Below are 115,343 nucleotides of genomic sequence, written 5' to 3'. Positions count from 1 at the left end.
CACGAATGCAGAAGTTGATGTCTTGTTCAATTAACCATGTAAACCACTGCTCACCGATAAACTCTCTGTCTGCGAACACATTCACAATACGGTCTTTACCAAAAATGGCTATAAAGCGTTGAATCAAAGCAATACGCTCTTTCGTATCTGAATTTCCACGTTTATTAAGCAATGTCCAAAGGATAGGTATCGCTATTCCACGATAAACGATTGCGAGCATCAGGATATTAATATTTCGTTTTCCCCATTTCCAATTGGTTCTATCTAAAGTCAGTTGCACTTGGTCGAATGAAAACATATTGAAAATCAACTGAGAAATTTGACGATAATCAAAATACTGACCTGCAAAGAAGCGCTGCATACGTCGATAAAATGATTGTGGTAAGCACTTGATGGGCAAGGCTTTAGATGCAGAAGAAAGATTACATGTTTGCTTTAAAATAATCACAAGCATGATGAGCGCAAAGCACTTTAAATGTGACTTGTTCCATTTTAGATATTTGTTTAAGATAAGATATAACTCATTGAGATGTGTCATAGTATTCGTCGTTAGAAAACAATTATTATGACATTATTTCAATGAGTTATCTATTTTTGTCGTGTACAGAGAAGATTTTGTTACTATTAAGACTAAAACAGTATCAGTTTTAATAATAACTTCAGGGAAAAACTCAATCAGTTTAAGTTGGGTTAAGTTTATTTGCACCATATAGACTAAATTGGTTTTCATCACTGGTTAATAGATGCAACAACTTTGGATGCAGAAATAATTTCTCTTTACCAACAGTAATTTCTTTCAGTACTCCTAACTCAACTAATTTCTTTAGATAGGTAGATGCAGCTTGTCTTTTGGCTATATCTTTTTCTACCAGATTAGCTATACGGCAATAGGGTTGTTCAAAAATAACATCGACCAACTCCCTTGAGTAAATTTTTTCAGCATGTTTTTTGATGTATTCGATGCTATGTTCATGCAGTTGTCGTATTGCTTTGATTTTGGCAATAGTCCATTCACTAGTATTTTTCACTGCTTGCAGCATGAATAGAATCCATTCTTGCCAATTCCCTTGTGTGGTAACGCTCAATAGCAATTCGTAGTATCTAGCTTTGTTCTGGATGATAAAACGACTCAGATAGAGAATCGGCAATGTAAGTAACTGACGATCCATCAAATACAGAATATTAAGAATTCTTCCTGTACGTCCATTACCATCAACAAAAGGGTGTATCGCTTCAAATTGATAGTGAGCAATCGCCATCTTGATCAAAGGATCTATATCCTGATTGTAATGTAGGAATTGATCTAAGTTAGATAGTAGGTTACGGATAGTTTCTTGTCCGACTGGTGGTGTGTAAATTACTACTCCAGTGTAGCTATTCTTTAATGCTGTGCCAGTGGTTGCTCTTATATCTAAGTCCACGCCTTTAATCATCTGGCATATCTCGATAGCAGTACTGGTATTTAAAGGGCGTTCCTGAATGGATTGTACACCTTGATATAATGCCGTCCGGTATCTAAGAGCTTCTTTAGTGGCATGATCTGCTTGATCATCATGGCCTTGTGCGTGTTGAAATAGTTTGTCTGTAGTTGTGACAATATTCTCAATTTCCGAACTGTCCTTTGCTTCTAACAATGGAATGATATTGATCAGGATGGTTTGGTTCGGGATCAATTCGCCCGCCTGTTTTAATTCAGCCAATGCTGATCTAGCTTCAATACATAGCTTGAGTACCACTTTGGTCTCTACATCCTGCTCAGGTGGCAATGAAGGTAGATTATTGTAGGGTTCAGTTGCTTGCCATTGAGCCATTGTATTCATTCCGATATTTATTGTTATGTCGATAAAAATAAAAAAGTCGACATGACATGTACGATATGTCGATAGCATAAACATGATTAGGGTGTCATGTCGATAAAAATTAGAAAAATCGACATGACTTCTAATATGTGTCGATAGCATAAACATGATTAAGAGCTAATGTTTACTTAACTTAATTATGAATGGTAATTACTCTATGTGAGTGCTTTGTGTTTGAGAAAATTGAGGGAAAGACTGCCAATTAAACTTCTGGAATTGGCTACTGAAAATTATGCAATATGGAATCTTACTTAAAATTTTGCTGATTAATAATTCTAAATAATGTTATTTTTATTTTAAAACGATGTGATTAATAGGTAATTTAAAAATTGAATTTTAATCAAACATATATTAAATTCAAATTCTTAAAATGTATTTGATTTTATTGTTATGGAAAATAAAAGACTTTTTGAATTATTAAGGCTACGAGTTCCACACTCATATGCATCGTTGTCATTTGATGAACGTGGAAAGATGACCTTTTTCAAGGAGTCTGTTGATGTGTTAGAAAACTTTTCCAACTTTTTTGAGGACATTCGTAGCCACAGAAATCCTGTACTTGAGAAGTTTTTAAATACGAGTAACGAGGGGCGTGAGTTCGATCAAGATACATATTTGTATTTTAGTAAGTTGGTATCTAACACAACTATTTTACCCGACTGTGGATATAAGTTTAGACAATGGACGACCTCTACTAAACTGATGGAATGTATTAGAAATATACAGAATGCAAGTGAATATTTTTTACACTTAGATGAGAATGATCCTTATGCCCATTTATCCCCAAATTTGCAAAAACTTTTCCATGGATGGGGTGATAAAACATTCCCTACAAAGCAAATAGCAGCTTTAAAAAAAGAGATTAAAGATAATCAGACAAGTATTGACTGGAATGTGGGAGCTGAAAGTAGAACAAGTTCTTTTGAGCATAACTATTTATGCATGGATTTTGATTCCCTTATTTCACAAAATTTGGAATTGAATGTTCTGTGTCTGGATATAAATCTAAAAAACTCATTTAATAGTCCAGAACATGAATTTATCCGAATCAATTTAGGGTACATCACTAAAATTCAGATGTACTTAAATCGGTTTCCTGATTTTTTGAATGGATTATTTAAGTGGGAAAGTGATCATCAGCATGGCTTGAATTTGCATTGTATTTTGTTTTTTAAGGGTAAAAAGAAGCTTAGCTCGAAAAAAATAATTGAAAAGCTCACCGATAGTATCAGTCGAGACAAGTTTGATTCAGGCGTCGCAATCACCAATTGGCTAAACCTGTCAAAGCAAATTACCAAGCACGATTTTACAAAAATTTCATATCACCAAACAGAGCATATACACCAGTTTAAGTATTGGATTCTGGGCTACTACGCATACATTGATTACATCATAAAGCTGGATTACCGAAACAATGCGGGTAATATCCCTCTTAATGGGGAGTTTTTAAGGCTTGATGAATTTGTATATTACGACCCATTACTAGCATATCAGAGCAATATTGAGCAGTGGAAAAAACGAATAGAAGGCAAAAATCCAGAAAAAATTTGGCAATATAAAGATTTACCAACAGCTGCTATTGAACGAATTGAGATAGCACAGTTGATGTATGAAGAATATGCCTGCATTGATAATAACTTTAAAGGACTAGCCGAAGTCGGTGTGCGATTAGAAATTTTTATTGAAAATGTACTGGTTTCATTTGGTAGCTTTTTCGATTTCCCTAGGCAGTTTAATGAGTCAAATTCATTAACCGAAGATGAATGGACAAGTTCGATTACAACATGCTGCCGGCAATATTTTAGTTTGATTGATGAATTTCAGGCAGTGCAACAACTCTTAGATTACAGTCAAAATTTTGCTTTAAGTCCTCATATGAATGTGGAAAATTTTGGTATAAGAGGTTTCTTTTTCAAGAACAAAATGGACGATAAGTTCGATCTTAATATAACTAAAATTTTTGAGTTGAATAGGACGATTGCCGCTTTAAGAGATAGATATATTGGAGATTCAGTTCATTATGGAAGACTAAAAAACAGGATTAGTTCCAAATATTTAGAGATGAATAAAAGAACGGCAATTGAGGGACAATATAAAACTTGTGCTAGACGTTATGCGACAGCTATCGATTATCTAAATGCTATTTTAGTTCAAGATGCTGTGGTCTATAGAATCCAATTTAGATTAGATGTAAAAGCATGGGGGGCTATCTCACAAGAAGAATTTTCTAAGCTTTTCACAAGTTTCATCCGTTTTGGTAAAAGAGCCCGACCGCTATCAAAATGTGTAGGTTATCTGGGATGTTGGAGCCTTAATATCCAGAATAAAAGTATTGCTGATGTTTTGTTTTTCTTTCCTCGAACTAAGCTTATGAATATCGATGGCACTGCAACTTCAATAATTGATTATTGGCATAAGTTCTTAACAACTCATTTTGAGGGTAAGTCAAAAAAAGATCCTCAGAATGTGTATAGCGATACGGAATCTATAGCTGTATTTTCATCACAACGAGAATTTAACTCAAAATTCGTAGTATTTGATGTTAGAGACAGAAAAAAGCAAAATTTGTTCAAACAAACAGTCATCAAATATTTAGCTTACAATGAGATTTTCCAACCAAAACCAGCAGTCCCAATCAGGAAGGTGTTGATCAAGGGTTCAACTGCTAATGTTGAAAAAGGTAATAACCCCAAAAATTAACTTTAGCTTCAATCTGTTAGGTTAATTCATGTGTTCTAAGCCCAGTCGGTCTAATCGATTCACTGTTAAGTCGTAGATGGAGCTTAGCGGGTTATTAAAGTTATTATATCTAATATTAATTATATACTTATCAATATCTTATTTTATTATTGATTGATTCTTTACTCATATATATGGGTAAGCAAGTAAAAGATTACAGACATGGCTGTGATATGAATCCTAACATGATGAGTATCACAACATGAATTTGACTACAGTGATTTGGAATGAATCTAATCTTTGTACTGCGATTGAAGATTTTGTTTATGACGCCTGTTTTGAACAGATGAATGAACAACAATTCAAACAGTTACTCAGTATATTATATGAAGCCTTTCAGCGCTTCTATTCAGCACAGCTTCACTATGTTGAATCCATCCAATACTTTATTCAATGTAAGCAATGGATTGATTACTTTCTGAATGGTCAACCTGCATCACAGATCTTAAATTTTAATACTCAGCAAGTTCAAACCCTATGCTGTGTACTCTATCAATATCAAAATGATTATTGGAATGAGTATGCTCGTTTTATCCAACAAGAACAGCAGAATCGAAATTCACTGTATCAGTATCTGACTAAACTCATTACCCATTATTCTGAACTTTTATTTGTTCGTGTTGATTTGGGTTATCTTAAAGAACAACAGGTGTATATCAGTATTCAAGATGTTCAAGAGCATATGGATATTTTAAGAAATCGTATAGCAAATCAAGATGGCTGTTTCATGGGGTTGAGAGGATATGCATGGGCATTAGAGCAGGGTGCAAATAAAGGCTATCATTGCCACTTATTGCTAATCTATGATCCATCGAAACGTTTGAGTGACTGGTATCTCGCTGATCAAGTTGGAAAATTATGGCAAAGCATTACAGGTAATCTGGGATGGTACTTTAATTGTAATACTACGGAACATAAGCAGCAGTTTAAGCAACTTAATCGATTAGGTGTAGGACATATCCAGTGCAATGTTGAATTGGAAGTAAGCAATGCTTTGAATGCGGCCATGTATCTGGTCAATCCTGAAAAATATGCACAGCATTTACGGGCTATGTTGCCTCGAATGCGCAGCTTTGGTACGGGCCAATTTGAAGTGCATTGGCGTAGAGGTGTAGCCCAAACCTTGCAGCAATGTGGATTCTAGATTAGATCACCATTAAAAAGTTACGGCACTCCTAAGTCTATGAAATAAATAGCTTAGGATGTGTTTACCATGACGACTTACAATGAGTCTCAAACATTTTGTGAAATTGAAAACTTTATTCAAGCAATCTTAGCCAATCAAATCAGTGTTGAACAATTCAAACAGCAGATCGTTCCCTTGATTAAGAAATCCAGACGATTCTTTGTAGATGGGAATAATTATATCGCTGCGATTATTGTGTTTAAGCATCTTGAGCAGATCATCTTTAAAGCCAATGCGTTTAAGTTCTATGATTCTATTCAAGACTTACCTGATCATGTGGTGGACGGTTTTATCAAATACGTACAAGATCAAGCTGGGTTGATTGAAGCGGATTATCAATATGATCAGAACGAGTATAAGAAACAGATGAAAAAGGCTGAATGCTTCTTATCAGAATGTATACAACAACAAGATCAATTGATCATCTTTCCCATTTGTTTAGGGATTCAACCTGAAGCGCTATCAGTGATTCGTTTATATGATCTTGATCTCTACCTGAGTGCTTTTCTAAAGTTAATTCGCTCCAGAGATACCGAGCTGTTTCGTTCAATTCATTCGGTGCTGTGGCAGATCAAACATGATCCAGAGCAGGGCTACTATGTTCAGTTATTCTGTATTTATGCTGGACAGGCACAAGCTGTCATTCTAACGGATCATGCACGTAGAATCGGTGAACAATGGTTGGAGATCACTAATGGCTATGGTGCTATTTCATTTAAAGAGCACGAGTTGAAAGGGATCTCGGTCAATTGTTTGGATGACAAACAGATTCAACGTGCTTTGCAAGCTGTAAAAAACCGTTTAAACAGCCATGCCAATAATCATTACTTAAGAGTGACAAGGCATCGTAGAAAGACCTTTGATTGTCAGCGTATCGGCCTAAGTTTGGTTTAAAGACAATGGAACATGTTGTTCTAACATGTATCGATGGGTGGTCTTATGGGAATAAACTTATTCCCATAAACACTGAAGCGAAAACAAAGCCGCTTCATTCATGCCTAAAAATTATAGGTATAAGTCAATCCGCTGTTGGTGGTGATGGTCACCTCACGCACATTTTCAGCAGGACAGCCAAGATAAACTTGGGCTACTGAGCCATAGCGCATATTTTGATAATCATAAAACCCTTTGGTTCTACAATTGCCGCGATTGATTGAAACACCTGTTAAGGTGGTGGGATCATCGTTCAGTGACATGATATTGAGTTTATCCACATAGCCTGTCATGGAATATTGCGATTGATCACGGCGGACACGCACTTCAAACTGTTCTTGGATCGGTTGTTCCTGTGACAGTTCTGTCATTTGCTCAGCATCGGCGCCATTTTCTAAAAAGGATTTATCAACCATAAAATCATCTTCGGGTGGATTGGATGTCTCAGGCTGATCAGAAGTGCTATTTTCAGCAGAGGCTGTATTTTGCTCTGGCGTGCCTGCTGGGTCTACTACTTTTACCTCTGCTGTAGTTTGAGCTTCTTTGGATGGACTACATGCGGTTAAGCCTAGTAGCAATACACTGGATAAAAAAAGAGAGGGAATAAAATTCATTAGAAGTACCTGTTCTTCATCGAATAATTTGATCTACAGAGGCGAAGCCCAAATCTGTATATTTAATTGTTAGGTCAATTACTTGCTTGATTTAATAAAATTGGGAATCACTCACCGATCTTTTTAAATACATTCTCGATAGGCGTGTAATTATCCAAAGTAAAATCAAAGTTCATGGGCTTTTTTAATGGGACATCAAATTTCTTTAATCGAGCATTTTCGATACCGTTGAAATGCTTGCGTTGAAAAGACATCGTACTCGGTTCAAGAATTGCGATAGGCTCATGTGCTGAACCAGTTTGAGTATGGTTTGCTTGATAAATGATTAAGCTATCCAAGGCCAATTTATTCTGATTAAAGTTAAAAATGTAACCGACATATTTTTGTCCAGCAGCTGTAATAATCTTTTGGGCTAACTCTGGGGTGGATGGTGCGGTGAAATTGACGATAAGATCAGATGCGAAATTCATATCTTCAAAATGTAACTGTTTCGAATCAGCATCATAGTAAATAAAGTTATCAATCGGGCCACTTGGTCGATCATTGGGTGTATAGCTGCTGGGCATGAACAGACTTTGTGAAGAAGTGGCATTTAAACTGATTTCTAAAAGTTTCAAGTCATAATTCAGATTGGCATTTTTATTATCCAGTTCATTTTGAAGCGTCTGAATACGTTGTTGATATTGTTCTGTACTTTCAAATTGATCTTTTTGAGGTGGAAGCACCTGCATGGTCGATCTTATATAATTGATCGCTGTGTCATGTGCTGCACGAAAGGAATAATGATCACCCAAAGCAAAGGTGAATGCAGGAAACTGTTGACCTGTATGCCCGATCACCAGAACTTGATTATTTTTTAAAGCCAGAGTATTTCTTAATTCATTGAGAACCGTCTGGAAATTCACGCAATTTGCACAATACTCAGCCACATCTGAATTTTCAAAAAACATCTGTAACCCAGATATCGTTTCATATGGCGGATAAAAAGAAAAATACCCCTCATCTTTGATTAATTCCTGAAAGTCTTTTGCTGTTTTTGTCAGAGGAGTGGTGATTTTATTTCGAGCGATAATCAAAGGGGAAGCAGCAAATTGTGCAGGGGCAGCATCATTCAATGACATTTTTTCAATACTTTGAGTCAGTTCTTCGTTCTTTGTATCATTTTGTGGTTTTGAACAGCCGACCAAAGTGAGACTGGTCAGCAGTGCAATTGCAATGTATTTCATCCTCTTATTTCCCCATCCAATATTTTAAAGTTTTTAAAATGAATTATGAAATTGACTGTAATTTCAAACATATTTATTTGGCTGTCACAGGCTCTAGGTGCGGTTGGTGAGCACAATAAGGACAAGCCAATTAAGCTGCATGCTAAGTTTCATGATTTTTATCCAACACAAAGCAGCCCCTGAATTAAAAATGCAGTGGTTGATCAGTGTGGTGAAATCAATCAGTACACAGAATTTAAATAAAATGTTGGAATCGGGATGAAATGTCGAAGTTGAGAAGTAGGTATAAATGAAGCGAGTGCAGGGGATGCACACAAATTGAATAGCGTCATGATTGATGACTCCTTAGGTATTTAAGAAGTTCTACCGCATCACTGCTAAATAATGGTGGCAGAACGAAAAGGGGTTAGCAGACTGAACCTAAGAATCAGCACACCCGAAGGTGTCCCCCTCCCGTTCTACCGCAGAGGGAGCACGAGGGTACACACCAAAAGATGAAATCTTTTAGTGTACTTAGGAAACGGTCTGCTAAAACCGACTGGCAATGTAGGCCAGCCCTTGCATCATAATCGCTGATAAAAATCAGGTCAATTGATCCCTGTATCCAATCATTAAAATTGATTTAAAAAAGCATCAAGTAAAATCACATTCTAAAAAAATACAGATACATATCATCTGAATGAGAAGCATGTGGCTCTTTCAAAACAGCCCTATGCAATAACCCGATTTACGTTTTGCCTGCTTTCCCCCAAAGCAGGCTTTTTTATTTCACTCATTTTTATTACAGGAATTAGTCAGATGAGTTTGCCATGTCCTTATTGTCAGTCCCGAGACACGGTACTGCTGGAATCTCCACAACACTTCGTCATCAACAGCAATTCACCTTCAGCGCAAAACAATGTGATGTCACCTTTGGCATTGGCGACGTTGGGCATCAGTGTTTCTAAAAGTTTAAATATTCCCCCGATTGCAGGTGCCCTCGTCGGGGTGCTGATCGGTGGCATTTGGATGTTGATGACGGAGGATGAAGTCCAAAACAGCTCACATCCTGTCTATACCCGACATTATTACTGTAATGACTGTGACCGCGATTTTAGTCCGAGCATCCGTAACTAATTTTTAAATGAATTTATCCAATTACCTTTTACAGCAATTCAACTTTTACAGGAATTAAAATCATGGCTCATTTAATTGAAAACATGGCGTATGTCGGTGAAACCCCTTGGCATGGCTTAGGTAATCCACTGACGCAAAATCAACCGATAGAAGTCTGGGCACAGCAGGCAGGCATGAACTGGCGCATTGAATCCTCTGATGTCAGTTATATGGCTAAAAATGATCGTGGGCAAAGCATTATCATGCCCTATGAAGAACAGCGCGTACTCTATCGCTCTGATACCCATGCACCATTATCCGTCGTCAGCCAGCGTTATCAGGAAGTCCAACCCAAACAGATTTTAGAGTTTTATCGCGATTTGACCGAACAATCTGGCTTTGAACTGGAAACCGCGGGTGTACTCAAAGGTGGGAAGAAATTCTGGGCATTAGCCAAAACTGGACAGACTTCTGCTTTAAAAGGCAAAGATGTCAGCAATGGCTATATTCTCTTAGCCACTGCCTGCGATGGCACTCTCGCCACCACAGCACAATTCACTTCCATTCGTGTGGTCTGTAACAACACCTTAGCGATTGCTCTGAAAGGTCAGAACTCAAGTGCAGGTGTGGTCAAAGTGCCACACAGTACCAAGTTCGATGCAGAAAAAATTAAGCAGCAACTCGGTATATCCGTGCGTGCATGGGATGAACACATATATGAAATGAAACAACTGAGTCAGCGTAAAGTGACGCAGACCGAAGCAGCCGCTTATTTTGATGCCGTGTTTAACAATACCAGTCTCAGCCCAATAGAACAGGATGAAGGCATTATTCAGTTCTACCGCAATGTCGCCACACAAGCCAACTCAGCCACTAAAGCTGAAAACAAGGCTGAACCGAATGGACGTGCCATGTCTAAAGTCATGACCATGTTTAACGGGCATGGCCGTGGTGCAGAACTGAGTTCAGCCAAAGATACGGCTTATGGTTTGCTGTGCTCAATTACAGAGTTCTGCGACCATGAACGTCGTGCAATGAGTCAGGATCATCGTTTGGATTCAGCATGGTTCGGGGCTGGGGCAGGTTTAAAACAACGTGGACTCGAACAAGCGTTAAGGATGCTGAATTGAGCTTGAGCGCTCTGTACCATACAAGTCACCGCTCAAGTTGGCATACAAGCTGATCTATCCATCCATACTCACAACATATCTGGATTATCCCATTAAAAGCTGTGTCTTCGGACACAGCTTTTTTATGCCCAAATTTTAATAAAATACAGGAAAACAGAATATGAATACTGCGATTTCAAATTCAGTCATAGCAAAGAATCAAACACCTATTCAACCTTTTATTGCTCCTAAATTATTTACCGCGAAACGTTTTGTCGATACCCGAAACTTAACTCAATCCGAATGGTTGGAAGTTCGGAGAAAAGGCATTGGCAGCAGTGACTGTGCTGCTGCTTGTGGACTGAATCCGTATATGTCGATGTTAGAGTTGTGGATGATCAAGACAGGGCGGATTCAACAAAACATTGAAGAGGACAGTGAAGGCCATGCACCTTTATATTGGGGCAAACGGCTTGAGCCTTTAGTTGCAGAATTCTATAGCATGCATACTCAGCATAAAGTCCGACGCGTGAATGCCGTGTTACAACACCGTGATCCAGACAAGCATTTTATGTTGGCCAACTTAGATTACTCCGTTGTGGGCAATGCTGAAGTACAAATACTGGAGTGTAAAACCGCAGGGGAGTATGGTGCCAAGCTGTGGCGCGATGGTGTGCCTTTATATGTACTTTGCCAAGTGCAACATCAATTGGCTGTGACAGGTAAGAAAGCCGCACATATCTGTGTTTTGCTGTGTGGACATGAAACACGCATTTTTAAAGTCATGCGTTCTGAGTCAGTGATCCAGCATATCGTCAATGCCGAGCGTTACTTCTGGGAATGCGTGGAAAAGGATACCCCACCTGAAGCAGATGCCAGCGAATCGGCAGCTAAAGCCTTACAGCTTCTGTATCCAGAACATGTACCACTCAGTACGACAGACTTATCTGGAGATGAGCAAGCCAATCAACAGTTTGAACAACTGATCCGAGTACGTAATCAAGTTGAAAAGCATCAGGAGCAATTTGACTTAATCAAACATCAGTTGCAGGCCAAGATGCACGAAGCTGAAAGAGCCACTTTTAAAGCAGGTTCAGTGACGTGGAAAAAGTCCAAAGATTCGGTCAGCTTAGACAGTAAGGCCTTACTCAAGCAGTATCCTGAATATTTAAATCAGTTTCCACAAGCCAAGCAAGGGACACGGCGTTTTCAGATTTATGCTAACGGTGGATAAGTCCATTTTTATCCGTACAAGCATCACGCTAAATACCAACAAGCAAGCTCATATCAGCCCATGCCCACAGCATGGGCTTTTTTATGCCTATTCAATTTATACAAAGAGGAAAATCAACATGATCAAAGGTCTAGCGATTACACCGCCAATACTTGGACGAATCAGTATCGGCAAGATGGTGGAAAAGAATGGTAAACGTGTCCCTGAAAAGGATGACCAGTTTACCTTGACCTCTCAAATCCAAAATAAAGAGGGTTGGGTAAAACATCCACTCGATGAACAACTTCGAGCCAAAGCACCCAATCAAAAACTCCGTTCAATCCCAGTCCGTATGATCTTTAATGATCCTGAACTTAATTTACGTGCTGAGTACAGCTTATTTGATCGTCAGACAGGTCGGCCTGTTTGCGTGGGTAATGGTGAAACTTGCCAACGACTGACCAATCAAGGGGTTGAACATCATCCCTGTCCATCGCCAGACTTATGTCCTTTGGCACAAGGTGGACTGTGTAAGCCTTATGGGCGTTTGTATGTGAATTTGGATGAGTCGGATGAACTGGGCACATTCATATTTAGAACCACAGGCTTTAATAGCATTCGAACTTTGGCCGCTCGGCTCAGTTATTACCATGCAGCATCCAATGGCTTGCTGTCCTGTCTTCCCTTACAACTAACGCTTCGAGGGAAATCAACCACACAAAGCTATCGAACACCTGTGTATTACGTGGATTTAACGCTACGGGATGGCGTTCATTTACAAGAAGCCATTCAAACTGCCAAGGAGATTGATCAGAAGAGTAAGGCAGCAGGTTTTAATCAACTGGCTTTGGATCAGATGGCACGGCAGGGTTATGCAAATGCGAGGTTTGAAGTGAATGGGGAGGAGGGTTTGGATCTGGTAGAGGAATTTTATAGCAATCAAGATTCTGAAGCTGAATCGGTACAGCCTGAAATCACGGCTCGAAATAAAGTAAAGCCTAAGTTTAACCAGATGGAAGTGAGTGCACAGGAGATTCAGCATGGATTGCAGGGGAGCGTGAGGGCAGTGAATTGATATTTAAGCGAAAGTTAAATTTTTACAGACATCCCGATTATTTGAGCAGTAACGCTCGCATCAATGATTAGGAGTAAACATCATGAATGCGTTCACAGGTCAAACCTTTCAGATGAATCAAATTGTTAATATTAAAGATGTCATTCAATTCACCAGTATTAGTCGTGCGAAGATTTATGAAATGATTAATGTCGGCTCAAAATATTATGATCCAACTTTTCCAAAACCAGTACGTCTAAGTGAATCACGTATTGGTTGGGTGGCTTTGGAAGTTCATCAATGGATTGAAGCTAAAATACAAAGTCGATAAGCGTGGGAGCGAAAGCTCCCTTATTTTCTGTAAATGGTTATACTTTATAAAAATAGTTTAAAATCATTTTCTTAATTTTATCAATTATTCTATTTTTTAGATTTTGAGAGACATATGGATTTAAAATCAGTACATAGCATTTTTACCGATAGAATTTTAAGAATACCTTCTTATCAGAGAGGTTACTCTTGGGCTAATGATGCTGAAATTAAAGAACGTAAAGATCTAGTAAAAACTAAAGGCCAATTGATGGATCTTTGGAATGATATTCAAAATATTCCTAATGATAAATGGCATTATACTGGATTACTAACGTTAGCTGAACATACGAGTCCAGATTACAAAGAGTGGTTACCTAGAAAAGCACAATATTCGATAGTTGATGGCCAACAGCGAATTACTTCGATTCTGATTTTAATTACCGTGTTGGTTAAATACTCGAAACAATTTGAGTATGAGTTCGGGGATCGTGATGGAGATACGGAATTTCATTATCTTTATATTTCTAAAGGTACTAGAAAAGCATATATTTTTGGTTATGATCAAGATAACCCAAGTGATAAATATTTCAGAAAACATATACTTAATCTTGATGAAATTGAAGGAGATAGTAAAGAAAGTATTTATACTGAAAACCTGATTAAAGCACGGAAGTTTTTTGAAAAAGTTGTTGGGTTTTATCTAGAGGATGCTTCCAATAAGGTAGAAGCATTGCAATTTCTGTTTGATAAGGTAACAACAGGATTGAGGCTTAATGAATATATTTTACCTAATGAGTTGGATGAGTATGTAGTTTTTGAAACTATGAATAATAGGGGGAAACCTTTATCTCAACTTGAGAAATTGAAGAACAGACTTATGTATCTTATCGATAAAATGAGTTTAAGTCTTGAGGATAAAAATGAACTTATAAAATCAGTGAATACAGCATGGATTACTATTTATCAATCATTAGGGGCTGAAAAGGGTACACCTTTAGATGATGATGATTTTATCAAAGCACATTGGATCATGTATTTTGGGCAATATGATCGGTCAGAGTCTAATGTTTATGTCCAACATTTATTTAATCATTTTTTTACGATTGAACGTGTATATGTAAATGAATTACAAGCCTTAGATATTCAGAAATACGTTAAATCTTTGCAAAAAAGCTCAGTTTATTGGAATCAAATACATCATCCTAAATATTTTGAAGATGCTGACGATAATGTACGTATTAAAATTTTAGGATTACATCGTGTTGGATTTAGAGCCGCATTTAAACCTTTAGTATTGGCGATTTTACATAATACAGATAAATTAAATTTACTTGATATTTGTACACATCTAGAAAAATTTGCTTTTAAAGTTTTTCATGCTGCTGATAGGCAGTCAAATACAGGAGATAGTAAGCTTTACCGATTGTCTGCATTAGTTTATAGAGGGGAAATTGGTTCTCAGACAATTTGTGATTCAATTGATACTTACACAAAAGAATATTATAGCTTTACTAAATTTAAAAACTTGATTGAATATCTTGTTGAAGAGAAGAAAGGTTTCTATAAGTGGGGTGGCTTAAAATATATATTTTTTGAGTATGATCAGTTTTTAAGAACTAAAAATAAAGTATCTGCTGTAAGTTCACAGTTAATTTGGAAAGATTTTAAAAGTAGAGATTCGATTGAGCATATTTATCCACAAAGTGCTTTTCAGAGTTTAGAAACCTTTTGTAATGGTGATGATTCATCAGAACGTAAAAGTGCATATGATGAGTTACAACTTAATTGGCATGAGTTTAGTATTTTCACTGAAGGTGAAAGAAAGCGTTTATGTAATAGTCTAGGTAATTTATTAGCGATTACTCATTGAACCGTACCGGGTTTGTCGGAGACTTTTTTATTTAAGTTAGGCCACCTGACCTAACGGATTAATCTTATCATAGTACATTGCTTCAAACTCAAAAGGCGATACATAACCCAGTGCACTGTGTACACGCTTTTTGTTGAACCAATCTACCCAATTTAATGTCGCAAGTTGTACATCCGCTAAACCTTGCCAATCTGCTTTTAAATATTCAATCACCTCTGTTTTGTATAAGCCATTCACCGTTTCAGCCAAAGCATTATCGTATGAATCACCTGTCGTACCGACTGATGCTCGTAAATTTGCTGCTTCTAAACGATTGGTATAGCGAATAGAAAGATATTGAACACCTCTATCGGAATGATGAATTACATTCTTTGGCATGCCTCGATCGTGCAATGCTTGCTCCAATGCATCGAGCACCATATCTGTATTCATCCGTGTAGATACTTTCCATCCAACAATTGCTCGCGAGAACACATCAATAATAAATGCAGTGTAGACCCAGCCAGAATTGGTTTGAATATACGTAAAGTCACTGACCCATAATTGGTCAGGTCGATCAGCACTAAAATTCCGTTTCACTAAATCATCTGCTCGTTTTTGATCATCTCGGCTGCGGGTAGTTTGTTTGTTCTTACCACGCCAAACACCTTGTATATCTAGCTTCTGCATCAATCGAGCAACTGTACAACGTGCAATAACATAGCCTTCACGTTTCAATTTTTGCCAGACTTTACGTACACCATATCGACCTGAACTTTCTTTCCAAATACGTTTGATTTGTTCTGCATGATGTAAATCATGCTGAGCACGTTTCGCTCGATGTTCTGGGTTATCAACGAGATCTAAAGCCCGATAATAGGTCGAAGCTGCAATCGGTAAAATTCTACAAATCGCTTCAACACCATATCGATCTTTATTGTTATGGATAAAATCCACCATTATTTGTGTGGGCGGTCGAGCTCCGCCTGGGCGAAAAAAGCGGCTGCTTTACGTAGAATTTCATTGGCACGTTTTAATTCTTTAATTTCACGTTCCATTTGCTTCATTTTTTCTTGGTCAGATATCTGTTGTACTTTGGCAGGATTTAGTTGATCCATATGCTTTAAATACCAAACACGCAATGTTTCAGGAGTACAACCAATCTTAGGTGCAATAGCTGTGATTGCTGCCCAAGTAGAAGGATAATCTTTTTCAGATTCAATTAGTAATTGAACCGCTCTTTCTCTAATTTCGGGGGTATAGTTTGGTTTTTTCATCGGAATAGTCTCTCAGAATATTGACCCTCCGACAAACCCGGTACGGTTCACATTCAGATAATTCGAGTATGCAGAATGATCCTTTTATATATAAAGTAGATCAATCTGAAAAAGGTGCCCAATATCGTAATCGAGGTTATCGATATGATTCTTTAAGTGCTCAAATCGTTGCAAATGAATCTACTTGGAGTCCTGATCATGTTAAAAATCGTGGTTTAAAAATTTTAGATTTCATATTGTTAAAATTAGATGAAGATCAAAATAAGCTCTCAATAGAAGAAAAGGTTGCACTACTTGGATTAAATTTCTTAAGTCAGAACTTAGAACAGTTGTGTGAGGCTAATAATGTCGAATATCAATAAAGCTCAACAAGAAGCTCTAAATACTTTAGATGGCCCTGTTCTTATTATTGCAGGCCCTGGCTCTGGCAAGACTTATACCTTAGTTGAGCGTATCGTCAAGCTGATTCAAGTCAAAGGTGTGCAGCCTGAGTCAATTTTGGTCGTAACCTTTACTGAGAAGGCTGCAAGAGAGTTAACGACACGTATTTCAAATAGGTTGCTTGAACTAAAGATAGACTTAAATTTGAATGAAATGTATTTGGGTACGTTTCATTCAATTTGTTTGAGAATATTAGAAGAGAATCAGCAGTACACACGCTTAAAGCGTAGCTTTACTTTGTACGATCAGTTTGATCAGCAGTTTCTTTTATTTAAAAAAATGAAAGAATTTGCAGAGATTGAAAACTTTCATTTGTTAATCAAAGAAGAGCAGTCGCGTTGGAATCAGGCAAGTGAACTTTTAATGTTGCTCAATAAAGTGACAGAAGAAGCTTTAACCTCCGAAGAGTTAAAAGAAGCACCTGATATTGAAGTTACAATATTAGGTGAATGTTTAGAAAAATATCATAAATTATTAGAAGAAAATAATGCGCTTGATTTTTCAACGATTCAATACGAGACATTAACGTTATTAGGAAATCAGCCAACTGTCGTATTGGAGCTACAGCAAAAGCTTAAGTACTTGATGGTGGATGAATATCAAGATACCAATACCATCCAAGAACGTATTTTAAAGTTATTGATGGGCGAGGCTCAAAACTTATGCGTTGTTGGGGATGATGACCAAGGCCTCTATCGTTTTCGTGGGGCAACAATTCGGAATATTTTAGAATTTCCTGAGAACTTTGATGAACATAAATGTAAGCAAATTCAGCTCACAACGAATTACCGTTCTCATCCTGATATTGTGAACTTCTTTGGCCAATGGATGCAAAGGTTAGAATGGGGTTCAGGCGTTAATCGTTTTCGTTATGATAAGAACATACGCGCTAGAGAAGATGACTTCCCTGAAGTTCCGTCAGTAATTAAAGTAGTAGCAGAAGGCCGTGAAGATTGGTACGAAGAAAATTATCAGTTTCTATTATCTTTAAAAAGTGATGGTTTAACGGATTGGAATCAGGTCGCCTTCTTATTTAGATCAGTACAAAGTGATCGGGCAGTTGGCCTCGCTAACTATTTAGAAGAAAAAGGCATACCTGTTTATTCTCCACGTTCAAATCAATTTTTTGACCGTGAAGAAATTAAATTACTCATAGGCCTGTTTATTTTTTTATTCCCGCAGTATTTCAATATCCGTAAATGGAATGAGAATCTTAAGCTTGCCATTTGGGACTACTATGATCAGCAATGTATTCCTTCAATTAAAGAGGAATTACAGAAACCTGAAAATCAAGATTTATTAAAGTGGGCACAGGAACGAGCTCGCACACATTATCAACTTGTTGAAAATACAGATTATGCTTTTACAGCCTTGTTTTATCAGGCGTTGCAATTTCCATTATTTAGTAAGTACTTTTCAGATGAGGCGTTGAATGGTTTAGATAAAGGTCGTGCTGCTCGGAACTTATCTAAATTTTCATCTCTGTTGGCTAAGTTTGAGCATCTTCACTACGTTACGGTTATATCTCGTGAATTTGTGGACAAGAATCTGACAGATCTATTTAACCAGTATTTTAGATTCTTGAAAGATGGTGGTATAGGGGAATATGAAGATGACTCTGAATATGCACCAAGTGGTTGTGTATCATTCCTGACGATTCACCAATCTAAAGGGTTGGAATATCCAGTCGTTGTTACTTGTAGTTTAGAAGGCGTTCCAAGAAAAAGTCACGATAACCTAGATGAAATTTTAGAAAATAATTACTTCAGCAAGCCACCTTATGAGCCGTTTGAATTGATCAAAAACTTTGACTTTTGGCGCTTGTATTACACGGCGTTTTCTCGTGCTCAGAATTTACTGGTACTTTCAGCAGAAGTAAAAAAAGGTGCAGGTAGTTCACCGTCTAAGTATTTTAGACCAGTTGTTGATGGCTTAGTCAATTGGAGGCATCCTGAATTAGATTTATCGAAGATCGAATTTGCTCAAGTGAAAGAAATGAACTTAAAGCGTGAATATGCTTTTACCTCACATATTCTATTATTCGAAGCATGTCCTGAGCAATATCGATTCTTTAAAGAACTTGAGTTTCATCCAGTTCGAGCGGGTGCGCAGATCTTCGGTACTTTAGTTCATCAAACCATTGAGGATATTCATAAAGCGGTGTTGCGTAATGATGGCCATTTGGTGAGTCATGAACAAATACAAAATTGGCTGAATACCAATTATATTTATTTGTCTAAGAAAGAACGACAGTTCTTGGCGCCGAATACCTTAAAGGCGATTGAAAGACATGTTGTAAATTACTTCGATCGTGAAAAGAGACAGCTTGATCGTTTGCAAGAAGCTGAAGTTGAAATTTCATTGGTGAAAGATCAGTACATTTTAAAAGGGAGTATTGATTTAATCCGTGGTGAAAATGGTACGGTAGAAATTATTGACTTTAAGTCAGAACGTAAACCTGATTTAGAGAAAGAAAAAACGAGATTTGAAACGTACCAACGTCAGCTTCAGCTGTATGCGCATTTATTAGAAGAGAAAACAGGACAAACCGTAAGTAGAATGCATCTTTACTATACGGGTGAAACAGAAGGTTCGCCTTATGTGAGTTTTGATAAGAGAAGTGATCAGATCGAACAGACTGTTAAACAGTTTGATCAAGTTGTGTCTCGTATTGAAGCGAAAGATTATGGGATGAGTTGCAGACCTGATAAGCTGTGCCCCAACTGTGATATGCGCTTTTACTGTGATCGTAAAAATTGGAATTTTGTGAAGGAAAGTCTTTAAATGACGACTGAAAATAACACTTTAGATTTGCCTGAAGAACACTCTCAAGAGGGTGTAATTAAGTTTGAGCCAATTAAAGGCTACCCGATGTTGAATTGGAAAGGGAAACGTCCTTTTACTTCAACTCGTTATTACCCAGCACAATTAAAAGAACAACATGGTGAAGCGGTTAATGGTTGGCTCAATAAGATTTTTTGGGGCGATAACCTTCAAGTCATGTCACATTTGCTACGTGAGTTTCGTGGCAAAGTAGACTTGATTTATATTGACCCACCGTTTGACTCAAAAGCAGATTATAAGAAAAAAGTAAGTTTAAGAGGTGCAGAAGCAGAGAATGATCAAAGTGCATTTGAAGAAAAGCAGTACACGGATATTTGGGCAAATGATGAATATCTACAATTTATGAGAGACAGGATTATTCTACTAAGAGAGCTTCTCTCGCCTAAAGGATCGATATATTTACATTGTGATAATAAAGCATCGCATCTATTAAGATGTATTCTAGACGAAGTATTTGGTAGTGAAAATTTTCTTAATGAAATTATTTGGTGTTATAAAGAAAGAGAAACATCAAAACGTAACTTTAACCATAAACATGACACAATATTTTTATCTCTGTACACGACAAAAATAGATAACTCATTGAAATAATGTCATAATAATTGTTTTCTAACGACGAATACTATGACACATCTCAATGAGTTATATCTTATCTTAAACAAATATCTAAAATGGAACAAGTCACATTTAAAGTGCTTTGCGCTCATCATGCTTGTGATTATTTTAAAGCAAACATGTAATCTTTCTTCTGCATCTAAAGCCTTGCCCATCAAGTGCTTACCACAATCATTTTATCGACGTATGCAGCGCTTCTTTGCAGGTCAGTATTTTGATTATCGTCAAATTTCTCAGTTGATTTTCAATATGTTTTCATTCGACCAAGTGCAACTGACTTTAGATAGAACCAATTGGAAATGGGGAAAACGAAATATTAATATCCTGATGCTCGCAATCGTTTATCGTGGAATAGCGATACCTATCCTTTGGACATTGCTTAATAAACGTGGAAATTCAGATACGAAAGAGCGTATTGCTTTGATTCAACGCTTTATAGCCATTTTTGGTAAAGACCGTATTGTGAATGTGTTCGCAGACAGAGAGTTTATCGGTGAGCAGTGGTTTACATGGTTAATTGAACAAGACATCAACTTCTGCATTCGTGTTAAAAAAACTTCATTGTCACCAATCATTTAGGAAAGAATCATAAAATTAGTGATTTATTTCGCCATCTTAAAGTTGGTCAAATTGAATGTCGTAAACGACGGATTTTGGTTGGTCGGGTGAAACTATATATAAGTGCACTACAGTTAGAAAATGGAGAGCTTTTACTCGTCGTTTCTCCTCAGTTTAATGCCAATGCTATTCAGGATTATGCATTACGCTGGGAAATTGAAACCTTATTCAGTTGTCTCAAAGGACGCGGGTTTAATCTTGAAAATACGCGCTTGACAGACCCTAGACGAGTGAAAAAATTGATTGCGGTGTTAGCTATAAGCTTCTGTTGGTGTTACTTAACGGGTGAATGGCAACATGATCAAAAAAAAGTGATAAAAATAAAGAAGCATGGACGACTCTCAATGAGTTTATTTCGCTATGGTTTAGACTATGTTCAAATGGCGATTCAGCGTTTAATTGGTTTTGGGAAAAAAGAAGAGTTTAAGGAAATTTTGGCAATTTTAAGAAGGCAGAACCCTGATAGGATAAGGGTTCTGTGAAATTTGTCGTGTACAGAGTATTTTTATATAATAAGAACAAGAATAGTGATTATATTTTTAATTATGCCGAAATTGTGGAAACTTATTCTCCTGTAACTTTAAAGAAATTTAAATATCTTGATGAAGATGGAAGAAAATATCGATTACGTGGAAAAGATGGAACAAATGACCCTAAAGAGGAAAATGAAAATACTTATAGACAATATTTAGATCAACAAACTGGCCCTTTGGCTCGAGATTGGTTTGAGTTGGCTTTTGTAAATCAAGCGTCAGACGAAAGGTTAGGTTATCCAACTCAAAAACCAGAAAAATTATTAGAAAAGTTTATTAAAGTTTCATCTAACCCTAATAGTATAATATTTGATTGTTTCATGGGGTCGGGTACAACACAATCTGTTGCTATGAAGCTAGGTCGACGTTTTATTGGAGCTGATATTAATTTAGGATCAATTCAAACCACGACTAAGCGTTTGATTAAAGTTGCTGAAGAACTTAAAGGTATTCAGCTTTTAGAGGAAGAAAAAGAATTTTATACTGGTTTTGAAGTCTATAATGTTAATCACTACGATGTGTTCCGTAACCCTGTTCAAGCGAAAGAACTACTTATTCAAGCCTTAGATATTCAGCCTATTCCTAACAGTGTTTACGATGGCGAAAAAGATGGCCGTATGGTCAAACTCATGCCAGTGAACCATATTGCAACCAAAGCAGATGTAGCCGATCTTATCCATAACGTGGATTATAAAGCTTTTGAAAAACGTAAAGAAGAAAAGCCAAATCAGCCAGTCGAAAAAATTACAATCTTCTGTATGGGACATGAACCTGATTTAGCTGCATTTGTGGAGCAGTCGATAGGCTATAAGCTTGATATCGAAGTTGTAGATATTCTACGTGATCGTTCCGATCTTCAATTTAAACGTGACTCTGAAGCTTTATTCAAAGTTGAAGGTGCGATTTTAGTTGTAGATAAATTCTATCCTTTGAACCTGCTACAAAAACTTTCACAAACCAAAGAATCGGTTTCTGACTGGCGTGAAATGGTTGAAAGTATCATGATCGACTGGAATTATGACGGTGCTGTATTCCAACCGACACTAACGGATATTCCCGCTAAAAATGAACTGGTACAAGGCCAATATACGATTCCTGAAGATGCAGGTACGATTCGTATTAAAATTACAGATCTCCTTTCAGAGTCACTAGAGCGTGATTTGACAGAAGAGGAGTTTGCAAATGGCTAAAAAACCTAACTCTTCATCAGCCTTAGACTTTGCCTTCTTTAATTACTTGTGGGCATTTTACGAAACCAATAAAGGTACTATTCGTAAAAGCTACAAAGAACTGAGTAAAAAGTTTTTAGATTATAACGATCCTAAAAATCGTCCTGACGCATTTTTACGTCGGCCACAGTTTGAAGCCCTAGAGACATATATCTTTTTGAAAGAGTTTTTAGGGAATTCAAAAGTAGAGCAGATTTTTGAAGATTGGTTTGAGTCAAAAAATCAATTTGAAGGTCGAAAGGCAACAGGCTTTACAGAAGATGATTCATTACAAGGCAGTTTATTGCTCGGTGATGTTATTGAATTACAAAACTATAAAGTTGTTCTGAAAAAAATGAAGGATAACAGCCGAAGTTATCCGAACTATATTTTTGCTTTAACCATGGGTACGGGTAAAACCCTACTCATGGCAACATGTATCTTTTATGAATTTTTATTGGCAAACAAATTTCCTAAAGATAAAAGATTCTGCCAAAACGCACTCATTTTTGCACCTGATAAAACAGTTTTGCAGTCTTTGCGTGAGATTGAATCATTTGATATTTCCAAGGTGGTTCCAAATGAGTACGTGGGTATTTTTGATGCGAACTTGAAGTTTCACTTCCTTGATGAAGCTGGAACATCATTAAGCACAATGGATGGATCAAAATTTAACTTAGTCGTTTCGAATACTCAAAAGATTATTCTTAAACGTCAGCATGCTGAGAAGACAGCAACTCAAAAACTATTTGAAAATGATCAGCCTAATTTTGGTGAACTGACGGAGTTGCTTGGTGATTTAGGTCTACCAGCTAATGAAGATGATCTAAAGACAAACCAACGTTTTGAAAAGTTATCACGTTTACCTCAACTTGGTATTTTTGTAGACGAGGCACATCACTCATTCGGCCAAGCCTTGAAAAGAGACATGATGGGTGGTACGACAAAGACGGATAATAGTTTACGTAGAACTATTGATGAGCTTGCAAAGAGTTTGAATGAAGCTGGCACACATGTAGTTGCTTGTTTTAACTATACAGGTACGCCTTATGTAGGTAAGGATGTATTACCTGAAGTTGTATATGCATTTAATTTAAAGAATGCGATTCAAGAGCGTTATTTGAAAAGCCCAGAAGTAAATTCGTATACGACTACACGTACAGAAGAGTTTGTGAAGATCGCGGTAAAAGATTTCTTGGATGCTACACAAGGACTTAAACCTGAAGGCTTATTACCTAAACTTGCTTTTTTTTCTTCGACTGTAGAAGAGCTTATTGAGGAGCTAAAACCTGAGTTAGAGCGACAGTTAGCTGAACATGGTATTTCATCTGATAAAATTTTAGTAAACGTTGGTGATACATCTCATACAAGCTCTGATGATATTCGAAACTTCAATAATTTAGATGTGGCTGGAACAGAAGGATCTGAAAAGCAATTCATTTTATTGGTGAATAAAGGCCGTGAAGGGTGGAACTGTCGTTCATTATTCGGCGTTGCAATGTACCGTTCACCTAAATCCAAAGTTTTTGTTTTACAAGCGACTATGCGCTGTTTGCGTTCAATTGGTAAACAGCAATATACGGGTTCAATTTATTTAAGCAAAGAAAACTACGATATTCTTGATACTGAACTTCAGGCCAATTTCAGAATGACTGCTTCTGAGTTTTCAGATCAAGGTCCTAAACCTAAGAAAATGCTAAATGTTCAAGTGAGGGAAGATGTAAAAATCAAACTCAAACACGTTAAGCAAACGATTAAGCTTAAAGAAAAAGAATTTGTTAAAGGCGCTTCACTTGATCTCGATCCGACCAATGAAGATGCTTGGCATGAGCTTACAGGTAAATATTTAATCATCCAAACTACGACGACTAATCTTCAAGCTAATGACTTCAACACCGCTCAATATACAAAGTCTAAAGATCGTACGAGTGAGAAAGAAAAGGTTGAATATACAAGTTTAAGTTTAGTTGCTGAGATATCTCGATATTTAAATTTGAGCCCAATTAAAATTGAACAGATGTTGGATCAAACGAAAGAAGGTTTAGAAAGTATTTTATTCTGTGTAAACCAGTTCAATGAGCTTTTGTATGATGTTGTGATCCCTCGACTATTTACAGCATTGTACGAACAAGAAATTGAGTCAGAAACGATAGAGAAAGAAGTACAGTTGATTATTCCACCAGCAATAGGTGAATTATCTTTCTATGAAATTGCCGAAGGTAAAGGTGGAACCTCAGCTTATGCGGATACACAAGAAAATTATAGAGATAAGAGCTTTAATTTAGATACTTATACATTTGACTCAAATCCTGAATATGCTTTGTTTTGGGATTTGTTGAAAGATGATGAGGTTGAAAAAATCTACTTTACAGGCATGTTTACAGATAAATCTAAAACTGAATTTTACTTCCAGTACATTGATCCTGACTCATATGCATTGAGAAATTATTACCCCGATTTCTTAGTACAGTTGAAAAATGGTCAGTACATTATTGTAGAAGTAAAAGGTGATCATCAATATGATGATCCTATTGTTTTAGCCAAAGCTAAGGCAGCTAAAGAGTATGCAAGCCATAGTCAGATTGAATACAAAATGATTAAGGGAACTGATGCCAATGCGCATATTTATCAGCAGTTACTTGGGCGAACAGTATTACCTAGTAATGTAAATTTAATTCAATAAAATGGAAAGGGTATCATAGATTTCTTTATGATACCTTTTACAGGGTATTTGAATATGAGTCATTTGTCGTAAAACTTTGGTCCAGCAGACATTACTTCATCTTTTTACTATCGCAAAGCGTTAGATTGACTGTTGGGCTTACACAGTTGTGGGCGACAAGATAGATTTTTTAAAAGGACGTCAGACTGTTTGGGTAGTTTAACGTCCCGCTGTTCTAATATTCTATTGAGATCAATAAAATTGAAACGAGTTCTAATGTTTTACAATATAAATAACTTGGATTGATTCTTTTGAAAGTAGTAATTCTCAATATTAAAGAATTTATTATCTTCAGATAATAATACAATCACATTATTTTCATCAAAATTTTCGATTCCTCGTAATTTATCTTTAATGATTGGAAAAATAAATTGACAATCTACACTATTAATTAAATTGATTAATGATGTGGTTCCGTTAATTAGACCACTCAATCTAGTTTTATAAGTGATAAATCCGCTCTAAATATTTAAATTATGCTGCCATTACTTTTGGTAAATGTCGATCATAAAATTCATTTGGTGTTGCCTTATTCAAGCTTGAATGAGGACGTATCGTGTTATAAAAATCCAAATATTCAGCAATTGATTGTTTTGCTTGTTTAACCGTATCGTAAGCCTTCAAATAGACTTCCTCATGCTTCACACTGCGCCATAAACGCTCAATCATCACATTATCCATCCACCGTCCTTTTCCGTCCATACTGATACGGATATTTCTCAATTTTAACTCATTCAAAAATGCCTCGCTTGTGAATTGACTGCCTTGGTCTGTATTGAACACCTCAGGACAACCATATTTCACAATTGCTTCTTGCAACGCATCTATGCAAAAGTCTGTTTCCATACTGATCGATACACTATGAGCCAGTACTTTACGACTATGCCAATCTATAATCGCACACAGATAGACAAAGCCTTTAGCCATAGGAATGTACGTGATATCTGTACACCAGACTTGATTAGAGTGATCTATAACCATGTTTTTCAAAAGATATGGAAAAATACGGTGTGCAAGATTAGGCTTACTGGTATTGGGCTTTGGATACAAGGCATGTATTCTCATCAAGCGCATTAAACGTCGGACTTTACGCCGACCTATTTGATGTCCTTGACGCTGTAGCATGTCTCGTATCATTCGACTGCCCATAAATGGGTAGTCGATGTGAATTTCATCAATCAGACGCATTAAACTCAAATCAGTTGATGAAATCTCTTTGGGCTTGTAATACAACGTGCTGCGATTGATTTGAATCAATTGCGATTGTTGTCGTACCGAAAGTTGATGGGTCTTATCGATCATTTTTTGCCGCTCAGTTGCCCTGTTTTTCTGAGTGCACCTTCTAAAAAATCAATTTGCAATGCCTGATGTCCTATCTTGGCATGTAAAGCTTTAAGATCAATCTCTGGTTCTTGTTGTGCTGTTGGTCGTGAAAAAATATTGATCGATTGCTCAAGCAGTTGATTTTTCCAATCAATGATTTGATTTTGATGTAAATCGAATTGAGTAGAAAGCTCAGCGAGTGTGTGGTCGCCTTTAATTGCTGCGAGAGCAACTTTAGCTTTGAAATCTGCTGAGTGATTACGACGTTTTCTTCGTGTCATGGTTGACTCCAGAAACAAGCATTTCCCATGCTTATTGGGGAGTAGATTATCACTTATAGACGTGGTCTAAAATCATAGATCCACATCATAATTTATCTAAAATTTTTACGTCAATAATTTCAATTTTATCTTGTGTAAAAAAACTTGGACGAGATAACTCTATTGCAAGATCATTTTTAAATGAAACATAGGCTAGGTCAAAAGAAACAATAATGCTTTGTTTTATGCCATCACCAGTATGGCTGTCATTATTTTCAGATTTTGGCACGAGAGTTATATGTTTAAGTTTATCTTCATAAGGAAAAATAATATAACTATCATTCGTGAGAACTTTAGAATATTCAGAAAAATAGCGATTAAAAATAGCTAATTTTAGTCGCATTTTTTCTAAAATTTCATTAATTTTAACTGTTAGATTGTCGAAATTACTTTTCAAATCCTTTAAATCATTAATAGTTTTTTTATGTTGATTTATCAGCGATTCTGTTTCAGAAATTTGTTTTGTTAATTCATTTATTTCATTTCCAAGTTTTGTGTATTCTGCTAACGAACCACTTGAACCTAGCTTTTTTAGCAATTGTGTATATTGGTCAGTTAAAATTGAATACTCATTTTCTAACTCTTTTATTCTTTTCTTACTTTTGTGAATTGATTTATTAATGAATTCAACTTCATTTTTTAACATTTCGTTATGAAATTTAATTGTCTCTTCAAATTTTCTTTGAATTTTAACATTATAAACTCCAGCCTCTTTGTACATATATTCAATAGTTTCACTATTGACTATATTTTTACTTGAATTAACTTCAAGTAATCTTTTTGTCCAGACATCCATATCTAGATATATTGTAGTTATTTTAGCCTTAGTTTTATTAATATTTCCCTGAAAAAAACCTAATTCATCATTTTCACGCTCATATTCTTTAGATATCTGAAAGTTGTCATATTTTGCTTGTAATTCGCCTAACTCTATTTTCTTAACATCATTAATTTCTCGTTTACCTGTGCTTAATAAATTTTCCAGAGACTTGACTTCTTGTTCTTTTATATCAATTTGATTTTCGATTTCTGCTCTATTGTGAATAAGCTGCATATCAGGAAAATCAAACAAAAATAAATGTAGAGTCTCGTACTCCAGTCCTGAAGTTGTCGGGTGTAAATACTTTATAATATTAGTTATTTGATGATCTGATGTACGAATGAATTTTGGAACAAGCTGCCTTAAAGTCGGTTTATTATCATCTAAACCGAATAAAAATTTTTTGATTTCATTTTGGAACTTTTCTTCGCTTACTTTTACATCATTTATATAGTTATCAACAACAAAAAAAGAATTATCTGTTTTTGCTTTTGGATTAATCATCAACTGTCTTCTAATTTTTAACTTAGGTGAAAAAGAACTATCAAAATCCTTTGCAACTAATAACTCGAAATGTGGCAGAGACTCTTTAAAAAAACTAAATACTGTATCATTTTTACTATTTTTAAGCTCCTTATCAAATATAATTGACTGCCATTTCCCCAATAAGCAAAAATCAATACATCGAAGAAGCGTTGTTTTACCAAGACTATTAGTTTTTGATGTTGAATCATTATTTATTTCAACACCTTCAATAATATTAACTCCTTTTTTAAAGTCAATATTTCTTATAGAAAAGTCATCTTTATCAGTAATTTTTAAGTATTTTAGATACACAACTTCAACCCCTTACCAATATCTAAATCTATTTTTCCTAGCATGTATAACCAATCTAAAATCAACAAGAAGCGATTCATTGAAACTTCTTGTACTTCATTAAGTAGTTCAAAATAATTATAAACACCCAAGTTATTATTGGAATTACTGTTAATAATTCCTAATAAAATTGATCCCAGATAATAAACTGAGTTCTGAGGGTGTTTTGTCGATAATAAAATCATGATCTTGGCTTTTTAAAAATTTTACATTCAGAAAAAACATAAAAAATTATAGAAGGTATGTACATTATGTTTTCAAAATTAGAAGGATCAATCTTTAATAATGATTGACTCAACTCATCTTCCATACATCGTATGATTTCATTTGAATCATTACATTTTAAATGTTTGAAATAAGAGAGTCTAATTACTTTAAACAATTTTTCGGTTGCTAGAGGATCACTATTGTTGACTAAATGATCTAGTCTATATTGAATCAGTTGTTTATTGTCCATATAAAAGTCAAAAGGTTCTTTATAATAAGTCAAATTATTAAAATCTATTTTCTTTTCTATTTCATATGGCTGTACATCTAGCTCGTCAACCGTGGTTGGAACTACTAATTCAATTAGATTTACAATAATAGTTTGCAAAATGCCTTCTTTTTTTGATTCATCTAAAGGGGTGGTGGGATAGTGATTATGAATCGCCATTGCAACTTGTTGAGTATTATTAATTCCACCTTGTTCAATTTCTGAAAGCTCATTTCTAGGGAAACTAGGAAGCATTATTTTTCTTCCTTATTTTCTATTTTTTCACCAATCTGTTGAATATTCCCTATACCGCTTTGGCTAATATTAGAATATTTATTGACTTTCTTTTGACTATTCCCAGTAATTTTTGCAATTCCAATGAGTCCGATAACTATTACAATAATAATTAAAACATAAACCCATGCAGGTAAATTAGCAGGAATTATTTTTATTAACTCTTCCATAATTATTCACATTACACATAAATACGATCAAAAGATTATAGTATGCTATTTTTATAAATCAAAAAAATTAAATTTTAAGATTTCATTTTTTAATCACAACCTTCAAATAATATCCTCTTTATCATTCATCCGACTTTCATCTAGTCCCATAAACTCTACGATTCACTCGTATTCTTACTACATAGTCCGTCAGTAAGTGTGCTATGTCACTATCTCTGCGACGATTTTTATTATTGAAATTAAGATTTTTTCTTTTGTATTATTCTAAATTCGTTCCATGGTTTTGGAGTTTTTTCGATGAAATTCTTACTTTGAATGCAGGTATCATGCCTTTTTCTTTTCATACATGTAGCCAATTGATCACTACTAGGTTTGAACAATTCATCACTTAAAGATCTCTTTTGTGTGCTATTACGGAAATAAGTTTGTCTAGTTTTTTCTTCTAAAGATAAATATTTTTTTATCTGATTTACCTAGACGTCCTAATTTAAGGCACTGCCTCATCTCTCAAACTATCAATAAAATCAGACCATTCCTGCATCATCTTTACTCGATATTCTAAGTGTTGGGCGTGGTTATAAGCCTGAGATACTGCATTACCAACCCGATGTGCCAATTGAATTTCAATTGCATCATGCATATAGCCTTGCTCATGTAAGGTTGTAGATGCAAGCCCTCGAAAGCCGTGTCCAGTCATTTTGCCGTTATATCCCATAGTGCGGATTACACAGAGTAGGGCATTACTACTCATAGGTTTGGCTGTACTATGATTATAGAAAACATACTGCTTATTGCCTGTTAGCGGTTTTAGGCTCTCAATCAGTTCAATTGCTTGTCTGGATAATGGAACAATGTGAGGCTGTGCCATTTTCATTTTTTCTGCTGGAATCCTCCATAAATGATTATCAAAATCAATCTCATTCCACTTCATCATTCTAAGCTCAGCTGTACGTACAAAAGTTAAAGTCATCAGTTGAATGGCTGTTTTGATCATTGGATTGCCATGATATCGATCCATACGCTCAAGGAAAGGAGGAAACTCAGAAATGTCTAGACGAGCCATATGCTTTGTTTTTCGAGGTTTTAAGGCCTCTCCTAAGTGCGGTGTAGGATCATTTTCAATAAGCCCTTTGCGAATTGCAAAACGGAAAATACGTCCCGCGAGAGGGATAGAACGTTTAGCCATTTCCTGTGCACCGCGTGCTTCAATTTTCTTAGCACAAGCAAGTACGTCCTTACCTTTGATTTGATCAATGGGCATGTTACCTATAGTAGGGAATAAGTCTTTTTCAAATACTGAAAGATCACGTAAATAGGTTACTTCTTTGATGGTGGTTTTACGGTCGTTCATCCACTCCATAGCAAGCGCTTTAAAAAGAGTATTTTCATCTACTTGCTGTTTCTTTTGTTTTTTTGCTTCATTGGGATTAATCCCATCTTTTAATTTTAATCGTGCTTCATCTCGAATCCTTCTCGCTTGAGCAAGTGTGGTTTCGGGATATGAACCAATGCTGAAAATATTTTCTTTGCCATTAAAGCGAAATTTCATACGCCAATGCATACCACCTGAAGGCATAACCTCCAAATACATGCTTTTTTCATCAGGATATTTGGTTTTCTTTTCTGATGGTTTGATCTTTCTGACCTTGGCATCTGTAAGCATTGCAACGTTTTCCGTAGAAATTTGGGGGTATAATTTTGGGGGTAATTTATTATACCCCCAGTTATACCCCCAACTATATCGAGATTGCAATAGATGAAGTAGATTGTATGAGACATAAAAAAAGCCTAAACCCTTTAGATTTAAGCCTTTTAAGATGACATTGGATGTTATAAGAATAGAAAATGGCGGTGAGAGAGGGATTCGAACCCTCGATACGCGCAAACGTATACACACTTTCCAGGCGTGCTCCTTCAGCCACTCGGACACCTCACCACTGCGCGGGGGGATAATAACCAAAAAAAGCCAGTCTGCCAAGTTGAAACAATTGATTTAGAGCAAAAGTTTTTTCTCAGTGATATGATTCGCAAAAATATTGTCTAGATTGATGGCTAAATATGCAAAGTACTGCAAAAAAAGCGGCAATGCCCGCGATCACTCTCGCTGCCCTTGGTGTCGTGTTTGGTGATATCGGAACCAGCCCTTTATACGCCCTTCGGCAATGTTTTTTAACTGCACATATTGCCATCACTGAAGCAACGGTATTGGGAATTTTATCGCTGATTTTTTGGTGCATGATGCTGACCATCAGCTTTAAGTATGTCACCGTGATTATGCGTGCAGATAATAATGGCGAAGGCGGGATTATGTCGCTCTTGGCGCTTAACCTTCGGACCACACGAATTGCAGAAAATAAAAAAATCTATTTGATTGCTTTGGGCTTTGTTGGGGCATCCCTGTTTTTTGGTGATGGGATTATTACTCCTGCAATTTCAGTGTTATCTGCCATCGAAGGACTCAGTATCGCCACGCCGATGTTTAATGACTGGTTAATGCCATTGGCGATTGGCATTTTGGCAGGTTTGTTCTGGGTACAACGCCATGGTACAGGTACCATGGGCAAGCTATTTGGCCCTTTGACCCTTGTTTGGTTTTTATCGATTGGACTGCTTGGGCTTTGGAGCGTGATGCAAACGCCTTTTGTATTGGCCATGATCAGTCCGCATTGGGCACTTAATTTCGTATTCCATCAGCCATTTGTGGCGTTCTTGACGATGGGTGCGGTGATTTTGACCATGACCGGTGGTGAAGCACTTTATGCGGATATGGGGCATTTTGGGCGTATGCCGATCCGTTTGGCTTGGTTTATCATTGTCTTGCCAGCTTTACTCTTGAACTATGCCGGGCAGGGTGCCTTGTTACTGCGTAATCCATCGGCGATTGAAAATCCATTCTATTTATTGGTTCCTGAGTGGGCACTTTATCCGATGATTGGTTTGGCCACTGCTGCTGCGGTGATTGCCTCTCAAGCTGTGATTACTGGTGTGTTTTCAATGGTCAATCAAGCAATTCAATTGCGCTATTTACCGCGTTTGGCCGTAAACCACACCTCAGATGTTGAACAAGGGCAAATTTACTTGCCCTTTATTAATTGGGTGTTATTTTTCTCGGTATTGATCTTGATTGTCTTGTTTAAAACCAGTGCAAATCTTGCCAGTGCTTATGGTGTTGCAGTGACGATGACGATGCTCTGCGGGACGATTTTAATCTCGGTGCTGGCCTATGGATTTTGGCGTTGGCCAGTTTGGAAAGTGGCTTTGTTCGCCATTCCATTTTTACTCATCGATTTGGTTTTTGTGGCATCAACCTCATTGAAAATCGCAGCGGGTGGTTGGGTGCCAATTCTCATTGGTGCTGTGGTTTTTACCATCATGATGACTTGGAAAGATGGTCGAGCGATTGTATTTAAGCGTCTTGAAAAAGATGCCTTGCCCATGGACTTGTTTATTAAAAGCGTTAGCCTGAGCGATGAAACCATTTTTGTGCCAGGTGATGCGATTTTCTTGACAGGGACACCGAATATTGTGCCACATGCGATGCTGCACAATATTAAGCATAACAAGGTGTTGCACGAACGTAATATCATGATTACGGTCATTACCCGTGATGTGCCTTATGTGCCGTTGATTGAGCGGGTACGAGTGGAGCAAATGGCACCGCGTTTCTATCGCATCTTTGTTTATTATGGTTTTAAAGACCAGCCGAACATTCCAAAAGCGTTAGAGCAAGCCTATGAGCAACTCAATTTTGAATTAGATATGATGCAGACCAGCTTCTTCATTTCGCGTGATCGTCTTATTCATACTGTTGGTGATGGCATGGCACCATGGCGTGAAAAGCTATTTATTTCAATGCAACGCAATACCAGTCCAGTCAGTGACTTTTATCAGATTCCACCCAATCGTGTGGTAGAGATGGGCAGTCAAATACAGATTTAAGCCATGCTGATTTGAAAACTAAGTGTGATCTCAACACCAAAACCAAGGCGATGTCCTTGGTTTTTTTAACATTGGACTATTGTTGCAGTGGTTCTGGGTAAGAATGCTCGCTATTTGAACATCTGAGGCCATTTGACGACACAAGGCGTCGCTTTGATGGTGCAAACTGCCGCGATGGCAACGGCTTGATGCTAAAATAATGCTAAGAATTTCTCAAATTTGATTGATCATCCCTCAAATCATTGGTTGCTTAAGCGCGATTTATAGCCGCGCTACATGCTTTGTGATGATATGCATCAATTTTGAGCCTGTGCTATTGATAGAGGAAAGTGTGGTTTGAAATCATCTGGGATGAAAGTGAAAGTGCTGGTAGGCGTCGTAGTCACTGCAGTGATTGCATTTGCGACAGGACAGGACAAAATCACGCAATATGTGCCAAATATTCCGATGATATCGACTGCTGATTCACAATGTCTAAGTCAGTTTTATCGTGAACAACCGCCATTTCTACAAAAAGAAAGTCTGAATAAAAATAGTTATGCCTTATGTTTCAATGGCTTTAATGTCATGTATTCGGGTATGTCAAAGACACCGTTATGGTCTGCAGAACATTTAAGTCCTGCTCGTTTGAGCCAGAAAATTAAACGTGAAGACAGTTTCCATGAAGAAACCCGGGTCAGTGCACCACATCGTGCAGTGCTCGCAGATTATCGTGGGTCTGGCTATGATCGCGGTCATATGGCACCCAATGGGGATATGCCGAATAAGCAATCTCAGGCGGATAGTTTTTCTCTCGCCAATATGGTGCCGCAAGCCCCGAAAAATAACCAACAAGTGTGGCGTGAGCTGGAAGAGGCGACCCGCGCGCTGGTGACCAAACAGAAGCAAGAGGTCTATGTGGTGACTGGTCCTGTTTTTACAGGGAAAAAATTAAAAACCATTGGGAATGGAGTGATTGTACCCACAGCTGTTTATAAAGCGATTTATATTCCCAAAACCGGTGTAATCGGTGCTTATTATGCGCCAAATGATAACTCGTTAAAGGTGAAGGTCATTAGTGTCTGTGAACTAGAAGAGCAGTTGGGGATTAATATTTTTCCGCAGTTGAACGAAGATAAAAAGCGTAATACCTATAAATTGCCACTCAGTGCCAGCCAAGTTAAACCCAATCAAAAAATTGCATATTCACATTGGGATGGTAAGAGTCAATGTGCCCAAGGGGTATCTGCCGACAACATGAAAGCGTTGCAAAAACAATTTCAACCGCAGTCTGGCGCCAAAGAAATCAGTACAACGACAGCACCTAGCACAACGACAGCATCTGGTGAGTCAACGATTACGGATTTAGTCAAACAAATCATCAGTGCGGCCTTACGTTCTCTTATGCAAGATTCCCGTTAATCCTTGCCTAAATAACAACTTATTTATATGCTTGGCGTTGCTATGCGGGGTACTCTATTTTGTGCTACAACGTAGTCAAAGTCGCTTAGGTCTTCAATATTAATGATGAGGGAATGGCATGTTTAAACCATTTGAAAAAGGAACCGAATCACATGCGATCCATGATCTCACTTTAGAAAATGATCTGGATCATATTAATCTGTATGGCAATTTACAAATCAATAAAGACCAAGACGGCCTGCTAATTGCAAAGACCTTACAGGCTTTTTTTAATGATGTGGTGACGGCACTTGAACAAGAAAAGCATTTGCCTGAGAAAATTGAAACTGCACAACAAGGTGAAATAGAAAACCCATTTTTATAGCGCGGATTAAACCTGCTTTCGCCATTGCCTTGGTGTGTGTCCGGTCCATTGTTTAAAGGCTCGTTGAAAAGCACTTTGTTCGGAATAACTGAGTAGCAGCGCAATTTCATGCAAGCTGAGATGTGGGTCTTGCAAATATTGCGCAGCGAGCATATGACGGACTTGTTGTACGCGGTGTTGATAGCGGCTATTTTGCTGTTGCAGATGACGTTGTAGTTGTCTGACCGAGAGTTTAAGCTGATCCGCAATATGCTCAATCTGATAGTTATTTCGTTGTAATCCCAGCAAAATGGCTTGTTGCAAACGCTGATCCAATTGAGTGCTGTGTGGCAGTTTATCTAATAAGGCTTGTGCCTGTTGCATCAAGAGTTGTTCTAGGGTGGGATCGGCTTGTCGAATCGGTTGTTGCAGTATATTTAACGGTAAAATCAGTTCAGTATGCGCCTGTCCAAACTTTACGCTGCACCCAAAATACTGCTCATAAACGAGGGTCTTTCTACTATGATGGGCAAAATTGACTTGCTCAAAACAAATTTTTTGGATATCTAGAAATTGTTTTAAGAACTGTGCCAAGAGTGCCACCGCAATTTCAGCAGTCAGTGGGGTAATCAAATGTGCGGGAAGCTCAGCCCAACGGATATGCAGCAGCGCACCTTTAACCTCAATTTCTAAATGACTACCATCATAAATCAAACGATAGAAATGATGATAACGCGCCAGTGCTTCGGCCAAGGTGTGACAGGACATCGCAATATAGGCCATCACCCCAAGATGCTTGGGTTGAATGTATTCAGCGATTTCAAGGCCGAGTGCTGGACTTGAGCTGTGCTGCGCAATCTCATCTAATCGTTCACGCCAAACACTAAACTCAAAGCGCTCCACTTGTTGAAGTTGTTGTAATTGCGGGGAAATAGCGATGCCTTTTACCTGACAATAGCCATACAGCAACTGGCCAAGTCCGCCATAGACGGAACCAGAATAGTCTTTCAATGCTTTAGATGTCGATAGTTGAGTCATTGCAGTGTGCTGAAAAGATCAGTTCATCAGGCCAAAGTACTTAGCCTACTGCTTTGTCGTGATTTGTCAATTTTTATGCTTTTAAAAGTCAATATCATTGCGATGGAATTGCCTATATTAAGCATAAAACAAGTGGGAGATCATGATGATAAAAGGATTTGTAGTTGGATTGGTTTTGGCGAATGGGTTTGAGTGGGTTGCACATAAGTTTATTTTGCATGGTACCCATCGACCAGGAAAACCCCGTTATAGCCCTGTGCCACATAGTATGAAATCACATTGGGCGCATCATCGCGAAGTGGTGAAACAGGATTTTCATGATGATGGCTATGTTGAGGGGATTAGCAACTGGCGGACCAAGAATGAAATTATTTCTTTGGCTGTGGTTGCAAGTGCAGCAGGCTTGATTTTTTATCCCATTTCCAAAGGCATGAGTGCTGCTGCCGTTTATAGTGCCTGTAATTACTATTACGTACATCGACGTTCTCATTTGCAGCCTGGTTGGGCCAAAAAAACCATTCCTTGGCACTATGATCATCATATGAATGCCAATCAAGATGCCAACTGGTGTGTGACTAAACCATGGTTTGATTATGTGATGGGCACACGCGTCATTTCATCTATTGATTTACAAGAAAAAAATCCTTTGGGTGTACCTTTGCCAGCCATATTTTCAAAAGTATTGAATCAGGCTGTCGAACGTTATTTTCCAGCCAAGTGGGTGGCGAAGGCCTTGCCGGAACCTCATAATTGATTGAAAAATAAGCTAAATTTATGAGCAATGGGGCTGATATAGCCTCTTATTTTTTTCCTTGAAAAACATAAATAGCAAGATAGATGTGATATTTGGGCTAAATACACAAAAAAAGTTAATTTTTTTGTCGACATTATAGAAAAAACAGGTATTATACTAAATATGTGCAATATACACATATCAGTTTAAATTGAGTGACACAAGCGCTGTAGTTTCTCACTTTATAAGGAGTCTCCTAAGGGCTCCTTTTTTTTATGTTTTTTTTATATTTCTCTGGTTTGGTTTTTTGCTCGTTTTTTTTTCAACGCTTTAATATTTTGTACTTTCCAAAAAAAACATCCGCAGAGTACGGATGTCCTTAAACAACACATTGTTCGATTAGAGACGCATTTCAATGCCTTGAGCTGCAAGATACTGTTTAGCTTCAGGAATACTGTGCTGTCCAAAATGAAAAATACTCGCAGCAAGCACCGCATCGGCACCGCCTTTGAGAATACCATCAGCCAAATGTTGTAAATTACCAACACCACCTGAGGCGATGGTTGGAATATTGACGCGATCATTAATTTGGCGCATGAGGGCTAAATCATATCCCGCTTTGGTACCATCTGCATCCATCGATGTAACCAACAATTCGCCAGCACCGTATTCGGCCATTTTAACAGCCCAATCGATGGCATCAATGCCCGTGGGTTTACGGCCACCATGGGTAAAGATTTCCCATTTATTTTCAGCGGTCTTTTTCGCATCAATCGCCACCACAATACATTGTGCACCGAAGCGTTGTGATGCTTCTTGAACAAATTCTGGGGTAAACACAGCAGCAGAGTTAATGCTGACTTTGTCTGCGCCAGCGTTTAGCAACAGGCGAATATCTTCAACCTTACGCACCCCACCGCCGACGGTCAACGGAACAAAAACACTTTCTGCCATACGTTCAACGGTACGATAGGTGGTATCGCGGCCATTCGAGGTGGCGGTGATGTCTAAAAAGGTAATTTCATCAGCACCTTGCTCGTTATAACGACGTGCCACTTCAACAGGATCGCCTGCATCACGAATATCAAGAAATTGTACACCCTTGACCACACGACCATTATCTACGTCGAGACAAGGAATAATACGTTTAGCAAGCATAATTTTTTCCAAAAATAACAGGCGATTATGTAACTCTACTCGTGAGGTGCTACACCTACAGAGTGGGAACGAGTATTCTATCAAACTTATTTCATTTTTATCGCAGGTTTTCTATGTCGGTGTATACCACTTTAAGTTTGGCGCAGGTCCAATTATTTGCAGCAGCTTATGGACTTAAAGTGATTGAACTGATTCCAATTCAAGCAGGCATTCAAAATACCAACTACTTTCTGCAATGTGCCGATCAACGTCAGTATGTTTTGACGGTCTTTGAAGAGATGACTGCGGCGCAAGCAGGTGAAATTGTGCCTGTACTTGACCAATTGGCGCAACATGGATTACCAGTGGCAGGCCCATTAAAATATGCAGGGCAGGCGATTCATACTTTGGCCGACAAACCTGCACAAATTGCACCACGCCTTTATGGTTCACATCCAGAACAGACCACACTGGCACAAGTCCAAGCGGTTGCTCGTGCGCAAGCTCAATTGCATGTGGCGCTCAAAGACTTGCCGTTACAACGTGAATTTAACCGCAATCATCAGTATTGGAAGCAGATCGCACTGGATTTAAAAGTCAGCATGCAGCCAGCAGATAGGGCGCTATTAACCCAGTTAATGGACGTATTTGAAGTTAAAAAGCAACAACATCCAGATCGCCCACAGGGCTTGATTCATTCAGATTTATTTCGGGACAATACCTTATTCCAAGAAGGCAGGCTCAGCGGTATTTTAGATTTTTATGAACTGAATCGAGATGAGTATTTATTTGATATTGCGATCAGTATCAATGACTTCTGCACCAATTTCCCAGCAGTAACATTAGATTTAGAGAAACGAGATGCTTTTCTTACTGCCTATCAGGCGATACGTCGACTCACAGTAGATGAGTCAGCCTGTCTAGATGTATATTTGGCCGTTGCAGCATGTCGTTTTTGGTTAATGCGTTTGGGTGTTGCGCTTAAAAATAAAATGCATGCCCGCACGGGTGATGATATCTTGCATAAAAATCCATTAGAAATGCGTAATATGCTGATGGAACGCTTAAATTCTGTATTGGCTTAATGGAAACTTTAACCCATTGGGTGTTTGAAAAGGGGAAATGCATTGCGTGATCAAGGTCGGTTAGTCGAGTGGTTTGATGATCAAGGTTATGGTTTTATTCAACCTGATGATGCCGCCAAAGCACGGGTTTTTTTGCATATCAAAGATTTTACACGGCAAGGGCCGCGTCCAATTATTGGTTGTGCTCTAGAATATAAAGCGGTAATTGATGGCAAAGGGCGTTATCGAGCCAGTCAAGTGGTGTATTTAAAAGCCTCACAAACCCAAACGCAAAGAGCCCCCAAGCCTGCACCACATGCCAGTTCAGGTCATCGCCAACGTCTACAGCCGATGCAGATCCTTATCGCAGCTTATATTATTGGGATTGGCATATTGTCCGCAGTCGGCATGCTACCGAGTTTATTGCTGTTATTTTTACTATTGATCAATCTGATCTGCTATTGGTGCTATGCCCAAGACAAAGAAGCAGCACAACTCGGTCGTCGTCGCATTGCTGAACAGACTCTACATGTTTTGGCCTTCCTTGGGGGTTGGCCAGCGGCTTGGTTGGCACAACAGCGCCTGCGTCATAAGACTCAGAAACAACCTTTTTTAAAGATTTATCGGTTGACCATCGTCTTTAATCTCTTATTGTTGATTTGGATGATTTCCCCATTTAACGTGCTGAAATTTTAAAGCGAATGTTTAGGCAAATTTTAAGGTAGTCACACAGCGCTGTTTATATTTGATTCCAAGGATGGAGACACTGATGTTTATTGAGCACGTTTATTTACAGATTAAGCCAGATCAATCAACGGCCTTTGAACAAGCGATGCAGCAAGCCAAAGGTTTAGTTGCGGGCATCTCTGGTTTTCATGAACTGCAATTGCTCAAGCATGCGACTCAAGCAGATCGTTATATTTTAATGATTGTTTGGGAACGGATTGAGGATCATCAACATGGTTTTAGACAGTCAGCGGCTTATCTGGAGTGGAAAGCCTTACTACACCATTTCTATGCACCAATGCCGAGTGTTGAATATTATCAAACTCGTATTTTACTTAAGCATGCAAAGTCTGAAACGGAGTGCCATTGATATTCAAGTCGCTCAGGAGTCGATTAAGACAGATCCTTCGATACAGCTTTAGACTTAAGGAACTTCGGTTTTAACTGACTGATAATCACAGCAAACACCACCAAAGCCCCACCCAATAAGGCGATAAAAGGCAAGCGCTCACCAGCAATACGACCAAATATGCCTGCCCACACGGGTTCGCCTGCATAAATAATCGCAGCTTGTGCCGGATCGACAAAGCGTTGTGCCCAATTCATCACCATTTGAATAAACGCACTGGCAAGACCAAGTCCGACCGTAATCGCCACCAATATCCATGAAAATTCGTTTGGCGCATGTTCACCGACAATTGGCATCATCGCAAAGCAAATGATTGAAGCAAAGCCGAGTTGTAATACTGTGACTTTGGCGAGATCAACTTTATTCGAGAAAAAACTAATTAAAATAATTTCTAAGGCAATGGCAATCGAACCGAGCATGGTAATGGTTTGACCAAAGTTGAAATTGAGCTGGCCTAAGCCATTTCCAGTCAGCATGATCAAACCAATAAAGGCCAGTATCACGCCAACCCAAGTCATGAGGTTTGGGCTTTTGCGGAAGATCAACCACAATAGAACTGGTACCAGTGGCACATACAGTGCGGTTAAAAAGGCGGATTCACTGCTGCTAATCGTTTGTAAGCCAATGGTCTGTGTGCTGTAACCTGCGGCAATGGTGGCACCGATACAGGCACCAGCAATCACATCCTTCAGGCGTATACCTTTTAAGTGACGGAAATACAGCAATCCCACGGCAATACTCGCTGCGGCAAAACGGCAGCCAACAAAAAATAATGGCGAGCTATAATTTAGGCCATATTGAACGATCAGAAAAGTGCCACCCCAAATTAGCGTCATAAATAACAGCGCTAATTGCGGTGCTTTGGTTTTAAACCAAGGAGCGGGATGCTGGGTCATAAATTGTCGAAATATTAATAAAAGGGGGAGAAAAAATAGGAACAAAAAAGAGGCCACATTGGCCTCTTTCAAGACGATATAAGTTTATGATTTAGAATGATGATTGGTCTAGAATCAATTGTGCTTCACGCAAGCTAAGCGTACCTTCATAAATCGCACGACCAGTAATCGCACCAAGAATGCCAGGTTGACCTTGCAGTAGACGCACATCATCAAGATTGGTGACGCCACCAGAAGCAATCACAGGAAGACCTGAATATTTAGCAAGATGAACAGTTTGCTCAACGTTTACACCTTGCATCATGCCATCACGTGCAATATCGGTATAGACAATGCTAGATACGCCAGCATCAGCAAAACGTTTTGCTAAGTCAGTCGCTTTCACGTCAGTCACATTGGCCCAACCATCGGTTGCAACCATGCCATTGATCGCATCAATGCCGACAATGATATGGCCTGCAAACTGTTTACAGGCTTGCTCAACAAATGCGGGGTCTTGTACGGCCTTGGTTCCAATAATCACAAAAGAAACACCCGCTTCAAGATAATGCGCGATGGTTTCTAATGAACGGATTCCACCACCAATTTGAATTGGTAGATCAGGCTGTGCTTTCGCAATCGCTTCGACCACAGGCTTGTGAATGGGCGTACCCGCAAAAGCACCGTTTAGATCAACAAGGTGCAGGCGACGTGCTCCTTCATTCACCCAATGCTGTGCAGTGGCCACTGGATCTTCTGAAAATACGGTGTTGTCTTCCATTCGACCTTGTTTTAAACGAACACATTGACCATCTTTTAGGTCAATTGCGGGGATGATCAGCATGCTTGCGCTCCTTGGCTGTTGTCATCATGAATTAATTGTGTGACATATTAACAAAGTATTCTCTAATCGCTAAGTCTCTGCGGCAGCTTTTTATTTTTTCAGGAGATCAAAGCAGAGTTACAGTTTCAAAATGGCTTTTAGGCTATGATATTTAAATGTTAAATATCACCTTAAGTCCATTCAATCGTTGTTGATTCAGTCAATGGGTTGAACGGTTTAGCCAGCGATTTAAAATAGGAAGCGTGACGATGGATGATAAGTACGACGATCTCTTATTAGATGGTGTTAAGCGAATCAGGCAGTTAATTAAAGATAAGAACTTAAAACAGATCGACTTGGTTGATGCGCTTGGTGTTTCTAAAAAGACCGTCACGCAATGGTTGCAAGGCTCAAGCATTCCGTCTGCACAACACTTAATTGAGTTGGCAAAAATATTGGGAGTGAGTGAGCGTTGGGTCTTTGAAGGCAAAGAGGAATCGAAAAATACGGCCTTTCATCAAGATCCACGGCCATGCTCTGCCGATTTAAGCCTAGCAACGGTTGAACAGTTGATGGCTGAAATCAAAGCCAGATATGCTGCATTAAATTTAAATGCCGAAATTAGTATTCAGGTCACCCCGATCGCCGGTGGTTTCGTTCATCAATCAGAAAGTACAAAGTAGTTAATATTGGACTTGTGGGTCATTTCAATACTAAATACTAAAAGACCGAGCAGATAAGGATCAAGCCAGCGAACCGGCTTGATCTAAATATAAATGATTGAATAATTGGCTTAGATTTTCCATTCCACAAAGTTTTTTAACAGCTGTAAACCAGCGGTATGACTTTTTTCAGGATGGAATTGAGTCGCAAATAAATTGTCTTTATGAATCGCAGCACAAAATGGCAGTGCATAATCGCAATGTGCGGCAACGATACTACTGTCTTGTGGCTTAACATAATAACTATGCACAAAATAAAAACGGCTATTTTGCTCAATGTTGTGCCACATCGGGTGTTCGGGATCGTGTTGTTGCACTTGATTCCAACCCATGTGCGGCACTTTTAAATGCGGTACATCTGGGAAATGTTTGACTGTTCCGTCAAAGATGCCTAAGGCTTCACTGCCACCATTTTCTTCAGAATGATGCATCAGGGCTTGCATACCCACACAAATCGCGAGAACGGGTTTGTTGAAGGCAGCGTTTTTAACCACGTCATCAATACCAGCTTCACGCATGCCTTGCATACAGTCACGCATCGCACCCACACCAGGGAAGACGATTTTATCGGCTTGCGCAATAAGCTTGGGATCATTGGTTACATCGACACGTGCGCCAACATGCTCAAGTGCTTTGGCGGCAGAGTGCAGATTTCCCATGCCATAGTCTAAGAGGGCAATCCGAGTCATTAAAGTGTCCCTTTGGTTGACGCAACCATATTCTCAGCACGTGGATCTACTTCACATGCCATACGCAAGGCGCGGGCAAAGGCTTTAAATACACTTTCAATTTGGTGGTGGCTATTTTTGCCCTTTAAATTGTCGATATGTAACGTCATTAAGGCGTGATTTACAAAGCCTTGGAAGAATTCGGAAAATAAATCGACATCAAAGCGGCCAACATGCGAACGGGTGAATGGAATATCCATGAACAAGCCCGGACGACCAGATAAATCAACCACAACACGGCTTAAAGATTCATCAAGTGGGGCGTAAAAATGGCCATAACGTTTTAGGCCTTTTTTATCACCAAGCGCTTGTGCAAAGGCTTGACCAAGGGTAATGCCACAATCTTCTACGGTGTGGTGATCATCAATGTCAACATCGCCATCACAATGGATATCAATATCAAATAAACCATGACGCTTGATTTGATCGATCATATGATCTAAAAATGGAACACCGGTATTGAGGCTGCCTTGACCAGTACCATCAAGATTCACACGAACTCGAATTTTGGTTTCGTTGGTGTTTCTCACTACTTCACTGATACGCTGTGTCATCGACAAGTCCCTCAAAAAACGTTAAAAATGCTTGATTTAAAAATATAGGCTGTGACAAAGTCACGGCATATTAGATTGCTCTGGAGGGTTAATCAATGCCTATCACCGTACATGCTTACACTTCAATTGAAAAACATGAGATTCGTGATCAATTGGAACGATTATATGATACCAGTCCTGAGTTTGGTGACGGGAAAGACGCCATTGAGCAACTTGAGCAAAACCTTGCACAGTATACCTTAGTTTACACAGCAGAATTTAATTCTAAAATTATTGGTGCAATTTGGTGTACGGGTCAAGGCGAAACCAAAGTATTGGAAAATATTGTTGTGCATCCTGCCAATCGTGGTCGAGGCGTTGCAGAAAGGCTGGTTGCAGAAGTTTGCCGATTTGAAGAAGCGAAAAATGTCAGGGCTTTTGAGCCAGGGTGTGGCGCAATCCATCGCTGTTTGGCGCACTTAGGCAAAATTTAAGACGATTTCGTCGTGTATTGCATTAAAAATAAGCGAACGTGGTGTTTTTCCGCATTTGGGGCTTGACGATTATTATGTAACATTGTTTAATGTGCCCCATTGGCGTGATAGCTCAGTCGGTAGAGCAACGGATTGAAAATCCGTGTGTCCCCAGTTCGAACCTGGGTCTCGCCACCATATTTTAAAACGTATTTTCAGTTTTCAATCCTCGATTCCAATCGGGGATTTTTTTTGGGTAAAAAATATTCACTCGTTTGGAAACTTGATGATTTTAATTGACAAGTTACGGTGAATACGGCTTAATACACCGCATCGGCGTGATAGCTCAGTCGGTAGAGCAACGGATTGAAAATCCGTGTGTCCCCAGTTCGAACCTGGGTCTCGCCACCATATTTTAAAAAGCCTCAATTAATTTGGGGCTTTTTTTCGTCTGTTAAAAAGTTTTGCGCTTTGTAAGGTGGGCTACGTGGTATTTGTGAGTCATTACAATCTAGGCTGAAGTGAGAAAATCCACAATGCTTACATGTTGTTCGGTTATAGTTGCTTTTATGAACGATCGTCAGTGATACCAAACAAAAATGAAAGATTTATTTTCGACAGGAAGTCAGCTGTATCAGCAGGCGAGACCAAGTTATCCCGTAGCGATAGTGAAAGAGTTGCTTAAGCATGTTGCTGAAACCACCTTGGCTTGGGATTGTGGTGCAGGTTCTGGGCAGTTTACCCAGTTATTGGCGCCTTATTTTGATCACGTGGTTGCAACTGATTTAAGTTTACAGCAAGTGCAACAGGCACCACCGCTTGAGAATGTTAGCTATCAAGTTCAGGCCGCAGAAAAAACCAGTTTTATTCCGCATAGCTTTGATCTCATTACCGTAGCACAGGCAATTCATTGGTTTGATTTTGATAAATTTTATGCTGAAGTGAAACGCTGCTTAAAGCCAGATGGACTGTTTGCAGTGGTTGGCTATGGTTTGATTGAGATTGAGACACCCGAATTAAATCAGTTGGTCCAACAGCTTTATTATGAGACGCTAAAAGGTCATTGGGACGCAGAGCGAAGTTATATTGATGAGTGCTATCAAAGTATCCCGTTTCCTTTTAATGAGATACCGACAGCAGACTACCAAATGCAATATGCGTGGTCTGGTGAGCAGCTTTTAAATTATTTGGATACCTGGTCTGCGTTGAAGCATTATCGTCAGCAGCATGTGACAGATGCTTTCGCAGAGATTCGTGCTTATCTCGCAGCACATCATGATTTGATTGAGTTACATTTTCCGATTTTATTGCGTTTGGGGAAGCTACATTGAGCTGATTTTTCGGCTTGTGAGTAAATAGAATAAAGATAAAAAATTATCTTCGATTACAGCTTAGATGGATGCTCCTATATTGGTCTGAATGTTCTTTGGATGAAGTAGGTGCAGCCATGAAAGCCGTCGTTCAACCGTTGACTTTAAGTTTGTTGTTGTCTGGCTTTTGTCTGCCGGCATACGCAACCAACGGTTATTTTATGCATAGTTTTGGGGTTAAGGCGCAGGGTAATGCTGGAGCTGCCACAGCTCATTTTCAAGATGCCTTAAGCATTGCCAGTAATCCCGCAGGATTAAGTTGGGTAAATAATCAATTTAATCTGGGTGCCACATTATTCTCACCCGATCGTTCAGCTGAAATTAAAGGAAATGCCGCGGGTGCAAATGGACAATATGATGGCAATGCTCGTCGATATTTTGTTATACCAGAGTTTGCCTATCGCCATGCGGTTAATGATCAGGTCGCGCTTGGGATTGCACTTTACGGCAATGGTGGGATGAATACTGGCTATAAATCTAATCCCTTTGCCGCTTTTGGTAATCAGGGTAGTGCAGGGGTGAATTTAAGCCAAGTCTTTGTTTCTCCTGCTGTATCTTGGCAATATACGGCTCATCAATCGATTGGTGTGGCTACCAATTTTTTATACCAGCGCTTTGATGCTAAAGGCTTAAATGGTTTTGCTGGCTTTTCACGTGATCCTGAGCATTTGAGTAATCAGGGTGCGGACAGTGCTGCGGGAATTGGTGTGCGTGTGGGGTGGGCTGGGAAATTTTTAGATCAACGCCTAAGTTTGGGGGCGAGCTATGCTTCTAAAATTAAAGCAGATCGTTTTGCTGAATACCAGGGCTTGTTTGCGGATCAGGGCAACTTTGATGTCCCTGAAAATTATGCGCTTGGTGTCGCCTACAAGGTTACACCGCAGTTAACGCTAGCAGCCGATGTACAGCGAATTCTTTATGCCGATCTGATTTCTGTTGGTAATCGTTTTGACATTAATCGGTTACAACAGGGTGAGCGCTTTGGGGACCGACAGGGGCCAGGCTTTGGTTGGAATAATATCAATGTCTATAAACTTGCGGTGAATTATCAGGTGCATCCGAAATTGCTGTTGCGTGCCGGTTATAGTCATAGTGATCAGCCAGTACCTGCCAGTCAAAGCTTTTTAAATATCCTTGCACCTGCTGTTGTACAAGACCATGCCAGTATTGGTGCAACATGGGAGATCGATGCTCATCAAGCGTGGAGTGTGGCATATACCCATGCATTTGAAAAAGACCTGAAAGGAAATGGGTCAATTCCAGCAGCTTTTGGTGGAGGTGAGGCCAATTTGAAGATGAGTCAGGATATATTGGGCTTGGCTTATGCTTATCAGTATTGATAAAAAAATCCTCCTAAATTTAGGAGGATTTTTTTGGTCTTTTACTTTAAGGATTTGATTTAAATTTCTAGGTTTAAAGTCTTTAGTTTAAAGTATTGCCCTGATCGGCTTATGCAGGTTGAGAAATTTTCTTTTCAACCAACATGTTACCTGTTTCTTCAAAGTTTGCATGCCAAGAGAGGGCTTCACGCAACAGGTGTGGTGTGTGACCGCCTTTAGCACATGAACGATCAAAGTAATCGTTTAGCGCATTGCGATACAGTGGGTGTGCACAGTTGTCGATAATTGCGCGTGCACGCTCACGTGGCGCTAAGCCGCGAAGATCAGCAAGACCTTGTTCAGTCACAAGAATATCTACATCGTGCTCAGAATGGTCAACGTGTGAAACCATTGGAACGATTGAAGAGATGTCTCCACCTTTTGCAATTGCTTTGGTCACAAAAATAGCCAAGTTTGCATTACGCGCAAAGTCACCTGACCCACCGATACCGTTCATCATTTTGCTACCGCAAACGTGAGTTGAGTTGACGTTACCGTAGATATCAAACTCAAGTGCAGTATTGATTCCAATAATACCGAGACGACGTACAAGCTCAGGATGGTTTGAAATTTCTTGTGGACGGAGAACCAATTTGTCTTTGTAAGCTTCGATGTTGCCAAAGACTTTGTCACCGTATTCTTTGGAAAGCGTGATTGAAGAGCCTGAAGCAAAAGTCATTTTGCCTGCATCAATTAATTCGAAAGTACAGTCTTGTAATACTTCAGAGTACATTACAAGGTTTTCAAAGTTCGAATCTTTTAGGCCTGTCAATACAGCATTGGCAATCGAACCAATACCAGCTTGTAATGGACCTAAATTTGCAGGGAGGCGTTTAGCGGCCACTTCTTTTTCAAAGAACGCAATCAGGTGATTGGCAATCCCTTGTGTTTCGTCATCTGGTGCAGTCACTGTTGAAGGTGAGTCATCAGTATCGTTGAATACGATACCGACAATGCGAGCCGGATCAACTTGAATTGCTGTTGTACCAATGCGCTCATCAATTTGAGTTAATGGAATAGGTTGGCGCGTTGGGCGTTGACCAGGAATGAAAATGTCATGCAGACCTTCAAATGCTGGATCAAGCGATGTGTTGATTTCTACAATAATTTTATCAGCGAACAGCGCAAGACTAGCAGAGTTACCGACTGAGGTCGTTGGAATAATCCCACCATCTTCAGTAATTGCAATCGCTTCAATAACGGCAACTTCAGGACGCTTGAGCTGTTGATTACGCATTTGCTCTACAGTTTCAGACAAATGCTGGTCAACAAACATCACTTCGCCATTGTTGATGGCACGACGGAGCGTATTATCAACTTGGAACGGTAGACGACGTGCAAGTAGGCCGACTTCAGTAAATTGTTTATCTAAATCATTACCCAAACTCGCACCCGTAATCAGGGTGATTTTTAGTGGATTGGCTTTGGCTTGCTTAATAAGCGCCAAAGAAACTGCTTTCGCTTCACCAGCACGGGTGAATCCACTCATACCAACGGTCATACCGTCTTCAATAAAGGTTGCAGCTTGCTCAGCACTCATGACTTTGTCGTGAAGTGAAGCTAAACGAATGCGGTCTAAGGCCATGATTTACTCTCAATAAAAAACTCAGAATTAGACTCGATTGTACGCGTCGCACAAGTTAAATTGCATAGCTATTAGGCTAAGGTCTAATTTTTCAAATAAATACCGATATAAATTTAAATGATGGTTATTAAGTTGCTGAATTAAAACGTTTAAATATGTATAAAGTTGGTTTGGTTGATAAAACAGCTGCTTTAATTTTGTCCGTTTATTAAAAACGCTCAGTGAGTGTTTGCTTAATTTTACCGAGTGCGGTGTTGGGTGTGGCGACTTCTTGTTCGGTACTGGCGAGGGGGAGTGAGATCGTTACTTCTAAACCACCGATCTCACGATTGTGAATTAATATTTCACCCTGATGGATATCGACAATACGTTTTACAATCGCGAGACCCAGTCCACTGCCTTGTACGGTTCGTGCTGCATTGCCACGGACAAAAGGTTGCATGAGATCTTCAATTTGATCTTCGGGAATGCCTTCGCCATGGTCGGAAACGCGAATAAAGAGTTTTTCTTCATCGATAAATGCAGCAAGTTCGATTGGTTCTGCACCATAACGTTTTGCGTTGTTAATTAAGTTGCCGATGAGGCGTTTTAACGACAATGAGCGTGCAGCAATGATCGGAAGCGGTTGTGCTTGAAAGCGGATATCCAGCGGTTTAAATTGAATCACAAGCTCTTGGAGTAGGCTGTTGATATTGGTGTCTTGTATCTCTTCATCTGAACCATCACGCATATAAGAAATGAACTGATTTAGAATCGCATCCATATCTTCGACATCATAGATCAGACCTTCTTTGAGGAAATCGTCATCTGGCATCATTTCAGCACTTAAGCGAATGCGGGTGAGTGGGGTTCTTAAATCGTGGGAAATCCCTGCCAACATAATTAAGCGATCACGTTCAGCCTGATCGAGGGTATAGACCATGAGATTAAAGGCTTGATTCACTTCTCGAATTTCTTGGGGACCGTGATTGGTTTCCAAGTAAGGGGCTTTACTGGTTTTACTGTATTGATTGGCTGCGTTTTGCAGACGTCGCAAAGGGCGGTTTAATTGTCGGACCAAGGTCAAAATAATAATAAAGGAGAGAATGGGCACACCCAGCAGCCAGCCAAAGACAAGTTCTGAGCTATAGTTGGCATAGGTTTTAAGGGGTTCTCTGACCCAATGACCATTCATTGCAGGGGTTTGAATCCAAATCCGTGGGCTGGGTTTGAATTGGAAGTAGACCGTTACATCTTTAATCGCCATTTCTTGGGCGACTTTATCTTCAATATGCCCAGTGATGTAGTCTGCTAAGAGTTTATCTTTAACATTGGGATATTCTTTGGGATTGGTGACATATTCAATGCCGATCCGCTGTTCTAACCAGTCATCAATATTGATTTCAACGCCTTTATTAAAGACACGGACATCAGGATTGTTAATGACTTCTAGCTCCATGGCAATATAGCGTGCATGTTGCTGTAGTTCAGGTAAGTAAAGGGTTCGCCAGAAAAACCAAAGCGTGGTGAACCAACTGATAAAGACCACAAAAATCACCAACACTGTGGTGCGCATGGCAGCTGATCGCGGCTTAATCTTGTCTAAAAAGCGTTCCCAACGGGTTCGTTTTTTCTCAGAATATGCCTCAAAATCATTAAATGCTTGTATATCAATTGGTTCTTGTTTCACAGTTGGTCCTCATCACGCCTTTGGAGCGTCATGTTATGGGTTATTCAGCACCATCTGGAACAAAAACATAGCCGACGCCCCATACGGTTTGTATGTAACGTGCACGGGCTGGGTTTTCTTCGATGAGGCGACGTAGACGTGAAACTTGAACGTCAATCGAGCGCTCCATTGCTCCCCATTCACGGCCACGTGCTAAGTTCATGAGTTTGTCACGGGTTAGCGGCTCACGTGGATGCTGTACCAAGGCTTTGAGTACGGCAAACTCACCTGTGGTTAAGGTGACGACTTGGCCTTCACGTGTCAGTGTGCGGGTTGAAAGATCCAGTGACCACGGGCCAAAGGAAACCACTTCAACATTTTGACTTGGCGCACCGGGAACTTCACGAACTTGTCGACGCAGTACTGCACGAATACGTGCCAGTAATTCGTTCGGATTAAAGGGTTTTGGTAGATAGTCATCTGCACCCGCTTCGAGACCCGCAATACGGTCTGAGTCGCTGCCGCGTGCAGTAAGCATAATAATTGGGGTGTCAATATTGGACTGACGTAAACGTCGGCAAATACTCAGGCCATCTTCTACCGGAAGCATAAAGTCCAATACGATCAGAGAAAATAATTCACGTTGTAGTAAACGATCCATCTGAGTTGCATCATGGGCTGTTTTGACCACAAACCCTTTATCTTCCAAAAATCGCTGTAAAAGTGTGCGTAAACGGACATCATCATCGACCACCAAGATGCGTTCAACTCGATCCGTTTCATGGTGAACGACATCTGTATTTTCAGCAGGTACAACTAAACTCATGATGCACTCCGTAAATATGTGAATTTATAAATATTGTATAGCTTAGTATACTGTCTAAATTGTTGTTAAGACTATGTATCAATTTGCTCAAAATTACAATTTCAATGATATTAAGAATACCAAAAAACAACATCTTACAGCGTGAAAAGCGCTGTTTGAATTGGCATTTGATGAATCCATGAACAACTTCAACACGCTGATCTTATTTAACCAGGACATTAGACTTTACCAATGAAAATTTTCGCTATTATCATGCTTTGTTTGGCTTTAACTGCCTGCATTAGTCGCTTATCGCGTCCACAGATGATAGGTACAGTGGTCAATCTAGCAGGGCAGCCATTGGTTGGCGTGCAAATTGGAGAAACAGTCAGCGATGCTCAGGGTTATTTTAGTTTAAAAGAGCGACGTTATAATGTTTTTCTGTTGAAAGAACTTTTATATATGGAAGCGCCTCCTTTGCATATTTCAGAGCCTGTTCGTTTAAATGGCTATCAAGGTTGTTGGATTAGTTTATCGCAGCCTTTTGGTGGCGGACGTGCTAAAGGTGCGACATGGTCATTGGGTCAGGTTGTTATTTATCCAAATTTAGGGCAAGATGCTGTAAAATCTCTACCAATTTGTACTCTAAAATCTGATTTAAATTAAAGACTTACCTTTTTATTTTGCAACAAGCTATAAAACAGTTGTGGATTTTATAGTCTCGGTCTTTATAATCACTAACTTTTAGTCCTTATCCTTGTGGAATTAAACACGATGACTGACTTAGTTCAGCAGTTGGCAAGTGAGCTTGCCGTAAGTCCAAACCAAATAGAAGCTGCCATCAAACTCATTGATGAGGGTGCCAGTGTTCCGTTTATCGCACGTTACCGTAAAGAAGTGACGCAAGGCTTGGACGACTCTCAGTTACGCCAATTAGATACGCGATTAACGTATCTACGTGATTTATTCGAAAGACGTGACAAAGTGATTGAGTCACTGAAAGAGCAAGATAAATTATCGGATGATTTATTAACACGTGTAAATGCAGCTGCGACTAAAAATGCCTTAGAAGAAATCTATGCGCCTTATCGTCCAAAGCGCACCAGCAAATCGTTTAAAGCCAAAGAAGCCGGTTTAGGCCCAATTGCAGATCGTATTGCCAGTGAAGAGATTGAACCACAAGCAGCATTGGCTGATTTTAGCCATGAAGACTATCCAGATTTAGACAGTCAGCTCGATGCGATTCAACATATTCTGATTGATGACTGGGCACAAAATATTGCTTTGACGACTGAGCTTAAAGCGATGTTTGCGAAAACAGCGACATTAAAAAGTGCTGTCGCCAGTGAAGAGAAAAAAGAAGTCGGTAAAAAATTCCGCGATTACTTCGAGTTCTCTGAAAACTTAAACAAAGTACCATCGCATCGCTTATTGGCCATGCTTCGTGGTCGCCAAGAAAATGTCTTGGGTTTAAAAGTGGATGGTGAAGACGAACAAGCGTTATTACGTATTGAAACGGAATACAATCTTGATCAGGTTCAACCACAAACCCGTCAAGACTATTTGAAAAAAATTGCGAAGTTGTTCTGGTTGGGCAAAGTACGTCCAAGTGTTGAACATTCATTGTTGACTGAAAAACGTTTGACCGCTGAAGCGGAAGCAATGCAAGTCTTTGCTGAAAACTTACGTCATTTATTGCTGTCTGCACCTGCGGGCGCACGTTGTACACTTGGTGTCGATCCAGGCATTCGTACAGGTGTAAAACTTGCTGTTGTAAATGCATCAGGCGATGTCGTAGCACATAGCACGGTTTATCCATTTGCACCGAAAGATGACAAAGCTGGCGCAATGGCTGAACTGGCACGTTTATGTCGCGAATTTAACGTTGACTTAATTGCTATTGGTAATGGGACTGCAAGCCGTGAAACAGAAGCGGTTATTGCTGAAATGATGGCTGCGAATGCAGACTTGAAATTGACCCGCGTAACGGTTAGTGAAGCAGGTGCTTCTGTTTACTCTGCATCTGAGTTGGCCTCAGCTGAATTGCCAGAGTTGGATGTGACGATTCGTGGTGCAGTGTCAATTGCACGTCGTTTACAAGATCCATTGGCAGAGCTTGTAAAAATTGATCCGAAATCGATTGGTGTGGGTCAATATCAACATGATGTCAATCAAACTGGCTTAGCCAAAACTCTGGATGCGGTGGTTGAAGACTGTGTTAACGCTGTTGGTGTTGATGTGAACACTGCTTCTTCTGCTGTTTTGGGTTATATCGCAGGTTTGAACAAATCAATTGCACAGCAAATCGTTGACTTCCGTAAAGAAAATGGTCGTTTCGAAAACCGTAAAGCATTGAAAAATGTACCACGTTTAGGCGAGCGAACTTTTGAACAAGCGGCAGGTTTTTTACGTGTACTTGATGGTTCTGAGCCTTTAGATGCATCTGCAGTGCATCCTGAAAGCTATGCGTTGGTTGAGAAAATTGTGAACGCGAAAGCGACCACCGTAAAAGATATTATTGGCAATAGCGAAATTATTCGTCAGGTTGATGCTGAAGCATTTGTTGATGATAAATTCGGTCTACCAACTGTTAAAGACGTGTTAAGCGAATTGGATAAACCAGGCCGTGACCCACGTCCAGAATTCCGGACTGCGAAGTTCCGCGAAGACATCACAGAAGTATCACAATTAACTGAAGGCTTACAGCTTGAAGGTGTGATTACCAATGTAACCAACTTCGGCGCTTTTGTTGACGTGGGTGTACATCAGGATGGTTTGATTCATATCTCAGAATTGGCCAATGAATTTGTTTCTGATCCGCATAAAGTGGTTAAGCCAGGGCAAATCGTACAAGTTCGTGTGATTCAAGTTGATGCTGAACGTCAGCGTGTGAACTTATCGATGCGTCCAGAAGGTTCTGCTGCACCAGCGAAAGCGCAACGTGCGCCACGCCGTGATAACAACGCTGAACAACGTGGAGCTGCAAAACCGCAAGGCAAACGCCCACAACAAGCACGTCCACAAGCGCAAGGTGATCGTCCACAACGTAATAAGCCTCAAGCAGCTAAACCACAAGAAAACAAAATCGGTGGTTTAGGCGCATTGCTATTACAAGCGGGCATCAAAGGTTCTAAATAAGCTTTGATTTCAGTTTGTTGAATAAAAAACCTCCCAAGTGGAGGTTTTTTATTGGTGAAGGTTTTTGAGTGATTAAAAGCACCCTTTTCCCACTTGCGGAATATATTTCTCATCCCAAAGGGAGACGGGGCTTTCAGACATAATTAATCAATCAAAAATAGCTGTATTTGTCTTAACTGACTGGCATTATCCCAAGTGGAGGTTTTTTTATTGGTGAGGGTTTTTGAGTGATTAAAATTTGTAGAACTTATTCACTTGATTGATGAAGGTATCATGCGCTGCTTTGTTGAAAAGTACTGCTCCAAAATGCAGGGTTAAAACTCAGAATCTGCTTATCAAGCTAACTTTAAACACCTTTGACACATTGCTGTTTTAAAGGACATGGGTCTCCCAACATTAAATGTGTGAGCATGCTACGCATCTGTTCGAGCTGGTTGATCTTTTCATCGATGGTAGACAGTTTAGTCTGAAAAATCAGTTGCATCTGCTCAGCAGGAATATCGGCTTGCGCCACGAGATCAGAGAGTTGCTTTATTTCAGCTAAGCTAAAGCCAAGAGATTTTGCTTGAAGAATGAGTTGTAGCTGTTGAATGCTGTGTTCAGGGTAATCTTTATAACCATTATTTCGTGTAATTGACTGAATTAAATTCATTTTTTCATAAAATCGAATGGTATCTCGGCTTAAGTTGGTTTGTTTGACCAGTGCACCAATAAGCATCGCTCGCTCCTTCTATTTCCCAAAACGGTTCATTAGGGCTTGACCCTAGAGTGTACTCCATACTTTAGCCTATCTATAAGTAGATTAAATAGCGTTAAAGATGATGCAAAGCTCAAAATCAATCGTACAAGATTTCACTGTAAGTCAAAGCATTTTCGTTGTTGGAGCAACTGGATTTGTCGGCAAATTTCTTACAGCACAGCTATTACAGCAGGGCTATCCTGTTTTTGCTTTGGTTAGAAATGTATCAGCACAAGCGCAAGGCCTGACCGAGTGGTTGAGGCAGCGTGGGGTAAGTGTTGAAAAACTAATATTGATACAAGGAGATGTGACAAAGAAAGACTTAGGCGTGTCTAAAGCTGACTGGGAGCGGTTAACGTGCGTAACACGTTTATTTAATTGTGCAGCATGGTTTGCTTGGGATTTGACGATGCAACAAGCACAAGCGGTAAATGTTTTTGGGGCTGTAAATTTGTTGCGCTGTGTGGGGGAGCATTGTCAATTACAACGGGCTGTGCATGTTTCAGGTTATATGTTGACGTTAACTGAGCATTTGCAAGAAGTCGGTATTTGTTTAGATGATATTGACGCAACAGATTGGGTACAGGTTTATACAAGGCTCGGTGCTTATGAGGCATCAAAAATCCAAGCACATTTTGCTTGGATAAAACAGGCAGACAGTCAGGCTCTTGATTGGAGCATCATCCATCCCGCAACAGTGACTGGTGATATGCATACTGGTGAAATTCCATTGTCACAAGCAATTGCTCAAATGATTACTGCATTAAAGCGTGGAAAAATGATGGCTATACCTGCGACAGCAATCCATTATTTACCCTTGGTGAATATTAACTATTTGGTTGCAGTGATGGCGGAAGCCGGTATGGATCCGCAGATGCGTAATCAAACGTTATTGGTTGCTGATGAAGAACAGATCCCTTTACATCAATTACTGCATTTAATGGCAACACAACTCAAGTTAAGTGCTCCAAAATACTATGTACCACTCTGGTTTTTGCAGTGGTTGTTGAAATGGCGTTGGCTTGCACAGAAGATGGAAATGTCAGCTGAAATGCTACACTTTTTGCGTACAGAGGTATTAGATAGAAGTAAGCTGGTCGAGTTAGAGCAGCAGTGGAAACTCAAAGCAGCAGATGTTGAGACGGTCATTGCGAAGACTACTTTGTGGGTCGATCAGCAAACATCAGATGCATAAAACATTAGCCAAGAAAAACCCGCTGTATATATTTAGATATGCAGCGGGGGACTGATGTTTATTGGGGCTTATTTGTGCTTACCAGTGTTCGCCTGGGAACAGTCTTGCATAAGCACGTTGGGCAAAGTTGAGTTTGTCTTGTTTCCCCACAGAAGCGCTTGAACTTGGGAATAAGTTGAAGCCAATTGACATCAATTTATTGTTAATCCCCGGTGCGATAGAGTAAGTAATCGAAGCCAGGCGACCAAGTGTTGTCGCTACTTTTTTCGGACGTTTCACAATCGCATAAGCGACTAAATCTGCCGCTTGCTCAGGTGAAAGGGTTGGAACGTAATTATAAATTTTGGTCGGTGCAATCATTGGCGTACGAACCAAAGGCATATAGACCGAAGTAATTGCAATCTTGTGTGAATGTACCTCAGCAGATAGGCAGCGACTAAAAGCATCCAGTGCAGCTTTAGAAGCCACATACGCAGAGAAGCGGGTTGCATTCGCCAATACGCCGATTGAACTGATGTTAATGATGTGACCATCACGTCGATTCATCATTTGTGGCAAGACGTTGAGGACTAAGCGGACAGCACCAAAGTAGTTCAACTGCATGGTGCGTTCAAAGTCATGGAAACGATCTACAGATTCATGTACTGCACGGCGGATGGAACGTCCTGCGTTATTGATGAGGAAATCGATGTGCTCTACCGACGCCAATATCTTTTCAGATACCGCATCAATGGCAGCCATGTCATTTAAGTCACATGGGAAAATAGTTGCTTTGCCGCCAGCGGCTTCGATTTCAGCTTGTACTTGCTCTAAGGTTTCTTGTGTACGTGCAACCAAAAGAACATGCGCACCCTTTGCAGCAAGTTTTTTTGCAACGGTTAAGCCAATACCGCTAGACGCACCTGTGATCAATGCAACTTTGTCTTGAACCTTTGCTTCAAAGAGTTGCTCTAGTTTTAAATTCATATGATTTCCCTGATGAATGAAACTAAGTTATTGAGTTTTATTTGTTATTTTAAACACGAACCTTAAAATAAAAGACAATCAAACTTACCTCAAAAATAATAACGAAAAATAGAAAAATTACTAGGATAAAGCATGTGTATTTTAAAATATTTCTGGCGATTATATTCTAACCTAAATTCTGTCGTTACGGTTTGAATTCTTCTTCTTCCTCAGTTTAAGTATCTAATAAATTGTATTTGCAAAATTTTATTAAAAAAAGAGGGAGATTAGCTCCCTCTTTTAGGTATCTCAAGATTGTTGTAAGTTAGATTTAAACCAAGCTTACACTTCTATCAGGATGAATTACACCGTTTCTAAAGCTTGTTCTAAGTCTGCAATGAGGTCATCAATATGTTCAATTCCGACAGAAAGACGGACCATATCAATGCTGACGCCTGCAGCTTTCAATTCATCTTCATTCAGTTGGCGATGTGTGGTGGTTGCAGGATGGCAAGCCAAGCTTTTTGCATCCCCGATATTTACTAAGCGGGTAAACAACTGAAGTGCATCGATAAAGCGGGTTCCGCCTTCACGACCATCTTGAACACCGAAGGATAAAATCGCAGAAGGCGTACCTTTAACATATTTTTGCGCTAACGCATGTTGTGGATGATCTTTTAGACCCGCATAGTTCACCCATTTTACTTTTGGATGTGATTGCAAATATTCAGCAACTTTCTGTGCATTTTCAGTATGACGTTCCATACGAATGTTCAGCGTTTCGAGGCCTTGCAGGATCAGGAACACGCTGAGTGGGCTAATTGCAGCACCAGTGTTGCGTAATGGCACGACGCGTGCACGTGCGATATAGGCTGCTGCACCAATGGCCTCAACATAATTGACACCGTGATAACTTGGATCTGGTGTATTCAAGACTTTGAAACGTTCTGGATAATCACCCCAAGGGAATTTGCCGCTGTCGACAATGGCACCACCAATACTGTTGCCGTGACCACCAATGTATTTGGTTAACGAGTGCACCACGATGTCTGCGCCAAACTCAAAGGGTTTGAGCAGTGCAGGAGTGGCCACAGTGTTGTCGACAACCACTGGAACGCCATATTCGTGTGCAATTTTGGCAATCGCTTCAAGATCAATAATATTGCCCAATGGATTACCAATAGATTCAACAAAAACCAATTTGGTTTTTTCATCAATTAGGCCGCGTAATGCTTCTGGGTCTTGGTAATCGAAGAAGCGCACTTCAATACCTTGTTTTGGCAAAGTGTGTGCAAATAAATTGTAGCTACCACCGTAGAGGGTAGACACTGACGCAATATTATCGCCTGCTTCAGTAATGGTTTGAATCGCATAAGTGATGGCTGACATTCCTGATGCAAGCGCCAAAGCACCGATTCCGCCCTCTAATGCTGCAATACGTTGCTCAAGCACAGCGGTGGTCGGATTCATAATTCGAGTATAAATATTACCCTGAACTTTGAGATCAAATAAGTCTGCACCGTGTTGAGTATCATCAAAGGCATAAGACGTGGTTTGATAGATGGGTACGGCAACAGCTTTGGTGGTTGGTTCTGGGCTATAACCCGCGTGTATGGCAAGAGTTTCGTCTTTATAAGTCATGGTTCCATCATCTATGTGTTTCATTCTACAGCGAGTTTAGCATTTATCATTATGAATGAAAGGTCTAAATTATGACTGTCTTATATAAAAAAATGATATTAAAAACAGATATTCTGAACATTATGGCTCGGGTAAATGCTGCGCACTTTAAAAGCGTAATCCACTAGATCAGTGTCAGATTTGGAAAGTGCAGTCAGAAAAAACAGATTGTAAAGATAAAAAATACACGCCTTATTTTTTCAACACTTTCATCGTATAATGCCGAAGTATTTTTTCGCATGTGCGATGTTTTGGTTTTTGCTTGAGGAGTCCTAAGTGGCCCAATATATTTACACGATGAATCGTGTGTCAAAGATGGTTCCGCCTAAGCGCGAGATCCTGAAGGACATCTCTTTATCATTCTTCCCTGGTGCAAAAATTGGTGTGCTTGGTTTAAACGGTGCAGGTAAATCGACCTTGCTCCGGATTATGGCGGGCGTTGATAAAGATTTTTCCGGTGAAGCACGCGCTCAACCAGGTATTAAAATTGGCTATCTCGAACAAGAACCACCTTTAGACGATGCCAAAGATGTCCGCGGTAACGTGGAAGATGGTTTGCGTGAGCCACTTGATGCTTTAGCGCGCTTAGATGAAGTTTTTGCAGAGTATGCAGCAGAAGATGCTGACTTTGATGCGTTGGCGAAAGAACAAGAAAAGCTTGAAAGTATTATTCATGCTTGGGATGCGCATAACCTCAATAATCAACTTGAGCAAGCGGCTGGTGCCTTGAACCTGCCACCTTGGGATGCAGATGTTTCTTTGCTTTCTGGTGGTGAACGTCGCCGTGTTGCATTGTGTCGTTTATTGCTGTCTAAGCCTGACATGTTGCTTCTTGATGAACCGACCAACCATTTGGACGCAGAGTCCGTGACTTGGTTAGAACGTTTCTTGAAAGACTTTGCTGGCACCATCGTGGCAATTACGCATGACCGTTATTTCTTAGATAACGTTGCCGAGTGGATCTTGGAGCTTGACCGTGGACATGGTATTCCTTATCAAGGCAACTATTCTTCTTGGTTAGAGCAAAAAAATGCCCGTCTAGAGCAAGAAAACAAACAAGAAGAATCTTTTGCGAAAGCCTTGAAAAAAGAATTGGAATGGGTACGTTCTAATGCCAAAGGTCAGCAAAAGAAAAATAAAGCACGTATGGAACGTTTTGAAGAGTTGAACTCTAAAGAATTCCAACAACGTAATGAAACATCAGAGATTTATATTCCACCTGGTCCACGTTTGGGCAACAAGGTGGTTGATGTTGAAGGCATCAGCAAATCCTTTGATGGTCGTTTGTTGTATGAAAACCTCACCTTCGCAGTACCACCAACGGCGATTGTCGGGATCGTGGGACCAAATGGTGCGGGTAAAACTACACTATTCCGCATGATGACTGGCGAACAACAACCAGATACCGGTACGGTTACCTTGGGTGAGTCGGTTAAAGTTGCTTATGTCGGCCAGGTTCGTGACAGCTTAGATAACAGCAAAACTGTATGGGAAGAAGTTTCTGGCGGCTTAGATATTCTCAGAGTCGGTGATTACGAAATTCCATCACGTGCTTATATTGGTCGCTTTAACTTTAAAGGTTCAGATCAACAGAAGCGTGTGGGTGATTTGTCTGGTGGTGAACGTAACCGTCTGCAACTGGCTAAAATTTTACAGCAAGGTGCGAACGTTATCTTGCTGGATGAGCCATCAAATGACCTTGATATTGAAACCTTACGTGCGCTTGAAGATGCAATTTTAGTCTTCCCAGGCACCGTGATGGTGGTATCGCATGACCGTTGGTTCTTAGACCGTATCGCAACGCATATTTTGTCATTCGAAAATGAGCAGCCTGAGTTTTATACTGGTAACTACCAAGAATATGAAGCGTATCGCCAGTCTCGTATCGGTGATGAAGCTGAGCAAAAAGGCAAGAAATATAGAAAAATTGGTGGTTAATCCATTGTTCAATATCGTTTCTGGCGCGGTGAAATATGCAGCGCCACACGATTTGAACTTTGCATAACCCCCGCACAGCAGATCATGTTGTGTAGAAAAGCCCCAATCTGATGAATGGGGCTTTTTTTTATGCCATTTTTTATACGGTTTTTAATGTCAGTCGTGTATCTATATTTTTGTTTGTCTGTTTTAGCAACATTGCTAAATTCTTAAGTTACAGTCATCTGCTTTTCTCTACCCTTTATCTAGTGTCACGCGTTTTCAGAATGATTTCATCTATGCTCTTTTGATGGAGGGCTAAAGATGAGCGTGAAGGGCGAAAGACTCGCGAGCAAAGGCGTTGCACGACAAAAACGTGTGCAGCGTTTTATTGTATTTTCGATTTTTGCTGTTGTCGCTACACCTCCCTTATTACGCCATTTAAAAAATAAAAGTGCAGATGCTGTATCGATGGTATTGCGTTATGTGGCTGGATATCGCACATGAAGTGCTCACAGCAGGGAATTGGGCTGGTTGAGGTCTTGGTGGCCCTAAGCCTACTCAGCATTGCTGTACTGGGGTATAGCGCCTTACAACTGCGTGCCATGGCGGCAACGCAAGATGCAACGCAAAATATTCAAGCCATGAATCTGGCGCGAGATTTGGCAGAACGTATGCGAGTCAATCGGGCCGGCTTTCGATTTTATAAACCTGTAAATGAGTTGACCCAAAATTGTGCTGCACCAGTAACAGAAAGTGGCAGTACCGCAGGCTTTTGCACAGCACAGCAAATGGCCGAATATGATTATGAGCAGGTGCGAAAAAAAGCCGAGCAATCTGCCATGCAAATCGCCATCCTAGATTGCCAAGCCACCACTTTAAGACGCCAATGTATTTATATTTCTTGGGATGAGACCACGCCAACCAATGGTGATGGAGCACCAAATTGCACCCGTGGTGCTGCCTATGTCGCAAATTCGAAATGCATTATTGTGGAGACCTATAATAATGTCGAATAAGCAAACGGGATTTACCTTGGTTGAGCTGATGATTGCCTTGACCTTGGGCTTAATTATTGTGGCCGCAGGACTGGCAATCTTTCTCAGTGGCAATCGAATATTGGCACTGCAAAATGCCATGGATGAATTGCAGCAAAATGCCAATTTGGGACTGGCGTTGATTGCTGCTGATTTGCGCTTGAGCAATTTAAATACACTGTCTTTGCAGCAGGTCAATAATAAAAATAATGGTTCAGGCATTATTTTTAATGCACAAAACTTTCCCCCATCGATGCGTGACAATACCGAAGCGTTGTGGACCAGCCAAGAGCGTACTGAGGCAGCAACCGAATTAAAAAGTGATCAACTTCTGATTCAATACAAACCGGTCTACACCAAGGGCGATAAGGGGGAGGGCTCAAATCGGCGAGAGGTTTATAAAGGGGGCTATAATTGTGAAGGTGAAAAAATAGAATTTAACACTGAAAATCAAGGTGATAATCAGCCTTTCGGGCAAAAAATTATTGTGAATCGCTACTATATTAAAAAAGATCCACAACAAGTACTGGGTGAGCCAGAAGCCTATTCATTATTTTGCCAAAGTGGCTACTATGCCGAGGCTGACACAGCAATCAGCGGCTTCAAAGCAAGTGGCGGCCAGCAAATCATCAAACGAGTCGATAGTTTTAAGATTCGTTTGGGGGTGAAAGCACCCGATGGTCAATTGCGTTATCTCAGTATTAATCAATATTTGGCTTTAATGCCTGACGATCTGACAGCCCAAGAAGCATTTTATAATGTGGTTTCCATTGAGTTAAATCTTTTGGTTCGCGCCTCGACACCACTGAGTAAAATTTCTTTGCCGAATCCCAATGAAAATATTGAACTCGCTGGTAGCACCTTGCGTTTAAAAGACAATCAAAATACAGAAAAGCAGTATCTGCGTCAGCGGATCAGTCAGGTTATTGCCCTTAGAAATACACTGGGGACTGATACGTATGAATAGGCAGCAAGGGATGACCCTAATCATCGTGTTGATTTTGATTCTGCTGATTACGGCCGTAAGTACCTTGGCGGTACGTTCTAGTATTGTTGGGTTAAAAGTAGCGACCAATAGTCACATTCAAGCGTTGCTGATGGAAAACTCAGATGCAGCTTTATTTAACATGGAAGACCCCAGATTAGTTGCACGCCAATTAGCCCAAGACGGCATGTATAGCTATTTTACGGCATCGGAAAATGGCGAAGATGAATTGGTGTTCTGCTATCGCGCTGCGGCAACTGATTTCTTTCGACTTGATCAGGCCAGTGTGATTACTCCCAATGGGGTAACGACCAAAATTGGTGAACAAGGATTTTGTAAAGCCAATCAATTTGCTACAGGCCGAGCCGCAATTTTGGCGCAGGTCTATTTAAAAAAGAATCTCGAATCTTCTGCACCTTTGTCTCAGCTTATTCAAGGAACCAGTTTGGGTCAGTCGCTCTTGCCGATTGCCTCACATCAAATAGGGGTGACGGTGATCTCCGTATTGCCAAGTTTTAGCCAGATTAGTAGCGCACAGTTAGAGGCTTGTTTTAAAAAAAGAGCGAGCGAAGTTAGTCAGTGTTTTAACCAATACAACGTTCCCTATAACACTCAACATGCCGACTATGTGGTCGGTGGACAGCCGAACCAAACTGACTGAGTCAGTCCGATAAATCGATGAGGTGCAGCATGACACGATTTAAAAAACAGCAGTTCAATATTGCCGTGTTGCTCTTATTGATGGTTGTGATCACGCCTTATCAGTCAGGTCAGGCCAGTGATATTGAGATTTATAAAAGTGCAGCCAAGGCCGGTGAAGTCATCATTGTCATGATGTTGGATACTTCAGGCAGTATGGATTTAAATAACACGGTGAATTTAGGCGCAGGGATTAGAAACCGTTTAGAACCGTGTGATTTACCCAGCAGTGCGTCATGGGAAGGGATGAGACCGCAGTTAAATAAAAAATCAGATGATCCCCAAAAAGGCTATCGAGTGAATTATTGTCTGGACGAAAATGGGGTTAAATATTTGGATCGAATCAGTCGCTTAAAAGAGGCCTTATATGAGCTGGCGACCTCCAGTGCAATTCAGCCGAATACTAAAATAGGGATTGGAACATTTCCTTATGCGGGGAGAGCACCGCGAACCAATCAAATGGAAAATAATAGGCGAGCCTATATGCGGATTGCAGCAGACCAATGGGGAGTCGTTGGTTCAGAGCAGCGTCGTAAAGTCTTGCATTTGATTCGCCGTAATGACTTTGTTGGGCGGGGTTCAACGCCAACCTCTGCGGCTTATGCCGAAGCTGCGGCCTATATGTTGGGAACCCATACCGGTGATGGGCCTTTTAGTGGTGTTGATATTGCGGATCAAAGCTATTCAGCGAATTTGACTGTGGGTGAATGGAGTTCAAGGCGTTATCAGAGTCCGCTTAAACAAACCAAAGATCGGGATTCCCAAGAGAATTTAAGCGAAACCCAGTGTGATGGAAAGGGGATTTATTTTCTCACCGATGGCGAGCCACAATCGGTGAGAACACCCAATGAAAACTTAATGGCGAATGCTTTAAAAATATATGAATATCATATTACTGACAAAAGTGGCTTAAGTGGTGGTCGCTATAATAGATCGGGAACGTATTTTTCGTATTGGGGGGAGATTGGCCTTTTTGCACGTTATTTAAATGATCCAGATAAAATAACCGCCATACTGGGAACGGTTTCTGATCCAAAACTACGTACTGCGGTAGTCGGTTTTGGTTCTAGTTTCGATGTGGATGATGAGGTGAAGCAGGTCTTAAGTGACCCTAAAACCCAACGCACAAGAACCTATTACAATTGCAATGCCATTCAAACCGTTGATGCAAGAAATGCCTGTAACTGGGGAGAGAAAAGTCGCTTTGCTGACGGGGTGACACCGACGATTGAGGGGGTGGGCGGCTATGGTGAGGGGGGCTTCTACTCTGCCAAATTGACCGGAGAGTTGATTAGCAGCATTGTTAATTTTATTGAAGAATCTAAACCCAATTTTGATCCATTGATTACGGGTATACCCAGTATCCCGCTTGATCCGCTAAACCCCATTCAACTGCATCCCTTTGGTTATTACGCGACGTTTGTACCAAAGCCTGAAACCAGCTTTCAACTTTGGTTAGGTAATTTAAATAAATATCCAATTCATAACGGTGAATTATTTGGCGCAGACAAACGAATTCGACTTATTGCGGCAACAGGAGAGGTAAATAGCGCCGCTCAAGGGGGGTGGGGCGGTGGTGGCGTTAAAATGAAACTGCCTTTGGGACTTTATAAAAATCCAGACACCCAGCAAATAACCGAGATGCGTAAAGTCTTTAGTAACCGTCGTTTTGATGCCGATAAGCAAAGCTATGAGGCTGCCGAAACCCTCAGTCAAGTGACCTTGGATAGTTTACTCCTACAGCATGCAGGTTTCGATAAACCACGACCTGATCAAAATAAAAACTATTGGTTGAACCTTTTGGGTTTTCGAGTACCAGAGACCAGCCAAGATTATAGCTTAGTAACCTTACCTAAAATGGAGCTGCGTCAATTGGGGGCTTCATTGCATTCTAGACCCATTTTATTGACACAGACGGGGCGTATTTTTGTTGATAATGGCCGAATGAAGAGCGCCAATCGCCAAGACTATTTATTGTTTGGTTCAACTCAAGGGGTATTGCATGTGGTTGATGACCAAGGCAAGGAAGTGCTTGCTTTTGTACCTTATGAAATGATGGAACGGCAAAAACAAGCATTTCTGTCTGAAGACAGCAGTATGGGGGGGGTACAGAAATTATTTTATGGCATTGATGCCCCTTGGACCGCTCGCAGCCAATATGTCACCAGTAAGGATGGGACACTCACCGTGAATGACACCACGCGACAAACACAAGATCAGCAACGAGGGTTATTAAGTTCGAGAGGAATGCAATGGGTTTATGGTGGGTTGCGAATGGGAGGGCGCAGTTATTATTCGCTTGATTTGACTGATCTGACGCGGCCTGTAATGAAGTTTCAGATTGACCCAGCGCATCAACGTATTGTCAGTACAGGCTTAGAAGAGGTGTACAAGACTGTGCCAGCATTGCAGTTTATGGGACAAAGTTGGTCAAAACCCACCATTGCTTATGTGAAGTGGGGTGGGGTGAAACGTATGGTGATGTTTGTTGGTGGCGGCTACGATGCTTTTGGTGAGTTTCAGTGTGGTGCAGCCGACGCAGAGCAAATAGGTAACGATGATCAACCTAGATCCCCGCCAGATCGGCTTAATCAATATAACAATCAAGGCTATGAGTGCCCTAGATATGAGCAAAGCAATGCAGTGGGTGCCGGGGTGTATATGTTTGATGCCAATAACGGTCAGTTGTTGTGGTGGAGCAGTCGTCAGGCAACAGAAAAAGGGGGAGCAGTCGAGGCGAGCTATGATGCAAATTTAAAGTACAGCGTTGTCTCACAAATCAATACCCTTGACCGTGATAATGATGGCCTGGTTGATACACTTTATTTTGGTGATTTGGGCGGCCAAGCATTCAGGATTGATTTGGATAATACTGCCCAGACAACTTCCGGTTTTGCCAAACGCGTGGTACAGCTTTATAACGGGCATTTAGATACCGGTTTAAGTCCACGTTTTTATGAAATGCCAAGTTTTTCAGTACATAAAGACAAGGTCGGGCTGTTTGGTGTAGTGGCCCTAACTTCAGGCAATCTCAGTTCACCTCTGGCGAGCGCTGAGCTAAGCGCACAAGATGGTGTTTTTGTGATTTATGATCATGATGTTGCGCGCAGTGATTTGTACAGTGATAAACCCTTATTGAATCATAAATATATTAGACGACTCCATTTGATGAATACCGTAAAAGGTATTCCTCGACTCACTGAAATTAATCGAAGAGTTGCCCCAAATACTGGCTGGTGGTATCCGTACTCAAGGATTAAAGGCGATTATAAGGGCTTAAGTGAAATCTTTGCCTTGGACAATATGCTGTATGCCAATGTCTATGACCGAAATGGCAAGGGCCTTGGCGGTGGTTGTGGTGCGAGTGTGTTGGGCGATTCTTATCTCTTCCAATTCTGTCTACCGACTGGTAAATGTCGGCCTCAGTATAAATATAATGTTGAGGGCGTCCCCAATCGGGTCAAAATTGGTGCTGGAATCTTAGGAACCCATTTAGGCAAGGGTTATAACAATCGAGATGATAGTCTTGGGATGATTTTGAATCGGGAAAAAATCGGAGAGAACTGCACGCAACCCGAATATCAAAATAATCCTGAATGCCAATTGTTTAGGTCTAAAGTTACGATCAAACATTTACGCTGGTATGAACAGCGAGCGGATTCATGAAAAAATGTAGAAGCCGGCTGACGAATAGGGATTTGTCTCAGCGAATCACACCAGTCCGAGGTTATGGCTTAGGTGGTTTTAGTTTGATTGAATTAATCATTTGTTTAATGTTGCTGAGTATTTTGGTGGGCTTCGCTGTGCCACGGTATAAGGCCTATTTAGAACGTAAGGATCTGGCAGAAGCCAAACAGCAAGTGCTGCGAATTTCAAGTGAGCTAGAACGGTTTAAAGCACGTAATTATAGCTATCAGGGCTTTGACTTGGCAGATATCTATCCCAGTTATGATGCAGCGAGCAATCAGTTGCTGTTGCCTTTGGGGCAACCTGCTGACGCTGCAAATTATGTGATTACTTTGCTCGATTTTGAGAGTAAACAGAAATTAAATTTAAGTGTAAACCCAAGTACAGCAGGGAGTGGTCGTTATTCGCCAGTGACAGGATTAGATTGGATCATGAAAGTTGAGCGAAGCAGAAATAATAATGGCGAGATTAAACAACCCAATAATTATGATTTGTTGATCAGTAGCAAAGGCATGCGTTGCATGACTAAAACGGCAAATGTCGTCAGTAGTCTGAACGATTGTGGAACGATTTTAAGTGAGCCGTGGTGATGAACGCTATAAAAATAAGCAATATTAAAAAAATAAAAGCATTTAGCTTGGTTGAGTTGATTATTGCCATGAGTATTATTGCAATATTGGTTGGGATTGCTTATCCAAACTATTTAAATTACAAAATTCGAGTTAATCGTGTCGATATGCAAGCTGAAATGCAGCGCATTGCTGGACAGATACAACAATATCGCGCAATTAATCAAAACTATACGGGTGCCACGCTTCAGCACTTGGGTATTACTGCGATTTACCCCAATTCAGGCACTGCCTATTTTGACTTAAATCTCAGCGCTACAGCACAAGGGTGGACGCTTAGCGCGATTCCCAAAGCGGACAGCATGCAACAAAACAATGGTGCATTGGTGCTGAATAACTTGGGTCAAAACTGTTGGGTTGAGGGTCAAATTTGCCAGCCAAATGCCACGACAACGTGGAATAAACGCTAGGATTTGAATTCAAAAAAATCTTATTTGCGGATAACTCAAATTTTGAGCTTTCCCTTATCGTTAAAATATCGTAAAATATCCGCCTTTTTAGGTTCAACCGAATCTAAGAAGTATTTCCTTCATGTGAGAGTATTAACATGGTTGTAATTCGTCTAGCACGCGGTGGTGCTAAAAAACGTCCGTTCTATCAAGTTATTGTAACTGATAGCCGCAATGCGCGTGATGGCCGTTTCATCGAACGTATTGGTTTCTTTAACCCGACAGCTCAAGGTCAAGCAGAAAAACTTCGTTTAGATGCTGATCGTTTTGCTCATTGGGTAGCTTTAGGCGCTCAACCGTCTGAACGTGTTGCTTCTTTAGCTGCTCAAGCGAAGAAAGCAACAGCTACTGCATAAGTCGTTTTGTACGTAATCGTAGTAGGTAACCCATGACACCAACACAGAATGTTCCCGAAGATCGTATTCAGATTGGACAGTTACGTTCAGCATATGGATTAAATGGGTGGCTCTGGATCTATTCCAATACAGATCCGATGAGCAACGTGTTTGACTACTTACCTTGGTACATTGAGACCAGTGCAGGTTGGCAAACCGTAGAAGTAAAACGTTGGAAACCACATGGCAAAGGCTTAGTTGTTTCGTTAAAAGGTGTGAGCGATCGCACTGCTGCGGATAACTTAGTTGGCGTAGATGTTTGGATTTCCAAGTCGCAACTGCCTCAACCAAGCGTGGACGAGTTTTACTGGTCTGATTTAAAAGGCTTAATTGTATTAGGTCTGGACGATCAAGAGCAGGAAGTTAATCTCGGTCAAATCCACGAGTTGTTTGAAACAGGCGCCAATGACGTGATGGTGGTACGCGCTACACCTGAAAGCGTTGATGGCGAAGAGCGCATGGTGCCTTGGCACCGTGATGTGGTACAACGAGTTGATCTTGAAGCTGGTCGTATCTACGTAAATTGGGGCGTAGATTATTAATCCTTTAAGGATAAACGCAGCAGGAAAATAGAGGAGTCTGCGATGTTTTTTGCAGTCATTACGCTTTTTCCTGAAATGTTTGAAGCGATTACAGCCTATGGTATTAGCGGGCGTGCGGCAAAACGTGATCTAGTACAAGTTCATTGTATTAACCCACGTGATTTTGCTGAGGGCAACTACAAAAGAGTGGATGAACGTCCATTTGGTGGTGGTCCTGGAATGGTGATGATGGCAGAACCTCTGTCAAAAGCGATTCACCATGCCAAACAGCTTGCAGTGCAAGCAGGTTATGTTCATGTTCCTGTGGTGTATATGTCTCCACAAGGAAAGACCTTAAATGAACCTGCGGTACAACAATTCGTCAACTATGACGGCCTAATTGTATTGTGTGGACGTTATGAGGGGGTCGATGAGCGCCTAATCCAGAAACATGTCGATCAAGAATGGTCGATTGGGGATTATGTCTTGTCGGGTGGTGAACTTCCTGCGATGGTTTTATTGGACAGTATCATTCGACGATTGCCGAATGTGATGTCAGATGAACAATCTGCGGTGCAAGATTCATTTGTGGATGGTCTTTTGGATTGCCCACAATATACCAAGCCAGACCATTTTGAAGGTTTGGATGTGCCTGAGGTTTTAAAATCTGGGCATCATGCCAATATTGAAAAGTGGCGGTTTTTGCAGCGATATCAGCGCACACTTGAACGCCGACCTGAATTGGTCGAACAAGTTGAACTGAGTAAGCAGCAAAAGAAATGGCTAAAAGATTTAAATACTTGAACTTATTTTAATAAGCTTTAAGTCTCTGAGAATAGGCTCTTTGTTGCTTGAGAAGGTCAACAATAAAGGGAAAGATAATCGGGTTGATATGCGTTTTAGCCTCTATCCCCAGCGGCATTCAGACCTCTTCTGACCCGCATATTGGAGATTCCACATGAGTGGTAAACATCCTTTAGTACAAGCTGTTGAAAATGCACAGTTAAGAACTGATCTTCCAGAATTTGCTCCGGGTGATACAGTCATTGTTCAAGTAAAAGTAAAAGAAGGTGAGCGTGAGCGTCTTCAGGCTTTTGAAGGCGTTGTAATCGCGAAGAAAAACCGCGGCTTGAACTCTGCTTTCACCGTTCGTAAAATCTCTAGCGGTGTTGGTGTTGAACGTGTTTTCCAAACACATTCACCAATCGTTGCTCGAGTCGAAGTGAAACGTCGTGGTGACGTTCGTCGCGCTAAACTTTACTACCTACGTGAATTATCTGGTAAAGCTGCACGTATTCGTGAAAAATTACCAGCTCGTAAAGTTAAAGCTTAAGTTTCTTAAGTTTTATACGAGTCAAAAAATGCGCTATCTAGCGCATTTTTTTATGTCTGTTGTTATCTGAGCTAGACCCCTTTTAACTTCAATCGATTGGCGTGTTGGCGATAGATCGCAACGGGATTGGGGGATTGCATCGAGCGTAAGCCTAGGATTTGATTAATCTCATCAAGATGGTTCCAGTTGTAGTTATCACGGACGGTATGACCAAATTTAGCACTACAGCGACCCACTAGGCCATCATTGTCATGACCCGCATTGATCAGTTTACTGCTGGCGCGTAATACCGAGTCTGGATCTAAAATATTGGTGACAACTGATGTCCCACTCCATGAGTAAAGTAAAATACCATCTTGCTCGTAGGCGCCTTCACTACAGTCTGAAGCCGATAAACCCATTGGAAATTGTTGATTAAATTGCGCTGCACCTGCCGTGGATAAACTACGCGCAGAAGCAAAAGGATCATGTGGAAACTGTGTTGGATCGAGTTGTTGTGAACGCTGGATCGCCGTGGCTAAAAAGTCGATTGCGGCAAGTAATGGCCTTTCAAATTTGGTGTGTTCGGTTTGCAATGCGAAATCTGCCACAGGCGAGCCCAAGTGTGGGGAACCAATAGTCGTCAGCGATGCGATGCGTTCAGGCATAATCCCAGCAACATAGCGAATAGTCAGCCCGCCGTGTGAGTGTCCAATTAAATTGACTTTTTCAGCACCAGTAATCGCCAGAATATCCTCGACCTGACGCAGTAACTGCTCACCACGAACTTCTGTGGAGTTAAATGGAGAAACCCGTGTGGCCCAGACACTGGCACCATTACGTGCCAGATCTGGCAAAATTTGATACCAATAGTCGATGCCGAACTGTGCCGAGCCTAGTCGATCAAAGCCCGCCATGCCATGATTAAACACGATGGGGTATTGGGTCTGCGCATAATCTGACGCGACATAATCTGCGTTGACCTGCTGTACCTCAACGGCTGTAGCGCGCTGTGTCCATATCGCGAAGACGATTAAATAAATAAAGAGATGTTTTAACGTCATCATGGTTTATTCCGCAAAGTCCAAGGCCTGCCCTTGTTGATGTGCTGTTTCATAACTTTTTAAACGTAACTGTTGCTGTGGGCTAATGAAGTGCCGATCCCGCAGTTGCTGGATGGCTTTTTGTTTGGCTGATGGACTTAGATTACTTTGGCTAATGATATCTTTTTCCGTTAAATACTGTTCAACCTGCTGTTTCCAAAGGCGACGCTGCTGATCTAGTCGTTCTAGTCGCATGGTTGCCTCTACACCCACCAATTGCTGCCGCATTTGCTGTAACTCTGCTGCTGAGCCACCACGTGCTTTAATTTCGGCACTGAGGCGTTGTAGGTCATCAAGCTGACTCAGCTGTTTGAGATTGGCGTGTAGGTCGCTGGGTAATTGTTCGGTGAGTCGTTTCAGTTGCTGCGCTTTTTCTGCCGTACTCAGTTGATCATTGTTGATGATTTCGAGCCGCTGTAGGGTATAGCGGTGATAATCATCTTCATGTTTAAACAGCGCCTCAATTTCTGCGATAGAAAAATAACGCTTTTTGAGCTCTTGGTTTTGCAGGAAAAGCTGTTGAAAATATCGCGAATCATTTTGTTGAATGGCATTTGGTGTTAATTCGGCAGCAGCTTGTCGATACTTTAAATAACGACCCCATAATTCTAAAATTTGACCCTGTGCTGGATCTGGATAGTTGGCTTGTATGAAAGCTTTAAAATCTTTTTGAATTTGTTGAAATGGTTTTTCACCAGACTGACTGAGGAAATATTCAAAACAGTCTCGGGTCTGCTCGGTCGTTCTCAAAGTATTGGTACTATTGATTTGAATCTGGCAGTTAATCTCAGTGTCTTGCTGGCTTTGACTTGCCCAAGTTATGCTTGATGGTGCTGAATTTACAGGTGTATTCATCGGTGTGTGAGATGTCGCAGAAGTCGTACTATCTGGATGTTGCGTAGATGTTTTAAAAAAAATCAAATACAGCAGACAGGCGCTGGCAATCAGTACGATTAAGATCAAACTTTTTATTTTCTGTTTAGACATTCAAAGTCCTTCACCGGATAGACAGCTGTCGAGTTGAGCGTTTGAATCGCAAGGTTTCAGTTTAAATCTGCAGTTATTTTATTTTGGGTCAATGAATGCTAAATCATAGCATTAATAATTAATCATTTATTTGTGCGGTGTGGTTTTGTATTTAAAAATACTTTGGCAGAGAAGGGCTATATAAATCGTGCCGCGATTGTTAAGATAAACCGTTAAAATTGATCCCCATTTAAAATTATGAAAGCAGCGTCTCCTAAAATTCAGCGTCGTCATCTGAGTGGTGTGTTCTTATTGAATAAACCCTTGGGGATTAGTTCAAATTCGGCGCTACAGAAAGTACGCTATTTATATCGTGCGCAGAAAGCCGGTCATACGGGGGCGCTTGATCCATTGGCCAGTGGTTTATTGCCGATCTGCTTGGGCGAAGCCACGAAGTTCTCTCACTTTTTATTAGATTCAAACAAACGCTATCGCACTGTGGTGAAATTGGGGCAGCAGACCTCAACCGGTGATGTTGAAGGTGAAGTCATTGCAACGTCAGCTGTACCAGCACTAACTGAAGCACTGGTTGAGCAAGTATTGCAAGGCTTTCGTGGCGATACGCAGCAAATTCCACCGATGTATTCGGCTCTTAAAAAACAAGGCCGCCCGTTATATGAATTGGCGCGTCAAGGGATAGAGGTTGAGCGTGAACCCCGTCCAGTGCATATTGATTTGTTGACATTGATTGATTTCACAGAAGATACCCTCAGCTTAGAAATCAGTTGCTCAAAAGGGACTTATATTCGCGTGTTAGGTGAAGATATTGCCTTAGCGCTTGGCACTGTTGGGCATCTGGTGCAGTTGCATCGTGTGCAAACTGGGCCGTTTGACTTAATTCCTGAATATACCATTGAATATTTAGAAAGCTTGACGGAGCAAGAGAGAGAGCAGTTGTTGTTGCCAGCTTTTGCGCCAGTGCAGCATTTACCGCAGATCCAAGTGCCTGAAGGTCGCGCTGATTTTTTCCGTAATGGTATGGAAAGTAATATTGATCATGTTGCCACTGAACAGGTCTTGGTTTTTGATGCTGAGTTATGCTTGGGTTTGGCTGAAATCACCGATAAAAAACGCTTGGTGCCGAAACGTGTATTGAATCTGGAAAGTTAAACAATCTATGTTTAATGCGCCTACTCTTCCGCGCCATGTCTGTTTCAATACGTGATAGGGTTGCGGTGGAGTGTAAAATTTTAATTATAAAAAGAAGCATCTAGATATGGAAATTGAACTGATTCTCAGCTTGGTCTTTTTTGCATTCTGTGCCGGTGCGATTGATGCTGCAGTGGGGGGCGGTGGTTTGATTCAAATCCCTGCACTAATGGGCAGCTTGCCACAACTCGCACCTGCCACGGTCTTTGGGACCAATAAACTGGCCTCTATCTGTGGGACAGCTTCAGCCTGTGTTTCTTTTTTGAAGCGAGTTTCTTTGCAGTGGAAGCTGCTGTTGGTGATTGGTGTCTGTGCCTTCATCAGCTCTTTTGTTGGTGCCGCCTGTGTATCGCTGGTGCCAACCGCGATTTTAAAGCCATTTGTTTTGGTGATGCTGATCGTGATTGCGCTCTACACCTTATTTAAGAAGCAATTTGGGCAAGTGCATGTGACCCAAGCGCTTACCAGCAAAATTTTAGTTTTGGCAGGGCTTGGTAGTCTGTTAATTGGCTTCTATGATGGAATTTTTGGCCCAGGTACGGGCAGTTTCTTTATTTTCTTTTTTATCCGCTATTTAAAAGTCGATTTCTTGCATGCTTCCGCGCTATCAAAGATCGCTAACTTTATGACCAACTTCGCTGCATTGAGCTTTTTTATTCCGGCAGGGCATGTGCTGTTTGGTTATGGCTTGATGATGGCCGTAGCCAATGTGCTGGGTGCGGTGCTTGGGGTGAAGTTGGTACTGAAATATGGCAGTGGTTTGATCCGAATTTTATTTTTAATTTTAGTCAGTGCTCTGATTTGCCGTCTAGGCTATCAAATTGTGATGGATTTTATTTAAGCCATAGATGTTTGTTTTTTGACTATATATCGAATAAAAACCGATTCCGTTGTGTATCAACATCGCACGAGGTTAGCTTTGCTTATAGATGCGGAAGTCCTGATAGGCCTGATAAGGTTGATCCGACTTGGTGTCTATAATTTCCATATAGTCGTTGCCTAAAATTAGCTTGCTTCTGTCTTTTACATTTAACAATTCAATTTTAAGTTGTTGCTGATCTAGAAATGAAAATGTGCCCATCAGTACTTCAGGCGCAGCCTGAGTACTTAGACTGGTACGTGTCAGGATAAATTTCTGGTCGGGTGTAATCTTTAAATCAATGGCCATGCTTTCACAGTCGGGACAACGAGAAACACAGCCCACGCAGGGAATCACCCCAGAATAGTCACCGACCCATGCCGCCAATTGAGGATGATGCTCGGATGAGAGCGCATTGGTTTGCGGAGCATTTTGCTTTGGCTGTTCGGAGCAAGCGGACATTAAACTGGCTGCGACAAACATATAAACTAATTTATTCATAACGGGGTCTTGGGATTTCGCGGTCGGGCAAAAAAAGCTGCAAAAGTATAGCGGCAGGCTCTATTCATCGCAAATAACATAGACGAATCATTCGGCAGGCAAACCATCACACTGAGAAATCATTAGGCAAACGAAAAAGTGTGCTACACGATGGAGTGTTGAATATCAAAAAAGCAAAAAGAAGACACCGCTTGCGGTGTCTTCTTTACGGTGGCTGTTGTCGCGTTTTAGATTAAAGTAATCATCACTGTTTTCGCTAAATTACCATCTAATTCAATCACTTCAAAATGTAGACCTTGATAATCAATATGAGAGCCAACTTCGACGATGCCATTACATTTATCGAGGATTAAACCAGAAACACTGATATAACTAACATCTTCTTCAACCAAGTCAAAGCCAAGTGCCAACTCCAATTGGTATAAATCGAGCATGCCCGATGCCTTCCATGTGGTGTTGTCGACTTGGATTAAATCAAGCTGCTCATCTGCATCGGGAAATTCTCCAGCAATCGCTTCAAATACATCCAGTGGTGAGATCAAACCTTGAATATTTCCAAACTCGTCACTGACCAAAACCAATGAGCCTTTTGACGTGCGTAAGGTATTAATTGCATCAATGACTTTCATTTTTTCAAAGATATAGATTGGGCGATGCAATTTGATTAAGGCTTTAAGTGCTTCTGCATTATCTAAAACATCAAGCAGTTCCTTAGCGCGAACCACTGAAATGACTTTATCGAGATTACCGCGACACACGGGGAATAAACTGTGTGGAACAGATAAAATCCGTTCACGAATCTGCTCGGCAGTGTCATCCAAATTTACCCAAGAAATTTGGCGACGTGGTGTCATGATGGAGGCAACAGAACGCTCTGCCAAGGTTAATACCCCACCGATCATATAACGTTCTTCATCCGCAAAAGCTTTTTGAGCTTCAACATGTTGGGCGTTGTCTGTTAACGCCTCCATTCGGCCACCCATCAGCTTGAGAATTGAATCTGCGGTGCGATGTCGTAATGGGATTTTAGATTCGTGTTTGGCGACATTACGTTGACCAAATTGATTAAAGGCTTCAATTAAAATGGCAACGCCAATACCAGAATAGATATAGCCTTTTGGAATATGGAAGCCAAAACCATCTGCAATTAAACTAATACCAATTAATAATAAGAAGCTAAGACAAAGAATAACCACGGTTGGGTGGCGATTGACAAAAGCGGTTAGTGATTTAGAGGCCAGTAACATCACGCCCATCGCCACAATCATGGCGACCATCATCACATAAATATTATCGACCATGCCAATGGCAGTGATGACGGAATCTAAAGAGAAGACCGCATCTAATACAACGATTTGGGTAACAACTGCAGTAAAACCTGCATAAGCCACTTTGGTGGTGAGCTTAATTTCAGGTTTACCTTCCATTTTTTCATGCAGTTCAGTGACTGCTTTATAGACCAGGAATAAACCACCAAATAAAAGAATTAAATCTCGACCTGAGAAGGTCAACTCAAAGAGTGTAATAAGTGGTTTGGTCAAAGTGACTAACCAAGAGATCGCAAATAATAAGCCTAAGCGCATGATCAAAGCGAGAGAAAGGCCAATCACACGAGCCTTATCGCGTTGTTCTGGAGGAAGTTTTTCAGCCAAAATGGCAATAAAGACGAGGTTATCAATACCTAAAACAATTTCTAAAACAATCAGGGTGAGTAAACCAACCCAAATGCCAGGGTCTAATAAAAACTCCATTAATTTGTACTCCAGCAAGCGTTAACTGAAATCAAAGTTTTTTTTATACCTTTTGCAGGCGAGGGATCCATATAAGTTGACCTTTTTCCAAGAGTAAAATTGATTATGCCAAAGCTTAGAATTTTTAGAAGTTTTTTTTTTAGAAATTTATCCATTTATTTTATGGGCTAAATCATGCTGCAATACTGAAATATTAAGTGAGTTAAAGCATTTTTGTTCACCCATATTGTTTAGTATTTATATTTAATTCATTTGTTTTTTAATTAATATTAAACTATTCTATTTCGTTAATATACTTGTCACAGATTATTTCCCAGCCAAGACTTGAGCAATTTGAAAATAATTTTATTTCTTTACCCATTAAAGGGTATTTCATCTCCCGATATCGAGGGCTTCACATGACACATGTTATAAACGTTTATGAAACACCGAAAAAACGTAAGATCCTTTCTTCTTTCCTTTCTTTTTTATTGCTCGCAATTTTATTTATAATTATGACCGCAATCAGACAGAAATCAGGTCCGGGTATTAGTGCTGCACTTGGGATGGCAATTGCATTTTATTTTATTAACTTTCCTAAATACTCGGTTCTCGCAGATCAGATTAGCTTTAAACAAATCTTTAAAAAAGTGAGCTGTCCGTTTAATGCGGGGACATTTAAAATTGTCGAGAAAAAAGGCATCGCTGCTTTTTTTATGGCATTTAAATCAAGTATTCATGTCATTGAATATACCTCGACTGATGGGAAAGCGCGTAAAGTAGTTATTGGTGGCATGTTAGATCAACATGATCTTGAAGCTATGTTTGAGCAAATACCTGAAAGCTCAAAAATCCAGTAAGAATTGTTTTAAACCCTGTCAAATAATAAAAGCCGACTGATGAATCCGTCGGCTTTTATCTGCAACTACCTTAGCCATATACGCTCGAGATCAGGTCAGTTTATTTTATCCTTCGCCATTTTTCTGGCTTGCAGCTTAATCAAAAAAAACCAATAGCAGAGCCCAGGAAAGAGCGCCATAAACAGGGTTGGAAGATCACTCAATCCTTTCCACAATTCATAAAAATAAAGAACGGAACCAAAATAAGTAATAAGTAATAAGGGTAAAGGGGAGAGGAATAAGGCTTTGGCAATAATTGCCTATTCTTTTTAGCTTTGGTTTTGTTGTCGGCTTACTGTCCGACTGGATGTTACAGCGCTTTTATAATGTCAGCCAAGCCAAAACAGTCGCGCTAAAAGACGAGACCGATTAGATCTCGTTAAACAAATAGCTTGAGCAGAACATAAGCTCTAGTTTTTGTATTTGGGTGTTGAGTAGCGTGGCTTTAGTCAACAGATAGTCACTGAGTTGCACATCGTTATTGACCTCATATACCTGATAAAGGTGTTCGCCTGCACTATCTTTTTCCTGAAGAATATCAATAATGAAGGCATTACTTGAGTTGATTTCTAAGCCAGATATTCTGATTCCAATATATTTTTTGCCCTCTTGGTCTTCAATAAAGTCGATATCTGTTTCACTTTCATCAATTTTGACAAAATGATCTTCTCTGTTATATAAAACAAAAACATCCGGCAACTCTAATGTTGGTAACAGCATTAATGATCCCTGCAAAATGAACAGTTATAAAGGCGTGTCATTATAATAGAAAAACCTTGCGTTAATACAGCATGGACTGCATTGGTTACTTTTTATTTGATAGCGCGCGCATCCAGATTTAAATCGGGTAGTCAAAAGATATGTGAGGCCATCAATACCGATTGCCTGCCTCGGTTTCATTTGTTGGTAATATCATCAGCATTGGGTTGGTGGTTTGCTTGGTTTGAATAAGATCACCTAAATCATAACCGATGCTTTGCGCATAATTGAGGTAGGCTTGAATCGCGGCTGGATCTGGATTTTGTGTACGCGAGAGAATCCACATATATTTTTTGCTGGGGCCACCGACCAACACGGTTTGATAATTTTGATCAAGTTTTAATACCCAATAATCTCCACGCCCAACAGGTAACCAGCGGATTGCTTTGGGTAAGAAGCTGACTTTGAGTTTAGAATTGGCTGGTGGGTTTTGTACCCATGCTTCGCCTATTGCCTGCGAAAGCTTACCAGCTTTGCTATAGCAGCGATTAGTGACCTCAATGTTTCCATTTTTATTTAAAGCATAGCTTGCACTGACATTATGGTCGCATTTATTTTGGAAACTGAGTGGTTTTCTAGCAATTTCATGCCAAGTCCCTAAGTATTTAGACAGCTCAATATGATCAACGGCTTGAACCGGGGCAGGTTGTGCATATGTCGCTGCTAATATATTGCTCAAGAAAAGAGTGCTAGCGAGGCTAACTTTAATCAGGACTTTAGTGATATTCATGCTGCTCGTCCATTTAATGAAATGATGAATTAATCTAGATAAATGATATTAATATAACTCATATTTTAAAGCACTGAGCCGACTATTCTTTGTGGTTATTGACTGGAGGTGTTTCAGTAATCTGCAACAGAAAGTTGTGAACCAAAGGCAAGAAAATCAGAATAAGCGGATAGGCAACAAGCCATGAAAGCAGCCAACTGTTTAACCATGCCTGAAAGAAGCCTTCGAAGAATCCGCTATATATCCACATATTAAAACAGGAGAGTGAGGCACTCATTAAGCCCGATAAAATGAGAGGCATAATCCACGCGATGCTCTTAACCAGGAATTTTGGAATAGGGCCAATGAAGTTGTGGCTGGTTTTATACGGTCACACTTGCGGCTTGAAGCTGCTGATATCTATATATAGACAAATAAAACATAATGCACCTCACTGTACTTGATTGTTTAAACCACTAAAATCACTCTCTTTCATAAATTCGATATTTTAGGACTATTTGAGAATCAGCGATTTGCATGTAGTGGTAGTTATTTACTACAGCGTTCAAGAAACAAGTTCTATTACTCAATCTTAAACGTCACGATATAAACAGGATTCATTGCAGATGCCAAATGAAGATTTCTCTCAACTTATTTAAAGATCTGTAACTACAAAATTCAGCGAATTCATTTAGTCATATTCTAATAAGAAATTAGCAGTCGCATTTGCTTTACCGGCGGAGACCTTTTCACCTGTAGAAATATAATTAGCAAAAAAATCTAATTTAATATTCTCACTCCCTGTATCATTTTGTATAGAGGAGTACGTCCCTAGAGGTAAGGTTTTTTTATCTTTATCTAAGATTTCTATTGCAACATTTTTCGCTGTCGAACTAGCACTTAACCTTAAATACTTTACATTGGTCGGATCAGATTCACCTATAAATGAAATTGCAACTGTATCTGACGTACAACCAGCCAACTGAATTGAAAAAGGTATTGATTGCGTTCGCATCGCAACATTAGACATACCTCGAGTCATCCATGTACCAAGTGCAACAGTAATATCTTCACTCCCTGGTGATACAACACAAGTTTGTTCAAAAATAGTTGCTTTCAAAGTCAGGTTGATTCTAACTACGGGATCTGCAAATAACGGAGTTGAATAGAATATTCCACTGATCACAAGAAACCTTATAATGTTCATTATTCTCATCTCATCTTTTTAAAGCAATATTCTTTACTGAAAATCAATCCGCACATGTCCCTGTGAGCTGAGAGGACCTGCATTGGGTTTAACACCTGTCAGACTCACGGGCCATGCTTTTAATACAAAGCTACTCCGTGAATTTTGATCTAATTTAAAAGGAATATAACTTGAGCTATTATTAGGAACTAAAACACGATCATTCTTATCTGCGATTAGAAAACCAACATCTTTGTTATCGGATCTAATCATATTGCCACTCGGATTTATAGCCTCAATGCGGGCCGATAACATCTGTTGTGCATCTATATTTTTACACTCAATACCGATGGTTTTTATCATGGGATTTACTCCAGCAGGTTTGTTTCCTACACCTACATTAGAGAATCCACTTGATGGGATTTTTCCAAAATCAAATTCGATCACACTTCCAACATCAAAAACACATGATTGAGGCACGGTCATCGTTGCATTCAATTGAATAAGAGAAATTGGCACGGTAGGTTTATCCTTCGCTGAGGTTGCGGCATAAATCAATCCGATATAACGACTTACAACAAAAGACTGTCCTACAAACTTCTTTTTAACTCTTAATTTTACTTTAATTTTTCCACCAGATGCCCATTCAGGACCACATTTATTACATTGATTGCTGATCGCATTTGTTGGGATTGGCTCATACGTTCCTCGGTTGCCCCCAATATACACTTGCATGGCAACCTGTAAATAATCATTCTCTGGAATATCATACCAATAGGTCATTTTATCGGAATTACCCGCTAATATGAGCGAATTTTCAGGCAAAAGCGTAAAATAAACTGGACCCAATTTGCCACTACAGGGGCTTGGTAAAGTATATGTTCCTCCTCGGTTTAAGGAGATCCAATTGGTTGAATAACCCACATAATTTTCTTTGGAATCAAAATCAGTATCATAATTATAGATGTAAGGAGCATTATTTCTAGGAACACAAGATACGGAATATGCATGGGTTGACACCATTAAGCCAAGAGCAAACAATATCGATTTTAATCGTAGCTTAAGCAAGTTAGTAACCATTCTTTTCATCTTATAAACGCCTATTCACATATTAGTTCTAAATTAATTAGGCCCGTATATTGATCTGCTTTTTCAATCGTATAAGGTGCTGTACAACTTTCAGCTGCGGATGTTCCCCATACAATTTTTAGACTGCCTTTATCTGCCAAACCACTTAAATAGGTTTGACCATCTTGACCAACGATACTATTAATTTTTTGATTTTCTTCGGTTACAGCAGAAGCATATGGGACGTGATTATCTAAGTGTTTCAGCGTAATCAAAGCTCTGTGCCCAATACGTGAATCAAAATTGGCTTTAATAATTGCGCCTTTCATTGGTACAATATTCTGAACGTTGGTTAAGATTTCTGTTTTATGATCGAGATCATCGGTGATCAGGGCAATGCGATTCATACGATAATTATCAGCGAATGGTAAAATTGCATAACCACGTGAATCAGTATGTATGTTACGTGAGTTCTCAATTTTCACATTTTTAGCACCCTTCGCATCAACTAGAATATTGGTATCACCTAAGGATTGACCTAAAGTCAAACCGCCAGAATGTAAAATCATCCCACCAGATAAATCATAGTTGATACTTGTATCTTTACCACCTTCAGCAAAGTTATATGCCATACCACCGCTACCATATTTAGTATCTAAGCGCACTGCTGCTGTACCGAAACCACCAGTATCTGTATTCTGACCATGTAAAATGCTGTAATTTAATGCTTGGTGTTCGAGTAAAGAACCATTTAAACCTGTTTGTATAACATTCCCACCAGAAGAATTTCGAACAATATTACTATTACTGTAAATTTCATTTTTAACTCGATCTCTTGAACCGAAAAAAGCATTCATTGGAAAAGAAATCGTTGCAGAAATCGAATTATTGTTTGCATTTAAAGTATTTGAAGCATTGAAAGAATCTTGTAGACTCCATGCAAGTGAATACGTTATAGCTTTTATAGTATTTGCATAACCGAATTGATAAGAACGAGAAGGTTCTGGTACATTCCAGTAAGTCTGGTAGTTTACCGATGCATACATTGATCCAAAACTATTTAAATTCTGAGTGACATTAAATTGAAAGTTGCCTCGCCTTTTATAGTTTAAATTATAGTATGAAGATGGATCATTATAGGGGTTTCCAAAATCATCATAATTTTGATCAAACTGAAATGATTCCATCGATTTGTAGGCAACATCATTTAATGTGTAAAATCCTTTGGTTGAATAACGATAACCCATAAGTTGAAAGGTTGTTCCCAAGGTATTTAGTGATTTTGAATAAAGTAAGCGATAGGATTGGCCACTATGCTCCTCACCATTCGCCAATGTGCTGTTTGCTTGAGTGGCATCAAAAGAAAAAGCACCAAAACGGCCCCAGTTTTTTCCGATGCCAATCAACGTTGCTTTATAATCTGAAGCAAGCTGTGTAGCACCATACCCTGTCAGGCCTTTACCGAAACCATGGCTAATAATACCTTGTACAAAAAAAGGAGTGCCTTGCTCATTATTACCACTTCGGAATTCACCCATGGCTATATCAACTTTTGTACGGCCTTCACGTAATAAAATGGGTACACCAGAGTAAGGTATAATGAAGTTTTGAACGGCACCGGTACTTTCTTCAATCGTTACATTTAAATCACCACTGCCAGACATAGAAGTTAAGTCATTGATTGCAAAAGGACCAGCTGCAACATTGGTTTGATAAACAACATATCCATTTTGCCGAATAGTAAGTACACCTCTACTATTGGCAATACCGCGAACAACAGGTGCATATCCTTGTTTACTGATGGGCAACATTGCATCTGAACTATATAAGCGTATACCGCGAAAACCAACACTATCGAAAATAGCGTGATCCGTATTACTATCCCCCAGAACCAATTCACTCTTTATTGGAATGATTGATTTCTCGGCATAAGTTTGAATATTATTCCATTTTGACGTATTGGTATTATTTAGCTTTTGTTGAAAGTAATTATAACTTGATAAATTTTTAAATCTAAAACCACCTATATTAAAGCCAGTATTTAGAGAAAGAAATATATTATTACTATTTTCGGAGTTACTACCAGTCAAATTATAGTTTAGAGAAGCTGCAGTAATACCATCATCCCATTCTGAAGGTGGTAAATATCCGCGTGCTTCACTCTCCACCCAGATATTAGGTATACTAATATCTAATCGTTGGGATGAGAAATTGTAAGAAATATTAGATTCTGGAATATATTTTTTTAAATCAATACAGCTTTGATTATTTAAATTTTCAGCATCAGGAAAATCATAGACTTTGACACCAATAGAAAGCAACCATTTGCTATCGATACACGGTGTCAAACCACCTGAAATTATGTCATTTTTTTCTGTTTGCACAAAATTAAAATCTTTAAATGCTATAAAATCCTCATTCAAGAAAACATTAACTTTATATATTCCTGCTAATTGGTAGCCACTTTCAAATTTTGATAGATCGGCAACTGAGGAATCTGATGTATTCAGCAATAAGGCAGGATTAAAATATTCTTTTGCATGAACTACACTTCCAAATAAGAAAACATGCAAAGAGACAATGTGAATATAAAATATTTTTTTTGAAAATTTTATATTTTTCATTTTGATTCAACCTGATTAATTTTATTAATTACCGATCTTTTTTTCAATTGCTTTAGTGAATGCACCAAAATCATTAATTGTTTGAAATGAAAAACTTTTACCGGAAATATTTAAATTTTTTTCTGAAAATGGTTCTAACATCATATTATCTTGTTTAATACCATCAATACTTATATTAACTAGTGTCATAAAGTAAGGTGTCGGATTTTTAATTATAATTTTATTATCTAAAAGATACGCATCAATTATTTCTGGAGCATCCTCAACCGCAATAGATAATTTTTTGGGACGCATCATCATTTTGATCCGAGAGAGAATTGCCAATTGCAAAACATTATTTTCCTCTAAATCTTTCTGATTTACAGATGGAATTGCCTGTACATTGAGATAATACAAGGTCTCTCGATCTTGAACTAAATTCTGATTTGTATTAACAATACGAAGTGAGTTTTCTGATTTTGGTTCACTCACTAACATAGGAGGGGTAACAATTACACTCTTAGTCGCTTTTGAAGATGCATCTTCAACCCATGCATTAATTAAAAATCTTTTTTCTTTCGTGCTATTAATAACAGGCATTGATGCCTGTTTTTTATCTTGTTCATATATTAATCTTGTTGCCCCCAAAGCAATCCCACCATTCGATGCATATGAAATATTCATTAAAGAAAAAAATATGATAATAACTTTAAATTTATGGTGTATTAATTTAATTAACATTTTATTTTCCAAAGTGAGTAATGAGCATTTTAAGAAAAGAAGATGATACTTCTATAAATAGAAGTATCATCTTATATATTATTCGTATGTAACTACAAAGTTTGCATCTGCATATGCTTTACCAGCAGTTGCTTTTTCAGCTGTAGATTTATAACGAGCCATAAAGTTAAGGGTATTATCACCATCAATTAATGTCTGTGCGGTAGATAAAACCGTACCATCTGGAGTTAAAACATTACCCTTACTATCTGAAATCTCAATACCAACACCAGTAGCTGATGTTGCATTTGAAGATGGACCAGAATGAATTTTTAATAAAGTGGTATCAGTTGAATCTATAGGACCAGAGAAAGCAATTTGTGCTGTTTTAGAAACTGCTGTATCACAATCAACTAATTTAATTGTGAAAGGTTTATTTGATGTGTATTGACCAACAGCAGTAATATTCGCTGTACGGTGTTGACCTAAAATAACAGTTTGATCAGCTGTATCTGAACTTACAGCACATGCTGCATTCACAAACTCACCGCTAAAGTGTACTGCACCACCATTTACAGTTGTCGCCGCTTGTACTGTACCGGTAATTAATAATGCTGATACTACGAATAATTTATTCACAATCTATTTCCTCAAAAGATTTATCTGTTTAATAAGTCAATTTTTACTTATTTAAAGTGCAATATGTGATTTTTAACACATTTTGCAAGCGCATTAAATTAAATCCGACTGTTTAGGTCAAGTTAAATTTTTAAATTAAAGTTATGGCGTGTTAATTTTTTTTAGCAAACAAGACCTTAGCAATTGCTTGTTTTTTGTAACAAGCAAAAGTGGTTATTTTTTTATCTTTTGTTATAAATGTTGGTATGTTTTTAAAAAACTAATATTAAATTATTGATTATATTTGATTAATTTTATATTTATTTTTAATTTTTGGTAAAATAAACACTCATAATTTGCAGCGAGAATAAAAAACATTCGGATGGAGTAAAATGGCTTTGTTACATAAATATTTAATCCGTAGTATTTTGCCAACACAATAATTTAGGATACAACTTGGGTGTTGGGTCGAACTAATGCAGCGTAAATATTTAATGCTGTAATTCAAAAATAAACCTCATTGATCTGACCTTTAAAATCTCGTGACATGAGAAATTTTTATATAATGACTATTGTTATTTAAATGATGATTCAGTTTTTAAATAACTTGGGGAGTAATTCTTGTTTTGGTTAGACAATATTCTGGTTTTTGATTGAAAGCTTATTTTAATTTATCTGTAATTGGTAATTAACCTGACTTTGATATATAAATAAGTATAAAAGCCTCTTTGTGCATAATGTGTTGGTTGTGGGTTTAAAATAATATAAGGTGAGACTTTAATGAGCTATATTTTCTAATTATTCTGGATGATTTATACAAAAAATTAATGAACCTTTTAATAAAGCTTTAATCAAAAATCAAAAAAAGATTTAAATAATCTGCTTTAAGCTTATTAGAATTTATAATAGTCATTATTTTATTTCTTAAATCTGGATTTGAATTGTTCAAATATTTCTATTATCTGATGATCGTTCCATTTTGGAGATCAGCTTTTCTTAGCATCTGAAATACAAGCATTTTATTGAGATTATACCCAGTTACCTACAAGAATTTATGGTTTTCCTCCCCTCATACAACTTATTAAATAAAGCTGTTATTGGTCTGTTAATGAAGCATATAGATACACCGTTTCATTTATAGCCTCAATTTTCAATAAAATATATTTTCATCTTTACTCACAGGTATTTCATCATTTTCAATAAATTTAGACCAAGCGTCTGATTTTATATAAATACCAATCCATATCATCGTTGCGCAATTTTGTATTCAGTTGCGTTGGAATGTTTGCCTTGGTTTTTGTGTTTATAATTTGTTCCCTTAATTTTTCAGAATCATAGCCTTTATCGGCACATAAAGTTTCAGTTGATTCTAGATCTAATAGATCAATTAAATCACGCCAAGAGCAACCTATTCTTCTATAAAGAATAGCTTCAATAAATAAACGTAAATTATGTTTGAGATAAATATCAAAAATTACAGAAAATAGTTTTTAGCTTTGACCTGTGTTGATCAGTTAGCATTGTACGAGGCATAGCGATAAGTAAATTTAATTTGACGATTGAATTTTACTTCCTCACTTTATTTTGCTTAAAAAATGCCAAAAGACCCTAATATAATTCACATTTTAAAGCACTGAGCTGACTATTCTTTGTGGTTATTGACTGGAGGTGTTTCAGTAATCTGCAACAGAAAGTTGCGAACCAAAGGCAAGAAAATCAGAATAAGTGGATAAGCAACAAGCCATGAAAGCAGCCAACTGTTTAACCATGCCTGAAAGAAGCCTTCGAAGAATCCGCTATACATCCACATATTAAAACAGGAGAGTGAGGCACTCATTAAGCCCGATAAAATGAGAGGCATGATCCACGCGATGCTCTTAACCGGGAGTTTTGGAATAGGGCCAAATAAATATTGTTTCATTAATCATCCATTCAGTACTAAAAAAGGGGCAGTCATCTCATGCTTATGTTTTACTCAACCAGCACCGGGGGCTTTTTTTGACTGCGTAAAGTTACACCCACCGATGCCAACATAATGCAGACCAAGGCGAGGGTTTGTAATAACGTGATTTTCTCATTAAGCAATAACATCCCTGCCACAGCGGCAATGGCTGGAGAAAGACTAGACAGTGTGCCATAACTGAGTTTGCTTAGTTGCTTGAGCGCCATTAAATCGAGGGCATAAGGAATAGCTGTTGCCAGCAGAGCAATCACCAAGGCATAACCCCAGTATTCAGTTTGAATCAGTGCATGAGGATTGTGTACCAGACTGACTGGGAGCAGCATCAGGGCAGACAAGACAATGGCAATGGTCAGTGCGTGTAAACCAATATTTTGCCGCACGACTTTTTGACCGAAATAAATATAAAATGCCCAGCAGACACCCGCACCGAGGGCAAATGCCGCGCCCAGATAAGAGAAGTTTTGCTGTGCAGTTTGCTGCCACGGCACCATGAGCGCAATGCCTAAAATAGCCAAGCCAACCCAAAGATAATCGGATTTTTGTTTGATCGAAAGTAAGGCCAAGGTGAGTGGGCCAAGAAACTCAAGTCCTACGGCAATACCTTGTGGTAGCTTGCCCAAAGAGGCATAAAACAAGACATTCATGAGTGCAACAGCTGCGGTGTAGCACAGCAGGTCACGCCAATGTAAATGCGGTAGTCGCTTGATGATTTTCCAAGAACGGAACATGAAAAATATCATGATGGATGCAAAGCAAAGCCTTAAGGTCACCACCGTAAGCGGATCCAATACCGCAATCAATTGCTTGGCAAAAGAGGCACTGATTTGATAAGCCACCATGGATAAAATCATGCAGCATACCGCAGCGAATTGAGTATTTGGCATAGCAGAAAACAAAGCAATCAAGGTTTGAAATTCTAGCATGATCGCTTTGCTTAATCTTTGTTTCAACAACAAAAAAGAAGAAGTGCTGATTCAGCTTTACTGGAGTATTGCAGCAGTGTATTTCTCAGCGAATATGTATTTTTATAGCGAATATCTGGCTATTGCTCTAGCTGTTTTTGCTCACGCGCGAGGCGAGCACGTTGGGTGGTAATGGTACAGCCGACAGAGGCTGAAACAATGGTGAGCAGGGCCAACCATTGTGTCCACAACAAATATTCATTGAGGAAAATAAAACCCGACATGGCGGCGACAGCAGGTTCTAAGCTGGTCAATGTACCAAAGCTGAGCGGTGTCATATTTCTGAGAGCAATCATTTCCAAGCTAAAAGGCAGTGCACTGGCCAAGATTGCTAAGGCAATAAAATAATAGAAATAAGGTAAGGTGGCGATTTTGGCCAAAACTGGGGAGAAAAATAAAAAGGGCAGCATAATGAACATGCCAATAAACATACCCAAACAGACGGTATGATTACCTGAAATACCTGATGGTTTTTGCCCGGCTACAATATATAAGGCCCAACATGCACCTGCACCCAGCGCATAGGCAATGCCAACCAAATCGAGGGATTGTGCTGCTTGATCAAATGGGAATAATAAAATCATGCCCAATATCGCCAAGCCAACCCAGATGAAATCATATTTTTGCTTGGCGTAATACAATGCAACGCCAAGTGGTCCAATAAACTCAAATGACACTGCGATGCCCAACGGGAGTCGATTAATTGCGCTATAAAACAGAATATTCATGCCTGCAAGCGCACAGCCATAACCGAGAATGGCTTTCCAGCGAATCGCTTTGAAATCGATTTGCCAAGCTTTAAAAATAACAGCCAAAATCAGCGCACTCAACATCAAGCGCATGGCACCAACGGTGAGCACGGGAAATTCATTAAACAGCACTTTGGCTAAGGAGCCACTACTCTGGAGGCAGATCATCGCCAATAAGAGGAGCAGTACTGCTTGCAGATTGGATGGATTTTTTAAGGCTTGCATCAATACACCAAATTTGCGGACAAGCGCGATTCTGTGAATGCACTCATCATAAAAAAACCACAACTTACATTAAACAAAGATTTTACTTTATTTAGCTATAAGTGTGGTTTCTTTATGAAAAGCGCAGACCTGAGCAACGTGAACGTCACTCAAGTTATGTCATCTTTGTTTCGTAATTAGAACAATATACGAACGCGGATGGTGCCTTCAACTTCATGCAAGGTGTCTAATGCTTCTTGAGATGCAGTGGCATCGACATCCATCACCAAGTAACCGACATCACCTTTGGTCATTAAAGATTGACCTGAGATATTGATACCGTGTTCAGCAAATAAATTGTTAATTTTAGACAAAACGCCCGGCACATTGCGATGAATGTGTAAAAGACGATGTTTGCCTTCAGTTAACGGCAGTGCGATTTCTGGGAAATTCACTGCAGATAAAGTCATGCCTTTATCTGAATAAGCAACAAATTTTTCAGCCACTTCTAGACCAATGTTGGCTTGCGCTTCCATGGTTGAACCACCAACGTGCGGGGTAAGAATCACGTTGTCTAAACCACGTAATGGCGAAATAAACTCTTCACCATTGGCTTTTGGTTCTTTCGGGAATACGTCAACTGCAGCGCCTGCAATATGACCCGATTTAATCGCATCTGCTAAATCTTCAATTACCACACAGGTACCACGTGCCGCATTGATGAAGATTGAACCTGCTTTCATTTGTGCAAATTGTGCTTTGCCAAAGAAGTTGCGGGTTGATGGAACGTCTGGTACATGCAGCGTCACAACATCAGCGCTGGCCAATAATTCTGCCATTGAACCGACTTGACGTGCATTACCCATTGGCAACTTGGTCACTGCATCATAATAGATCACGTGCATGCCGAGGCTTTCAGCCAATACAGAAAGTTGTGAGCCAATTGAGCCGTAACCCACAATCCCTAATGTTTTACCACGTGTTTCAAATGAACCCGCTGCAGATTTATTCCAGCCACCACGATGACAAGATGCTGATTTCTCAGGCACGCCACGGAGGAGTAAAATTGATTCTGCTAAAACCAATTCAGCAACAGAACGCGTATTTGAATACGGTGCGTTGAAAACTGGAATACCACGTTCCATAGCTGCATCTAAATTAACTTGGTTGGTTCCGATACAGAAACAACCGACAGCAATGAGTTTGTTGGCTGAAGCAAAAATCTCTTCAGTCAATTGGGTGCGAGAACGGATACCAACAAAATGCGCATCTTTAATCGCTGCTTTTAAAGCATCGCCTTCAAGTGCGGTTTTGTGATAGTCAATGTTGGTATATCCTGCTGCATGCAAGGTATCGATGGCATTTTGATGCACACCTTCAAGCAATAGGAAACGAATTTTATCTTTTGGTAGAGAAAGATGTTGGCTCATTACGGCTCCGCTACAAAGGCCAAATTTAGTCGCGGTAGCATAACATAATCGTTGGTTTATAGGCATTTGCTTTGTGCTTATACGGATGCATTTTTTAAAATTAATAAGATCAGAATCTCAACATTGGTCTGAGATTAAGCTGCAGGCTAATGTACATCAGTAAATTGGGACTGTGATGTGCTTGTTAAAATAAAGCTGAATCAACAGGGTATTTCAATAACTTTGCTCTTTAACCAGCGCCTCACATTCCTAAATGTTTTATGGCCACGCGGATTTATCTTGAGCAAAGCCACGGTTTCTATTCAAAATACTTTATACTGTGCGTTGTATTGAGCAGGGGATTGGTCTTGAAAATAGCCTTATACACCGTCCTCAATACGCCGTTTATTTCCTTTGTTTAATTGTCTTGTTAATTCTTGCCAGGTCTACACACGATGAATGCTCCAGTCGCTCTAACAGCTGAGTTGTTAACCCAATTAACTGCCGTAGTCGGTGAAAATCGTATTAAAACCGATGCGGATAGCCTCGAAAATTGGGGCCGCGATCATACCAAACATTTTGATCCAAACCCGTCCGTGATTGTATTTCCATCAACGACTGAACAAGTTCAAGCGATTGTAAAACTTGCCAATCAATTCAATATCGCGATTACACCGAGTGGCGGCCGTACCGGATTGTCGGCAGGTGCTGTTGCAGCCGATGGCGAGATTGTGATTAGCCTCGATAAAATGAACCAGATTTTGGAATTCTTCCCTGCAGATCGCATGGTTCGAATCCAATCAGGCGTGGTGACCGAACAGCTGCAAAACTATGCCGAAGAACAGGGTATGTATTACCCCGTTGATTTCGCTTCTGCTGGTTCATCGCAAATGGGTGGCAATATCGGCACCAATGCTGGTGGTATTAAAGTCATCAAATATGGCATGACCCGCAATTGGGTACTTGGTTTGACCGTGGTGACTGGTAAAGGTGATGTACTGCGTTTAAACAAAGGCATGATTAAAAATGCTACCGGCTACGCTTTGCAGCATTTGTTTATTGGTGGTGAAGGAACGTTGGGTATTGTCACTGAAGCAGAAATCAAACTCGAACGTCAACCGCATGACTTACAAGTGATGGTGCTCGGTGTTCCTGATTTTGCTGCGATTATGCCTGTATTACATGCCTTCCAAAATAAAATCGATCTAACGGCATTTGAGTTCTTTGGCGAACTTGCGATGCAAAAAGTATTGGATCGTGGTCATGTGCAACGTCCTTTTGCGAGCGAATGTCCGTTTTATGTATTACTCGAATTTGAAGCACCCTATGAACCGATTATGGATGCTGCAATGGAAATCTTCGAGCACTGCATGGAACAGGGTTGGGTACTGGATGGTGTCTTGAGCCAAAGTCTTGAGCAAGTCCAAAGCTTATGGCGTTTACGCGAAGATATATCTGAGTCGATTGCGCCCTTTATTCCATACAAAAATGATATTTCAGTTTTAATTACTCATATTCCAGCATTCATTGAAGAAATTGATGCGATTGTCAGCAGTAATTATCCTGACTTTGAAATTTGTTGGTTCGGGCATATCGGTGATGGTAACTTGCATTTGAATATTCTAAAACCGGCAGAGCTTAGCAAAGATGAGTTTTTTGCGAAATGTCAGGTGGTGAATCAATATGTATTTGAGACTGTCCAAAAATATGATGGTTCTATTTCTGCTGAACACGGTGTGGGCATGACCAAAAAACCTTATTTGGGCTATACCCGCTCTGCCGAAGAAATTGAATATATGCGCGCCCTGAAAAAAGTCTTCGATCCAAATGGAATTATGAATCCAGGTAAATTATTTGACCTTTAATTTGACTTTATAAAGACAGCATATTTCTAATCGCCAGTTCATTGCGGTGAACTGGCGTTTTAGTGTGTGCGATACGTCTTGAATAAATCCTGATTATTTTAAAATTAACCAGTCATTAAAGCCAAGTACACTTAAAGCATACTTGGCATGATCCAACTTCATTTTTAGGCAAGCCGCATTTGTTGTGCGGTCTGATCCAAGGTTTGGGTGAACTGCATTAGCATTTCACGTCGCTGTTGCAGGCTGTGATCGAGGGCATTCAGATAGGCAGTGCATTCCGCAAAGAGGGGGGCAAGCGGTTGGCTCAGACTTTGTTGTAATTGGTTGGAAAGCTCTGCATGGAGTTGATCATACGCAATCGTTGGCTCATCAGTGCTCCGATGTGCTGCGATGACTTCGTAGCGAATATGGGCTGCTAAATTCAGCGTCACTGGTGCAAGACTGGGTAATGCGTAGTCAGTCAAATGTTCTGCTAGCTGCTGAGATAAAGCCTCGTTTGCCCAGTTTTCAAGGGTTTTACAGACAATATCGACATCTTGTGTTGCAGCATGCTGTGCCAAGAGTGTGCCAAGTTCAGGTACAACGTGACGCCATGTATTGGCAATCACTTTCTCTTGTAACACTGGCAGTGCAGTTTGCATATCACTGCTGAGCTGTGCAATTTGCGCGAGCATCTGTTTTAAAATGTGCTGTATCGGCTCAAGAATGTGTTCTTGTAAATAATGAATGAATATTTCAGCAGGTTTACGTTGCTTATAATCCAGTGCGGGTTCGATCAAATCTAACAACGCATGAAAAAGTTGATCAACACCTGCTTCAGTCATTGCTTGCTGATCAAAGTCAGCCTGACGCACCATTTGAGCAGAAATAGACACGGGGGTACGCAATAACTGATGATCGACTGCCATTTCTTGCAGTTTGTCTTTACTACGTTGGTAGACATCCGCTTCTTGTAACGCACGTTGTGATGCATTTTTATTGCACAGGACGCTACAAATTTCACCATCGACCTCATCTTCTTCAACTTGATCACTACGGGTAAGAATCGGAAGCAGCGGTTTATGCCGACGTAGCTCACGTCCGAGTGCATCCAATTCTTGGACTTGTCCTGGCGAGGAGGAACTACTTAACCACAGTACGCCATCGGCACTATCAATAAATCGTTGGGTCAATGCTGCATTTTCAGCAGTCACAGAATGCAAGCCAGGGGTATCTAGGAGAATAAGTTTTTCGCCTAAACAGACCCCTTGTAATCTTGCCGTTGTTTCAGTCGCACCCTCGCGCAAGGGGGCTAAGCGATAAACCACTTGCCCATTTTCAAGATGAAAATATTTTACAGCCTGCTGCTGCAAGCGAAAGCTATCTGCTAATAAGTTGCATAATGAACTTTTACCCGCATTAAACTTGCCAAAGACCAAGAGCATGACTTTGTCATCAAAGGCTTCAGCCAAGGACTGTGCAGGTGCTAAAGCAGCCCATTGTGCGTCCCAGCCTTGCATGTGTAGTTCAAGCTGTTGGTTCATCTCGAGTTGCAGCTTTTGTAAAGGGCTTTCAAGCTGAAAGCCGCCCACAACTTGTAAATGCTGTTGCAGGGCATAACCGAACTGGCTACGCCAATCGTGCAGGTCTTGCAATAAGCGATCTACGGCAAAAGCGTGTTGGTGCGACTGATCCAGTCTGTAAATAAAATCTTGAATCGAGGTGTTATTCATGATTACGCAGCCCCTAACCGATGCAGTGCTGTACGTGCTTGATCGGCTTGGAGCAGATCCGCTTCAAGCATGACCAACTGCTGTGCAAGTGCTACACGATCATTCGACAACTCAAAATAATGAGCAAAACCATGGCGTAATTTTTCACGTCCGGTTCGTTCGCCAAAAATTTTGCGTAAGTCTTTGCGTGATTTCACCGAGACACCCAATACCGCAATCATAACCGTGTCTAAACTACGCACATTGCTTCTTTGCTGTGCCGGTAAACTTACCACGCCGTGGCGCACCAGATGACTATTAATCTCAATACAAGCGAGCGAGTAGGCAACTTGGAGGCGGGCGCGTTCTTGTTTGCCTGCAGTCATCTTAAACATATTGTCAAAAGAATCAGGAACCAAAGCATCATCGTGGTCGATCATGTCTAACGTCGGTTGTAAATCCTCACAGACTTTTTTAAGTACACCATCTAAACCGTCATCAAAGGCTTGGCGTTGGCTGTGTTGGGTCTGTCGTAAATCTTGTAGCTGCTGCTGCAAGCGATCATGTCGCTGCAATAGCTCCTCATTTATTTCAGTAAATAATAAGGCTTTTTCATGTGCTCTTGCTTGCGGGACATTGCCCAAAGCCGCATCTAAAGCTGCGCGAAGTTCCGTAAGACCGCTTCGTTGCAGTAATAATTGTTTTCCACCCTCTAAACCTTGGCGATGGCGTGTTGCCGATACTGGAAAAGTAGTGAGTTGTGGAACTTGCTGCTCAATGGTGTTGATCACTTGGCTGAGTACAGCAGGGTCTGCAACTTGATCGACTTGGGTTAATACCAATAGAGTTTGACGTTGGGTGCGTTGCGTATCTTGATCGAGTCGTTGCAGTAATGGGTGTTCTGCAGAATCAAGCTCGCCTTCTTTCACCGAATGAACAAAGAGTCGGATATCTGATTTACACCATAAAGCTTCTTGTGCAAGGCGGTCATCTTCACCAACCACATCGGCATCTAGGCCCGGTGCATCAAGCCAAGAGACGGGTTGTTGTAAGTGTTCAGATTGATGGGTGTGTTCGGAGAGGGCTATGGTTTCACGTCGGTCTGCGACTGAAAAGATATCATGGCCAATCAGTTCGTTGAGTAATCGACTTTTACCGTGATTATATTTACCAATGACGGTAACGGTTGCCGGTCGTTCTATGGGGGCTAAGGCCTTGAGCCGTACCAAATCGATTTGTCTTTCTGGAAGCACTTGAGCAATTTGTTCTACGGCCTCATCAACGATTTTCATATCCATATTTTATTCTCAGTATTCCTTAATGAAAAATCTGGCTGAACTGATCCAGCCAGATTTATAGATTGAAACTTAACTTTTGATTAAAAGTTCAAGGGCGAACTTATGCTTGTAAGCGAGGGCGTTCAACCACTTGGTTGTCTACGCCTTCAACCAATTTACTCAGTTTGAAATCAAATTCCATTTCACCAAATGGTTCACTCATGCCATTCGCTTTGAGAACAGCTTCATCTGTATGTTCAACGATTGGCACAACCAAACCTTCACGTGTTGCATAAGCAAAGTCATCATATACAAATGGGTCATTTTCGATATTTAACTGTGTGGTTAATTTACGATGACCATCAGCAGTAATAAAGAAGTGAATATGCGCAGGGCGGTTACCGTGACGACCCAATTGATTGAGGAATTGTTGGGTTGGACCTTCTGGTGGGCAACCATAGCCTTTAGGCACAATACTTTGAAAACGATAGCGACCCTGATCGTCAGCAATAATCGTGCGACGCATGTTGAATGGTGCTTGCTCGCCTGTTGGGTCAAAGTGTGAATAGAAACCTTTGGTGTTGGCATGCCAAACTTCAACTTGTGCACCAGGAATGGGTTGACCATCGGCATCATAGATCACGCCGTGCATGACTAACGGATCGCCATCTGGATCACTGCCATCATCTAAGCGTGCAAAGCCTTGTTCTACAGGTGCCCCAACAACATAAAGTGGCCCTTCAATGGTTCGTGGTGTGCCCACCTCTATGCCAAGTGCTTCATCTTGGGCATCCATACGCATATCAAGAAAACGGTCGATCCCTAAGCCAGGAGATAACAATGCTGCTTCTTGGTTGGTACCTAGCTGGTTAAAATAAGCAACGCCAGACCAATATTCATCTGAAGTAATTTCTAGGTCTTCAATCGCCTTATACAGATCAGAAAGAATACGATGCGTGATCTGCTTCATGCGCGGATTGCCACCTTCTTGTTCTAAACCGCTGGCTAGACGTAGAAAATTCTGTACTTCCTCTGTATCAAAAATTTTTACATTCATGACTCTCTCCTTAATGATGCTAAAAATAAGCGCTTTAAATCACTTCATACTCTGATTAGATATTATTTTTCTATCTGGCTAAATGGTATTGTGCTTAACGTCTATGAATGTTGTCAGCATAACATCAGCTAGTTTTGAAATAATAATGATTTCAGAGCGAGATAGCGGCGCTTTATATAATCTAATCAATTTTATTATAGGGATAAGGCTGCTGATAACAATAACTCAAAAAGTTTATATAAATACCTTTAAAGTATGTTGTCGCTTGAAAGTAACCAAGTTGAGCAGTCTGGAAAGCATCGCGAAGCTAAGCATAATCTTGAAAAATAGGCATTGTTCGAGGGAAATGGAGTGCAGGCTCGGCGTATTCAATCCGCTTCAATCGTTATTCGAACATAAAGAAGCAAATGCCAATTTGAGTAATGGCAGCTGATATAGAGCAATATTTTAGATTTCTGATTTGAGTTTATGCAGTATATAAAGAGGAAACGCTGTTTTATTAAAATTAAGTTATTATAAAATAAATAAATATTAGTAAGTTAAAATATTTAATGGTTGGTGTGCTTGGCGATATTATGCTTTTAAATGTCTGGATTTGAGCATTAGTGGATTAATTATGCGAATAATCATTCTTTTTTTGATCTATTTCAAATATTATTTTGTTTTTAAAGTGAAATTTAAAATACAGGGGGATTAATTCTTAAGATCTTGCTAGTGGTAAATAATAACAACAGTAAATATGAAGTTTTTATTTAATATAGTGTGAAAATACGTTAGTTTAATATTACTGGTATTTTACCAATTGTAAAAAAAATAAAATTATAAATCTATGTTTTAAAAAAATAAAGTAAAAAAACACGGATATAATATGAGAACTCAGTCACAATTCGAAAAACTAAAATAGTTGAAAAGTATTATATTAAATTTGAATTCAAGGAAACAAATAACTTGTTTTCATTCTCCCATCTAAATTAAAGGTTAAGAGGTTACTCATGAAATTGAATAAAATTTTACTTTCTAGCGCTTTCGCAGTAATGGCTTTTTCGACTGTCGTAAATGCAGCTCCAACAATTACTTTTGAGGGTGAAGTTACAGACCAGACTTGTACTCCATCAATTAATGGTCAAGACAATGCAGTCGTGTTACTTCCGACGGTGCCTTCAAGTGAGTTGGCGACTATAGGTGATGTGACTGGTCTTACTCCATTTACGATCAGTGTTGCAAACTGCACGGCCGATGCGACCAATGCGCTGAACATTACAACTAAGTTTTTAGGCCGCAACGTTAAAAACGGAAATTTAGTCAATACGGCTTTAGCTCCAACTGCTGCAACAAACGTGGCTTTACAGCTCACAACCGATGAAAAAGGTGAAACGCCAGTGGTATTGAATGATGTGACTCCAGTTGCTGGTTTGGTTGTGGAAAAAGATCAGACTTCAGGAGAGCATACTTTTGGTGTTCGCTATATTGCCGTTGATGGTGCTGCGACCGCCGGTAAAGTAACCAGTATTGCAGAATATACACTTAGTTATCTCTAAGCAGGTGTTGATGTAGAAGGCATATTACTCTGCTATTACCAGCTACGGTAATAGCAAGTAATAAAATTCTCTGCGATTACCGTAGGTAATGGCGGAGATTACCATTAAATATAATTGGGTTGCTATTATGAAAGTTTATCGTTCTCTATTAAGATTATCCGTTGCAGCTATATTTAGCAGTGTTGTCCTCTATAGTACCGCGCAGGCGGCGATTACTATGGTTGGAACTCGGGTTATATTCCCCGCAGATCAAAATGAAAAAACGATTCAATTTCAGAATAGCGATAACACGCCTAATATTGTGCAAGTCTGGTTAGATGCAGGCGATGAGCGTTTAACAGCAGAAAATGCCGATGCTCCTTTTCTTGCGACGCCCCAGATTTTTAAAACTGGATCGGCTAAAGGTCAGATTGTACGTCTACTTTTTACCGGCGATAAAGCCAGTATGCCTACGGATAGAGAAAGTGTGTTTTATTTAAATTTTTCTGAAATTCCGTCATCCAAAGCAACGGATACGGATAAAAATAAAATGCTCATTGTTTTTAAAAATCGGGTCAAAGTATTTTATCGACCAACAGGTTTGTCAATTAGCCCATTTGATATAAATAAAAATATCTCATATAAGCTCATTCAAAAAAATCAAAATGATTTTATTGAGTTTAAAAACAATAGCCCATATTACGCCAACATTAATAATGCGAGTTTAATTATTAATGGTCAAAGTACTGAGATCGCAAACAGTATTATGGTTGCCCCAGGTGAATCTGTGCAGTGGGATAGTAATAAGAAAAATCTGAATCCTGCAAATATAACCATGACAATAGGACTTCTAAACGATTATGGCGTGTCTGTACCGAGTGAAGTACCGCATCGCAATGAGCATTAATCATGAAACTTTATTCAGCCCTCCCATCCTCGAATACATGGCTAAGCATTTTGCTAGGCGCATATATTATGCTGCCGAGCCATGCTGAGAATCTTGTCATTCAAGAAAAGGGTCAAGTTGGGCCTAACCAAGCAGAGACAGAACAGACAGAAAATGAGTTCGTCTTTGATAGTGAGTTATTCCGTGGAGCCTTATTTAATAAAGATGCCTTATTGCGCTTGAGTCAAGGTGAGGATGTGGTTGCGGGTACCTATAAAGTCAGTTTGTTTATTAATAATAGCTTTGTGGCTGACGATTCCATACGCTTTGTTGCAAATAACAAAGATAAAGTACAGCCGTGTTTTAGTGCGGAGCAATTAACACGAGCCAATGTTTTAATTAAAACGCCAATTAGTGCAGCACTTGATTCTGATGAGAATCAATGTAGACCATTAAGTGCTTTCGTCGATTATGCAAGTTATGATTTCGATATTAGCCGCCTCAGATTGGATTTAAGTATTCCAAATACTTTTATGAAGCAGATTCCACGTGGTTATGTTTCGCCTGCTGAGTTAAGTACGGGAACTTCCATTGGATTTATTAATTATTTAGCCAATTATTATTACAGTGAATATGATGTTGTGGGTGGTAAAAACCGTCAAGATTCAGCATATGTATCGTTCAATGGTGGTATTAATCTAGGTAAGTGGCAATTCCGTCAACAATCAAGTATTACCAATAATAGCCAAGGTACAGAGTGGAATGTTATTCGTAGTTATGTGAAGCGACCACTGACGCAGATTCAAAGTGAATTGGCCCTTGGTCAATTATCAAGTACGGGACGTTTTTTCTCTGGTCTAAATTTTAACGGAATCAGTCTGGCCACCGATGATCGCATGTTACCAGAGTCACAGCGTGGTTATGCACCCGTGATTCAAGGGATAGCCAAAACCACAGCCAAAGTTTCTGTTGTACAGAATGGAAATGAAATATATCAGACCACCGTTGCTGCTGGGCCTTTTAAAATTTCTGACCTATATCCGACCAATTATAATGGGGATTTAGAGGTTTTTGTGACTGAGGCTGATGGTAGCAGTTCAAGTTTCCGTGTGCCTTTTTCTGCCGTTCCAGAGTCAATTCGGAAAGGTGCCTTTAAATATAGTCTAGATATTGGGCGCACACGCGGTATTGGTGAAGATACCACGTTTGGGAATATTACAACGCAGTATGGTTTAAATAATGCGATTACCTTAAATAATGGTATTCGAGTTGCCGATGGTTATGTTGCGACCATGTTTGGGTCGGCATATACCAATTTTCTCGGTGCTTTTAGTGTCGATGCGACCTATTCACTGGCAAAATTACCTGAGCAAGGTTCAGTTGATGGTTGGATGTTTGGTGCGAGTTACAGCAAAACATTTCAGGCCACCAATACCACGATTGCTTTGGCTGGATATCGTTTTTCCACCCTCGGATATTATGACTTAGCCAACGTAATTTCTTTAAGAGAATCTGCACGCGAGGGAAGTGATTTCCAATCTGCGACGTTGCATGAGCAATCTAGAGCGACGTTGGTTTTAAACCAAGCAATGGGGCGTTTAGGCACTTTTTTTGTTTCAGGCTCTGCATCCAATTATCGCGATAACAAACCTGACGATTACCAACTGCAATTGGGCTATAACACCGCCTTTCGTAATGGCGTGAGCATGAGCGCTTCGATTGCAAGACAGAAACAAGGTTATAGCGTTGGTGGCGCTGATTATGATCAAGATTATATTCGTCCATCATTTTCAACCAATAATAGTACCAGTTATGGGCTGTCTTTTAGCTTTCCTTTGTCTAAAAGTAATTACGCCAAAAGCGCGCAGCTAGATTATAACAATGCAGACCAACGTAATAGTTATCAAGCCTCGTTAATGGGTTCAATCGATTACTTTAAAAATCTGGACTATTCGCTTGGTCTTAGCTACGACGATCAATCTCGCGTCAATGTTTGGAATGCAGGGTTAAGTAAACGTTTTAATTATGTGAATACCAGTATGAATGCCTCTAAAGGTGATAATTATTGGCAAACCTCCTTGAATGCTCAAGGTGCTTTGGCAATTCATTCTGGTGGTATTACTTTGGGTAATTACTTGGGTGATACCTTTGCTTTAGTTGAGGCCAAAGGGGCCAAAGGGGCACATCTTTTAAATGCCTATGATACCAAGATTGACCGTAATGGTTATGCATTGGTTTCATCACTTACACCTTATCGTTTTAATACGGTTTCTCTAGACCCTAAGGGAATGGCTGCCAATGCTGAGCTTGAATTAGGCACGACCAGAGTTGCACCTTATGCTGGGTCAGCGATTAAAATTCGTTTTAAAACGCGGCAAGGTTTTGCAGTATTGATTCAAAGCAAATTCACTGATGGTCAAAATGTTCCATTAGGCGCGGATGTGCTGAATGAAAAAAATCAAATCATTGGCATGGTTGGCCAAGCTGGGCAAGTTTATGTGCGAACGGCAGAAAAGGCCGGAAAACTCAAAGTGAAGTGGGGTGATCAGCAAGCTGATACCTGCTCAATTAACTATGTTGTGCCGGAAGCACAATTGTCGCAAGCCCTAATTAAACTTTCAAATTCTTGTATTGTAGAGGAGTAAGCAATATGCGTTTATCCCATTATGTATTGGGTCTAATCAGTTGCATGTTGCTGACTCCAACAGCGTATGCCATTTGTAATCCCATTCCGCAAACGATGAATGTTGCGGATGTTTCCATCGCAACCCCTGTGAACATTCCCAACTTTAATATTAGTGATTTCTATTTACAGCCTGGGGGCACGCTTCTTGGTTCTACCGTAATTCCGGCAACAGACAATCAACGCTTTCCTCCAGATACTGTCCTTTGGACATGTGACAAAGTGGATTTAACCCAGATTTATTTCCTGGTTGCAACCAATGGTTACTCACCTTTTAATGGTCGTTATGATGTTGGTGCTAAAGATGGTCTGGATAATGCCTTTAGTACATATTGGCAATATGTTGGGGCTAGATTTACCGTAGGTGGGATAGCGGTCAACACTATATATCAACGGGTTAATCTTAATGATTATGCGACGAACCCGAATGACTCTACAAAAATTGATATTCGATTAAAGGATCTTCCAACGGTAGAAGCGAGTGTATATCGTGTCAGTTCACTGCCTTCAGGGAGTGGCGGGAGCTTTCACGACTGCGGAAGACAGGCCAAGAGTGGAGCTTATAAAAATGGGTGTAGACAGTGGGCAATGGCCATTCAGTTGGGGGGAGTGCCTATGGGTAATTTTGCGGACATAGTAAATGATGATTCAGTCAGGGCCGGGTTACGCAATACCTCGAATGGTATTGGTTATAGTTTTTATACGGGTCAGACAGTTGCAACTAATTCAAAGTCTTGTGTGGCACGTAATACTGGAACAACAGTAACGTTCCCACCAGTGATCGAAACCTCATTAACAAATGGACAAACGGTTGATGCCGGTTTTCAGGTCATACTCGAATGTAATTCAAAAGATGTTTTGTCAGGGACGAAAACTGGAAATTTCGCAATCGGATTTCAACCTTCTGCAGCTGCAGCAGATGCTGCACAACGATTGAACTTAAATAATCAGTTTGGTTCTAGCAATTATTTACTTTCAGATGGTTATGACAGCAATCCTAACTCAGCCAAAGGAGTTGGTATTCAAATAGAACATGTGGGATTAAAGAAAGGGATACGTTTTCTCAATAAAAATGCATCACCTGGTGGTAATGCAGAAGCAGGTTGGTATGGTGTTTTAGAAGGCGCCAAGAGCGAAGGAGAAGTCACACCCGGTTTTACGCGCTATACACAGGACTATAAGGCAACTTTAACTGCGCTACCTGGTGGTGTCGTCACAGCTGGAAAAGTAAAATCTACGGCAACAGTCATCGTGAAAATACAATGAAATAGTTTTATCAGCCACGCATTTTTCAAATGAAACATGATCAGAGATTTGATGAAACTTCCAAGGTGGTACAAAAAGAGGAGTGAATTAATTTGCGCTATTTATTAAATGGTCTTTGGGGGTTGATCAGTTGTATGTTGTTGATTCCTTCAGCACATGCAGCCTGTGCAGTGGTCAAAAAATTTAACGCGGTCGATAATGTCGCAACCCCAATTAATGTACCAAACTTCAATATTAGTAGTCTTTATTTACAGCCCCAAGGGACAGCAATTGATTCTACTGCTGTTCCAGCAACACTGGCCAGTAACCTGCAGATGATGACGTCTACACAGGTTATTTGGACGTGTGACAGAAAGGATTTAGATAAAATTTACTTTTTGGTTTCAACCAATGGTCGATCACTTTATAGCGGTAATCAGGACATGGGGAAGCCAGACGGTTTAACGGGTGTTTATAGTACATTTTGGAAGTATGTTGGTGTTAAACATACTGTAGAGGGGGTTGAGGTTAGTCGTTATTATCGACCTGTTCCAGTAAAGAACTATGTAACAGATCCAAAGAATCCAACAAAAATAAATATTCGCCTGATGGATATTCCGACGATAGAAGTCACTTTATATCGACTCAGCACTTTGCCATCGCATATTTCTACGGGGAACTCAAACAGTAATGGTTGTATGTTTTTAATCGATACTGGGATGTATAGAAAAGGGACGGGCGTTGCCAATGGGATGGTCTATGATAGCTTGAAATGTAGTCAACCGAGTATGTATTTGCAGTTGTCTGGCGTTGATAACGAGGTCATTCCCTTCGCTCACGATAATATCGGAGAGGATTCTGCTACGCAATTTAATATCGGTGCGAATCGTCTGCCTTATGGTTTTTTGAATGGATTTACCCAGGCAAGTAAGTCCCCAGCCTGTGCCGCACGCAATACCAGTGATTCGCTAGTGAAATTTAATGAGATTACCTCCAGTGCTATCAAAGCAGGGGAAAGCTCTGTTCGTGATTTTACAGTACATTTAGAATGTGATTCAGTTGGGGTCGAATCAGGCACAACCGCTGGAAAATTTGCGATCGGTTTTCAGCCATCGGCAGCGGCATTTGATGCCGCACATCGTCTTGGCATAAATAATCCGAATGGCTCTAGTCGTTATCTCATTTCGGATCAATATTACACGGGGCCCAATATTGCAAAAGGTGTCGGGATTCAATTAAGAAATATTGGTACGGGCCAAGAACTGCTTTTTTTAAATAAAACTGCGACTCCTGGTGGAGGAGCAGCAGCGGGTTGGTATGGGGTTTGGGATGGTGCCGTTGCACAAGGTGCAGGCGCAGATCCATCCTATCAGCGCTTTGAAACCCGATATCGTGCAACGCTCAAAGCCATACCTGGTATCGATGTACAAGCGGGTAAAGTAAAATCAACGGCAACGATCGTGGTGAAAATACAATGAAACGCTTCTATCAAACGATAATATTAATGCTCGGACTTACCTGTATACCATCCTGGTTATATGCTGGGATCTTGGCCAGTCAAACACGGGTTATTTATAGCGAGGGTGAGCGTGAGCAAACGCTGATGCTAGCCAATACCAATGAATATCCGATATTGACGCAGGTCTGGATCGATGATGGTTCAAATAATGCTGAATTTGAACATGCACCGTTTGTCGTTCTACCCGCTGTATTTCAAATGAAACCCAAAGATGTTAAAGGGATTCGGTTGATCTTTAATGGGATGGAATTAGCCAAAGACAGGGAGTCGCTTTATTGGCTCAATCTTTATGAAATACCCGCAGTAAAGAAACAAGACTTAGAACATGACTATTTAAATTTATCGATGAATACACAGTTAAAAGTGTACTTTCGACCTGAAGCATTAAAGGTTTTACCCATTGATGAGATTAATCGCCAGTTGCAGTTTTCATTTCCTGATCATGGGGCACAGTCGGCTGAAATAATAATCAAAAATCCAACGCCCTTTTATGTCACCGCAATTAGTCTCAGTCTATTCAATAAAACCAAGCAGACCACCGTGTATGAATGGCTGAATATTCTGCTTCCACCTTTTGAGTCTCCATTGTTGAAGCTTGAAAATGTCGATTTAAATCCATCTGATGCATATGTCCTGAAATATCATTTGATCGATGATCGCGGTGAAGTTCATGCATTTGAACAGGCAATACCGATATCTAAATAAGTACTTTGTTTTAATTTAATATTTTGAAAAATAATAATATTCAGGCGAAGTTATGGTTGCTAGAATTTAGAAGTGAAATAACAATGAATAACCGGCATAAATAACCATACCCATCCATGCGGATGATGGCTTGATTGCGCTTAACCCAGAGAAGCAATTTCTAATGATTGATAAATTAAGACGTTTGGCATTGTTCAATCAAGGGCTTGGTCAGCCGCATGCCTTTGGCGAAGGCCTTGTGGGAACACGTTGTGCGATTGAGCATTTGGGTTATGTCCAGTTGGATACGATTTCAGTGATTGAGCGCGCGCATCATCATGTGTTGTGGAATCGTGTACCAGACTATCAGCCCACCCATTTAAACCAGTTGGTAAAAGAACAACATATTTTTGAGTACTGGTTTCATGCAGCCTCTTATTTACCGATGCGAGATTATCGCTATGTATTAGCGCAAATGGCCTCGATTCGAAAGGGTGAAAATCGCTATTTCCGCAATGCCGATCCGCATCTAATGAATGAAATCTTGGCACAGGTCAAAGCCGAAGGTGAAATACGTTTACGCAATATTGATATAGGCAAGAAAGTTGCTCAAGGGGGATGGTGGAATAGGGGACCTGGCCGCCGTGCGCTTGAATTGCTATTTATGCAAGGTGACTTGATGATTTCTGCACGTAATGGCATGGAAAAAGTCTATGACCTTCGCGAAAACTGCTTGCCAAGTGGCATCGATTTGACGCTGCCCAGCCTAAACGAATATGCCCAGTATTTATTTAACACGACACTTAGAGCGTATGGCGTATTTACCTGGAAGCAGCTTTTACATCTCAAAGTCGGACAACCCTTAAGAGCAGCGATGCAAACCGTGGTTTTGGAACAGCTTGATGCTGGGGTGATTACGCTATTAGATAATATTGGTGGGCAAAAAATATATGCAGATACGGCTTGCTTAGAGCAGCCTCCTGCGATTGCACTAGCGGTCAAAATTTTATCGCCATTCGACAATTTGGTGATTCATCGTGATCGTTTAAGTTCACTTTTTGCATTTGAATACCGAATTGAATGTTATGTACCTGCTGAGAAACGCGTGTTTGGCTACTTTTGTTTGCCTATTTTATATGGCAATCAAATGGTTGCACGGATTGATTGTAAGGCGCATCGTGCTGAACAACGCTTGGAGGTATTGAGTTTACATCTGGAAGATAGTTTTCTGGATCGAGATGCATTTTTTCCGCAATTGATACTTGAAATACAGCATTTTGCAGCATTTAATCAATGTTCAATTGACGAGGCGCAGCTGTTGGATACCATCAATGCTTTGGTTTGATTAGAACCCACTATATTGCAGCTTAGGTGGTGTGGTGTGGTTTGATTTATTAGATAAAGTCTGTTGCTGCACCTTGGATGACTAACACCTTGGCCTTGGTTTTTGTTATGTTGAGCTAACTCCCAATACATTATAATTTTCTATGCTTATTTCTCATATTCTTGTTTCACAACAAAGCCTCGACAGTGACGACGCATACGACATTATCATGTCGAATATTGATAGTCTGAATGAAGCGTTCAATCGTTATTTGGATTATGACGATGTTAGCGTTGCTGCATTACAAAGCTATCATGTCGATTATTATTTGGCGCAAGTTGAAAATGGTGGTTTTTCCCAGTTCGTTTATAACACCCGTTGGGATGGCAAAATCGTGGGTTGGGTGCGTGATGGCTTAATTGCCATGCAGGCAAAAAAACATGCCGCCTTGTTTGAAAAGTCTGCTGCGATTCTGAACCAATTTACACCTGAGCAATTGGCACAATACCTAGAAGGCGAATACTTTGGTGAAAACCACCAACGCGATAGCTTAAGCCAATTTGATGATGCCTTTTACAGCCTCAATGAACGCGAAGATTTAATTGAAATTAACCATCAGTGGTTGAAAAAACATCCTCAATTGAAAGTTTTAGACGAAGCAGAAATTGCAGATTATCTCGATCAAGCGGCAACAAAAATTCCAAACCTTGAACAACGGGTTGAGGCTGCCAAAAAAAATCAGCCACGTTATTTTAAGATCATCCAAGCACTGTGTGCGGCTGTTGAGCAAGATTTAGATGAAGTCACGATGGGTGATCCGAGTCATGAATATCAGGGTGAGCAAATCTTGGCATGGCATTTCCTCACCGAACAAGGCCATTTTTATATGCTAGATCTAGGCGATAAAGCACAAATGTATCAGGGTGAAAGCAAGGAATTGGTCGTTGAGATCGATCTTGCACCACTTGAACTCACAGGCGAATAATTGATTTTTTTATTAGAACGAATTGAACAAAAAGGAAAATAACGATGCGTATTTTAATCTTGGCTGCACTATTGGGCGCGATGAGCTTGACGGGGTGTAGTACGCTGCAGTCTCTCTATCCAAAGAGCAAAAAAGATCAAACAGTAACGGAACAATCTCTTCCTCGAGTGGTTGACTCTGGTGCATTAACGCCATTTGCACAGTTGCTCAAGCATGAACCTGACTTGGTCCAAGAACTGAATCATGTTTCGATTCAACAGGTTTTTAATCGAATCGAGTCTCCGACAGCAGCACAAATCACGGTGATTCAAAGCGGTTTGATGGATGACTCGGTATCGGCAATTCGTACGGTTTATCAGTTTAAACAACAAGCGCAACGTTGGACTTTGAATAAAACTGAAAAAAGTTATCAATGTGCCCGTGGACCAAATACCAAGACTTTCCAGACCAAGCTTTGTCCCTAAGCGGTTAGGTTAATTAATTTGACGATGCCAAATCTGAGTGAATATGTTGTGTATTTATTTAACATGACGCTCAGGGGCATTTAGCAAGAAGTAGGCTTATATGAAATCATTATTTTCTTCGTTAATGGTCATATTATTTAGCGTTTCATTCGTTGGCTGTATGACCAATGAGGCTTGGAATAGAAACCCGGTTGTTGAGACAACTCAACAATATAAATTAATTAAAGAAGACCCGCTGATTAGCTTTGGACAATTGATCCATGCGAATAATACAAATAAGCAGTTTGTGGTGATCGGTAAGGAAAATGTTTATGTATTGACGGAAGGAAATGAAAAAATTACTGAATTTATTCATTCTAAATTTCCCAACTCAAGTTTGGCGCTTGTGACCTCTTCTGATCAAAAAATAAGATTAAACTTTCATAAATTAGCGCAGGACGCTGACGAGGTTTATTTCACGACGGATTTAAAATTACAGTTAAAGGTACTCCATCCAACCGCACAAACTGTTTCAGATCTGGCTGCACATGCTAGGGCAATGCAAGCTCAATTAAGAGAAAAACCGAGTGAGGTTGAACTCCTATTGTCAGTTCCAATCAAAGGGAAAATGTATAAGCCTTCGGACAATATTAAATTTGATGGGAATACTGCATTTAATGGAAACTACATGATCGAAATTGGCTACTTCGAAAGTAAACGTCGCACTCGTCTGGGTAATTTAATTGGCAATATTGTCATCACACCGTTTGCCCTCGTCGCGGATGCCATTATTATGCCGATCGCTGCGGTTGCAGTTGTTGGAGATAGCATTACTGGAAAAGGGGGACTTCAATCAAATGCAGAATAAACATTGGTCTCAAGTCGAATATTTGCATGAGACCCATCGAAATCCCAATATTCATATTAAGGGAACGTCTAGTTATTACAGCAATGCGTGGACAGGCAATTTTGAAGACAGTGTGGTGCGCTATTTGTATGGCGATGAATATAGTCTAAAAACTTGGGAGCCTGCATGGGAAATTGATCAACTTTACATCGGTAGTCACGTCTGTATTGCGGCTGAAGCAGTGATTTTGATGGGAGGCAATCATACCCATCGCATGGACTGGTTTAGCTTGTATCCATTTTTGGAGTCCATCACGGAGGCCTATAAAATGAAAGGCGATACAGTGATTGGTGATGGTGCATGGATTGGTATGCGCGCGATGATTATGCCCGGTGTGACGATTGGCGAAGGTGCGGTGATTGCTTCTGGCAGTATTGTCAGTAAAGATGTGGCACCGTACAGTATCGTGGCAGGTAATCCAGCCAAATGGATGAAAAACCGTTTTTCAGATGAGGTTATTGCACAATTATTGGCGTTGAATTTATACGATTTAAGTCACGAGCAATTTAAGCAATTGCAGCCATTTTTAACCCAACAAGATATGCCAGCTCTTATGGCAACTTATGCTGAATTAATCGGTTAAAAAAAAGGTTATTTTTGGGGAAGAGCCTCGCTCTTCGTACCCAAACCGATTTGTAGAGTAGCTTTACTCAAGCTCATTTTAATCATAATTAATCATCATGGTGGCTTGTGCCTTGACTTTGCCAGCAGTCATTTTGGCTGCACTTTGGTAGTAACGTGCAGTCATTGGCACATTGTATGTAATGGATGTACCTGAGTTTAGCGTACCTAAAACAAGCTTGTCACCCTTCTTAATCACGTCGTTTTTACCTTGATAATTCCAAAGCAGTTGTATAGCGACCCCTTTGGCTTTTTCTGCGACTGGTGCAGTATTTTGCAGCACACTATTATTACTGCCTTCTGTAGAATAATCATAAGTTAAACTAATTTGATTTTTTTCTTCATAACCCGTTGGATTTTTGCCACCATTACATAATATATTCATGTCAAAAGGTTGTTCTCCTTGGGTAGAACCAACGCCTTTAAATCCTGCCGTGTTGACTGTAGGTAATACAATCGTCCGATTAATACTGCCTTGAATTTCACAGGAGGAGGATGCAATGGTAATCGCATTACCATAAACGGTACTGGTTAACCACGGTGTAGTTGAACTACCTTTAATATTGTAGCGACTATAACGGCCTGGAACTAAGGTGCCAGATCCTGTTTCCGCTGCTGTTTTAATAATTTCAACGACGAAATAGCCATCCGCAAGAAAATAATTCGTATTGGTCGCTGTTGGACGGGCATAAGGGTAATATCCTGAGAAGTTACTTGCGTTTATAGCTTCACGATATAAACGGATCCCAATGCCTGGAATATTGGTTGAATAAACACTATCACCACCTGATGGGCTCAATGGATAGTTTTGGGTTAAAACTGCTTCTAAAGTCCCCCCACTCTTATCACAGTTATATTGAGAGCCATTGGTATTAATTGGAAAGGTTCTTTTCACTAAAACTTTACCGATAGCATCACTTGGGCGTACCACGACCCGCCCCACAGCCATTGAAATATCAAGTGTGGTGAATGGTTGTATCTGCGTGCATGTTGCATAAGCTTCGGTGTATAGGCCTAAACTTCCTGCCAATACCACAGCACTGATGAGTGTTTTTTTCATTTGCATATTGCCTCAGTCGTAAACATATTTTGCTGTGACTTCGTAGCTTTAGCTTGAACTTGTGCGCTTAGATCATATTCAACCTGACATTGATTCTGATCGCCCTTACCCCATTTTACGGTTAATTGTCCCTGAGCGAGTGGAGTACGTAGGTAAATCATACTACCTTGCGCAACAATTCCGACGACCTCATTGCTTTGATTGAAGACTTCAGCAGCAAATGGTAAGTCTTCATTTGCTGTCGTTTTACTTTCAATGAATATTGCATAGCCAGTTTTGGTGGAGAAATCTACTTTTGCAATTGCTCCTGCAAATGGTGCGATACGTTGGCTGGTTTCTTCTAATTCGACATCAGTCGACATTTCTTGTGGATCTAGTGTGATGTCATTGAGACGATAAGGGGTTACATAAGGGACAACGGCATAACCCGCTTTATTGATGCTTAGTCCTGTTGTGTTTGAGACTTTGGCACCTGCTGCATCGGGTGCATAAACCAAGACCATGGTTTGGCCTTGTTCTGCACCGAAGAGTACGCCTTGCGCATGTGCAACAATGTTGCCGCTGAGGCTGAGCATGGCTTGTTGGTACCCATCTGCAATGCTATAAGCACCGCCTACAGTCGTATAATTGGTACGATAACGTGCATTGGTGTTAAAGGATGGGTTGTTATAATCTTGATGTGCGAATGATGCACCGTAACTAAAGCGATCTGTAACAGAACTATTAATTCCTACAGTACGATCATGCTGACTTGCACTGACATTGACATTGACCGACTGCTTTTTAAAGTTCAGTGGGAATGACAGGGTCATTAAGTATTCAGTATCATTGCTGGTCGTCTTTGAGCCATATTCAATTTGGCGTTTGGCTGCTGATAAACCATAGGTAAGACCATGATAGTTATTGCTATAGCCAATCTGATATTGTGTGCTGCTTTCACCTCGGTTCCAGTAATCAACCCAAGAGCCGAGCATGTATAAATTACCAAAACCATTGGGAAGACCTTGGTTTAAGGTAATTTGAAATTCACTACGTTGACCACCGACAGCGTAGGTATTGATCCCTTTATTTTCAAGATCGCGAACCTGTATTGCATCACGTAGTTTATAAAAGTTTTCGGTGGAATAGCGATAAGCTGCTAATGTTAGGTTGGTGTCGGTCGCTGAAATCAATTTACTATAACTGAGTCGAAAGCTTTGTCCTGACTGGGCACTACTTCTTTTAAAGTCAGCATTTGAATGGGTAATATCCAAGGAAACGGCACCGACTGGGGTGGCAACTGCGGCACCTAACAAAATCGCGGTATAGTCTTCGGCTGCTTGTAAACCACTATAACCGGTTAGATAGTTATTCAAACCCTGTTGATATTTGGCCTGCACCACCCAAGGATGAAGGTCAATATCGCGGTCACGAAACTCACCAACAGTTACGGAGTAACGGTTTAAGCCAGGTCGGAGCATTTGTACAACAGAAGCATAAGGGATTGAAAATTTTTGGACTTCACCATTGGCTTCAATGACTGACACATCAAGTTCACCGCCAAAACCTGTAGGGTAGAGGTCATTAATTTCAAAGTTACCTGGTGCAACCGTGGTTTGATAAATCAGTTGACCTTGTTGGTGAACTTCAACTTTGGCATTGGTCTTGGCATTGCCACGTATCCGTGGTGCATAACCGATCATACTATTTGGCAGCATACGGTCATCGCTAGAAAAGTCTACTCCGCGGTAGCCAAAAGAGTCAAAAACCTCACCATTACTAAAACTATCACCTATGCTAAGCACACCACGATACTGTGGGAAGGCACGTTGTAAATAGGTGCTGGTTGACTCATATTTTGATTTGGCTTGATTTACTGTCGGATGATCTTGCCACTGCCATTGACCATTATGTCGTAGTTGCCAACTGGCTAAGTTGAGTCCAGCATTAATTCCCATAAAGGCATTGGTCGTTTCACCATGATCATTTGATTGACTAAAGTTCTTATAGGCACTCCCACTATAAGATAAAAAGCCAGCATTCACGCCCCGATCCCAAATACTTGGATCAACATAACCTTGTGCATTTTGTTGTAACGCAACTTGCGGAATGGAAATATCCATACGAATGCGTGAGGTATCAAATTCATAGAATGCCTGATTGATCCATTCTTCAATTTGATAACAGCCATCTTGTTGTGGATGCGTAGCTCGAATCAGTGCTTCTTTATTTACGCCATACTCTAATAAAGTGCTTTCGGTAAAACAGGTGACCGCATTTTTTTGTGCGTCAAGGTTTTTAAATAACATACGACGTTTGCCAAACCATTGGCCATTAACGTAGATATCAAGGTTGTACTCACCCGCCAGAACAGGATTGCCATATTTAAAGCGGCTCATATCTATTTGCTGTACATCATCGCCACCAATAAGAAAAACAGAATCAAATTCGGCTTCAACCTTGGTTGGTGCTGCTGTATCTTCAGCGTGAACTAGGCAAGGCATGCTTATGGTAAACACACCAAATGCAAGATAAAAACGTACATAGCGTTTTAAAAATTTAGAAGGAAGGCACCGACTTGACATAATTAACCCGCCTATTAGAAATAGGCCTTAAAAACGTTAAAATAATGAGATGAAGAATATTAATGGCGCTTATTGAAGCTTGATTTCCTGTTCAATTCGGCCACCATAATCATTGATATAAATAAAGCTCATATTTTGAAGCTTGTTGGTTTTAAGGGAGACGCTCTCTTCAGAAAAGGGTTTAAGCATTAAACCTTGAGGAAGGAGATCTACTTTTTTGTCATCACTAGATTGATAGATTGCAATCAATGTTTGATGAAAAGGCGTTGGATTATTGATTATCAAATTTTGCCCCGATTTCACCCACTGCAGTTTGTCAGGTGCGGTATTGACATCATCTTTGATTGATGCGGGACGATAGAAGAATTTGATGCGCGAACGAATCGCAAGTTGTACGAAGTTATCTGGGGCTGCGGTTCCGCCATTTGAAGATGGTTTTGGCGGTATATCAATCACATTCAGCCAGAGTACGGTTTCTTGTTGTTGATTTAAGGCCGTAGCACTTGGTAAGGCCGTAATACGAAGGGTTTGACCTCTGCTTGCTTCTACGCGAGAAATTGGAGGCGTAATCATGAAAGGTACTTTCGATTGGCTTGGTAAGCTTTTAGGATCACCATTGTCAATCCAAGCTTGTACCAGTGCAGGATTCGAACCATTGTTGCTCAGTTGTAAACTGACTTCACGTGCATCTGATGGATAAATAACGCGTGTGCCATGAAGAATAATTTCGGCATGAGATATAGCAGCAGTCATCGCCAGTAAAAAGGAAATTCCAAGTGGAAATTTACGATTATTTAATCTCATGTTCAGCATTCTCTTCGGCAGCAGATTCGGTGAAGTCACACAGTAGGGTTCCTATGCGGACATAGGAACGCTATATAAATTTTATTGATAAATAATGGTGTACTGCACTTGAGTTTTCACAATACCTGCTGAAGCTGCATCTGTAGCAAAGTATTCTGCATAGTAATTTAAATCTGCCCCAGCACCTTCAGCGACATCAACCCATTGTGAGTTTGCTTGAGCGCCACCAGGACCTGAACCTGCAAGGATTGAAATGACTTGGTTGTTGCTACCAAGCAGTTGAACGTCAACGTTCTTAGCACCAGTATTATCTTGATTTAATAAACGACCTGTATTGAAGTCTACCGTTGAACCTGGTTCAAAATAGGTTGCAACTTTACCAAGAGAGCATTTATTAAGTTTAATTTGGAATGGCGTACGGCCTGCAACATCACCAAGATTTGCGAGTGTTTGTTTAGAAACAGTTGGTAATGTAACAGTAAAGTCTTTACCTGCAGGGGTTACGATATCGCAAGTTTTATCTGTTACTAAACCATTAATTGTGATGGTGCCATCTGCAGCTTGTGCAGTTGTAATACCAGCAATTGAAAGAACAGCCATTAAGCCAAGTTTTTTCATAGCATTTTCTCGAAGTTGATTTTTATTAAGATTGATGTTGGTAAATTATTTACTAACAAAAAACCATGAGTATATTAACAGTGTATAAACAAAACGCAAACTAAATCACACATATTATGTAACACACTAATTAAAATAGATTTTTTTTAGACACTGTTTAATATGCATAAATGTATTTATTATCTTTTTGCTGGGTTGCTAATATTGGATTTTTTTTGATTTTTATATTGTGTTTTATATTATGTTTAAAATTTGATAAATATGACAATTAGATTATTATTTAGATTTACTTATTAATTCATTTTAATTTGGCTTGGTTGATGAATCTAATTCCTTAAGGAAATAAGGAATATAATGTGGGAGTATTATCGCGCTTATTATTAGCGCGATGAAATAATCAATATAAAATTTATTTCGAACCATCATTTTATAAGTCTATAAAATATATTAATTAAAGTTTATGAAACTACAGTTCAGTGCGGGTTTTGAATTGGTCAATAGATGGCGCCTGTTGTCGTTGTTGAGTTAGAGCAATGCTGTGCGATGAAACTGTAAACAATATCGACTTGAATTTTGGAAAGTGACTGATCAA

102 protein-coding genes, 3 tRNA genes, 1 pseudogene and 1 other annotated feature (1 of these 107 only partly in view) are annotated in these 115,343 nt (G+C 39.9%); of the genes and pseudogenes, 58 read left to right on the top strand and 48 right to left on the bottom strand.

From position 1 onward, the window contains the following. Positions 1 to 538, bottom strand: a protein-coding gene (locus tag FD716_RS16280; protein WP_088631513.1) for an IS4-like element ISAba1 family transposase; it reaches 553 nt to the left of the window's first position. Within the gene, positions 1 to 538 belong to an annotated coding region that runs on past the window's edge; the region does not span the whole gene. Between the two features lie 142 nt (positions 539 to 680). Continuing rightward, a complete protein-coding gene (gene fic, locus FD716_RS16275; RefSeq protein WP_139853282.1) occupies positions 681 to 1,811 on the bottom strand; it encodes a protein adenylyltransferase Fic in 1,131 nt (376 codons plus the stop codon). Between the two features lie 438 nt (positions 1,812 to 2,249). Between fic and FD716_RS16270 the strand changes: the two genes are divergently transcribed. The 3 genes from FD716_RS16270 (at position 2,250) to FD716_RS16260 (ending at position 6,678) form a co-directional block, all read left to right on the top strand. Beyond that, positions 2,250 to 4,559: a hypothetical protein gene (locus FD716_RS16270; protein WP_139853281.1), complete on the top strand. Its 2,310-nt coding sequence runs from the start codon at positions 2,250 to 2,252 to the stop codon at positions 4,557 to 4,559. A gap of 241 nt (positions 4,560 to 4,800) precedes the next feature. After that, positions 4,801 to 5,742, top strand: coding sequence for a YagK/YfjJ domain-containing protein (locus FD716_RS16265; protein WP_139853280.1), 942 nt, complete (start codon positions 4,801 to 4,803; stop codon positions 5,740 to 5,742). Between the two features lie 69 nt (positions 5,743 to 5,811). Next, positions 5,812 to 6,678, top strand: a complete 867-nt coding sequence (locus FD716_RS16260; RefSeq protein ID WP_139853279.1) for a hypothetical protein — start codon at positions 5,812 to 5,814, stop codon at positions 6,676 to 6,678. Positions 6,679 to 6,782: 104 nt separating this feature from the next. Here FD716_RS16260 and FD716_RS16255 read toward each other — a convergent pair whose 3' ends face one another. Together FD716_RS16255 and FD716_RS16250 are read right to left on the bottom strand one after the other, a co-directional pair. Further along, entirely contained in the window at positions 6,783 to 7,331 is a 549-nt protein-coding gene (locus tag FD716_RS16255) for a hypothetical protein (protein WP_139853278.1), read from the bottom strand. Between the two features lie 107 nt (positions 7,332 to 7,438). Continuing rightward, entirely contained in the window at positions 7,439 to 8,557 is a 1,119-nt protein-coding gene (locus tag FD716_RS16250) for a hypothetical protein (RefSeq protein ID WP_139853277.1), read from the bottom strand. Positions 8,558 to 9,355: 798 nt separating this feature from the next. Between FD716_RS16250 and FD716_RS16240 the strand changes: the two genes are divergently transcribed. The 6 genes from FD716_RS16240 to FD716_RS16215 all read left to right on the top strand — a co-directional run bounded on the left by FD716_RS16240 (position 9,356) and on the right by FD716_RS16215 (position 15,210). Continuing rightward, on the top strand, positions 9,356 to 9,673 hold the full coding sequence (locus tag FD716_RS16240; protein ID WP_139853276.1) for a hypothetical protein: 318 nt from the start codon (positions 9,356 to 9,358) through the stop codon (positions 9,671 to 9,673). A gap of 62 nt (positions 9,674 to 9,735) precedes the next feature. Further along, positions 9,736 to 10,782: a DUF932 domain-containing protein gene (locus FD716_RS16235; RefSeq protein WP_139853275.1), complete on the top strand. Its 1,047-nt coding sequence runs from the start codon at positions 9,736 to 9,738 to the stop codon at positions 10,780 to 10,782. 160 nt (positions 10,783 to 10,942) lie between these two features. Further along, a complete protein-coding gene (locus FD716_RS16230) occupies positions 10,943 to 11,995 on the top strand; it encodes a YqaJ viral recombinase family nuclease (protein ID WP_139853274.1) in 1,053 nt (350 codons plus the stop codon). 118 nt (positions 11,996 to 12,113) lie between these two features. After that, positions 12,114 to 13,049, top strand: coding sequence for a recombination directionality factor (locus tag FD716_RS16225; protein WP_139853273.1), 936 nt, complete (start codon positions 12,114 to 12,116; stop codon positions 13,047 to 13,049). Between the two features lie 82 nt (positions 13,050 to 13,131). After that, the gene (locus tag FD716_RS16220) at positions 13,132 to 13,359 is read left to right on the top strand and encodes a helix-turn-helix transcriptional regulator (protein WP_139853272.1); all 228 of its coding nucleotides are present in this window, start codon (positions 13,132 to 13,134) and stop codon (positions 13,357 to 13,359) included. Between the two features lie 114 nt (positions 13,360 to 13,473). Next, complete coding sequence (locus FD716_RS16215) at positions 13,474 to 15,210, top strand: DUF262 domain-containing protein (protein WP_228714966.1); 1,737 nt, start codon at positions 13,474 to 13,476, stop codon at positions 15,208 to 15,210. A 36-nt stretch (positions 15,211 to 15,246) separates the two neighbouring features. On the opposite strand, the gene FD716_RS16210 is transcribed toward FD716_RS16215, so the two are convergent. Then, positions 15,247 to 16,466 (bottom strand): IS3 family transposase gene (locus FD716_RS16210; RefSeq protein ID WP_125269079.1). Its coding sequence is split into 2 segments (ribosomal slippage): positions 15,247 to 16,190 and positions 16,190 to 16,466, totalling 1,221 coding nucleotides; the frame shifts between segments, so codons are not numbered across the junction. After that, positions 16,075 to 16,191: a sequence feature (AL1L pseudoknot), on the bottom strand. (Overlaps the previous gene by 117 nt.) 68 nt (positions 16,467 to 16,534) lie before the next feature. On the opposite strand from FD716_RS16210, the gene FD716_RS16200 reads away from it, so the two are divergent. From FD716_RS16200 to FD716_RS16170, 6 genes are all read left to right on the top strand, one after another. After that, positions 16,535 to 16,828 (top strand): hypothetical protein, encoded by a 294-nt coding sequence (locus FD716_RS16200; protein ID WP_228714965.1) that lies wholly within the window; start codon positions 16,535 to 16,537, stop codon positions 16,826 to 16,828. Further along, positions 16,812 to 19,691, top strand: coding sequence for an ATP-dependent helicase (locus tag FD716_RS16195; RefSeq protein ID WP_139853271.1), 2,880 nt, complete (start codon positions 16,812 to 16,814; stop codon positions 19,689 to 19,691). The genes FD716_RS16200 and FD716_RS16195 overlap by 17 nt, the downstream gene beginning before the upstream one ends. Continuing rightward, positions 19,692 to 20,342: a DNA methyltransferase gene (locus FD716_RS16190; protein ID WP_228714964.1), complete on the top strand. Its 651-nt coding sequence runs from the start codon at positions 19,692 to 19,694 to the stop codon at positions 20,340 to 20,342. It begins immediately after the preceding gene. 33 nt (positions 20,343 to 20,375) lie between these two features. After that, a protein-coding gene (locus tag FD716_RS16185; RefSeq protein WP_088631513.1) for an IS4-like element ISAba1 family transposase occupies positions 20,376 to 21,466 on the top strand; the annotation gives its coding sequence in 2 pieces (ribosomal slippage) (positions 20,376 to 20,916 and positions 20,916 to 21,466; 1,092 coding nt in all). After that, complete coding sequence (locus tag FD716_RS16175; RefSeq protein ID WP_228714963.1) at positions 21,463 to 22,707, top strand: site-specific DNA-methyltransferase; 1,245 nt, start codon at positions 21,463 to 21,465, stop codon at positions 22,705 to 22,707. Before FD716_RS16185 ends, FD716_RS16175 begins: the two co-directional genes overlap by 4 nt. Next, positions 22,700 to 25,408, top strand: a complete 2,709-nt coding sequence (locus FD716_RS16170) for a TnsA endonuclease N-terminal domain-containing protein (RefSeq protein WP_139853270.1) — start codon at positions 22,700 to 22,702, stop codon at positions 25,406 to 25,408. The genes FD716_RS16175 and FD716_RS16170 overlap by 8 nt, the downstream gene beginning before the upstream one ends. Positions 25,409 to 25,921: 513 nt before the next feature. Here the strand turns inward: FD716_RS16170 and FD716_RS16165 are convergent. The 7 genes from FD716_RS16165 to FD716_RS16140 all read right to left on the bottom strand — a co-directional run bounded on the left by FD716_RS16165 (position 25,922) and on the right by FD716_RS16140 (position 31,661). Next, a protein-coding gene (locus FD716_RS16165; RefSeq protein ID WP_100833738.1) for an IS3 family transposase occupies positions 25,922 to 27,051 on the bottom strand; the annotation gives its coding sequence in 2 pieces (ribosomal slippage) (positions 25,922 to 26,799 and positions 26,799 to 27,051; 1,131 coding nt in all). An 85-nt stretch (positions 27,052 to 27,136) separates the two neighbouring features. Next, entirely contained in the window at positions 27,137 to 28,747 is a 1,611-nt protein-coding gene (locus tag FD716_RS16160; protein ID WP_139853269.1) for an AAA family ATPase, read from the bottom strand. Beyond that, on the bottom strand, positions 28,738 to 28,971 hold the full coding sequence (locus FD716_RS19455) for an ABC-three component system middle component 6 (protein WP_407641906.1): 234 nt from the start codon (positions 28,969 to 28,971) through the stop codon (positions 28,738 to 28,740). The genes FD716_RS16160 and FD716_RS19455 overlap by 10 nt, the downstream gene beginning before the upstream one ends. Beyond that, positions 28,968 to 29,516 (bottom strand): hypothetical protein, encoded by a 549-nt coding sequence (locus FD716_RS16155; protein ID WP_139853268.1) that lies wholly within the window; start codon positions 29,514 to 29,516, stop codon positions 28,968 to 28,970. Before FD716_RS16155 ends, FD716_RS19455 begins: the two co-directional genes overlap by 4 nt. Beyond that, entirely contained in the window at positions 29,516 to 29,725 is a 210-nt protein-coding gene (locus FD716_RS16150) for a hypothetical protein (RefSeq protein WP_139853267.1), read from the bottom strand. Before FD716_RS16150 ends, FD716_RS16155 begins: the two co-directional genes overlap by 1 nt. A 487-nt stretch (positions 29,726 to 30,212) precedes the next feature. Continuing rightward, positions 30,213 to 31,388: a tyrosine-type recombinase/integrase gene (locus FD716_RS16145; protein WP_139853726.1), complete on the bottom strand. Its 1,176-nt coding sequence runs from the start codon at positions 31,386 to 31,388 to the stop codon at positions 30,213 to 30,215. Positions 31,389 to 31,571: 183 nt separating this feature from the next. Beyond that, a tRNA-Ser gene (locus FD716_RS16140) sits at positions 31,572 to 31,661 on the bottom strand. A gap of 122 nt (positions 31,662 to 31,783) precedes the next feature. On the opposite strand from FD716_RS16140, the gene FD716_RS16135 reads away from it, so the two are divergent. The 3 genes from FD716_RS16135 to FD716_RS16125 all read left to right on the top strand — a co-directional run bounded on the left by FD716_RS16135 (position 31,784) and on the right by FD716_RS16125 (position 35,429). After that, complete coding sequence (locus FD716_RS16135; protein ID WP_139853266.1) at positions 31,784 to 33,664, top strand: potassium transporter Kup; 1,881 nt, start codon at positions 31,784 to 31,786, stop codon at positions 33,662 to 33,664. A gap of 351 nt (positions 33,665 to 34,015) precedes the next feature. Then, complete coding sequence (locus FD716_RS16130; protein ID WP_139853725.1) at positions 34,016 to 35,065, top strand: DNA/RNA non-specific endonuclease; 1,050 nt, start codon at positions 34,016 to 34,018, stop codon at positions 35,063 to 35,065. Between the two features lie 118 nt (positions 35,066 to 35,183). Beyond that, complete coding sequence (locus FD716_RS16125) at positions 35,184 to 35,429, top strand: hypothetical protein (protein WP_139853265.1); 246 nt, start codon at positions 35,184 to 35,186, stop codon at positions 35,427 to 35,429. A 6-nt stretch (positions 35,430 to 35,435) separates the two neighbouring features. Here FD716_RS16125 and FD716_RS16120 read toward each other — a convergent pair whose 3' ends face one another. Next, positions 35,436 to 36,446 (bottom strand): AraC family transcriptional regulator, encoded by a 1,011-nt coding sequence (locus tag FD716_RS16120; RefSeq protein ID WP_139853264.1) that lies wholly within the window; start codon positions 36,444 to 36,446, stop codon positions 35,436 to 35,438. A 145-nt stretch (positions 36,447 to 36,591) separates the two neighbouring features. Between FD716_RS16120 and FD716_RS16115 the strand changes: the two genes are divergently transcribed. After that, positions 36,592 to 37,200 (top strand): hypothetical protein, encoded by a 609-nt coding sequence (locus tag FD716_RS16115; protein ID WP_139853263.1) that lies wholly within the window; start codon positions 36,592 to 36,594, stop codon positions 37,198 to 37,200. Positions 37,201 to 37,578: 378 nt separating this feature from the next. On the opposite strand, the gene hisF is transcribed toward FD716_RS16115, so the two are convergent. Then, a complete protein-coding gene (hisF, locus tag FD716_RS16110; protein ID WP_139853262.1) occupies positions 37,579 to 38,337 on the bottom strand; it encodes an imidazole glycerol phosphate synthase subunit HisF in 759 nt (252 codons plus the stop codon). Positions 38,338 to 38,450: 113 nt separating this feature from the next. Between hisF and FD716_RS16105 the strand changes: the two genes are divergently transcribed. The 3 genes from FD716_RS16105 to FD716_RS16095 all read left to right on the top strand — a co-directional run bounded on the left by FD716_RS16105 (position 38,451) and on the right by FD716_RS16095 (position 40,476). Then, positions 38,451 to 39,401 (top strand): homoserine kinase, encoded by a 951-nt coding sequence (locus FD716_RS16105; protein ID WP_139853261.1) that lies wholly within the window; start codon positions 38,451 to 38,453, stop codon positions 39,399 to 39,401. Between the two features lie 42 nt (positions 39,402 to 39,443). Next, entirely contained in the window at positions 39,444 to 40,076 is a 633-nt protein-coding gene (locus tag FD716_RS16100; protein WP_139853260.1) for a DUF1294 domain-containing protein, read from the top strand. Between the two features lie 73 nt (positions 40,077 to 40,149). Further along, a complete protein-coding gene (locus tag FD716_RS16095) occupies positions 40,150 to 40,476 on the top strand; it encodes an antibiotic biosynthesis monooxygenase family protein (RefSeq protein ID WP_139853259.1) in 327 nt (108 codons plus the stop codon). Positions 40,477 to 40,499: 23 nt separating this feature from the next. Here FD716_RS16095 and FD716_RS16090 read toward each other — a convergent pair whose 3' ends face one another. Then, positions 40,500 to 41,411 (bottom strand): DMT family transporter, encoded by a 912-nt coding sequence (locus tag FD716_RS16090; RefSeq protein ID WP_171477064.1) that lies wholly within the window; start codon positions 41,409 to 41,411, stop codon positions 40,500 to 40,502. Between the two features lie 91 nt (positions 41,412 to 41,502). After that, positions 41,503 to 42,234 (bottom strand): 1-(5-phosphoribosyl)-5-[(5-phosphoribosylamino)methylideneamino]imidazole-4-carboxamide isomerase, encoded by a 732-nt coding sequence (gene hisA, locus FD716_RS16085; RefSeq protein ID WP_139853258.1) that lies wholly within the window; start codon positions 42,232 to 42,234, stop codon positions 41,503 to 41,505. A 248-nt stretch (positions 42,235 to 42,482) separates the two neighbouring features. Here hisA and FD716_RS16080 point away from each other — a divergent pair, with 248 nt between their 5' ends. Further along, positions 42,483 to 42,896, top strand: a complete 414-nt coding sequence (locus tag FD716_RS16080) for a helix-turn-helix domain-containing protein (RefSeq protein ID WP_139853257.1) — start codon at positions 42,483 to 42,485, stop codon at positions 42,894 to 42,896. A 110-nt stretch (positions 42,897 to 43,006) separates the two neighbouring features. Here FD716_RS16080 and hisH read toward each other — a convergent pair whose 3' ends face one another. Continuing rightward, positions 43,007 to 43,624: an imidazole glycerol phosphate synthase subunit HisH gene (hisH, locus tag FD716_RS16075; RefSeq protein WP_139853256.1), complete on the bottom strand. Its 618-nt coding sequence runs from the start codon at positions 43,622 to 43,624 to the stop codon at positions 43,007 to 43,009. Then, a complete protein-coding gene (hisB, locus tag FD716_RS16070) occupies positions 43,624 to 44,217 on the bottom strand; it encodes an imidazoleglycerol-phosphate dehydratase HisB (protein ID WP_139853255.1) in 594 nt (197 codons plus the stop codon). Before hisB ends, hisH begins: the two co-directional genes overlap by 1 nt. 95 nt (positions 44,218 to 44,312) lie before the next feature. On the opposite strand from hisB, the gene FD716_RS16065 reads away from it, so the two are divergent. From FD716_RS16065 to FD716_RS16045, 5 genes are all read left to right on the top strand, one after another. Beyond that, on the top strand, positions 44,313 to 44,690 hold the full coding sequence (locus FD716_RS16065; protein ID WP_139853254.1) for a GNAT family N-acetyltransferase: 378 nt from the start codon (positions 44,313 to 44,315) through the stop codon (positions 44,688 to 44,690). Positions 44,691 to 44,791: 101 nt separating this feature from the next. Then, positions 44,792 to 44,867: transfer RNA gene (locus FD716_RS16060), tRNA-Phe, on the top strand. A gap of 137 nt (positions 44,868 to 45,004) precedes the next feature. Further along, positions 45,005 to 45,080: transfer RNA gene (locus tag FD716_RS16055), tRNA-Phe, on the top strand. A 188-nt stretch (positions 45,081 to 45,268) separates the two neighbouring features. Continuing rightward, positions 45,269 to 46,000, top strand: coding sequence for a class I SAM-dependent methyltransferase (locus FD716_RS16050; RefSeq protein ID WP_139853253.1), 732 nt, complete (start codon positions 45,269 to 45,271; stop codon positions 45,998 to 46,000). 116 nt (positions 46,001 to 46,116) lie between these two features. Continuing rightward, on the top strand, positions 46,117 to 47,379 hold the full coding sequence (locus FD716_RS16045; RefSeq protein ID WP_139853252.1) for an OmpP1/FadL family transporter: 1,263 nt from the start codon (positions 46,117 to 46,119) through the stop codon (positions 47,377 to 47,379). 109 nt (positions 47,380 to 47,488) lie between these two features. Here FD716_RS16045 and FD716_RS16040 read toward each other — a convergent pair whose 3' ends face one another. The 3 genes from FD716_RS16040 to ompR form a co-directional block, all read right to left on the bottom strand. Then, positions 47,489 to 49,003, bottom strand: coding sequence for an acetyl-CoA hydrolase/transferase family protein (locus tag FD716_RS16040; protein ID WP_139853251.1), 1,515 nt, complete (start codon positions 49,001 to 49,003; stop codon positions 47,489 to 47,491). A gap of 208 nt (positions 49,004 to 49,211) precedes the next feature. Beyond that, positions 49,212 to 50,672: an ATP-binding protein gene (locus FD716_RS16035; RefSeq protein WP_139853250.1), complete on the bottom strand. Its 1,461-nt coding sequence runs from the start codon at positions 50,670 to 50,672 to the stop codon at positions 49,212 to 49,214. 40 nt (positions 50,673 to 50,712) lie between these two features. Then, positions 50,713 to 51,477: an osmolarity response regulator transcription factor OmpR gene (ompR, locus tag FD716_RS16030; RefSeq protein ID WP_086202441.1), complete on the bottom strand. Its 765-nt coding sequence runs from the start codon at positions 51,475 to 51,477 to the stop codon at positions 50,713 to 50,715. 231 nt (positions 51,478 to 51,708) lie between these two features. Between ompR and FD716_RS16025 the strand changes: the two genes are divergently transcribed. Both FD716_RS16025 and FD716_RS16020 read left to right on the top strand, forming a co-directional pair. Further along, positions 51,709 to 52,122, top strand: coding sequence for a peptidase associated/transthyretin-like domain-containing protein (locus tag FD716_RS16025; RefSeq protein ID WP_139853249.1), 414 nt, complete (start codon positions 51,709 to 51,711; stop codon positions 52,120 to 52,122). Between the two features lie 108 nt (positions 52,123 to 52,230). Further along, complete coding sequence (locus FD716_RS16020) at positions 52,231 to 54,594, top strand: Tex family protein (RefSeq protein ID WP_139853248.1); 2,364 nt, start codon at positions 52,231 to 52,233, stop codon at positions 54,592 to 54,594. A 346-nt stretch (positions 54,595 to 54,940) separates the two neighbouring features. Here the strand turns inward: FD716_RS16020 and FD716_RS16015 are convergent, their stop codons facing one another. Continuing rightward, positions 54,941 to 55,312 carry a MerR family DNA-binding protein gene (locus tag FD716_RS16015; RefSeq protein WP_139853247.1) on the bottom strand — a complete coding sequence of 124 codons (372 nt, stop codon included), beginning with the start codon at positions 55,310 to 55,312 and terminating at the stop codon, positions 54,941 to 54,943. A gap of 100 nt (positions 55,313 to 55,412) precedes the next feature. On the opposite strand from FD716_RS16015, the gene FD716_RS16010 reads away from it, so the two are divergent. Then, positions 55,413 to 56,528 (top strand): SDR family oxidoreductase, encoded by a 1,116-nt coding sequence (locus tag FD716_RS16010; protein WP_139853246.1) that lies wholly within the window; start codon positions 55,413 to 55,415, stop codon positions 56,526 to 56,528. A gap of 78 nt (positions 56,529 to 56,606) precedes the next feature. Here the strand turns inward: FD716_RS16010 and FD716_RS16005 are convergent, their stop codons facing one another. Then, positions 56,607 to 57,494 (bottom strand): SDR family NAD(P)-dependent oxidoreductase, encoded by an 888-nt coding sequence (locus FD716_RS16005; RefSeq protein WP_139853245.1) that lies wholly within the window; start codon positions 57,492 to 57,494, stop codon positions 56,607 to 56,609. Between the two features lie 342 nt (positions 57,495 to 57,836). Continuing rightward, positions 57,837 to 59,114 (bottom strand): O-acetylhomoserine aminocarboxypropyltransferase/cysteine synthase family protein, encoded by a 1,278-nt coding sequence (locus FD716_RS16000; RefSeq protein ID WP_139853244.1) that lies wholly within the window; start codon positions 59,112 to 59,114, stop codon positions 57,837 to 57,839. Between the two features lie 315 nt (positions 59,115 to 59,429). Here FD716_RS16000 and ettA point away from each other — a divergent pair, with 315 nt between their 5' ends. The 12 genes from ettA to rplS all read left to right on the top strand — a co-directional run bounded on the left by ettA (position 59,430) and on the right by rplS (position 70,805). Beyond that, positions 59,430 to 61,091 carry an energy-dependent translational throttle protein EttA gene (gene ettA / locus FD716_RS15995; protein WP_139853243.1) on the top strand — a complete coding sequence of 554 codons (1,662 nt, stop codon included), beginning with the start codon at positions 59,430 to 59,432 and terminating at the stop codon, positions 61,089 to 61,091. A 303-nt stretch (positions 61,092 to 61,394) separates the two neighbouring features. Further along, complete coding sequence (locus FD716_RS15990; RefSeq protein ID WP_139853242.1) at positions 61,395 to 61,577, top strand: hypothetical protein; 183 nt, start codon at positions 61,395 to 61,397, stop codon at positions 61,575 to 61,577. Further along, on the top strand, positions 61,574 to 62,089 hold the full coding sequence (gene pilV, locus FD716_RS15985) for a type IV pilus modification protein PilV (RefSeq protein ID WP_139853241.1): 516 nt from the start codon (positions 61,574 to 61,576) through the stop codon (positions 62,087 to 62,089). Before FD716_RS15990 ends, pilV begins: the two co-directional genes overlap by 4 nt. Next, entirely contained in the window at positions 62,079 to 63,074 is a 996-nt protein-coding gene (locus FD716_RS15980; RefSeq protein WP_171477115.1) for a PilW family protein, read from the top strand. Before pilV ends, FD716_RS15980 begins: the two co-directional genes overlap by 11 nt. Beyond that, positions 63,067 to 63,753: a pilus assembly protein PilX gene (locus FD716_RS15975; RefSeq protein ID WP_139853239.1), complete on the top strand. Its 687-nt coding sequence runs from the start codon at positions 63,067 to 63,069 to the stop codon at positions 63,751 to 63,753. The genes FD716_RS15980 and FD716_RS15975 overlap by 8 nt, the downstream gene beginning before the upstream one ends. 29 nt (positions 63,754 to 63,782) lie before the next feature. Beyond that, positions 63,783 to 67,457 (top strand): pilus assembly protein, encoded by a 3,675-nt coding sequence (locus tag FD716_RS15970; RefSeq protein WP_139853238.1) that lies wholly within the window; start codon positions 63,783 to 63,785, stop codon positions 67,455 to 67,457. A 32-nt stretch (positions 67,458 to 67,489) separates the two neighbouring features. After that, positions 67,490 to 68,068 (top strand): type IV pilin protein, encoded by a 579-nt coding sequence (locus FD716_RS15965; protein WP_228714962.1) that lies wholly within the window; start codon positions 67,490 to 67,492, stop codon positions 68,066 to 68,068. Beyond that, entirely contained in the window at positions 68,068 to 68,517 is a 450-nt protein-coding gene (locus FD716_RS15960; protein ID WP_139853236.1) for a type IV pilin protein, read from the top strand. Before FD716_RS15965 ends, FD716_RS15960 begins: the two co-directional genes overlap by 1 nt. A gap of 137 nt (positions 68,518 to 68,654) precedes the next feature. Further along, positions 68,655 to 68,912, top strand: a complete 258-nt coding sequence (gene rpsP / locus FD716_RS15955) for a 30S ribosomal protein S16 (RefSeq protein WP_139853235.1) — start codon at positions 68,655 to 68,657, stop codon at positions 68,910 to 68,912. A gap of 32 nt (positions 68,913 to 68,944) precedes the next feature. Then, positions 68,945 to 69,493, top strand: coding sequence for a ribosome maturation factor RimM (gene rimM / locus FD716_RS15950; RefSeq protein WP_139853234.1), 549 nt, complete (start codon positions 68,945 to 68,947; stop codon positions 69,491 to 69,493). Between the two features lie 42 nt (positions 69,494 to 69,535). After that, the gene (gene trmD, locus FD716_RS15945) at positions 69,536 to 70,276 is read left to right on the top strand and encodes a tRNA (guanosine(37)-N1)-methyltransferase TrmD (RefSeq protein ID WP_139853233.1); all 741 of its coding nucleotides are present in this window, start codon (positions 69,536 to 69,538) and stop codon (positions 70,274 to 70,276) included. Between the two features lie 154 nt (positions 70,277 to 70,430). Continuing rightward, positions 70,431 to 70,805 (top strand): 50S ribosomal protein L19, encoded by a 375-nt coding sequence (gene rplS / locus FD716_RS15940; RefSeq protein WP_139853232.1) that lies wholly within the window; start codon positions 70,431 to 70,433, stop codon positions 70,803 to 70,805. Between the two features lie 71 nt (positions 70,806 to 70,876). Here rplS and FD716_RS15935 read toward each other — a convergent pair whose 3' ends face one another. Together FD716_RS15935 and FD716_RS15930 are read right to left on the bottom strand one after the other, a co-directional pair. Next, positions 70,877 to 71,851, bottom strand: a complete 975-nt coding sequence (locus FD716_RS15935) for a lipase family alpha/beta hydrolase (protein ID WP_228714961.1) — start codon at positions 71,849 to 71,851, stop codon at positions 70,877 to 70,879. Positions 71,852 to 71,854: 3 nt separating this feature from the next. After that, positions 71,855 to 72,874, bottom strand: coding sequence for a lipase secretion chaperone (locus FD716_RS15930; protein WP_139853231.1), 1,020 nt, complete (start codon positions 72,872 to 72,874; stop codon positions 71,855 to 71,857). A 237-nt stretch (positions 72,875 to 73,111) separates the two neighbouring features. Here FD716_RS15930 and truB point away from each other — a divergent pair, with 237 nt between their 5' ends. Both truB and FD716_RS15920 read left to right on the top strand, forming a co-directional pair. Next, complete coding sequence (truB, locus tag FD716_RS15925; protein ID WP_139853230.1) at positions 73,112 to 74,023, top strand: tRNA pseudouridine(55) synthase TruB; 912 nt, start codon at positions 73,112 to 73,114, stop codon at positions 74,021 to 74,023. Positions 74,024 to 74,129: 106 nt separating this feature from the next. Further along, the gene (locus FD716_RS15920; RefSeq protein ID WP_139853229.1) at positions 74,130 to 74,903 is read left to right on the top strand and encodes a sulfite exporter TauE/SafE family protein; all 774 of its coding nucleotides are present in this window, start codon (positions 74,130 to 74,132) and stop codon (positions 74,901 to 74,903) included. 72 nt (positions 74,904 to 74,975) lie between these two features. Here FD716_RS15920 and FD716_RS15915 read toward each other — a convergent pair whose 3' ends face one another. Next, positions 74,976 to 75,422 carry a copper resistance protein NlpE N-terminal domain-containing protein gene (locus FD716_RS15915; RefSeq protein ID WP_139853228.1) on the bottom strand — a complete coding sequence of 149 codons (447 nt, stop codon included), beginning with the start codon at positions 75,420 to 75,422 and terminating at the stop codon, positions 74,976 to 74,978. 227 nt (positions 75,423 to 75,649) lie between these two features. Then, complete coding sequence (locus FD716_RS15910) at positions 75,650 to 77,173, bottom strand: TerC family protein (RefSeq protein ID WP_139853227.1); 1,524 nt, start codon at positions 77,171 to 77,173, stop codon at positions 75,650 to 75,652. 296 nt (positions 77,174 to 77,469) lie between these two features. On the opposite strand from FD716_RS15910, the gene FD716_RS15905 reads away from it, so the two are divergent. Beyond that, positions 77,470 to 78,012: a hypothetical protein gene (locus tag FD716_RS15905; RefSeq protein WP_139853226.1), complete on the top strand. Its 543-nt coding sequence runs from the start codon at positions 77,470 to 77,472 to the stop codon at positions 78,010 to 78,012. A gap of 408 nt (positions 78,013 to 78,420) precedes the next feature. Here the strand turns inward: FD716_RS15905 and FD716_RS15900 are convergent, their stop codons facing one another. From FD716_RS15900 to serA, 13 genes and pseudogenes are all read right to left on the bottom strand, one after another. Then, entirely contained in the window at positions 78,421 to 78,771 is a 351-nt protein-coding gene (locus tag FD716_RS15900; protein WP_139853225.1) for a hypothetical protein, read from the bottom strand. Positions 78,772 to 78,922: 151 nt separating this feature from the next. Continuing rightward, positions 78,923 to 79,540, bottom strand: a complete 618-nt coding sequence (locus tag FD716_RS15895) for a lipocalin family protein (protein WP_139853224.1) — start codon at positions 79,538 to 79,540, stop codon at positions 78,923 to 78,925. Positions 79,541 to 79,622: 82 nt separating this feature from the next. Beyond that, positions 79,623 to 79,841: a DUF2798 domain-containing protein gene (locus FD716_RS15890; protein WP_139853223.1), complete on the bottom strand. Its 219-nt coding sequence runs from the start codon at positions 79,839 to 79,841 to the stop codon at positions 79,623 to 79,625. Between the two features lie 369 nt (positions 79,842 to 80,210). After that, positions 80,211 to 80,705: a fimbrial protein gene (locus FD716_RS15885; RefSeq protein WP_171477063.1), complete on the bottom strand. Its 495-nt coding sequence runs from the start codon at positions 80,703 to 80,705 to the stop codon at positions 80,211 to 80,213. A gap of 54 nt (positions 80,706 to 80,759) precedes the next feature. Then, on the bottom strand, positions 80,760 to 81,794 hold the full coding sequence (locus FD716_RS15880; RefSeq protein ID WP_139853221.1) for a fimbrial protein: 1,035 nt from the start codon (positions 81,792 to 81,794) through the stop codon (positions 80,760 to 80,762). Between the two features lie 11 nt (positions 81,795 to 81,805). Continuing rightward, positions 81,806 to 84,397, bottom strand: a complete 2,592-nt coding sequence (locus FD716_RS15875; protein WP_139853220.1) for a fimbria/pilus outer membrane usher protein — start codon at positions 84,395 to 84,397, stop codon at positions 81,806 to 81,808. A 24-nt stretch (positions 84,398 to 84,421) separates the two neighbouring features. After that, complete coding sequence (locus FD716_RS15870; protein ID WP_139853219.1) at positions 84,422 to 85,117, bottom strand: fimbria/pilus periplasmic chaperone; 696 nt, start codon at positions 85,115 to 85,117, stop codon at positions 84,422 to 84,424. A gap of 78 nt (positions 85,118 to 85,195) precedes the next feature. Then, entirely contained in the window at positions 85,196 to 85,735 is a 540-nt protein-coding gene (gene fimA / locus FD716_RS15865; protein WP_215895472.1) for a type 1 fimbrial major subunit FimA, read from the bottom strand. A gap of 1,187 nt (positions 85,736 to 86,922) precedes the next feature. Further along, positions 86,923 to 87,108, bottom strand: a pseudogene (locus FD716_RS19520) (IS5/IS1182 family transposase); the annotation flags it as partial. 248 nt (positions 87,109 to 87,356) lie between these two features. Further along, complete coding sequence (locus FD716_RS15855; protein WP_139853217.1) at positions 87,357 to 87,635, bottom strand: DUF2798 domain-containing protein; 279 nt, start codon at positions 87,633 to 87,635, stop codon at positions 87,357 to 87,359. 50 nt (positions 87,636 to 87,685) lie between these two features. Then, entirely contained in the window at positions 87,686 to 88,561 is an 876-nt protein-coding gene (locus FD716_RS15850) for an EamA family transporter (RefSeq protein ID WP_139853722.1), read from the bottom strand. Between the two features lie 158 nt (positions 88,562 to 88,719). Then, positions 88,720 to 89,613, bottom strand: a complete 894-nt coding sequence (locus tag FD716_RS15845; RefSeq protein ID WP_139853216.1) for an EamA family transporter — start codon at positions 89,611 to 89,613, stop codon at positions 88,720 to 88,722. A gap of 176 nt (positions 89,614 to 89,789) precedes the next feature. Continuing rightward, positions 89,790 to 91,022 (bottom strand): phosphoglycerate dehydrogenase, encoded by a 1,233-nt coding sequence (gene serA, locus FD716_RS15840; RefSeq protein WP_139853215.1) that lies wholly within the window; start codon positions 91,020 to 91,022, stop codon positions 89,790 to 89,792. A 434-nt stretch (positions 91,023 to 91,456) separates the two neighbouring features. Between serA and FD716_RS15835 the strand changes: the two genes are divergently transcribed. Beyond that, positions 91,457 to 92,866, top strand: a complete 1,410-nt coding sequence (locus FD716_RS15835; protein ID WP_139853214.1) for an FAD-binding oxidoreductase — start codon at positions 91,457 to 91,459, stop codon at positions 92,864 to 92,866. 164 nt (positions 92,867 to 93,030) lie between these two features. Here FD716_RS15835 and FD716_RS15830 read toward each other — a convergent pair whose 3' ends face one another. From FD716_RS15830 to catA, 3 genes are all read right to left on the bottom strand, one after another. After that, complete coding sequence (locus FD716_RS15830) at positions 93,031 to 94,581, bottom strand: dynamin family protein (RefSeq protein WP_456049273.1); 1,551 nt, start codon at positions 94,579 to 94,581, stop codon at positions 93,031 to 93,033. After that, positions 94,581 to 95,855 carry a GTPase gene (locus tag FD716_RS15825; RefSeq protein ID WP_139853212.1) on the bottom strand — a complete coding sequence of 425 codons (1,275 nt, stop codon included), beginning with the start codon at positions 95,853 to 95,855 and terminating at the stop codon, positions 94,581 to 94,583. Before FD716_RS15825 ends, FD716_RS15830 begins: the two co-directional genes overlap by 1 nt. Before the next feature lie 100 nt (positions 95,856 to 95,955). Then, positions 95,956 to 96,891 carry a catechol 1,2-dioxygenase gene (gene catA / locus FD716_RS15820; protein WP_139853211.1) on the bottom strand — a complete coding sequence of 312 codons (936 nt, stop codon included), beginning with the start codon at positions 96,889 to 96,891 and terminating at the stop codon, positions 95,956 to 95,958. A 992-nt stretch (positions 96,892 to 97,883) separates the two neighbouring features. On the opposite strand from catA, the gene FD716_RS15815 reads away from it, so the two are divergent. The 11 genes from FD716_RS15815 (at position 97,884) to FD716_RS15765 (ending at position 109,667) form a co-directional block, all read left to right on the top strand. After that, positions 97,884 to 98,429, top strand: coding sequence for a fimbrial protein (locus tag FD716_RS15815; protein WP_139853210.1), 546 nt, complete (start codon positions 97,884 to 97,886; stop codon positions 98,427 to 98,429). A gap of 127 nt (positions 98,430 to 98,556) precedes the next feature. Continuing rightward, complete coding sequence (locus FD716_RS15810; protein ID WP_171477062.1) at positions 98,557 to 99,315, top strand: fimbrial biogenesis chaperone; 759 nt, start codon at positions 98,557 to 98,559, stop codon at positions 99,313 to 99,315. 2 nt (positions 99,316 to 99,317) lie between these two features. Beyond that, positions 99,318 to 101,939, top strand: coding sequence for a fimbria/pilus outer membrane usher protein (locus FD716_RS15805; RefSeq protein WP_139853208.1), 2,622 nt, complete (start codon positions 99,318 to 99,320; stop codon positions 101,937 to 101,939). A gap of 5 nt (positions 101,940 to 101,944) precedes the next feature. Beyond that, a complete protein-coding gene (locus tag FD716_RS15800) occupies positions 101,945 to 103,243 on the top strand; it encodes a fimbrial protein (RefSeq protein ID WP_139853207.1) in 1,299 nt (432 codons plus the stop codon). A gap of 92 nt (positions 103,244 to 103,335) precedes the next feature. Then, on the top strand, positions 103,336 to 104,700 hold the full coding sequence (locus tag FD716_RS15795) for a fimbrial protein (RefSeq protein WP_139853206.1): 1,365 nt from the start codon (positions 103,336 to 103,338) through the stop codon (positions 104,698 to 104,700). Beyond that, positions 104,697 to 105,446, top strand: a complete 750-nt coding sequence (locus tag FD716_RS15790) for a fimbrial biogenesis chaperone (protein WP_139853205.1) — start codon at positions 104,697 to 104,699, stop codon at positions 105,444 to 105,446. The genes FD716_RS15795 and FD716_RS15790 overlap by 4 nt, the downstream gene beginning before the upstream one ends. Before the next feature lie 163 nt (positions 105,447 to 105,609). After that, complete coding sequence (locus FD716_RS15785) at positions 105,610 to 106,770, top strand: winged helix-turn-helix domain-containing protein (RefSeq protein ID WP_139853204.1); 1,161 nt, start codon at positions 105,610 to 105,612, stop codon at positions 106,768 to 106,770. Between the two features lie 208 nt (positions 106,771 to 106,978). Further along, positions 106,979 to 107,734, top strand: a complete 756-nt coding sequence (locus tag FD716_RS15780; RefSeq protein WP_228714960.1) for a DMP19 family protein — start codon at positions 106,979 to 106,981, stop codon at positions 107,732 to 107,734. Positions 107,735 to 107,778: 44 nt separating this feature from the next. Continuing rightward, positions 107,779 to 108,198, top strand: a complete 420-nt coding sequence (locus FD716_RS15775; RefSeq protein ID WP_139853202.1) for a hypothetical protein — start codon at positions 107,779 to 107,781, stop codon at positions 108,196 to 108,198. 100 nt (positions 108,199 to 108,298) lie between these two features. Next, the gene (locus tag FD716_RS15770) at positions 108,299 to 109,045 is read left to right on the top strand and encodes a hypothetical protein (RefSeq protein ID WP_139853201.1); all 747 of its coding nucleotides are present in this window, start codon (positions 108,299 to 108,301) and stop codon (positions 109,043 to 109,045) included. Then, a complete protein-coding gene (locus FD716_RS15765; protein ID WP_139853200.1) occupies positions 109,035 to 109,667 on the top strand; it encodes a CatB-related O-acetyltransferase in 633 nt (210 codons plus the stop codon). The genes FD716_RS15770 and FD716_RS15765 overlap by 11 nt, the downstream gene beginning before the upstream one ends. A 78-nt stretch (positions 109,668 to 109,745) precedes the next feature. On the opposite strand, the gene FD716_RS15760 is transcribed toward FD716_RS15765, so the two are convergent. The 4 genes from FD716_RS15760 to FD716_RS15745 form a co-directional block, all read right to left on the bottom strand. Beyond that, a complete protein-coding gene (locus FD716_RS15760; RefSeq protein WP_139853199.1) occupies positions 109,746 to 110,765 on the bottom strand; it encodes a fimbrial protein in 1,020 nt (339 codons plus the stop codon). Next, complete coding sequence (locus FD716_RS15755; protein ID WP_139853198.1) at positions 110,762 to 113,329, bottom strand: fimbria/pilus outer membrane usher protein; 2,568 nt, start codon at positions 113,327 to 113,329, stop codon at positions 110,762 to 110,764. The genes FD716_RS15760 and FD716_RS15755 overlap by 4 nt, the downstream gene beginning before the upstream one ends. Before the next feature lie 69 nt (positions 113,330 to 113,398). After that, positions 113,399 to 114,133 (bottom strand): fimbrial biogenesis chaperone, encoded by a 735-nt coding sequence (locus tag FD716_RS15750; RefSeq protein ID WP_139853197.1) that lies wholly within the window; start codon positions 114,131 to 114,133, stop codon positions 113,399 to 113,401. Positions 114,134 to 114,214: 81 nt separating this feature from the next. Continuing rightward, entirely contained in the window at positions 114,215 to 114,751 is a 537-nt protein-coding gene (locus FD716_RS15745; protein WP_139853196.1) for a fimbrial protein, read from the bottom strand. Between the last annotated feature and the right edge of the window lie 592 nt (positions 114,752 to 115,343).

Origin of the sequence: Acinetobacter pullicarnis (genome assembly GCF_006352475.1) — a bacterium.
GTDB lineage: Bacteria > Pseudomonadota > Gammaproteobacteria > Pseudomonadales > Moraxellaceae > Acinetobacter > Acinetobacter pullicarnis.
The sequence above is the reverse complement of the archived record's forward strand: the minus strand, read 5'-3'. Positions and strand labels throughout refer to the sequence as shown.

Coding starts and splice junctions, on each gene's coding strand:
- fic (WP_139853282.1), bottom strand. CDS start 1,811: ATGGCTCAATGGCAAGCAACTGAACCCTACAATAATCTACCTTCATTG.
- FD716_RS16270 (WP_139853281.1), top strand. CDS start 2,250: ATGGAAAATAAAAGACTTTTTGAATTATTAAGGCTACGAGTTCCACAC.
- FD716_RS16265 (WP_139853280.1), top strand. CDS start 4,801: ATGAATTTGACTACAGTGATTTGGAATGAATCTAATCTTTGTACTGCG.
- FD716_RS16260 (WP_139853279.1), top strand. CDS start 5,812: ATGACGACTTACAATGAGTCTCAAACATTTTGTGAAATTGAAAACTTT.
- FD716_RS16255 (WP_139853278.1), bottom strand. CDS start 7,331: ATGAATTTTATTCCCTCTCTTTTTTTATCCAGTGTATTGCTACTAGGC.
- FD716_RS16250 (WP_139853277.1), bottom strand. CDS start 8,557: ATGAAATACATTGCAATTGCACTGCTGACCAGTCTCACTTTGGTCGGC.
- FD716_RS16240 (WP_139853276.1), top strand. CDS start 9,356: ATGAGTTTGCCATGTCCTTATTGTCAGTCCCGAGACACGGTACTGCTG.
- FD716_RS16235 (WP_139853275.1), top strand. CDS start 9,736: ATGGCTCATTTAATTGAAAACATGGCGTATGTCGGTGAAACCCCTTGG.
- FD716_RS16230 (WP_139853274.1), top strand. CDS start 10,943: ATGAATACTGCGATTTCAAATTCAGTCATAGCAAAGAATCAAACACCT.
- FD716_RS16225 (WP_139853273.1), top strand. CDS start 12,114: ATGATCAAAGGTCTAGCGATTACACCGCCAATACTTGGACGAATCAGT.
- FD716_RS16220 (WP_139853272.1), top strand. CDS start 13,132: ATGAATGCGTTCACAGGTCAAACCTTTCAGATGAATCAAATTGTTAAT.
- FD716_RS16215 (WP_228714966.1), top strand. CDS start 13,474: ATGGATTTAAAATCAGTACATAGCATTTTTACCGATAGAATTTTAAGA.
- FD716_RS16200 (WP_228714965.1), top strand. CDS start 16,535: ATGCAGAATGATCCTTTTATATATAAAGTAGATCAATCTGAAAAAGGT.
- FD716_RS16195 (WP_139853271.1), top strand. CDS start 16,812: ATGTCGAATATCAATAAAGCTCAACAAGAAGCTCTAAATACTTTAGAT.
- FD716_RS16190 (WP_228714964.1), top strand. CDS start 19,692: ATGACGACTGAAAATAACACTTTAGATTTGCCTGAAGAACACTCTCAA.
- FD716_RS16170 (WP_139853270.1), top strand. CDS start 22,700: ATGGCTAAAAAACCTAACTCTTCATCAGCCTTAGACTTTGCCTTCTTT.
- FD716_RS19455 (WP_407641906.1), bottom strand. CDS start 28,971: ATGATTTTATTATCGACAAAACACCCTCAGAACTCAGTTTATTATCTG.
- FD716_RS16155 (WP_139853268.1), bottom strand. CDS start 29,516: ATGCTTCCTAGTTTCCCTAGAAATGAGCTTTCAGAAATTGAACAAGGT.
- FD716_RS16150 (WP_139853267.1), bottom strand. CDS start 29,725: ATGGAAGAGTTAATAAAAATAATTCCTGCTAATTTACCTGCATGGGTT.
- FD716_RS16145 (WP_139853726.1), bottom strand. CDS start 31,388: ATGCTTACAGATGCCAAGGTCAGAAAGATCAAACCATCAGAAAAGAAA.
- FD716_RS16135 (WP_139853266.1), top strand. CDS start 31,784: ATGCAAAGTACTGCAAAAAAAGCGGCAATGCCCGCGATCACTCTCGCT.
- FD716_RS16130 (WP_139853725.1), top strand. CDS start 34,016: ATGAAAGTGAAAGTGCTGGTAGGCGTCGTAGTCACTGCAGTGATTGCA.
- FD716_RS16125 (WP_139853265.1), top strand. CDS start 35,184: ATGTTTAAACCATTTGAAAAAGGAACCGAATCACATGCGATCCATGAT.
- FD716_RS16120 (WP_139853264.1), bottom strand. CDS start 36,446: ATGACTCAACTATCGACATCTAAAGCATTGAAAGACTATTCTGGTTCC.
- FD716_RS16115 (WP_139853263.1), top strand. CDS start 36,592: ATGATAAAAGGATTTGTAGTTGGATTGGTTTTGGCGAATGGGTTTGAG.
- hisF (WP_139853262.1), bottom strand. CDS start 38,337: ATGCTTGCTAAACGTATTATTCCTTGTCTCGACGTAGATAATGGTCGT.
- FD716_RS16105 (WP_139853261.1), top strand. CDS start 38,451: ATGTCGGTGTATACCACTTTAAGTTTGGCGCAGGTCCAATTATTTGCA.
- FD716_RS16095 (WP_139853259.1), top strand. CDS start 40,150: ATGTTTATTGAGCACGTTTATTTACAGATTAAGCCAGATCAATCAACG.
- FD716_RS16090 (WP_171477064.1), bottom strand. CDS start 41,411: ATGACCCAGCATCCCGCTCCTTGGTTTAAAACCAAAGCACCGCAATTA.
- hisA (WP_139853258.1), bottom strand. CDS start 42,234: ATGCTGATCATCCCCGCAATTGACCTAAAAGATGGTCAATGTGTTCGT.
- FD716_RS16080 (WP_139853257.1), top strand. CDS start 42,483: ATGGATGATAAGTACGACGATCTCTTATTAGATGGTGTTAAGCGAATC.
- hisH (WP_139853256.1), bottom strand. CDS start 43,624: ATGACTCGGATTGCCCTCTTAGACTATGGCATGGGAAATCTGCACTCT.
- hisB (WP_139853255.1), bottom strand. CDS start 44,217: ATGACACAGCGTATCAGTGAAGTAGTGAGAAACACCAACGAAACCAAA.
- FD716_RS16065 (WP_139853254.1), top strand. CDS start 44,313: ATGCCTATCACCGTACATGCTTACACTTCAATTGAAAAACATGAGATT.
- FD716_RS16050 (WP_139853253.1), top strand. CDS start 45,269: ATGAAAGATTTATTTTCGACAGGAAGTCAGCTGTATCAGCAGGCGAGA.
- FD716_RS16045 (WP_139853252.1), top strand. CDS start 46,117: ATGAAAGCCGTCGTTCAACCGTTGACTTTAAGTTTGTTGTTGTCTGGC.
- FD716_RS16040 (WP_139853251.1), bottom strand. CDS start 49,003: ATGGCCTTAGACCGCATTCGTTTAGCTTCACTTCACGACAAAGTCATG.
- ompR (WP_086202441.1), bottom strand. CDS start 51,477: ATGAGTTTAGTTGTACCTGCTGAAAATACAGATGTCGTTCACCATGAA.
- FD716_RS16025 (WP_139853249.1), top strand. CDS start 51,709: ATGAAAATTTTCGCTATTATCATGCTTTGTTTGGCTTTAACTGCCTGC.
- FD716_RS16020 (WP_139853248.1), top strand. CDS start 52,231: ATGACTGACTTAGTTCAGCAGTTGGCAAGTGAGCTTGCCGTAAGTCCA.
- FD716_RS16015 (WP_139853247.1), bottom strand. CDS start 55,312: ATGCTTATTGGTGCACTGGTCAAACAAACCAACTTAAGCCGAGATACC.
- FD716_RS16010 (WP_139853246.1), top strand. CDS start 55,413: ATGATGCAAAGCTCAAAATCAATCGTACAAGATTTCACTGTAAGTCAA.
- FD716_RS16005 (WP_139853245.1), bottom strand. CDS start 57,494: ATGAATTTAAAACTAGAGCAACTCTTTGAAGCAAAGGTTCAAGACAAA.
- FD716_RS16000 (WP_139853244.1), bottom strand. CDS start 59,114: ATGACTTATAAAGACGAAACTCTTGCCATACACGCGGGTTATAGCCCA.
- FD716_RS15990 (WP_139853242.1), top strand. CDS start 61,395: ATGAGCGTGAAGGGCGAAAGACTCGCGAGCAAAGGCGTTGCACGACAA.
- pilV (WP_139853241.1), top strand. CDS start 61,574: ATGAAGTGCTCACAGCAGGGAATTGGGCTGGTTGAGGTCTTGGTGGCC.
- FD716_RS15980 (WP_171477115.1), top strand. CDS start 62,079: ATGTCGAATAAGCAAACGGGATTTACCTTGGTTGAGCTGATGATTGCC.
- FD716_RS15975 (WP_139853239.1), top strand. CDS start 63,067: ATGAATAGGCAGCAAGGGATGACCCTAATCATCGTGTTGATTTTGATT.
- FD716_RS15970 (WP_139853238.1), top strand. CDS start 63,783: ATGACACGATTTAAAAAACAGCAGTTCAATATTGCCGTGTTGCTCTTA.
- FD716_RS15960 (WP_139853236.1), top strand. CDS start 68,068: ATGAACGCTATAAAAATAAGCAATATTAAAAAAATAAAAGCATTTAGC.
- rpsP (WP_139853235.1), top strand. CDS start 68,655: ATGGTTGTAATTCGTCTAGCACGCGGTGGTGCTAAAAAACGTCCGTTC.
- rimM (WP_139853234.1), top strand. CDS start 68,945: ATGACACCAACACAGAATGTTCCCGAAGATCGTATTCAGATTGGACAG.
- trmD (WP_139853233.1), top strand. CDS start 69,536: ATGTTTTTTGCAGTCATTACGCTTTTTCCTGAAATGTTTGAAGCGATT.
- rplS (WP_139853232.1), top strand. CDS start 70,431: ATGAGTGGTAAACATCCTTTAGTACAAGCTGTTGAAAATGCACAGTTA.
- FD716_RS15935 (WP_228714961.1), bottom strand. CDS start 71,851: ATGATGACGTTAAAACATCTCTTTATTTATTTAATCGTCTTCGCGATA.
- FD716_RS15930 (WP_139853231.1), bottom strand. CDS start 72,874: ATGTCTAAACAGAAAATAAAAAGTTTGATCTTAATCGTACTGATTGCC.
- truB (WP_139853230.1), top strand. CDS start 73,112: ATGAAAGCAGCGTCTCCTAAAATTCAGCGTCGTCATCTGAGTGGTGTG.
- FD716_RS15920 (WP_139853229.1), top strand. CDS start 74,130: ATGGAAATTGAACTGATTCTCAGCTTGGTCTTTTTTGCATTCTGTGCC.
- FD716_RS15915 (WP_139853228.1), bottom strand. CDS start 75,422: ATGAATAAATTAGTTTATATGTTTGTCGCAGCCAGTTTAATGTCCGCT.
- FD716_RS15910 (WP_139853227.1), bottom strand. CDS start 77,173: ATGGAGTTTTTATTAGACCCTGGCATTTGGGTTGGTTTACTCACCCTG.
- FD716_RS15900 (WP_139853225.1), bottom strand. CDS start 78,771: ATGCTGTTACCAACATTAGAGTTGCCGGATGTTTTTGTTTTATATAAC.
- FD716_RS15895 (WP_139853224.1), bottom strand. CDS start 79,540: ATGAATATCACTAAAGTCCTGATTAAAGTTAGCCTCGCTAGCACTCTT.
- FD716_RS15890 (WP_139853223.1), bottom strand. CDS start 79,841: ATGCCTCTCATTTTATCGGGCTTAATGAGTGCCTCACTCTCCTGTTTT.
- FD716_RS15880 (WP_139853221.1), bottom strand. CDS start 81,794: ATGAAAAGAATGGTTACTAACTTGCTTAAGCTACGATTAAAATCGATA.
- FD716_RS15875 (WP_139853220.1), bottom strand. CDS start 84,397: ATGAAAAATATAAAATTTTCAAAAAAAATATTTTATATTCACATTGTC.
- FD716_RS15870 (WP_139853219.1), bottom strand. CDS start 85,117: ATGTTAATTAAATTAATACACCATAAATTTAAAGTTATTATCATATTT.
- FD716_RS15855 (WP_139853217.1), bottom strand. CDS start 87,635: ATGAAACAATATTTATTTGGCCCTATTCCAAAACTCCCGGTTAAGAGC.
- FD716_RS15850 (WP_139853722.1), bottom strand. CDS start 88,561: ATGCCAAATACTCAATTCGCTGCGGTATGCTGCATGATTTTATCCATG.
- FD716_RS15845 (WP_139853216.1), bottom strand. CDS start 89,613: ATGCAAGCCTTAAAAAATCCATCCAATCTGCAAGCAGTACTGCTCCTC.
- serA (WP_139853215.1), bottom strand. CDS start 91,022: ATGAGCCAACATCTTTCTCTACCAAAAGATAAAATTCGTTTCCTATTG.
- FD716_RS15835 (WP_139853214.1), top strand. CDS start 91,457: ATGAATGCTCCAGTCGCTCTAACAGCTGAGTTGTTAACCCAATTAACT.
- FD716_RS15825 (WP_139853212.1), bottom strand. CDS start 95,855: ATGGATATGAAAATCGTTGATGAGGCCGTAGAACAAATTGCTCAAGTG.
- catA (WP_139853211.1), bottom strand. CDS start 96,891: ATGAATGTAAAAATTTTTGATACAGAGGAAGTACAGAATTTTCTACGT.
- FD716_RS15815 (WP_139853210.1), top strand. CDS start 97,884: ATGAAATTGAATAAAATTTTACTTTCTAGCGCTTTCGCAGTAATGGCT.
- FD716_RS15810 (WP_171477062.1), top strand. CDS start 98,557: ATGAAAGTTTATCGTTCTCTATTAAGATTATCCGTTGCAGCTATATTT.
- FD716_RS15805 (WP_139853208.1), top strand. CDS start 99,318: ATGAAACTTTATTCAGCCCTCCCATCCTCGAATACATGGCTAAGCATT.
- FD716_RS15800 (WP_139853207.1), top strand. CDS start 101,945: ATGCGTTTATCCCATTATGTATTGGGTCTAATCAGTTGCATGTTGCTG.
- FD716_RS15790 (WP_139853205.1), top strand. CDS start 104,697: ATGAAACGCTTCTATCAAACGATAATATTAATGCTCGGACTTACCTGT.
- FD716_RS15785 (WP_139853204.1), top strand. CDS start 105,610: ATGATTGATAAATTAAGACGTTTGGCATTGTTCAATCAAGGGCTTGGT.
- FD716_RS15780 (WP_228714960.1), top strand. CDS start 106,979: ATGTCGAATATTGATAGTCTGAATGAAGCGTTCAATCGTTATTTGGAT.
- FD716_RS15775 (WP_139853202.1), top strand. CDS start 107,779: ATGCGTATTTTAATCTTGGCTGCACTATTGGGCGCGATGAGCTTGACG.
- FD716_RS15770 (WP_139853201.1), top strand. CDS start 108,299: ATGAAATCATTATTTTCTTCGTTAATGGTCATATTATTTAGCGTTTCA.
- FD716_RS15765 (WP_139853200.1), top strand. CDS start 109,035: ATGCAGAATAAACATTGGTCTCAAGTCGAATATTTGCATGAGACCCAT.
- FD716_RS15760 (WP_139853199.1), bottom strand. CDS start 110,765: ATGAAAAAAACACTCATCAGTGCTGTGGTATTGGCAGGAAGTTTAGGC.
- FD716_RS15755 (WP_139853198.1), bottom strand. CDS start 113,329: ATGTCAAGTCGGTGCCTTCCTTCTAAATTTTTAAAACGCTATGTACGT.
- FD716_RS15750 (WP_139853197.1), bottom strand. CDS start 114,133: ATGAGATTAAATAATCGTAAATTTCCACTTGGAATTTCCTTTTTACTG.
- FD716_RS15745 (WP_139853196.1), bottom strand. CDS start 114,751: ATGAAAAAACTTGGCTTAATGGCTGTTCTTTCAATTGCTGGTATTACA.